Origin of the sequence: Staphylococcus sp. HMSC13A10 (assembly GCF_001808005.1) — a bacterium.
GTDB classification, from domain to species: Bacteria; Bacillota; Bacilli; order Staphylococcales; family Staphylococcaceae; genus Staphylococcus; species Staphylococcus pasteuri.
On sequence record NZ_KV791863.1, the window covers coordinates 57,672 to 154,197 of the forward strand.

At 31.7% G+C, this 96,526-nt stretch carries 82 protein-coding genes and 5 pseudogenes; 61 read left to right on the forward strand and 26 right to left on the reverse strand.

Annotated features, from left to right (window positions below; translation table 11 throughout):
• Positions 1 to 154 precede the first annotated feature (154 nt).
• Positions 155 to 1,528: an amino acid permease gene (locus HMPREF3125_RS08350; RefSeq protein WP_070453106.1), complete on the forward strand. Its 1,374-nt coding sequence runs from the start codon at positions 155 to 157 to the stop codon at positions 1,526 to 1,528.
• Positions 1,529 to 1,589: 61 nt separating this feature from the next.
• On the opposite strand, the gene HMPREF3125_RS08355 is transcribed toward HMPREF3125_RS08350, so the two are convergent.
• Positions 1,590 to 1,949, reverse strand: coding sequence for a DUF488 domain-containing protein (locus HMPREF3125_RS08355; protein WP_029055975.1), 360 nt, complete (start codon positions 1,947 to 1,949; stop codon positions 1,590 to 1,592).
• Positions 1,950 to 2,218: 269 nt separating this feature from the next.
• On the opposite strand from HMPREF3125_RS08355, the pseudogene HMPREF3125_RS08360 reads away from it, so the two are divergent.
• From HMPREF3125_RS08360 to HMPREF3125_RS08405, 10 genes and pseudogenes are all read left to right on the forward strand, one after another.
• A pseudogene (locus HMPREF3125_RS08360) lies at positions 2,219 to 3,278 on the forward strand (PTS transporter subunit IIC).
• A 99-nt stretch (positions 3,279 to 3,377) separates the two neighbouring features.
• Positions 3,378 to 4,802, forward strand: coding sequence for a phosphate--AMP phosphotransferase (locus HMPREF3125_RS08365; protein ID WP_070453108.1), 1,425 nt, complete (start codon positions 3,378 to 3,380; stop codon positions 4,800 to 4,802).
• 459 nt (positions 4,803 to 5,261) lie between these two features.
• The gene (locus HMPREF3125_RS08370; RefSeq protein ID WP_070453111.1) at positions 5,262 to 6,038 is read left to right on the forward strand and encodes an aggregation-promoting factor C-terminal-like domain-containing protein; all 777 of its coding nucleotides are present in this window, start codon (positions 5,262 to 5,264) and stop codon (positions 6,036 to 6,038) included.
• A 220-nt stretch (positions 6,039 to 6,258) separates the two neighbouring features.
• Complete coding sequence (locus HMPREF3125_RS08375; protein ID WP_315941484.1) at positions 6,259 to 6,750, forward strand: glycosyl-4,4'-diaponeurosporenoate acyltransferase CrtO family protein; 492 nt, start codon at positions 6,259 to 6,261, stop codon at positions 6,748 to 6,750.
• Positions 6,751 to 6,754: 4 nt separating this feature from the next.
• Positions 6,755 to 8,257: a phytoene desaturase family protein gene (locus HMPREF3125_RS08380; protein ID WP_070453115.1), complete on the forward strand. Its 1,503-nt coding sequence runs from the start codon at positions 6,755 to 6,757 to the stop codon at positions 8,255 to 8,257.
• The gene (locus HMPREF3125_RS08385; protein WP_070453119.1) at positions 8,257 to 9,402 is read left to right on the forward strand and encodes a glycosyltransferase family A protein; all 1,146 of its coding nucleotides are present in this window, start codon (positions 8,257 to 8,259) and stop codon (positions 9,400 to 9,402) included. Before HMPREF3125_RS08380 ends, HMPREF3125_RS08385 begins: the two co-directional genes overlap by 1 nt.
• A gap of 34 nt (positions 9,403 to 9,436) precedes the next feature.
• Positions 9,437 to 10,300: a phytoene/squalene synthase family protein gene (locus HMPREF3125_RS08390; RefSeq protein ID WP_070453121.1), complete on the forward strand. Its 864-nt coding sequence runs from the start codon at positions 9,437 to 9,439 to the stop codon at positions 10,298 to 10,300.
• Between the two features lie 12 nt (positions 10,301 to 10,312).
• On the forward strand, positions 10,313 to 11,818 hold the full coding sequence (locus HMPREF3125_RS08395; RefSeq protein WP_070453123.1) for a phytoene desaturase family protein: 1,506 nt from the start codon (positions 10,313 to 10,315) through the stop codon (positions 11,816 to 11,818).
• A gap of 163 nt (positions 11,819 to 11,981) precedes the next feature.
• A complete protein-coding gene (locus HMPREF3125_RS08400; RefSeq protein WP_176745288.1) occupies positions 11,982 to 13,136 on the forward strand; it encodes an aminotransferase class I/II-fold pyridoxal phosphate-dependent enzyme in 1,155 nt (384 codons plus the stop codon).
• 18 nt (positions 13,137 to 13,154) lie between these two features.
• The gene (locus tag HMPREF3125_RS08405; RefSeq protein WP_070453126.1) at positions 13,155 to 14,153 is read left to right on the forward strand and encodes a D-lactate dehydrogenase; all 999 of its coding nucleotides are present in this window, start codon (positions 13,155 to 13,157) and stop codon (positions 14,151 to 14,153) included.
• 99 nt (positions 14,154 to 14,252) lie between these two features.
• On the opposite strand, the gene copZ is transcribed toward HMPREF3125_RS08405, so the two are convergent.
• The 3 genes from copZ to HMPREF3125_RS08420 all read right to left on the reverse strand — a co-directional run bounded on the left by copZ (position 14,253) and on the right by HMPREF3125_RS08420 (position 17,356).
• Positions 14,253 to 14,459, reverse strand: coding sequence for a copper chaperone CopZ (gene copZ, locus HMPREF3125_RS08410; protein ID WP_046466993.1), 207 nt, complete (start codon positions 14,457 to 14,459; stop codon positions 14,253 to 14,255).
• Positions 14,460 to 14,549: 90 nt separating this feature from the next.
• Positions 14,550 to 16,934 carry a heavy metal translocating P-type ATPase gene (locus HMPREF3125_RS08415; RefSeq protein ID WP_070453261.1) on the reverse strand — a complete coding sequence of 795 codons (2,385 nt, stop codon included), beginning with the start codon at positions 16,932 to 16,934 and terminating at the stop codon, positions 14,550 to 14,552.
• A 215-nt stretch (positions 16,935 to 17,149) separates the two neighbouring features.
• Positions 17,150 to 17,356 carry a hypothetical protein gene (locus HMPREF3125_RS08420; protein WP_029055986.1) on the reverse strand — a complete coding sequence of 69 codons (207 nt, stop codon included), beginning with the start codon at positions 17,354 to 17,356 and terminating at the stop codon, positions 17,150 to 17,152.
• A gap of 192 nt (positions 17,357 to 17,548) precedes the next feature.
• Between HMPREF3125_RS08420 and HMPREF3125_RS08425 the strand changes: the two genes are divergently transcribed.
• The 4 genes from HMPREF3125_RS08425 to HMPREF3125_RS08440 all read left to right on the forward strand — a co-directional run bounded on the left by HMPREF3125_RS08425 (position 17,549) and on the right by HMPREF3125_RS08440 (position 21,580).
• Positions 17,549 to 18,418 (forward strand): SDR family oxidoreductase, encoded by an 870-nt coding sequence (locus tag HMPREF3125_RS08425; RefSeq protein WP_070453130.1) that lies wholly within the window; start codon positions 17,549 to 17,551, stop codon positions 18,416 to 18,418.
• 42 nt (positions 18,419 to 18,460) lie between these two features.
• Complete coding sequence (locus HMPREF3125_RS08430; RefSeq protein WP_070453133.1) at positions 18,461 to 19,024, forward strand: sugar O-acetyltransferase; 564 nt, start codon at positions 18,461 to 18,463, stop codon at positions 19,022 to 19,024.
• 335 nt (positions 19,025 to 19,359) lie between these two features.
• A complete protein-coding gene (pruA, locus tag HMPREF3125_RS08435) occupies positions 19,360 to 20,904 on the forward strand; it encodes an L-glutamate gamma-semialdehyde dehydrogenase (protein WP_070453134.1) in 1,545 nt (514 codons plus the stop codon).
• Positions 20,905 to 21,115: 211 nt separating this feature from the next.
• A complete protein-coding gene (locus HMPREF3125_RS08440) occupies positions 21,116 to 21,580 on the forward strand; it encodes a hypothetical protein (protein ID WP_070453139.1) in 465 nt (154 codons plus the stop codon).
• Positions 21,581 to 21,637: 57 nt separating this feature from the next.
• On the opposite strand, the gene HMPREF3125_RS08445 is transcribed toward HMPREF3125_RS08440, so the two are convergent.
• On the reverse strand, positions 21,638 to 21,970 hold the full coding sequence (locus tag HMPREF3125_RS08445; RefSeq protein WP_046466995.1) for a YrhK family protein: 333 nt from the start codon (positions 21,968 to 21,970) through the stop codon (positions 21,638 to 21,640).
• An 89-nt stretch (positions 21,971 to 22,059) separates the two neighbouring features.
• Between HMPREF3125_RS08445 and HMPREF3125_RS08450 the strand changes: the two genes are divergently transcribed.
• Positions 22,060 to 22,581, forward strand: coding sequence for a methylated-DNA--[protein]-cysteine S-methyltransferase (locus tag HMPREF3125_RS08450; protein ID WP_070453141.1), 522 nt, complete (start codon positions 22,060 to 22,062; stop codon positions 22,579 to 22,581).
• 112 nt (positions 22,582 to 22,693) lie between these two features.
• Here the strand turns inward: HMPREF3125_RS08450 and HMPREF3125_RS08455 are convergent, their stop codons facing one another.
• On the reverse strand, positions 22,694 to 23,860 hold the full coding sequence (locus HMPREF3125_RS08455; RefSeq protein ID WP_070453146.1) for a hydroxymethylglutaryl-CoA synthase: 1,167 nt from the start codon (positions 23,858 to 23,860) through the stop codon (positions 22,694 to 22,696).
• A gap of 248 nt (positions 23,861 to 24,108) precedes the next feature.
• Here HMPREF3125_RS08455 and HMPREF3125_RS08460 point away from each other — a divergent pair, with 248 nt between their 5' ends.
• Entirely contained in the window at positions 24,109 to 25,464 is a 1,356-nt protein-coding gene (locus HMPREF3125_RS08460) for a hydroxymethylglutaryl-CoA reductase, degradative (RefSeq protein ID WP_256278086.1), read from the forward strand.
• Positions 25,465 to 25,520: 56 nt separating this feature from the next.
• Here HMPREF3125_RS08460 and HMPREF3125_RS08465 read toward each other — a convergent pair whose 3' ends face one another.
• Both HMPREF3125_RS08465 and HMPREF3125_RS08470 read right to left on the reverse strand, forming a co-directional pair.
• Positions 25,521 to 25,958, reverse strand: coding sequence for a CHAP domain-containing protein (locus HMPREF3125_RS08465; RefSeq protein ID WP_070453153.1), 438 nt, complete (start codon positions 25,956 to 25,958; stop codon positions 25,521 to 25,523).
• A gap of 451 nt (positions 25,959 to 26,409) precedes the next feature.
• Entirely contained in the window at positions 26,410 to 26,625 is a 216-nt protein-coding gene (locus tag HMPREF3125_RS08470; protein WP_070453156.1) for a sterile alpha motif-like domain-containing protein, read from the reverse strand.
• 182 nt (positions 26,626 to 26,807) lie between these two features.
• Between HMPREF3125_RS08470 and HMPREF3125_RS08475 the strand changes: the two genes are divergently transcribed.
• The 5 genes from HMPREF3125_RS08475 to ptsG all read left to right on the forward strand — a co-directional run bounded on the left by HMPREF3125_RS08475 (position 26,808) and on the right by ptsG (position 33,058).
• Positions 26,808 to 27,686: a cidABC operon transcriptional activator CidR gene (locus HMPREF3125_RS08475; protein WP_070453158.1), complete on the forward strand. Its 879-nt coding sequence runs from the start codon at positions 26,808 to 26,810 to the stop codon at positions 27,684 to 27,686.
• Positions 27,687 to 27,899: 213 nt separating this feature from the next.
• Positions 27,900 to 28,292, forward strand: a complete 393-nt coding sequence (locus tag HMPREF3125_RS08480) for a CidA/LrgA family protein (protein WP_017636571.1) — start codon at positions 27,900 to 27,902, stop codon at positions 28,290 to 28,292.
• The gene (locus HMPREF3125_RS08485; RefSeq protein WP_017636570.1) at positions 28,289 to 28,978 is read left to right on the forward strand and encodes an LrgB family protein; all 690 of its coding nucleotides are present in this window, start codon (positions 28,289 to 28,291) and stop codon (positions 28,976 to 28,978) included. Before HMPREF3125_RS08480 ends, HMPREF3125_RS08485 begins: the two co-directional genes overlap by 4 nt.
• A 44-nt stretch (positions 28,979 to 29,022) precedes the next feature.
• Positions 29,023 to 30,762, forward strand: coding sequence for a pyruvate oxidase (locus HMPREF3125_RS08490; RefSeq protein ID WP_029055994.1), 1,740 nt, complete (start codon positions 29,023 to 29,025; stop codon positions 30,760 to 30,762).
• 229 nt (positions 30,763 to 30,991) lie between these two features.
• Positions 30,992 to 33,058 carry a glucose-specific PTS transporter subunit IIBC gene (gene ptsG / locus HMPREF3125_RS08495; protein WP_029055995.1) on the forward strand — a complete coding sequence of 689 codons (2,067 nt, stop codon included), beginning with the start codon at positions 30,992 to 30,994 and terminating at the stop codon, positions 33,056 to 33,058.
• Positions 33,059 to 33,118: 60 nt separating this feature from the next.
• Here ptsG and HMPREF3125_RS08500 read toward each other — a convergent pair whose 3' ends face one another.
• Positions 33,119 to 34,174, reverse strand: coding sequence for a zinc-dependent alcohol dehydrogenase family protein (locus HMPREF3125_RS08500; protein ID WP_070453161.1), 1,056 nt, complete (start codon positions 34,172 to 34,174; stop codon positions 33,119 to 33,121).
• Between the two features lie 215 nt (positions 34,175 to 34,389).
• Here HMPREF3125_RS08500 and HMPREF3125_RS08505 point away from each other — a divergent pair, with 215 nt between their 5' ends.
• From HMPREF3125_RS08505 to HMPREF3125_RS08520, 4 genes are all read left to right on the forward strand, one after another.
• Positions 34,390 to 34,797, forward strand: a complete 408-nt coding sequence (locus tag HMPREF3125_RS08505; RefSeq protein ID WP_070453164.1) for an acyl-CoA thioesterase — start codon at positions 34,390 to 34,392, stop codon at positions 34,795 to 34,797.
• Between the two features lie 64 nt (positions 34,798 to 34,861).
• Entirely contained in the window at positions 34,862 to 35,203 is a 342-nt protein-coding gene (locus HMPREF3125_RS08510) for a thioredoxin family protein (RefSeq protein ID WP_046467000.1), read from the forward strand.
• A 190-nt stretch (positions 35,204 to 35,393) separates the two neighbouring features.
• Positions 35,394 to 36,242: a YitT family protein gene (locus HMPREF3125_RS08515; protein ID WP_070453168.1), complete on the forward strand. Its 849-nt coding sequence runs from the start codon at positions 35,394 to 35,396 to the stop codon at positions 36,240 to 36,242.
• Between the two features lie 78 nt (positions 36,243 to 36,320).
• A complete protein-coding gene (locus HMPREF3125_RS08520; protein ID WP_070453172.1) occupies positions 36,321 to 37,295 on the forward strand; it encodes an alpha/beta hydrolase fold domain-containing protein in 975 nt (324 codons plus the stop codon).
• Between the two features lie 56 nt (positions 37,296 to 37,351).
• Here the strand turns inward: HMPREF3125_RS08520 and HMPREF3125_RS08525 are convergent, their stop codons facing one another.
• On the reverse strand, positions 37,352 to 37,681 hold the full coding sequence (locus tag HMPREF3125_RS08525; protein ID WP_029056088.1) for a hypothetical protein: 330 nt from the start codon (positions 37,679 to 37,681) through the stop codon (positions 37,352 to 37,354).
• A 453-nt stretch (positions 37,682 to 38,134) separates the two neighbouring features.
• Between HMPREF3125_RS08525 and pgsB the strand changes: the two genes are divergently transcribed.
• The 6 genes and pseudogenes from pgsB to HMPREF3125_RS08550 form a co-directional block, all read left to right on the forward strand.
• Positions 38,135 to 39,292 (forward strand): poly-gamma-glutamate synthase PgsB, encoded by a 1,158-nt coding sequence (gene pgsB / locus HMPREF3125_RS08530; RefSeq protein ID WP_070453175.1) that lies wholly within the window; start codon positions 38,135 to 38,137, stop codon positions 39,290 to 39,292.
• Between the two features lies 1 nt (position 39,293).
• Positions 39,294 to 39,746: a poly-gamma-glutamate biosynthesis protein PgsC gene (gene pgsC / locus HMPREF3125_RS08535; RefSeq protein WP_002450119.1), complete on the forward strand. Its 453-nt coding sequence runs from the start codon at positions 39,294 to 39,296 to the stop codon at positions 39,744 to 39,746.
• Between the two features lie 26 nt (positions 39,747 to 39,772).
• Entirely contained in the window at positions 39,773 to 40,846 is a 1,074-nt protein-coding gene (locus tag HMPREF3125_RS08540; RefSeq protein WP_070453177.1) for a CapA family protein, read from the forward strand.
• Positions 40,836 to 40,997: a hypothetical protein gene (locus HMPREF3125_RS12700; protein WP_017636560.1), complete on the forward strand. Its 162-nt coding sequence runs from the start codon at positions 40,836 to 40,838 to the stop codon at positions 40,995 to 40,997. Before HMPREF3125_RS08540 ends, HMPREF3125_RS12700 begins: the two co-directional genes overlap by 11 nt.
• A gap of 2 nt (positions 40,998 to 40,999) precedes the next feature.
• Positions 41,000 to 42,601 (forward strand): gamma-glutamyltransferase, encoded by a 1,602-nt coding sequence (locus tag HMPREF3125_RS08545; protein WP_070453180.1) that lies wholly within the window; start codon positions 41,000 to 41,002, stop codon positions 42,599 to 42,601.
• Positions 42,602 to 42,920: 319 nt separating this feature from the next.
• Positions 42,921 to 43,097, forward strand: a pseudogene (locus HMPREF3125_RS08550) (IS5/IS1182 family transposase); the annotation flags it as partial.
• 7 nt (positions 43,098 to 43,104) lie between these two features.
• Here the strand turns inward: HMPREF3125_RS08550 and HMPREF3125_RS08555 are convergent.
• Positions 43,105 to 43,770, reverse strand: a complete 666-nt coding sequence (locus tag HMPREF3125_RS08555) for an MBL fold metallo-hydrolase (RefSeq protein ID WP_070453183.1) — start codon at positions 43,768 to 43,770, stop codon at positions 43,105 to 43,107.
• Between the two features lie 232 nt (positions 43,771 to 44,002).
• Between HMPREF3125_RS08555 and xylB the strand changes: the two genes are divergently transcribed.
• The 5 genes from xylB (at position 44,003) to HMPREF3125_RS12705 (ending at position 48,954) form a co-directional block, all read left to right on the forward strand.
• Positions 44,003 to 45,481: a xylulokinase gene (xylB, locus tag HMPREF3125_RS08560; RefSeq protein ID WP_070453186.1), complete on the forward strand. Its 1,479-nt coding sequence runs from the start codon at positions 44,003 to 44,005 to the stop codon at positions 45,479 to 45,481.
• A gap of 487 nt (positions 45,482 to 45,968) precedes the next feature.
• Positions 45,969 to 47,012 (forward strand): PTS sugar transporter subunit IIC, encoded by a 1,044-nt coding sequence (locus HMPREF3125_RS08565; RefSeq protein WP_070453189.1) that lies wholly within the window; start codon positions 45,969 to 45,971, stop codon positions 47,010 to 47,012.
• A 2-nt stretch (positions 47,013 to 47,014) separates the two neighbouring features.
• The gene (gene sdaAB / locus HMPREF3125_RS08570; protein WP_070453192.1) at positions 47,015 to 47,695 is read left to right on the forward strand and encodes an L-serine ammonia-lyase, iron-sulfur-dependent subunit beta; all 681 of its coding nucleotides are present in this window, start codon (positions 47,015 to 47,017) and stop codon (positions 47,693 to 47,695) included.
• Between the two features lie 12 nt (positions 47,696 to 47,707).
• Positions 47,708 to 48,607, forward strand: coding sequence for an L-serine ammonia-lyase, iron-sulfur-dependent, subunit alpha (gene sdaAA, locus HMPREF3125_RS08575; RefSeq protein WP_070453195.1), 900 nt, complete (start codon positions 47,708 to 47,710; stop codon positions 48,605 to 48,607).
• 173 nt (positions 48,608 to 48,780) lie between these two features.
• A complete protein-coding gene (locus HMPREF3125_RS12705) occupies positions 48,781 to 48,954 on the forward strand; it encodes a hypothetical protein (protein WP_096807728.1) in 174 nt (57 codons plus the stop codon).
• Between the two features lie 36 nt (positions 48,955 to 48,990).
• Here HMPREF3125_RS12705 and HMPREF3125_RS08580 read toward each other — a convergent pair whose 3' ends face one another.
• Positions 48,991 to 49,488: a GNAT family N-acetyltransferase gene (locus tag HMPREF3125_RS08580; RefSeq protein ID WP_029056095.1), complete on the reverse strand. Its 498-nt coding sequence runs from the start codon at positions 49,486 to 49,488 to the stop codon at positions 48,991 to 48,993.
• A 204-nt stretch (positions 49,489 to 49,692) separates the two neighbouring features.
• Here HMPREF3125_RS08580 and srtA point away from each other — a divergent pair, with 204 nt between their 5' ends.
• Both srtA and HMPREF3125_RS08590 read left to right on the forward strand, forming a co-directional pair.
• Positions 49,693 to 50,307: a class A sortase SrtA gene (gene srtA / locus HMPREF3125_RS08585; RefSeq protein ID WP_070453199.1), complete on the forward strand. Its 615-nt coding sequence runs from the start codon at positions 49,693 to 49,695 to the stop codon at positions 50,305 to 50,307.
• Between the two features lie 182 nt (positions 50,308 to 50,489).
• Entirely contained in the window at positions 50,490 to 51,296 is an 807-nt protein-coding gene (locus HMPREF3125_RS08590) for a Cof-type HAD-IIB family hydrolase (protein ID WP_070453202.1), read from the forward strand.
• Between the two features lie 57 nt (positions 51,297 to 51,353).
• On the opposite strand, the gene HMPREF3125_RS08595 is transcribed toward HMPREF3125_RS08590, so the two are convergent.
• Positions 51,354 to 52,346, reverse strand: coding sequence for a D-lactate dehydrogenase (locus tag HMPREF3125_RS08595; RefSeq protein WP_017636549.1), 993 nt, complete (start codon positions 52,344 to 52,346; stop codon positions 51,354 to 51,356).
• A 279-nt stretch (positions 52,347 to 52,625) separates the two neighbouring features.
• Between HMPREF3125_RS08595 and HMPREF3125_RS08600 the strand changes: the two genes are divergently transcribed.
• Together HMPREF3125_RS08600 and HMPREF3125_RS08605 are read left to right on the forward strand one after the other, a co-directional pair.
• Entirely contained in the window at positions 52,626 to 53,288 is a 663-nt protein-coding gene (locus HMPREF3125_RS08600) for an NAD(P)H-dependent oxidoreductase (RefSeq protein ID WP_046467009.1), read from the forward strand.
• Between the two features lie 274 nt (positions 53,289 to 53,562).
• On the forward strand, positions 53,563 to 55,056 hold the full coding sequence (locus tag HMPREF3125_RS08605) for an aldehyde dehydrogenase family protein (protein ID WP_070453205.1): 1,494 nt from the start codon (positions 53,563 to 53,565) through the stop codon (positions 55,054 to 55,056).
• 95 nt (positions 55,057 to 55,151) lie between these two features.
• Here HMPREF3125_RS08605 and HMPREF3125_RS08610 read toward each other — a convergent pair whose 3' ends face one another.
• From HMPREF3125_RS08610 to HMPREF3125_RS08625, 4 genes are all read right to left on the reverse strand, one after another.
• Positions 55,152 to 55,958, reverse strand: coding sequence for a VOC family protein (locus HMPREF3125_RS08610; RefSeq protein WP_017636546.1), 807 nt, complete (start codon positions 55,956 to 55,958; stop codon positions 55,152 to 55,154).
• Positions 55,959 to 56,095: 137 nt separating this feature from the next.
• A complete protein-coding gene (locus HMPREF3125_RS08615) occupies positions 56,096 to 56,377 on the reverse strand; it encodes a GNAT family N-acetyltransferase (protein ID WP_017636545.1) in 282 nt (93 codons plus the stop codon).
• A gap of 127 nt (positions 56,378 to 56,504) precedes the next feature.
• The gene (gene aldA / locus HMPREF3125_RS08620) at positions 56,505 to 57,932 is read right to left on the reverse strand and encodes an aldehyde dehydrogenase (protein ID WP_070453208.1); all 1,428 of its coding nucleotides are present in this window, start codon (positions 57,930 to 57,932) and stop codon (positions 56,505 to 56,507) included.
• A gap of 92 nt (positions 57,933 to 58,024) precedes the next feature.
• Positions 58,025 to 59,074 (reverse strand): YkvI family membrane protein, encoded by a 1,050-nt coding sequence (locus HMPREF3125_RS08625; RefSeq protein WP_046467012.1) that lies wholly within the window; start codon positions 59,072 to 59,074, stop codon positions 58,025 to 58,027.
• Positions 59,075 to 59,386: 312 nt separating this feature from the next.
• Here HMPREF3125_RS08625 and HMPREF3125_RS08630 point away from each other — a divergent pair, with 312 nt between their 5' ends.
• Positions 59,387 to 61,174: a cation:proton antiporter gene (locus HMPREF3125_RS08630; protein WP_070453212.1), complete on the forward strand. Its 1,788-nt coding sequence runs from the start codon at positions 59,387 to 59,389 to the stop codon at positions 61,172 to 61,174.
• Between the two features lie 108 nt (positions 61,175 to 61,282).
• Here the strand turns inward: HMPREF3125_RS08630 and HMPREF3125_RS12710 are convergent, their stop codons facing one another.
• From HMPREF3125_RS12710 to HMPREF3125_RS08640, 3 genes are all read right to left on the reverse strand, one after another.
• Positions 61,283 to 61,417: a type I toxin-antitoxin system Fst family toxin gene (locus HMPREF3125_RS12710; protein ID WP_371106450.1), complete on the reverse strand. Its 135-nt coding sequence runs from the start codon at positions 61,415 to 61,417 to the stop codon at positions 61,283 to 61,285.
• A gap of 130 nt (positions 61,418 to 61,547) precedes the next feature.
• Positions 61,548 to 63,512, reverse strand: a complete 1,965-nt coding sequence (locus tag HMPREF3125_RS08635; RefSeq protein ID WP_070453215.1) for a fructose-bisphosphatase class III — start codon at positions 63,510 to 63,512, stop codon at positions 61,548 to 61,550.
• A gap of 261 nt (positions 63,513 to 63,773) precedes the next feature.
• Positions 63,774 to 64,385, reverse strand: a complete 612-nt coding sequence (locus tag HMPREF3125_RS08640) for an undecaprenyl phosphate transporter UptA (protein ID WP_017636540.1) — start codon at positions 64,383 to 64,385, stop codon at positions 63,774 to 63,776.
• 432 nt (positions 64,386 to 64,817) lie between these two features.
• Here HMPREF3125_RS08640 and HMPREF3125_RS08645 point away from each other — a divergent pair, with 432 nt between their 5' ends.
• The 9 genes from HMPREF3125_RS08645 to galU all read left to right on the forward strand — a co-directional run bounded on the left by HMPREF3125_RS08645 (position 64,818) and on the right by galU (position 75,557).
• Positions 64,818 to 66,092, forward strand: coding sequence for a pyruvate MFS transporter (locus HMPREF3125_RS08645; protein ID WP_017636539.1), 1,275 nt, complete (start codon positions 64,818 to 64,820; stop codon positions 66,090 to 66,092).
• Positions 66,093 to 66,216: 124 nt separating this feature from the next.
• Complete coding sequence (locus HMPREF3125_RS08650) at positions 66,217 to 66,504, forward strand: putative quinol monooxygenase (RefSeq protein WP_017636538.1); 288 nt, start codon at positions 66,217 to 66,219, stop codon at positions 66,502 to 66,504.
• A gap of 232 nt (positions 66,505 to 66,736) precedes the next feature.
• Complete coding sequence (locus tag HMPREF3125_RS08655; protein ID WP_256278089.1) at positions 66,737 to 68,638, forward strand: FUSC family protein; 1,902 nt, start codon at positions 66,737 to 66,739, stop codon at positions 68,636 to 68,638.
• 105 nt (positions 68,639 to 68,743) lie between these two features.
• Positions 68,744 to 69,157, forward strand: coding sequence for a DUF2188 domain-containing protein (locus HMPREF3125_RS08660; protein WP_070453222.1), 414 nt, complete (start codon positions 68,744 to 68,746; stop codon positions 69,155 to 69,157).
• A gap of 140 nt (positions 69,158 to 69,297) precedes the next feature.
• The gene (locus HMPREF3125_RS08665) at positions 69,298 to 69,993 is read left to right on the forward strand and encodes a GTP pyrophosphokinase (protein WP_017636535.1); all 696 of its coding nucleotides are present in this window, start codon (positions 69,298 to 69,300) and stop codon (positions 69,991 to 69,993) included.
• Positions 69,994 to 70,244: 251 nt separating this feature from the next.
• The gene (locus HMPREF3125_RS08670) at positions 70,245 to 70,925 is read left to right on the forward strand and encodes a GntR family transcriptional regulator (protein ID WP_046467020.1); all 681 of its coding nucleotides are present in this window, start codon (positions 70,245 to 70,247) and stop codon (positions 70,923 to 70,925) included.
• A 25-nt stretch (positions 70,926 to 70,950) separates the two neighbouring features.
• Positions 70,951 to 72,489 carry a gluconokinase gene (gene gntK / locus HMPREF3125_RS08675; protein ID WP_070453225.1) on the forward strand — a complete coding sequence of 513 codons (1,539 nt, stop codon included), beginning with the start codon at positions 70,951 to 70,953 and terminating at the stop codon, positions 72,487 to 72,489.
• Between the two features lie 116 nt (positions 72,490 to 72,605).
• A complete protein-coding gene (locus HMPREF3125_RS08680) occupies positions 72,606 to 73,964 on the forward strand; it encodes a gluconate:H+ symporter (RefSeq protein WP_070453228.1) in 1,359 nt (452 codons plus the stop codon).
• 726 nt (positions 73,965 to 74,690) lie between these two features.
• A complete protein-coding gene (gene galU / locus HMPREF3125_RS08685) occupies positions 74,691 to 75,557 on the forward strand; it encodes a UTP--glucose-1-phosphate uridylyltransferase GalU (protein ID WP_070453231.1) in 867 nt (288 codons plus the stop codon).
• A 49-nt stretch (positions 75,558 to 75,606) separates the two neighbouring features.
• Here the strand turns inward: galU and HMPREF3125_RS08690 are convergent, their stop codons facing one another.
• Together HMPREF3125_RS08690 and HMPREF3125_RS08695 are read right to left on the reverse strand one after the other, a co-directional pair.
• Positions 75,607 to 77,487 (reverse strand): DUF5776 domain-containing protein, encoded by a 1,881-nt coding sequence (locus HMPREF3125_RS08690; protein WP_176745289.1) that lies wholly within the window; start codon positions 77,485 to 77,487, stop codon positions 75,607 to 75,609.
• Positions 77,488 to 77,649: 162 nt separating this feature from the next.
• Complete coding sequence (locus tag HMPREF3125_RS08695; RefSeq protein ID WP_070453237.1) at positions 77,650 to 79,290, reverse strand: phospho-sugar mutase; 1,641 nt, start codon at positions 79,288 to 79,290, stop codon at positions 77,650 to 77,652.
• 304 nt (positions 79,291 to 79,594) lie between these two features.
• On the opposite strand from HMPREF3125_RS08695, the pseudogene HMPREF3125_RS08700 reads away from it, so the two are divergent.
• From HMPREF3125_RS08700 to HMPREF3125_RS08730, 8 genes and pseudogenes are all read left to right on the forward strand, one after another.
• Positions 79,595 to 80,946, forward strand: a pseudogene (locus HMPREF3125_RS08700) (glycosyltransferase).
• 148 nt (positions 80,947 to 81,094) lie between these two features.
• A complete protein-coding gene (locus HMPREF3125_RS08705) occupies positions 81,095 to 81,487 on the forward strand; it encodes a (deoxy)nucleoside triphosphate pyrophosphohydrolase (protein ID WP_070453239.1) in 393 nt (130 codons plus the stop codon).
• Between the two features lie 2 nt (positions 81,488 to 81,489).
• Positions 81,490 to 84,355 (forward strand): annotated as a pseudogene (locus tag HMPREF3125_RS08710) (DEAD/DEAH box helicase).
• Between the two features lie 334 nt (positions 84,356 to 84,689).
• On the forward strand, positions 84,690 to 85,625 hold the full coding sequence (locus tag HMPREF3125_RS08715; protein ID WP_070453242.1) for an alpha/beta hydrolase family protein: 936 nt from the start codon (positions 84,690 to 84,692) through the stop codon (positions 85,623 to 85,625).
• Positions 85,626 to 85,718: 93 nt separating this feature from the next.
• Positions 85,719 to 86,249, forward strand: a complete 531-nt coding sequence (locus tag HMPREF3125_RS13065) for a patatin-like phospholipase family protein (RefSeq protein WP_256278087.1) — start codon at positions 85,719 to 85,721, stop codon at positions 86,247 to 86,249.
• Between the two features lie 51 nt (positions 86,250 to 86,300).
• The gene (locus HMPREF3125_RS13070) at positions 86,301 to 86,576 is read left to right on the forward strand and encodes a hypothetical protein (RefSeq protein WP_256278088.1); all 276 of its coding nucleotides are present in this window, start codon (positions 86,301 to 86,303) and stop codon (positions 86,574 to 86,576) included.
• Positions 86,577 to 86,824: 248 nt separating this feature from the next.
• Positions 86,825 to 87,958: pseudogene (locus tag HMPREF3125_RS08725) on the forward strand (FAD-dependent oxidoreductase).
• 204 nt (positions 87,959 to 88,162) lie between these two features.
• Complete coding sequence (locus HMPREF3125_RS08730) at positions 88,163 to 88,354, forward strand: hypothetical protein (protein ID WP_002450408.1); 192 nt, start codon at positions 88,163 to 88,165, stop codon at positions 88,352 to 88,354.
• A gap of 152 nt (positions 88,355 to 88,506) precedes the next feature.
• Here the strand turns inward: HMPREF3125_RS08730 and HMPREF3125_RS08735 are convergent, their stop codons facing one another.
• Positions 88,507 to 88,794, reverse strand: a complete 288-nt coding sequence (locus HMPREF3125_RS08735; RefSeq protein ID WP_070453245.1) for a DUF1413 domain-containing protein — start codon at positions 88,792 to 88,794, stop codon at positions 88,507 to 88,509.
• A 192-nt stretch (positions 88,795 to 88,986) separates the two neighbouring features.
• On the opposite strand from HMPREF3125_RS08735, the gene HMPREF3125_RS08740 reads away from it, so the two are divergent.
• Entirely contained in the window at positions 88,987 to 89,682 is a 696-nt protein-coding gene (locus tag HMPREF3125_RS08740; protein ID WP_017636432.1) for an SDR family oxidoreductase, read from the forward strand.
• A gap of 80 nt (positions 89,683 to 89,762) precedes the next feature.
• On the opposite strand, the gene HMPREF3125_RS08745 is transcribed toward HMPREF3125_RS08740, so the two are convergent.
• The 3 genes from HMPREF3125_RS08745 to HMPREF3125_RS08755 all read right to left on the reverse strand — a co-directional run bounded on the left by HMPREF3125_RS08745 (position 89,763) and on the right by HMPREF3125_RS08755 (position 95,301).
• Positions 89,763 to 91,928, reverse strand: a complete 2,166-nt coding sequence (locus HMPREF3125_RS08745; protein WP_070453247.1) for an RNA degradosome polyphosphate kinase — start codon at positions 91,926 to 91,928, stop codon at positions 89,763 to 89,765.
• A gap of 58 nt (positions 91,929 to 91,986) precedes the next feature.
• Positions 91,987 to 93,519 (reverse strand): exopolyphosphatase, encoded by a 1,533-nt coding sequence (ppx, locus tag HMPREF3125_RS08750; protein WP_070453250.1) that lies wholly within the window; start codon positions 93,517 to 93,519, stop codon positions 91,987 to 91,989.
• Positions 93,520 to 93,762: 243 nt separating this feature from the next.
• Entirely contained in the window at positions 93,763 to 95,301 is a 1,539-nt protein-coding gene (locus HMPREF3125_RS08755) for an AbgT family transporter (RefSeq protein ID WP_070453253.1), read from the reverse strand.
• Positions 95,302 to 95,548: 247 nt separating this feature from the next.
• Between HMPREF3125_RS08755 and HMPREF3125_RS08760 the strand changes: the two genes are divergently transcribed.
• The gene (locus HMPREF3125_RS08760) at positions 95,549 to 96,367 is read left to right on the forward strand and encodes an SDR family oxidoreductase (protein ID WP_070453256.1); all 819 of its coding nucleotides are present in this window, start codon (positions 95,549 to 95,551) and stop codon (positions 96,365 to 96,367) included.
• Positions 96,368 to 96,526 lie beyond the last annotated feature (159 nt).

Below are 96,526 nucleotides of genomic sequence, written 5' to 3' on the forward strand. Positions count from 1 at the left end.
CTAAACTATCGTGATGTCAAAGTATTAAGCTAAATCATTTTTAATATTTGATTGTAATTTGAAAATGAGGGTATGTGTAACTTTATAGTAGAAATGAAAGATTATATTAAACAAAAAATTATAGTTAAGCAATGACCGGAATGGGGAGACAATAATGGCGGATAAATTGCAACGTGAGTTAAGTAATAGACATATTCAATTGATTGCTATTGGTGGTGCAATTGGAACAGGTTTATTTTTAGGAGCAGGTGAATCTATTCATTTGGCTGGTCCTTCAATTTTACTTACATATATTATAGTAGGTTTTGTATTATTTATGTTTATGCGTGCAATGGGAGAAATGTTATTATCTAATCTTGGTTTTAAATCATTTGCGGATATCGCCCATAAACATATAGGTCCATTGGCAGGATTTATTGTAGGTTGGACATATTGGTTAACATGGATTATTTCTGGTATGGCTGAAATTACAGCTGTAGCTAAATACGTAGATTACTGGTACCCGGCTATGCCGAACTGGTTAACGGCGTTATTTACATTACTAGTTCTCATGTCTTTAAATTTATTCAGCGCTAAATTATTTGGAGAATTGGAATTTTGGTTTGCTATTATTAAAGTTTTAACAATTTTAGCATTAATAATAGTAGGAATTGTTATGGTCATTTTTGCAATGAAGACGCCATACGGAACAGCTAGTGTATCTAATATTTGGAGTCATGGGGGTATATTCCCTTATGGTGCATCTGGCTTTTTCATGTCATTTCAAATGGCAATCTTTTCATTTATAGGTATTGAATTAATAGGAATCACAGCAGGTGAAACTAAGAATCCTCATAAAACAATTCCTCAAGCAATCAATAATGTACCTTATCGAATTTTGATTTTTTATATTGGTTCTTTAGCAGTTATTATGGCTGCGGTACCTTGGAATCAACTTAGTCCGTCAGATAGTCCGTATGTTAAATTATTTGGGTTAGTTGGTATTCCTTTTGCGGCAGGACTTATCAACTTTGTAGTATTAACTGCAGCAGCTTCAGCTTGTAATAGTGGCGTGTTTGCCAATAGTAGAACAATGTTTGGATTATCTCAACGTAAACAAGCACCTCCTATATTAGGAAAAACAAATAGAAATGGTGTGCCTTATTATGCGATTTTAGTAACATGTGGATTGTTAAGTATTTCTGTTGTACTTAATGCCATCTTTAAAGATGCAACGAAAGTATTTGTATATATTACAACAGTTTCTACAGTATTAAATATCGTAATTTGGTCTATTATTATGATTGCTTATATCGGTTATTTAAAACAAAATCCAGAGTTACATAAACAAAGTCAATACAAATTACCAGGCGGTAAGTGGATGGCTTATGGTATTGTTACATTCTTTGCATTTATATTTATTATTTTATTAATTAACAATAGTACAAGAATAGCAGTTATTATTGCGCCATTTTGGATGGGAATATTAGGTTTAATGTATTTGAGATATAAGAAAGAATCTAGAAAAGCAGAAATTGTAGATGAATAATTAAAACAAAAGCATTTAATGAGTTAATGAAAGGTAAACTCATTAAATGCTTTTTATTGATTTAGTTATTTTTTAGAAGTTTCATTAATACATTAGCGTGATTATATTGAGTATCCTTTGCGGCATATAATAAAATAACATCTTCCTTACTTGATGACACAAAGTCTTTAAGATATTCAAAAGCTTCTTGTTGTTCGCTATTTTCACGTAATTCTTTAGCATACTTTTCTGAAAACGCAGCATATAATTTAGGTTCATGATTAAACCATTTTCTTAATTCAGTAGTAGGGGCCACTTTTTTTAACCATTCGTCTAATTGTGCATCTTCTTTAGAAATACCTCTTGGCCAAACACGATCAACTAACACACGCTTACCTTTAGCAATTTGCTTATCATAGATGCGTTGACATTTAACAGTCATCGTATACATCTCCTCTTTTATTTGTATCTTTAGCATAACAATCATAATGGCATAAAGATGTTAAAAAATGATGAAAATTTAAAATAATTATCTGAAAATTCTAAATAATATGGTATAATACTAGCTATAGTCTTAATTGGCCCAACTTTACACAACAAATGATTGCATCAACGAATACCAACACACCTTAGATTTCATCATGTGTATAGTTAGTTCAATTAAGGCTATTTGTCTTTTTTTATTGTAATAGATTATTGGAGGCGCTAGAAATGACAACATTGAGTAAAATAAGACCAAAAGATTTTATATTCAGAGTGTTATCTGGGGTAGCAGTAGGTATTGTAGCAGGTTTAGTACCTAATGCGATATTGGGAGAAATATTTAAATATTTGATGCAATATCATCCTATTTTTAAAACGTTGCTAGGTGTTGTTCAAGCAATCCAATTTACAGTACCGGCACTAGTAGGAGCGTTAATCGCTTTAAAATTTAATTTGACACCATTAGCTATGGCAGTAGTAGCAAGTGCTTCTTATGTTGGAAGTGGTGCTGCTCAATTTAAGAATGGTACATGGGTGATTGCTGGAATAGGAGATTTAATTAATACAATGATTACTGCATCTATTGCGGTATTGTTGATTTTGTTAATAGAACACCGTGTAGGTAGTATGGCTTTAATTGTATATCCAACAGTTGTCGGAGGTATTGCCGCAACAATTGGTGTATTGATCCTACCTTATGTACATATGATTACAACGGGAATAGGTAATATGGTAAATAGCTTTACTGAATTACAACCTGTTTTAATGAGTATGTTAATTTCAATGGTATTTAGTTTCATTATTATATCTCCGTTATCTACAGTGGCGATTGCAATTGCGATTGGTATTTCAGGTATAGCGGCTGGTTCAGCATCAATTGGAATAGCAGCTACAGAAAGAAGCGGTATTATTAATTGGAACAAGCCAAGTCAATAGAGCAGGAGTACCAATCTCTATTTTCTTTGGCGGTGTGAAAATGATGATGCCCAACATGGTACGTTATCCGATTATTATGTTACCTATATTAATCACAGCCGCCATTTCAGGTATTGCATCAGGAATTGTAGGAATAGCAGGCACAAAAGAATCGGCAGGATTTGGATTTATAGGGATGGTAGGACCTATTAATGCATTTAAATTTATGGGTGTTCATTCTGCTTGGTTGAGTTTATTACTTATCGTTGTTGCCTTCTTTATCGTTCCCTTTTTTATAGCATGGATTTTAGATATTCTATTTAGAAAGGTATTTAAAATTTATAGTAATGAAATATTTAAATTTTTAGCATAATAAGTAAAAAACAGGTTTCTTTTATTTAAAAGTAAGGGACCTGTTTTTTTATTATGCTATACTTTATAAAATTTCATTTTTAACCAAAGGGTGGGTATTATGAATAAAAAAATAGAAGAATTAAAATTGAAAGCAGCAAGTCTGACTCGCCAAACTCATGAATTAGGCATTCCAATTATGATTTTATTTGAAGGTATGCCGGCGTCAGGGAAGACACGTTTATCTAACGAACTATTACTGACTTTTGATGCAAAATACACACAATTCATCTCTACTAAGTTACCACAATATGAAGATTTAAGATATCAATTTTTACAAAAATATTGGAACACATTACCTCAAAAAGGACACATTAACATATATTTTAGAAGTTGGTATTCTCATTTCTTAGATTATAAAGAAAACGGTATTAAACAAGCATATTATAAAAAAAGTGAGAAACTAGTTAATCAAATCAAAAGTTTTGAAACAATGCTGCAAAATGACAATTATGAACTAATTAAGTTTTATATTGAAGTGAGCGAAGAAAAACGACAAGAACATATTCAACAAACTAAAGACAATCCATTAATGAAATGGAAAGTTCAAGAATATGAACAGGTCATCCCTAATGAAACGTATTTAGCAGAAATGAGAAAGTTCACACATAAAGATAACCAATGGGAAGTCATTGATTATACACAACGTGAAGTTGCATTTGAAAAAATGTACAAACATATAATAGAAAGATTAGAAAACGCGATTAAGAAATCAAATAGACAGCAAGCTAATAAAGACGGTGCATTTAGCAAAGATTTTTCGACTAATATGTTTGATGTTAAATTCGAGAAAATTTCTAAAAAAGAATATAAAGAGATGATTGAACCTTTACAAAAACGTATGAGAGAAATTCAATTTGCATTATATGAAAGAAAGATTCCACTTATTTTAACTTTCGAAGGAATGGATGCAGCTGGTAAAGGTGGTAATATTAAGCGAATTCGAGAAAAGTTAGATCCTACAGGTTATGAAGTAAATGGTATAAGTGCACCAACCGATGTTGAATTAGCTCATCATTACTTATGGCGCTTTGCTAAAGAAATGCCTAAAACAGGTCACATTGAAATATTCGATCGAAGTTGGTACGGCAGGGTGTTAGTAGAAAGAGTAGAAGGGTTTGCCGATAAAGAAGAATGGAAACGAGCTTATCATGAAATTAATGAATTTGAAAAAATGTGGACAGATGAAGGTGCGATTCTTTTAAAATTTTTCTTGTGTTTAGATAAAGATGAACAACTTAAGCGTTTTAAGGATAGGGAGCAAGATCCAAATAAACAATGGAAAATAACGGATGAAGATTGGCGTAATCGTGATAAATGGGATTTATATTTAGAAGCAACTCATGACATGATTAAACATACTGATACTAATTACGCACCTTGGTTCATTGTGCCTGCTGATCATAAGAAGACTGCAAGAGTTGAAGTGTTGAAATATATTATTAGACAATGTGAAAAAGTATTATGGGGCGTTAAAGATTATTAAACTAATTCGGATTTCAAAATAAATATAGTTTGTGTTTAGATGAAATGATTCAAATTAATGAAAAAGTTTGGATATTTCATCTATTTTTATGTTAAAACTAACCATTTTAAATTTTTAGAACTATTACAGTTATGTAACTAAAATGCAATCTGTAATATTACGACAAATGTAAAAGTTGAGCAAAACTCTTAAAAATCTAATGTAATATAAGGGTTTGTGATGAAATTTTAAACTAAAAAGTTTAAGTCTTTATATTACAAGGACGACATTTATATTTCAAAGTTACAAAACGAGGTTTAGTTTGTAATTTTTTGTAAGGAACGTGTAATATACAAAGCCGATTTTTATGGTATAGTGAATACCGTCGAAAGTTAAACAAAAACATTTTCAATATTGCACAACGAATTTAATACAAGAAAACATATAAAAACAAAAAACTTTTTGGAGGATTTTTCAATTATGAAGAAGACATTTATCGCATCAACATTAGCATTAACTTTAGGAGCAGCAGGTTACGCAGTATCAGGTCACGAAGCACACGCTTCAGAAACTACTAACGTAGATCAAGCACACTTAGTTGACTTAGCTCACAACCACCCAGAACAATTAAACGCTCAACCAATCCAAGCTGGCGCTTACGACATTCACTTTGTAAGTGGTGGATTCGAATATAACTTCACTTCAGACGGTACAAACTTCTCTTGGAACTACCAAGAAGTTGGTTCAAACGCTTCAACAACTCAAGCATCAGCTCAAACATCAAATACTGCAGCTCAATCAGCTGACTACACAACTTCTTATAACCAAGAAGCTAGTACTCAATCAGTAAGCTCTAACCAACAATCAAGCAACACTAACGTAGAAGCTGTTTCAGCTCCAACTACTTCTTCAAACAGTAGTTCAAGCCATAACTACAGCACTAAAACAACTTCATACTCAGCACCATCAACTTCAAGTGCTTCAACTTCAAGTGCTTCAACTGGTGGATCAACTAAAGCTCAATTCTTAGCTAATGGTGGTACTGAAGCTGCATGGAACGCTATCGTTATGCCTGAATCAGGTGGTAACCCTAACGCAGTTAACCCAGCTGGATACAGAGGTTTAGGTCAAACTAAAGAATCTTGGGGTTCAGGATCAGTAGCTAGCCAAACTAAAGGTATGCTTAACTATGCTAATAGCCGTTACGGTTCATTAAGCAGTGCAATTGCTTTCCGTCAAAGCCACGGATGGTGGTAGGATTCAGTTTATAACTGGAAAGAACTTCGAGTTATAAATGATTGAGAGGATGACTATGTCATCCTCTTTTTTTATGTCTTTTTTTATTTAGCTTATTAATTTTTTACAAAGTTTAATTAAAAATTTTAATTCATTTGGTGTTTAGAGTTTAAATAATGATAATGAGGGAACATGTTCTAAAACGTATGTTAATAGGTGATAAAATAGTGAAGGTGTTGTTATGTGTTTGAAATTTATTAAAAAGACCTTGAAATTAACTGTTTTACATAGTTTGTATTGGTTTTCGATTCAAATGACATTAGCACACTTTGGCACTAAAATACCTAATTCATTTTTTGAAAAAAATGGGCATATATTTCGTATATACTCTTGGGAAAATAATGGTAAATTTTGGAATAGAATTTTAAAAGTAAACCAATGGAAGTACTTGATACCTGAAGGAAGTAAATTAAATTCTCATATATATAATAAGAATTCAATAGAAGATTTAAATATTGAAACATTAAAACAACTTGATATTGAAATGAAAAGAGCAGAATTGATTCATTGGTTGTCTATAATACCAGTTATTATATTTGTGAAATCTTCTAGATACATACAAATAATCAATTTAATCTATGTATTATTTAGTCATATTCCTGTGATCTTAGTACAAAGATATAATCGTCCAACATTAGAAAAGTTAATTCGTTTAATTTATAAAAGAGGTTAAATACATGACTGAAAATACTAAAGTGGTTGTTATTGGTGGTGGATTAGGTGGTATATCTGCTGCAATTAGAATGGCACAAAGTGGCTATGAAGTATCATTATTCGAACAAAATGAACATATAGGAGGTAAAGTCAATCGCCTTGAAACGAAAGGGTTTGGTTTTGATTTAGGACCTTCTATATTAACTATGCCTCAAATTTTTGAACGTTTATTCGAATATAGTAATAAACATATGAAAGATTATGTAACAATTGAAAGATTACCATTACAATGGCGAAGTTTCTTTACAGATGGTACATATATAGATTTATATGAAGGAATAGAACAAACATTTTCAAATAATGACCAACTATCTTTGACTGATAAAGAAGAGTTACAAAATTATTTAGAGTATACACGACGTATACAGCGCATTACAGAAAAAGGCTATTTTAATAAAGGGTTAGACAAATTAAAAGATATTATAAAATATCATGGGCCTTTACGTTCTTTAAAAGAGTTTGATTATTTTTCTACTATGCAACAAGCAATAAATCAACGTGTTAGTAATCCTAAATTAAGAGATATGTTAGGTTACTTTATCAAATATGTAGGTTCATCTTCTTATCATGCACCAGCAGTATTATCAATGCTATTTAATATGCAACAAGAACAAGGTCTATGGTATGTTCAGGGCGGTATACATCGACTCGCTCAAGCATTGGAACAACTTGCTATAGAAGAAGGGGTTCAAATTCACACTAGTGTATCTGTTAAAAATATAAAAACCTATCATGACGACGTAGTAGGGGTTAGATTAGCAGATGGTAGATTTTTTGAAGCTGACTATATTATCTCTAATATGGAAGTTATTCCTACATATAGAGAATTATTACATTTTAATCAAAAACGTATTGATAAATTAGAAGGCGTATACGAACCGGCTAGTTCTGGATTTGTAATGCATTTGGGTGTCAGTAAATCTTATCCTCAGCTACGACATCATAATTTTTTCTTTTCCAGTAATTCAAAAAGAAATTATGAAGAAGTATTTGATCAAAAAATATTACCCCAAGACCCAACGATTTATTTAGTAAATACGAATAAAACTGACTCAACTCAAGCACCTAATGGTTATGAAAATATAAAAGTTTTACCACATATCCCATATATTCAAGATAAACCTTTTAAAAAAGAAGAGTATCAAATATTTAGAAACATCGTATTAGATAAATTAGAACGTATGGGACTAACTGATTTAAGACAGCATATTATATATGAAGATTATTGGTTACCTGAAGATATTGAGCAACATTACCGTTCTAATAGAGGAGCAATATATGGTGTTGTAGCAGATAAAAAGAAAAATAAAGGTTTCAAATTCCCTAAATATAGCCAATATTTTAATAACTTGTACTTTGTTGGTGGTTCCGTCAACCCAGGAGGCGGTATGCCTATGGTTACTTTAAGCGGACAACAAGTAGCAGATATGATTAATCTGCGCGAAGGAACTAAAGGAGAAAAATAGTGAGAATGATTCAATATATTATTACTGTTTTTACAACGTTATCAATAGTGTGTGGTCATTTTATATATAATCATAGATATAGATTGAACCATCAGAAAACAAATAATAGCCATGATTTGAAAGAAATAAATGGAAGTAATCCAATCATAACTATTATTATTCCTGCTAGAAACGAAGCTCATAGATTACCACAATTACTGGAAACCTTATTAACGCAAACTGGAAATTTTAAAGTGATTGTCATGGATGATGGTTCTACAGATGACACAGTCAACGTTGCAAAAGCATATCAAGTTGAGGTTCATCAAGTTCAATATTCCATTGAAGATAAATGGCGTGGTAAATCGCGTGTATGTTATGAAGGAATGAAGTATTGTAATAGTAAATTAGTAATGTTTGTGGATGCAGATGTAGTATTTGAAAATAACGAAGTCATTGAGAAACTTATTCATACTTATCATCATCAAGACGATAAAGGGTTACTAAGTGTTCAACCTTATCATAAAACACGTAACACCTATGAAAATTTATCAGCAATTTTTAATTTAATGACTGTAGTAGGTATGAATCACTTCTCATCTTTAAAGAAACAGAAGGACAATAATATAGCATTTGGGCCAATATTGTTAACTAACATAGATGACTATTTAGCTACTAATGGGCATCTGAATGCAGAACACAGTATTATTGAAGGCTTTGCACTTGGCCAAGCTTATCAACAACTCAATTTACCTGTCACACTTTATGAAGGAAAAGGCAACATTCATTTTAGAATGTACGAAGAGGGGTTGAATGCATTAGTTAAAGGTTGGACCAAGCATTTATCTGTAGGTGCTAATCAGACAGAGTCACGCATAATGTTTGCTATAATGATTTGGCTATTTGGTTCTATAATGACTAGTTTAGGAATAATATTTAGTTATATTTATAAACCTATTTCAAAATTTAAAATGTTAACGCTATACTTTATCTATACAATTCAGTTTATTCAATTGCATCGACGTGTTGGTAATTTTTCTAGGATATTGTTATGTTTACATCCATTACTATTTTTATTTTTCTGTAGTATTTTTGGGAAATCATTGTGGCATACATATATTTTGAAAAAGGTTGAATGGAAAGGTAGACACTTTGACATTCATTAAAGTGAATAGTATTAAAGCAACAGGAGGTCAAATAATGACAACGATTAATGAAAGTTATAAATATTGCCATCAAATTATGAAAAAGTATTCTAAAAGTTTTTCTTATGCGTTTGATTTATTACCTGAACATGAGAGGCGTGCGATATGGGCAGTATATGCAGTATGCCGAATTATAGATGATAGTATTGATGAAGAACAAGACCCTGAAAAGTTACAAGCTATTAAAGAAGATATTCAATTAATTGAGGCACAAGAAGTTCAGTCAATTGATCAATTCAAAAGTGATGAGCTTATTATGTTAGCTTTTTTAGATGCGTCAAAACAATACAAAATGGAATATCAATCATTATATAATCTTATTCATGCTGTATCAGAAGATGAAGATTTTGAAATGTTTAAAGAAGATAAAGATTTGATGGGATATTGTTATGGTGTAGCTGGCACAGTAGGTGAAATATTGACACCTATTTTGACTGAACATCCTGTTGAAGAAACTTATGAAGTATCGAGACAATTAGGAGAAGCCTTACAATTAACTAATATTTTACGTGACGTTGGTGAAGATTTTGAAAAAGGTAGAATTTACTTTAGTCAATCAATGATTCATCAATTTGATGTAGATATAAAACATGTCTTCCATAATCAACCTACACAAAATTATATTCAATTATGGGAACATTACGCTCAAATTGCAGAAAAAGATTATCAATATACTTTAGATCATTTGGAAGTATATAAACCTGAAGCAAGACCAATTATAGAATTAGCAGCACTCATTTATAAAGGGATTATTGATGAAGCACGACAGCACGATTATTCATTACATCGTCGAGTTTATGTTTCTAGAATTAAAAAATTAAAAATATATAGACAGATTAAAAATAAATATCAAGAATAGGATGAATGCGAATTGAATATTGCTGTAATAGGTGCAGGTGTAACTGGATTAGCCTCGGCAGCTCGACTAGCCGCAAAAGGACATCAAGTCACACTATTTGAAAAGAATAATAAAATTGGTGGACGAATGAATCAATTTACGAAAGATGGTTTTACCTTTGATATGGGTCCCACTATTGTAATGGTGCCTGAAGTATACAAAGCAGTGTTTGAGGATTGCGGACAGCGTTTTGAAGATTACGTTGAAATGGAACAATTACGATACATTTATGACGTCTACTTTGATAAAGATGACAAAGTACGTGTACCTACTGATTTAGCTGAATTACATGATACGTTAGAACAGATTGAACCAGGAACAACACACGGATTTATGAAATTCTTAACTGATATTTATAAACGATATGAGGTTGCGAGAAAATACTTTTTAGAACGTACATACAGAAAACCATCTGACTTTTATAATATGACATCATTGATTCAAGGATATAAATTAAAAACATTGAATCATGCTGACAATCTAATTGGTCAATATGTAGATAATGAAAAAATTCAAAAATTACTAGCCTTTCAAATGTTATATATAGGAATAGATCCTAAACGAGGTCCATCATTATACTCTATCATACCGATGATTGAAATGATGTTTGGTGTTCATTTCATTAAAAGTGGAATGTACGGCATGGTTAAAGGATTACAAAAGTTAAACGAAGATTTAGGTGTCGATATTCAATGTAATGCAGATATTGAAGAAATTATTATAGATCCTAAATATAAGACAGCAGATGGTGTCAAAGTAAATGGTTTGGTCCAGCGTTTTGACAAAGTATTATGTACAGCTGACTTTCCTTATGCAGCACAAGAATTAATGCCTAAACATGCACCTATTAAAAAATACCCACCTCAAAAGATAGACAAATTAGATTACTCTTGCTCTGCTTTTCTAATGTATATTGGAATAGATAAAGATATTACAGAAGATGTGTTATTGCATAATGTCATATTTTCAAATCATTTCAGACAAAATATTGAAGAGATTTTTGGCGGTGATATATCAAAAGATCCTTCATTATATTTATATGTACCAAAAATAGGAGATCAATCATTAGCACCAGAAGGTCAAACAGGGCTATACGTTCTTATGCCAACGCCAGAACTTAAAACAGGAAAATTAGAGTGGGACAACGAAGATTTTATAAATGAAGTTAAAGATATTATTTATCGTAAACTGGAAACGATTCCTACATTAGAAAGTATTAAGGAACACGTGATATCAGAAACGATTTTCACTCCAGAAGATTTTGAAAGTAAATTTAATGCTAAATTCGGTACTGCATTCGGTTTAATGCCGACATTATCACAGAGTAATTACTTTAGACCACCTAATGTTTCTAAAGACTATCAAGATTTATACTTTGCAGGTGCAAGTACCCATCCGGGAGCAGGCGTACCTATCGTATTAACTAGTGCTAAAATTACAGTTGATGAAATACTTAAAGATATAGATAATCAGATTTAAATTAAAAGTTAGCGGAGTGTAATAACTCTGTTAGCTTTTTTTAATTGAATAATCTAAAAATTAAGAATATTGACAATATTTTAACGGTTGATAAAATGAATGTACTAATAGATGATTATAAAAATGGTTGAATAATGTATAGAGGGGGCGTTTTAAGTTGAAAATGTCGAATCGATTAGCGGCTATCCCTGAGAGTTATTTTGGAAAAACAATGGGACGAAAAATTGAACATGGACCATTACCATTAATCAACATGGCTGTTGGTATTCCAGATGGAGAAACACCACAAGGTATTATTAACCACTTTGCTGAAGCATTAAAAATACCTGAAAATCAAAAATACGGTGCCTTTCACGGTAAAGATACTTTTAAACAAGCTATTGTAGATTTTTATCTTAGACACTACGGGATCGAATTAGATAAAGATGAAGAAGTATGTATACTATATGGTACAAAAAATGGGTTAGTTGCATTACCAACATGTCTAGCAAATCCAGGTGACAACGTCTTATTACCAGATCCAGGATATACGGATTATTTGGCAGGTGTGATGCTAGCTAACGCTAACCCAGTTCCATTAAATTTAGAACCGCCGTATTATTTACCAAATTGGGATGAAGTGGATGCAGAAATATTAGAAAAAACAAAGTTAGTTTATTTAACCTATCCTAATAATCCTACAGGTTCAACTGCTACGAAAGCAGTGTTTGATGAAGCAATACAAAAATTTAAACATACAGATACCAAAATCATTCATGATTTTGCATACAGCGCATTTGGTTTTGATGCTAAAAATCCAAGTATTTTATCTTCAGAAAATGGAAAGGATGTAGCAGTAGAAATCTTCTCATTATCTAAAGGATACAATATGTCAGGATTTAGAGTTGGTTTCGCAGTAGGTAATCGTGACATGATTCAAGCTTTGAAAAAATATCAAACACATACAAATGCTGGTATGTTTGGAGCGTTACAAGACGCAGCTACTTATGCATTAAATCATTATGATGACTTTTTAGAAGAACAAAATGCCACATTTAAACGAAGACGAGATATCTTTGAGAGTAAATTAGAGGAAGCGGGAATACCATTTATTCATTCAACAGTAGGCATTTATTGCTGGTTGAAGACCCCACCTCAATACGATAGTGAAGCGTTTGAACAGATGTTATTAAAAGAACAATCAATTTTAGTCGCACCTGGTATACCATTTGGTGATAACGGAAAGTATTATGTCAGACTTTCATTAGCATTATCTGAGGAACAACTTGCAACTGCAGCAGAGCGGTTATCAACCTTAGCTGATTTATATAAAAAATAAGGAATAGGGGATGTTAGTATGACTAAAATTAAAATCATGAGTGTACGAGATGAAGATATTGTCTATATTGAAGATTGGGCAAAGAAAAATAATGTTGAATATGAACTATCACGTCATCCTTTAACAGACGATAATATAGATGAAGTAGAAGGATTTGATGGACTATCACTTTCACAACAAATACCTATCTCTGAAGAAGTATTTGCGAAGTTAAAATCATTTGGTATTAAGCAAATCGCTCAAAGAAGTGCGGGGTTTGATACATATGATTTAGAATTAGCATCAAAGTATGGCATCGTTGTTTCCAATGTGCCGTCATACTCACCAAGCTCAATTGCTGAATTTGCAGTGACGCAAGCAATTAATATAGTTAGAAACTTTAATGCGATTCAAAATAAAATGAAAGTACATGATTTTAGATGGGAACCTTCGATATTATCAAAATCAATAAGTGAATTAAAAGTAGCAGTAATTGGAACAGGTAGAATTGGAAGTATTGTTGCCAAGATTTTTGCACAAGGATATGATTGTGAAGTTGTAGCGTATGATCCGTTTCCAAATGAAGTTAGTGAAGAATATGTAACTTATCAACCTACATTACAAGAAGCAATTGAAGGTGCAGATATAGTGACATTGCATGTGCCTGCTACAAAATACAACCACCATTTATTTGATAAACACATATTTTCTCATTTTAAAAAAGGAGCTGTATTTGTAAACTGTGCTAGAGGCTCATTAGTAGATACCAATGCATTATTATCTAGTATAGATAGTGGACAAATCAAAGGAGCTGCTTTAGATACGTATGAATTTGAACGTGGATTATTCCCTAGTGATCAACGTGAACAACAGTTTAATGATCAATTATTGCAACAATTAATTGATAGAGAAGATATCATTATTACGCCGCATATTGCATTTTATACAGATGCTGCAGTAAAAAATTTAATCGTTGATGCATTAGATGCAACATTAGAAGTACTACAAACTGGAACAACACACTTGCGAGTAAATTAAAAATGGGGGGATTGAGACATAAACCCCAAAATAAAAGCACTAAGGTGATTAAAAATAAATCATCTTAGTGCTTTATCTATACTCAATGCTTTATTTGAATTATTTAACATCGTAACCTTGATCTTCAATAGCATCTTTCATGTCTGATAATTGTACTTTATCTTCATCATAATCGACACGTACTTGACCATTGTCTAAATTAACTTCTGCTGCAGAAACACCATTGATTTTTGCTAGTGCAGATTCAACTGCATTTTTGCAATGATCGCAACTCATACCTTCTACATTTATAATTTTTTGTCCCATTTTATTCACCTCTATAAATTAATGACTTACTTCTATTTTATTACTATATTGCATGACTTGAAAGTAAATGCATACCAATTAGTGTTGAAATTATTTTATAATACGTTTTAATCTTAGTGCATTTGTGACTACACTGACAGAACTAAGTGCCATAGCAGCCCCTGCAATCCAAGGGGCGAGTAAGCCTAATGCTGCAATAGGAATACCGGCTATATTATAGCCGAATGCCCAAATTAAATTTTGTCGTATGTTGCGCATTGTTAATTGACTAATACTTAATGTTTTAGGTAGTAAGGATAAATCACCACCTAATATAGTTATGTCGGAGGCTTCAATCGCAACTTCAGTTCCAGTACCCATCGCTATACCAATATCAGCTGTTACAAGTGCAGGAGCATCATTAACGCCATCTCCAACCATGGCAACTTGTTTACCTTCCTTTTGTAAGTGTGTTATATGCGCAGATTTTTCGTCAGGAAGTACATTCGCTATAACACGATCAATACCCACTTGTTTTGCAATAGCTTGAGCAGTATTATCATTGTCACCTGTTAGCATAACAACATTAATATTCATATCGTGTAATCGACGAATTGATTCAATTGCATTGTCTTTAATAGTATCTGCTACTGCTATCAGACCTTGATAAACGCCGTTAATAGCGATAAGCATGGCAGTTTTACCATTGCTCTCCCAATCTGTCATTTTAGATTCAATATGATTTGAGAGTTCAACATTATTTGATGTCATTAACTGGCGATTACCTACTAGAACTTGTTTTTGACTAACAGATGCTTCTATTCCATGACCAGGCAGTGCATTAAATGTATCTGTATTTATTAAGTTGATATTATTTGTTTGAGCATAATCAACAATTGCTTTTGCAAGAGGGTGTTCAGAAGCATATTCTGCACTTGCAAGTAATTGTAACGTTTCGTTATCACCCTCAAAATCAGTTACAACAGGCTTACCATTTGTAATAGTACCTGTTTTATCTAATACGATAGTATCAATATTTTGTGCTTGTTCAACGTATTGACCACCTTTAAATAAGATGCCTTTTTCAGCAGCACGACCAGTACCTACCATAATAGATGTTGGAGTTGCCAATCCTAATGAACATGGACAAGCGATCACTAGCACTGAAATAGCGGCTACAAGTGCTGGTTCAAATTGTCCGAAATGTACTAACGTATTCCAAATAACAAATGTGAGTAAAGCAATACCTATAACAGTAGGTACAAAATATCCAGAAATTTGATCTGCTAAACGTTGGATAGGTGCTTTAGATCCTTGAGCTTGTTCAACGACTTTAATGATATTAGCTAGTGCGGTATCATTACCTACTTGAGTAGCTTGAATAACAATGGCGCCATTTTGATTAATTGTCGCACCAATAACTTTATCGTTGATTTGTTTATCTACAGGTATAGATTCACCTGTAAGCATAGATTCATCTATTGACGTTGTACCTTTTAGAATAATGCCATCAACTGGAATCTTTTCACCTGGTTTAATTAAAATATTATCATTTACTTGAACATCTTTTACAGGTATCATCATTTCTTTATTGTCTTTAATAACACGTGCTTCTTTAGCTTGAAGGCTTAATAGTTCACCTAATGCATTAGTAGTTTGTGTTTTAGCTTTCGTTTCTAAATATTTACCAAATAAAATTAAAGTAATTAACACTGCACTCGTTTCAAAATAAAGATGAGGCATTTGAGTTGTGTGATTGAGCCATTTAAACATTTCATAGATACTATAGAAATAGGCAGCACTCGTGCCTAACGCCACTAATACATCCATATTTGCGGAACCATTTTTTAGATTTTTATAGGCGCCTTTATAAAATTGCCAACCTATAATGAATTGTACCGGTGTGGCTAATATGAATTGAAACCAAGGATTCATAAATATTGAAGGTAATGGCATATGAAACAAATGAACTAACATCGTTGCTAGTAATGGTATTGATAATATAGCAGCTATAACTAATTTAGTGAGTTGCTTTTTGAGTCGTTTATCTTTATTAGAATATTGATTTTGTCCTTCTTTTACTTTTGCATCATAGCCTAAATTTTGTATTTTAGAAATGAAATCATCGCTATTAACTACTCCACGATAATATTCAACAGTAGCTTGTTCGGTAGTTAAATTGACGTTGGCATTGATAACACCATCAATTTTATTAAGTACTTTTTCAATACGATTAGAACATGCTGCACATGTCATGCCAGAAATAGTTAATTCTACACTTTCTTTAACGACATCATAGCCTAAATGTTGAATTTCGTTAACGTAATCCTCAGTATGATATTGTCCTTGATGATCATCAATTGTTGCTTGCTCAGTTGTAATGTTAACTTGAGCAGTAACATCATCAAGTTTATTGAGTTTCTTTTCTATTCTATTTGAACACGCAGCACATGTCATTCCTGTGATATCTATAGTTGTTTTTTTGTTATTATCCATGTGAAAGCCTCCGTTTCTTCTCATCATTAATGTACCCCCTATAGGTATATAAGTCAAACACATTGTTTGCCAAAAGAAGAAAGTAAGACTAGATAATAAAAAAATCCCACACAAATATTTTAAGAAACATTTGTGTGGGATTTTATCATCTATATTAACAGCTAATATGCTGGAATTGTAGCTCTTATAAATAGAATGGATTTTTGGTTAACGAGTTAGAAAAAGTCTGAAGGGGAAAATTGTTTAAGATCAATATCTTTAACTTGATTGATGTCATAATTAGAAATATTTTCTAAGATTTGACCATCTTTTGCTTGTTGATAATAACGATCGGCTTCATTAATAACGTCATGAGTTTGGAAAGTTTTGACCACGCCTAAAAGTATAAGAACTGCGATTGCTGATTTTAAAATACGTTTCATGATATTGGCTCCTTTAATGTGTTGGTAGATTCTATTATAAAAAATATGTTGATAAAAAACATGAGGCTATAGTATTGATGTGAACTCGTACTTCAGTATGATTCTTAAAGAATAGCCCTATAAAGGTGTATAGGTAGTTTTATATGTAAGTTTATAGGGAAGGTGAATAAAAATTAGGAAAGGGGCAAAACTATGAACTTATTAGAATTTCATCAACAAATTAAAGGATATACGCAACCACAACAACCAGGTATTGAAGCTGACATGAATCCTAAACCAATTGCTGAATTAGACGAATATAAAGCAGCTGGAAAATTAAAAGGAAAAGTAGCACTTATTACTGGCGGAGATTCTGGTATTGGACGCTCTGTAGCAATTCTATTTGCTAAAGAAGGTGCTAATGTAGCTATCGGATATTATAATGAACATCAAGATGCAGAAGATACCGTTAATCGATTAAAAGAACTAGGTGTCGAGGCTAAAGCATATGCGCATGACTTAAAAGACGAAAAGCAATCACAACAACTTATCAAAGATGTTGTAGAGGATTTCGGAGGACTTAATATATTAGTTAATAATGGTGGCGTACAATTTCCAAGAGACCATTTTGAAGAAATTACGCCAGAACAAGTTAAAGAAACATTCCAAACTAATATTTTCGGCATGATGTTTTTATCACAAGCTGCCGTACCATATTTAAATGATGGAGATACGATTATTAATACAACAAGTGTGACAGTTTATAGAGGTTCAGGACACTTGATTGATTATTCAGCAACAAAAGGCGCCATTGTATCATTTACGCGTTCATTAGCTACAACACTTATGGAGAAAAATATTCGTGTAAATGCAGTTGCACCTGGACCGATTTATACACCTTTAATTCCTTCTACATTTGATGAAGATAAAGTTGAAAATCAAGGCGGTGGTACTCCTATGGGACGTAGAGGTCAACCAGCAGAGCTAGCACCTTCCTATGTATTTTTAGCTACATCTGCTGATAGTTCTTATATTACTGGACAAGTAATTCATGTTAACGGTGGAGACTACATGACAACATAGGAGTTAATATAGAAAAGAGTAATTGTTAGGGTGAAAAGATTAATGACTGAAAAGGAAAAAATGTTAGCTTATCAATGGTATGATGCTAATTTTGATAATGAATTAATTGAAGATAGAAAGAAAGCTAAAGACTTATGTTTTGAATATAATCATACGAGACCTAGTAATGAAACCAAAAGACATGAGATATTATCGACATTATTTAATGCAAAACTTGAAAATATAAGTATAGCGATTCCTTTTGATACAGATTATGGTTGGAATGTTACCTTTGGGAAAAATGTATTTTTAAATACCAATTGCTATCTAATGGATGGCGGAGGTATCACTTTTGGAGATAATGTATTTGTTGGTCCCAATTGTGGCTTCTATACAGCAACACATCCATTAAAGTTTAAAGACAGAAATAAAGGTTTAGAATTAGCTGAAGAAATTATAGTAGGAAGTAATACATGGTTTGGGGGTAATGTAGCAGTTTTACCCGGGGTTACTATAGGTGAAGGCAGTGTTATAGGTGCGGGTAGTGTAGTGTCTAAAGATATACCGCCAAATAGTTTAGCAGTAGGTAACCCTTGTAAAGTGATACGTCAAATAGACAATGAATAAATAAATGAGATATAGTCCATAAGATCAATTTAGGTTATTCCTGAATATGATTTCTTATGGGCTTGTTTTTTTATAAAAAGTAAAATATAAGTCTTTATAAGTTGAGACTAATTTTCGTTTCTCTAATATTTTAGTTAATTTTTGAAATATTAAGATTTTTAAATGAAAGCGATTGCAAAATTACAATGATACATAGTAGAATGTAAGAAAGGTTGAGATAAAGTTGCATTAGCGTAACAGTAACATGATTAAAATAGCGCACTTATCTAGACCTATATGTAATTAAACAAAGGGTTCAACAACTCATTTTAATATTTCATAGGGGGTACGCAATAATGGTAGTAGATTTTAAAAATGAACCAGGAATTGATTTTTCTGTTCAAGCGAATGTAGATAAATTTAAAGAGACTTTAAAAGCAGTAGAAGGTCAATTAGGTCAAAGTATTCCATTAGTCATTAATGGAGAAAAGATAGATAAAAAAGATCAATTTGAATCTATAAATCCAGCTAATACTTCTCAAACTATTGCTAAAGTTTCAAAAGCAACAAAAGAAGATGTTGAAAAAGCATTTCAATCTGCTAACGAAGCATACCAGACATGGAAAAAATGGTCTCATAAAGATCGTGCTGAATTAATGTTACGTGTTGCTGCAATTATTCGTCGTCGCAAAGAAGAAATTTCTGCTGTTATGGTTTATGAAGCGGGTAAACCATGGGATGAAGCAGTAGGCGATGCGGCTGAGGGTATTGATTTTATTGAATACTATGCACGTTTAATGATGGATTTAGCTGATGGTAAACCTGTTTTAGATAGAGAAGGAGAACATAACAAATACTTCTATAAATCTATAGGAACAGGTGTTACAATTCCACCTTGGAACTTCCCATTTGCGATTATGGCTGGAACAACATTAGCACCAGTTGTAGCAGGTAATACAGTTTTATTAAAACCAGCAGAAGATACGCCGTTAACTGCTTATAAATTAATAGAAATCCTAGAAGAAGCAGGTTTACCAAAAGGTGTAGTTAATTTTGTACCAGGAGATCCTAAAGAAATTGGTGACTACTTAGTAGATCATAAAGAGACACACTTTGTCACATTTACTGGTTCAAGAGCAACAGGTACACGTATTTATGAAAGAAGTGCAGTTGTTCAAGAAGGACAAACATTCTTAAAACGCGTTATCGCTGAGATGGGCGGTAAAGACGCTATCGTTGTCGATGAAAATGTTGATACAGATTTAGCAGCAGAATCAATTGTAACATCAGCATTTGGATTTGCAGGTCAAAAATGTTCTGCATGTTCAAGAGCAATTGTGCATCAAAATGTTTATGATGAGGTATTAGAAAAAGCTGTTAAATTAACTAAAGAATTATCTTTAGGAGACACAACAGGCAATACATTTGTAGGACCAGTAATTAATCAAAAACAATTTGATAAAATCAAAAATTATATCGAAATTGGTAAAGAAGAAGGTAAATTAGAACAAGGTGGAGGCACTGATGATTCTACTGGATATTTCATTGAGCCAACTATTTTCTCTGGCTTGAAATCTTCAGACCGAATTATGCAAGAAGAAATCTTCGGCCCAGTTGTTGGATTTGTTAAAGTAAAAGATTTTGATGAAGCGATTGATGTTGCTAATGATACTGACTATGGTTTAACTGGTGCAGTAATTACTAATAATCGTGAACACTGGATTAAAGCTGTAAATGAATACGATGTAGGTAACTTATACTTAAATCGTGGATGTACAGCAGCAGTTGTTGGATATCATCCATTTGGTGGATTCAAAATGTCAGGTACTGACGCTAAAACAGGTAGCCCAGACTACTTATTAAACTTCTTAGAACAAAAAGTTGTATCTGAAATGTTCTAATACAAAATAAAGTAATAGTCAAAGACGTTGTGTAAGTCTATCTCAGATTTATGCAACGTTTTTTTATGAATTCAAGTGCAAAATTAATTTTATAAATATTAAGAAAAGATTGATGAAATATTAATTTTACAGAAAAATGATTAAAACATTTAAATAGTGATATATACTCAATAAGAACATTTAAATATAAGGCTATTGGGAGGATTTAATCATGAAGGGTAGTAAGAAACTAAATCAATTATTAGAAGATAATGAAAAGAAATTAAAAAAGCTTTTTAAATACGATAAGAAAGAATCTTTGTCATTTACAAAAGAAGATAGAGAAAAAGTTGAAGATCAATATGGAGTTTATGTCATTTTCGATGGTAAGAAACCTATATTTGTTGGTCAAACAGGTGGTTATGCGACAGGTTATAAACCAATTCAAAAAGATTTAAATACAAAATTAGCTCAATATAATTCTAAATCTGATAGTGGTACAACTAAATTCAGAAAAGAACTTGCTAAAAATAAAAATGCAGATACTTCTGAACTAAAAGAAATGACTGCTGAAAATTATGGTTTAACATTCCAATATATTAAAGTTAAACGGGAACCCGCTTTTATTAATATTTTAGAAATTCTTGCTTTAGAATATGCTAAAGAAAAGGAAATTAAACTTTATAACTTTGCTTAATTAAACAATGACAGCGTCTTATGAATTTAGGCGCTGTCATTTTACTTTTAAATTACTTTAAGTATGTGAATTATTTTTTTCTTCAATATATCGTTTATGATAATATCTAGATAATTTCATATCATGTATAAATGAAATAACAGGTCTTGCTGTCATTTGAATACTACCAATTACAAATAATATCGTACCCAAAGTCATAGTTGCATCACTAAAAAAGAAAAAGCTTCCTACCAAAAATACTAATCCCAAAATAATATCATTAATTTGATATATTGCTTTATAAAAATTGGTGATTTGATTAGCATGATCTTGTGTAGCTAGATCATATTTTTGATTATTAGTGTTTAAATGTAAGTCGACGCTGTTTTTATTGTTGTGGTGGGTAAACATAGGTAAACCTCCTTTAAATTCATAACATCAAATACCCTTATAATAATTAATAAAACGCATGAGTTACTATAAAGAAAGGAATGAGTCTAATGGAATATAAAACTTATTATGATTCACCAGTCGGGTTATTAGAACTTGTTAGCGATGGCGAATATCTTACACATGTACTCTATCAAAACCAACAATTAGAAGATGGTCGAGTTGAAAAAGATGATATAAAAGTATTTCAATTAACTAAAGAATGGCTTGATGCTTATTTTAAAGGGGATGTTCCAAACTTAAATATTCCTACTAAATCTCAGGGTACTGAGTTTCAACAATTTGTATGGCAAGAACTCGAAAAAATTGAATACGGGGAATTAACAACTTACGGAGATATAGCTCAAAAAGTAGCAACACGAATGAATAAAGACAAAATGTCAGCTCAGGCAGTTGGTGGCGCAGTTGGGAGTAATCCAATATCTATTATTATTCCATGTCATAGAGTTGTCGCTAAAAATGGAAGTCTTACAGGATATGGTGGAACAATCAAAAACAAAGTAAAATTATTAGAAACTGAAAAAGTAGACATGAGTCCTTTATTTGTACCAAAACATAGTACTAAACCATAAAAATACGTAATTTTTGAGCATTGAATATAAAGATAGCACTAAGATGATTTTCTTCCTAATCATCTTAGTGCTATTATTTTGGAATTTGTATTCCAGTATGGTTTATAGTTTATTATTTTGGAACATGGTATTCACGAATATTGTCATTAATAGCTTCTAAATAGAAGATAGATTGATCATTGTCTACTGCATCTTGTTGTGCGTCAAATTCTAAATTATCAAAGCGATTGAAGAAGTTTTCATATTCTTCTACTGAAACTTCTTGTCGTTTTTCTAGAGCAGATTGATGACCTTTAGTATCTAATTGATTTTGGAAACCATCAACGACAGTAGCACTAAAGAACTCACCAACAGAACCTGAACCATAACTAAATAATCCGATTGTTTGTCCGCTAGAAAGGTCATGATTTTCTAATAATGATATAAGACTTAAATATAAAGAACCTGTGTAAATATTACCTACATAACGGTTATAATAAACGGCATCTTCATAGCCTGTTCTTAAACGTTCTTGTGTTGTTTCATCTGCTTCATCGATAATTGATTCTAAAGCTTTTTTACCCATTTTTGTAAATGGAACATGGAAACATAGTGATTCGAAATCAGCTAACGATTTATTTTCACGTTTTGAATATTCATCCCAGCTATGTTGGAATGAACGGATATATGCATCTTTTGATAATGAACCATCAACAAGTGGATATGCATGGCCAGACGGTCTCCAAAAATCATAGACATCTTCAGTATATGCTACAGCATCATCATTTAATTGTAAGAGGCTAGGATTATGAGAAATCATCATTGCTACGGCACCGGCACCTTGAGTAGGCTCACCACCAGATTGTAAACCGTAACGTGCAGTATCACTTGCGATAACTAATACTTTTTCTTCTGGACGATTTGCTAGATAATCTTTAGCTAATTGAATTGCAGGTGTAGCAGCATAACACGCTTCTTTCATTTCAAAACAACGTGCAAAAGGTTGAATGCCTAGTAAATTGTGGACTTGAACAGCTGCAGCCTTTGCAGAGTCAATTGCAGATTCAGTCGCTACAATAACCATACCGATTTTCTTTTTATCTTCGTCTGTTATAATATCTTTAGCGGCATTAGCGGCCATAGATACGATATCTTGGTTTACAGGACTTACGGCCATTTTAGTTTGGCCAATTCCAATTAAAAATTTAATTGGGTCAACTTGGCGTGCTTCAGCAAGCTTAGCCATGTCTACATAAAATTTTGGTACATAAAAGTTTATTTTATCTATACCTATGTTCATAAGGGTTACATCCTTTCAGTTTTAAAAGTAGCATTAGTATCATACCAAAATAATTTAATGATATACAATGAATATAACAGATTTTGATATGAATGTATAACAGTTATGTAAGCGTTTTAATAATTGCGTTAAATCGCCTGTTATTAATATATAAATTTAAAAAATAGCAAATGATATTGTTATAAATACAGAGATTTTTAGAATATAAAACAAGTAACTTTTACAAAGAAAACTTTAATTGTTTTATAATGGTAATAAGTTTTGTTTTATTTGAATATATAGAATTAAAAGTGATAATTCATAGTGAAAAAAGGAGAAAAAATATGCAAAATTTGGATAAAGGATTTCGTCATTTATCGAGAGAAGATAAATTAAAACAATTAGAAGAATATGGTTGGTTATCTAGCGAAAATCATGACATTTTGTTAAATCATCCACTAATAGATGAAGATATTGCTAATAGTTTAATTGAAAATGTGATTGGCCAAGGTACATTGCCCGTTGGATTATTACCTGAAATTATCGTTGATGAACAACCTTACGTTGTGCCAATGATGGTGGAAGAACCATCAGTAGTTGCTGCTGCGAGTTATGGTGCAAAGCTAGTAAATCAAACTGGCGGATTTAAAACAGTATCAAGCCAACGTTTAATGATCGGACAAATTGTATTTGATGGTGTTGAAGATACTGAAGCTTTGGCACAGGCGATTCAAAATAAAGAAGAACAAATACACCAAATTGCAGATGAAGCCTATCCATCTATTAAAGCAAGAGGTGGAGGTTATCAAAAGATTGACATAGATACATTTCCAGAACAGCAACTGTTATCATTGAAAGTATTTGTAGATACAAAAGATGCGATGGGTGCTAACATGTTAAATACAATATTAGAGGCCATTACAGCACATTTAAAAAATGAATTTCCAGATAAAGACGTATTAATGAGCATATTATCTAATCATGCCACTGCATCTGTTGTCAAAGTACAAGGAGAAATAGACGTTAACGATTTAACTAAAGGTGGTAGAGAAGGTGCGGAAGTAGCACAAAGAATGGAACGTGCGTCTGTATTAGCACAAGTAGATATACACAGAGCTGCTACACACAATAAAGGTGTTATGAATGGTATTCATGCAGTTGTTTTAGCAACTGGTAACGATACGCGTGGTGCAGAAGCGAGTGCGCATGCATTCGCTAGCCGTGATGGTCAATATCGTGGTATAGCAACGTGGGAGTATGATTCAGATCGCCAACGATTAATAGGAACAATAGAAGTGCCGATGACTTTAGCTATTGTTGGTGGTGGTACAAAAGTATTACCAATTGCTAAAGCTTCACTTGATTTACTAAATGTCAAAACTGCACAAGAGCTAGGTCATGTTGTTGCAGCGGTTGGATTAGCACAAAACTTTTCTGCGTGTCGTGCATTAGTGTCTGAAGGAATTCAACAAGGTCATATGAGCTTACAATATAAATCATTAGCAATTATCGTAGGTGCTAAAGGCGATGAAATTGCACAAGTTGCTGATGCACTTAAACAAGAAGAACAAGCCAATTCAGCAAAAGCAAAAGAAATTTTAGAACAATTACGTCAAAATTCTTAAACTAAAAAAACGACATGGTATGCATTTAAAGTTGCATATGCCATGTCGTTTTTTATTTAATAGATGTAATTATAATGTCGAGCAGATGATTTTCCTATAATTCTCGTTCCATAATTATATGGACGATTATAGTTATATTCTGATATTTTTATATTTCCATTGCTATAAATTTTCTCAACAACAGCAACATGACCGTAGTAACCTGCAGTAGATTGCATTACCGCATAACGTCTAGGAGTATGACCAGTAGCATAGCCTGAACGTCTTGCATTTGAATACCAGTTCTTCGCATTGCCCCAACGATTAGATATAGGTTTACCTAATTGTGCGCGTCTTTGATAAGCCCACCAAGTGCATTGACCTTTATTATAATAATTTTTATATGAAGCTGCTTCTGACACATGTGTCTGTTCAGCTGTTTGATAAGTTATAGTCCCTGTTAACAAGATTCCAGTAGCGATTATGACACGAGATAATAATTTTTTTAGTTTCATTTTTTCTCCCAAAAATCGTTTTTTATTTAGTAACCGTATTCATAATAGATGTAAAAAAGGTAGAATACAATATTAGAAATGAATTATACAAGGAACTGTAATGTTACTGAAATATAAATAGGGTATTTGTAATAATATTTTATACTTTCATGTAAGTTTCATGTTTTACTCTTATGAATAGAAAGTATATAAGTACAAATAAAAAAGCCATCAACAAAGCACGAAACTTTGTCGACAGCATTAAAAGTATATAAATAAATTTAACATTTCTAAATAAAAGCATATATTGGCAGTAGATGACTGAATTGAAATGTACTTATTTAAAGTTTTTTCAATTCTAGTCATCTTTGCTGGGGTGGAACTACGGCAAATTTCTGTCCCGCTCCCCTCGGGATGATAGACTTCCATGTATTCTTATGTTAGATAAATGCTAAATAACAATTAACATAGATCATATATTAGTGAATTGGTTGAAGACTGACAATGCTCTTTTAACAATAGTCATTGATAAGTCTTCAGGACACGGATTAGTTCGAAAATATGACAATATTTCACTTTGGCTCTTCACTTGTCTAGGAAAATTGTTATCTTGATTAATCCAATCAACCAATTCGCCTAATGGTGTGTCATCACCAAGAAAATTTTGCATAAATTCGTAAAAGCTCAATTCCTCACCTCGAATAATCATTTTGAGCCAAAGCATATTATAACACAATTATCTATTAATTTGAAAAAGCCAATATAAAAGCCAGTATAAAGCTAATATAAGAGTTGAAATACTTAAACCACATTAAAATAAAAGGGTTATTGTATAATAATAGGAACAAACTTTTTGAGTAGGTGACATTAGTGGATATTAAACATATGAAATATTTTATAGAGGTTGTGAAACAAGGTGGTATGACAAATGCTTCTAAATTTTTATATATTGCTCAACCTACGATTAGTAAAGCTATTAAAGATATTGAAGACGAAATGGCAGTACCATTGTTCGATAGGGGAAAGAGGCAACTTGTTTTAACAGATGCTGGCAAAATCTTTTTCAATAAATGCAAAGAGATTATCGCTTTATATGAAAATTTACCATCAGAAATCAGTAGTTTATATGGTTTAGAAACCGGTCATATTAACATTGGTCTATCAGCAGTGATGAATATGGAGACTATAATAGGTATGATAGGAGACTTTCATCATCAATTCCCTAATGTGACATTTAACTTTGTTGAACACGGTGGAAAATCAATTGAACAACAAATTTTAAATGATGAATTAGATTTAGGAATAACGACACTTCCTGTCGATCATCAATATTTTGAAGCTCTGTCATTTAATAAGGAATCGTTGTGTGTCGTATTAAACCAAAACCATCCATTAGCCAAGTATCAAAATATTAAAATTAAAGATTTAGCTAACGAAGACTTTATCTTATTTAATGATGACTTTTACTTAAATGATAAAATTATAGAAATAACTAAAAATGCCGGTTTTATACCCAATATGGTTTCTCAAATATCTCAATGGAATGTGATTGAAAATCTTATCAGTAATAGATTAGGGATAAGTATTTTGCCACTTTCTATTACTCAATTGATGAACAAAAATGTATGTGCCATTAATATTGAAGATGCAAATGTAGAGTGGGAACTAGGACTAGTATGGAAAAAGGATAAACGTCTTAGTTATGCGACTAATAAATGGATAGAATATTTAAGAGATAGATTAACCTAACATAAATTTCCTTAAAATATTCATATGACTTAAATTTTCACATTTATAATAATAGAATTAATCTTAACGAAAGAAACCGATTTCATAAATTTAAGGAATGTTTAGTATTCGAAAAATGTATTTTAATAATAGAAAAAGAAAGACTATAATTATAAATATCACTAAAAAATTGTTGTAACAATTTAGACAAATTTTTTAGAAGGGAAAGATAGCATGCATAAGGTGAGAGATTTCATACATCTTATTGTACAACTCGTACTTATTTTAATTATTTCATTCATCGGTACCGAAGTGCAGCGCTTATTACACATCCCTTTAGCAGGTAGTATTGTAGGTCTCATCATTTTTTACCTATTATTACAGTTCAAAATAATTCCTGTATCGTGGGTGAATGAAGGTGCAGACTTCCTATTAAAAACGATGGTGTTTTTCTTTATTCCATCTGTTGTCGGCGTTATGGATGTAGTATCAGACATTACGCTTAACTATCTATTGTTCTTTTTAATTATTATTTTAGGAACATGTTTAGTAGCATTATCCTCAGGCTATATCGCTGAAAAATTGGTGAACAGAAAAGATATAGGAAAAGGGATGGATGAGTTATGAATAACATATTACAAGCAGCAGTTATGATAATTATAACGATTGTGGTATATGTTATTTCTAAAAAACTGCAAGACAAATATAAAAATCCATTTCTTAATCCAGCATTAATTGCATCAATTATCATTATAGCGATACTTCTTATGTTTGATATTAGTTATAAAGGATACATGAAAGGTGGAGAATGGATAAATCATATATTAAACGCAACGGTCGTTTGTTTGGCTTATCCACTCTATCAAAACAGACATAAGATAAAGAAATACCTTTTTGTGATTTTCACGAGCGTGTTAACTGGTGTAATACTTAATTTTATGTTAGTATACGTAACGTTGAAAATCTTCGGCTATTCAAAAGAAACGATTGTTACTATGCTGCCAAGGTCTATCACAGCAGCTGTTGGGATAGAAGTTTCTAACGAACTTGGTGGCACAGATACAATGACTGTACTTTTTATAATAGCTACAGGGTTAATAGGCAGTATTCTAGGTTCAATGCTATTGCGTATGGGAGGCTTTAAATCTTCAATCGCGAGAGGCTTAACATATGGTAACGCTTCTCACGCTTTCGGTACAGCAAAAGCACTAGAATTAGATATAGAATCAGGCGCATTTAGTTCGATTGGTATGATATTAACTGCAGTAATCAGTTCGATTTTAATACCAATACTTATTTTATTGTTCTATTAAAGGGAAGAAACTCATATAAATAGAAAGGGAGGCTATTTGGAAAAATGGCAAAAATTAAAGCAAATGAAGCATTAGTTAAAGCATTAGAAGCATGGGACATCGATCACTTATATGGTATACCAGGAGACTCAATTGACGCAGTAGTTGACTCATTACGTACAGTAAGAGACTCATTCAAATTCTACCACGTACGTCACGAAGAAGTAGCAAGTTTAGCTGCTGGTAGTTATACAAGAATTACAGGTAAAATCGGAGTAGCATTAAGTATTGGTGGACCTGGTTTAATCCACTTATTAAATGGTATGTATGACGCTAAAATGGATAGCGTTCCTCAATTAGTTATTTCTGGTCAAACAAATAGTGATAAATTAGGTACTGGTGCTTTCCAAGAAACTAATTTATCTAAATTATGTGAAGATGTAGCTGTTTATAACCACCAAATTCAAAAAGGCGATAACGTATTTGAAATCGTTAATGAAGCGATTCGTACAGCTTATGAGCAAAAAGGTGTAGCAGTAATCATCTGTCCTAATGACTTATTAACTCAACAAATTAAAGACACTACTAACAAACCAGTAAATACAACTAAACCTAAAGCAATTGCACCTAAATTCAAAAACATCAAAAAAGCTGCTAAATTAATCAATAAAAGTAAAAAACCAGTTGTTCTTTTCGGTGTTGGTGCACAACATGCAAAAGATGAATTACGTGAATTTATAGAAATGGCTAAAATTCCAGCTATTCATTCATTACCAGCAAAAGCAATCCTTGCTGATGATCATCCTTACAATTTAGGTAACTTAGGACAAATCGGTACTAAAGTATCATATCAAACAATTCAAGATGCAGATCTTTTAATTATGATTGGTACTAACTTCCCATTCGTTAAATATTTACCTAAGAAAAATATTAAAGCAATCCAAATTGATACTAATGAAGCACATATTAGTCACCGTTTCGATATCAACGTTGGTATCTTAGGAGACGCTAAAATTGCATTAGAACAATTAAGCGAAAACATTAAACACGTTGCTAAACGTCCATTCTTAGACAAAACTTTAGAACGTAAAGCAGTATGGGATAAATGGATGGAACAAGATTTAAATAATAATAATTCACCATTACGTCCAGAACGTTTAATGAAAGCTATCAATGACAACTTAAAAGACGATGCTATTGTTTCAGCAGACGTTGGTACTTCAACAGTATGGTCAACTCGTTATTTAAACTTAGGTGTAAATAACAAATTTATGATCTCAAGTTGGTTAGGTACTATGGGTTGTGCACTTCCAGGTGCTATGGCAGCTAAAGTTGCTTACCCAGACCGTCAATCAGTAGCAATTGCAGGGGACGGCGCATTCCAAATGGTAATGCAAGACTTTGCAACTGCAGTTCAATACGATTTACCATTAACAATTTTCGTATTAAACAACAAACAATTAGCGTTCATTAAATATGAACAACAAGCTGCTGGTGAATTAGAATATGCCATTGATTTCTCTGATATGGATCATGCTAAATTCGCTGAAGCTGCTGGCGGTAAAGGTTATACAGTTAAAGACGCTAGTCGTTTAGATGATATTGTTGAAGAAGCAATGTCACAAAACGTTCCAACTATCGTTGATGTACATGTTGATCCTAATGCTGCACCATTACCAGGTAAAATTGTTAACTCAGAAGCACTTGGTTATGGTAAATGGGCATACAGATCTATCACTGAAGATAAACACTTAGACTTTGATCAAATCCCACCAATCTCAGTAGCAACAAAACGTTTCTTATAATATAGATTCTATAAATCTCAACCAACTCGTTTTGGTTGAGATTTTTTTAAAATAAACTATTGTAAACGCTTCAGCTAATGTGTATACTATATTTAAATTAAAAATAACATTTGCGTGTTACTGGTGATGCAGGCATGAGCAAACATTTGGCCATTTATTATGGTCTTGTTTGTTCATCTCTTTTTTTATGTACATGTAAATGACTACAATATGAGAGGAATGTTTTTATATGTTTAAAAAGCTCTTTGGGCAATTGCAACGTATAGGTAAAGCGTTAATGTTACCTGTGGCAATTTTACCAGCAGCTGGGATTTTACTTGCATTTGGGAATGCAATGCACAATGAACAGTTAGTCAAAATTGCGCCTTGGTTAACAAATAATGTCTTTGTTATGATTTCTTCTATTATGGAAGCAGCAGGACAAGTCATTTTTGACAACTTACCACTATTATTCGCAGTCGGTACAGCACTTGGATTAGCAGGAGGAGATGGTGTAGCAGCATTAGCAGCACTAGTTGGTTATTTAATTATGAATGCCACTATGGGTAAATATTTAAATATTACAATTGATGATATCTTCTCTTATGCAAAAGGTGCTAAAGAATTAAGTCAAGCTGCTAAACAACCTGAATTTGCGTTAGTGTTAGGTATCCCTACACTACAAACTGGTGTGTTTGGCGGTATTATCATGGGAGCCGTAGCCGCATGGTGTTATAACAAATACTATAATATTACGTTACCAGCATTTTTAGGATTCTTTGCAGGTAAACGTTTCGTCCCTATAGCAACATCTGTGGCCGCAATTATTGTTGGTATTGTATTAAGTTGGGTATGGCCACCTATTCAAACAGGTTTAAATGATTTATCAAACTTCTTATTAACGAAAAACTTAGTATTAACAACATTTATTTTTGGTGTTATTGAACGTTCACTAATTCCATTTGGTTTGCATCATATTTTCTATGCACCATTCTGGTTCGAGTTCGGACATTATACAAACCATGCTGGTGAATTGGTTCGTGGTGACCAACGTATTTGGATGGCTCAATTAAAAGACGGTGTACCATTTACTGCTGGTACATTTACTACTGGTAAATATCCATTTATGATGTTTGGTTTACCAGCTGCAGCATTTGCTATTTATAAAAATGCTCGTCCAGAACGTAAAAAAATTGTTGGTGGTTTGATGCTATCAGCAGGATTAACATCATTCTTAACAGGTATTACAGAACCACTTGAGTTCTCATTCTTATTTGTAGCGCCATTGTTATATGCAATCCACGTTGTATTAGCAGGTTCTTCATTCTTAATTATGCATTTATTAGGTGTAAAAATTGGTATGACATTCTCTGGTGGATTCATAGACTATGTATTATTCGGATTATTAAACTGGCATAGAACAAATGCGTTATTAGTTATTCCAGTAGGTATCGTATATGCACTGGTTTATTATTTCTTATTCGATTTTGCTATCAGAAAGTTCAATTTAAAAACGCCTGGTAGAGAAGATAAAGAACAAGAAGTCAGAAATTCAAGTGTGGCTAAATTACCATTTGATGTATTAGATGCAATGGGTGGTAAAGAGAATATTAAACATTTAGATGCTTGTATCACTCGTTTACGTGTTGAAGTTAATGATAAAGCAAAAGTAGACGTACCAGGACTAAAAGCATTAGGTGCTTCTGGTGTACTTGAAGTTGGTAATAACATGCAAGCTATTTTTGGTCCAAAATCAGATCAAATTAAACATGATATGGCAAAAATCATGAGTGGTGAAATTACTAAACCAAGTGAAACAACTGTCACTGAAGAAGATTCAGAAGAACCAGTACACGTAGAAAATATTGCTGAAACTGAAATCTATGCGCCAGGTGTTGGACAAATTATTCCATTATCTGAAGTACCTGATAAAGTATTCTCTGAAAAAATGATGGGAGACGGTATTGGATTTATCCCTGAAAAAGGTGAAATCGTTGCGCCATTTGACGGTACAGTGAAGACAATATTCCCAACAAAACATGCGATTGGATTAGAATCTGATACAGGAATTGAATTATTAATTCATATTGGTATAGATACAGTTAAGTTAAATGGAGAAGGTTTTGAAAGTTTAGTCAATGCGGATGAACCAGTGACTCAAGGTCAACCTTTAATGAAAGTAAACTTAGCATATCTTAAAGAAAATGCACCAAGCATTGTGACACCATTGGTTATCACAAACTTGGATAACAAAACGTTAACAGTGGACGATATTAAAGATGTTGAGCCAAGTAAACGTATTATGAAAGTTAAATAATTACAATAGATAAAAATCCTGACTGTAAAAATGCAGTCAGGATTTTTTATATCTAAAGGATTATGCTTCTATAATATCATTTTCAATTAATAATTTAATCGCTTTATGGTCAGTAGCATTTCTAAATAAATCATATGCGTTTTCAATCTCGCTTAACTTACTATAGTGAGTAACGAGTTGTTCAGGTTGTATGATTTTACTTTTTAATGCTTCTAATAGTTCTTCTGTAGTATTACCTGAAACTAAACCAGTAGAGACATTGATATTTTTGATCCATAATTTGTCGATATCAAATTGCACTGGTAAACCGTGAACACCGACATTAGCAATTGTACCGTCGACGCCAATTAATTTTTGACATAAGTCAAAAGTTTGTGGAATACCTACAGCTTCAATAGCGACATCGACGCCTCGATGATTGAGCTCATAGACTTCTTTAATAGCTTGTTCAACATTACTAGAATTGATAGTATGTATCGCGCCAAGTGATTTAGCAGTTTCCAAACGGTTATCATCTAAATCAATCATAATAATTTTTGACGGATAATAGAATTGTGCAGTTAATAATGTAGCTAAACCGACTGGTCCAGCACCAACAATAGCTACAGTACTACCGGGTTTAACCTTTCCTTTTAATACACCAATCTCATAACCAGTTGGTAAAATATCTGAAAGCATAACTAAAGCTTCATCTGGTAATGAGTCAGGTGCATGATATAACGAGTTATCTGCAAAAGGAACTTTAACATATTCTGCTTGTGTACCATTAATTAAATGTCCTAAAATCCAACCACCATCATTTTCGCAGTGTGCATAAATGCCTTTTTTACAGTAATAGCATTTACCACAAGAAGATACTGCAGAGACAATGACTTTATCTCCAACTTTAAAGTTGTTCACATTAGATCCAACTGATTCAACAATACCGATACCTTCGTGACCAAGTGTTGTATTTTCAGGTACTTCTGGAGTATCACCTTTGATAATGTGTAAGTCTGTACCACAAATAGTCGTTTTGACCATTCTAATAATAGCGTCAGTACTTTCTGTAATGACTGGCTTTTCCTTATCAATTAACTTTGCTACACCAGGTTTTGAGTAATTATAGGCTTTCATAGGAATCCCTCCATTTTAATGTGAATGATTTCACATCTATTATACCATAATTTAAAATTTTTGAATTGTTTTATATTAAAATAATGATTATAAATAATAGAATAATATAGTTATAAAAAAGAGACCCGGTAAACATGTTAAAGTCCACAAAGATGAAAATAATGTTTAAATAGCTTAAAATAGACATGAATATAGATATAAGGGAGAAATTAATAATGGATACTGAAGAAGGCAAATTAATTGTTGATACAGAGATAGAAATAAATGGATATGATATTGATGCAATGGGGATTGTAAGTAATATCGTGTTTATAAGATGGTTTGAAGATTTACGTACCATTTTTATTAATCAATATATGAATTATTCAGAAATGATATCTAAAGGCATTTCACCAATTTTAATGAAAACGGAAGCGGATTATAAAGTACCAGTAACGATACACGATAGACCGAGAGCACGTTGTTGGATGATTAAAGCAAGTAAAATGAAATGGATATTCAAATTTGAAATCTCATCTGAAGATAAAGTACATTGTATAGGTTACCAAACAGGTGGTTTTTATGATTTAGAAAAGCAAAAAATAACGAAGTTACCTCAAGTTTTTCAAGATATAATGAAATAAAGTGAAAATTCGTACTTATATTAAAGATGATCTGTACTAATTTTAACTCGAGAGGGTGTATGGTATGACTGAGACAATTCGAGATGTAGCACAATTTAAAACTTTCATTAATCAACATCCATTAGTTGTAGTTCATGTGATGAGAGATCACTGTAGTGTTTGTCATGCCGTGTTACCTCAAGTGAAAGACTTATTACAAGAAACGTTTCCTCAAGTGAAATTAGCTATTATTAATCAAAATGAAGTAACAGATATTGCAGGAGAATTATCTATTTTTACCGTACCTGTAGATTTAATATTTATGAATGGTAAAGAAATGCATAGACAAGGTAGGTTTATTGATTTACAAAAATTTGAACGCCAGTTAACACCGATGTATGAACAAATATACGAAAGTTCAAAATAATAAATAGGTTTACAGACACTCGAATGAAATTAATGTTCGAGTGTTTTTTTATATACTAAATTCTCATTATACGATTTAACCCGAGTTGGTGGGACGTGTAATAATTAAGTGTTATGATAGAAAACGTGTGAAATTTTTATATAAAAATACGATAGTAACGATTTAAGCAGTGTTACAGAAGGAGGCTAAAATGGCAAAACATTCTCGTACTTATCATATTAAAAATACAGTTTTCTGTCTTGTAGGAACACTATTAATTGCGCTCGGTGTAAATAGTTTTGTGATACCTGGTAACCTTGGTGAGGGCGGCGCTATTGGTATGTCCCTTATATTAAAATATACCCTAGGTTTATCACCGGCGCTTACATCTTTCCTCATTAATGCTATTTTAATTATCATTGGTTGGAAATATTTGAGTAAAACGACGGCAATTTATACAGTGATTACGATTACAGCCAGCTCCATTTTTTTAGATTTAACTAAAAGTTTTAGTTTAGGAATTAATGAAAACTTTATTAATACAGTCTTTGCTGGTGTATTAATCGGTATAGGTTCAGGCCTAGTTATTGCATCACGAAGTACATTAGGTGGTACATCGGTCATTGCACGTATTATAAGTAAATATTCAGAAGTTAAAACATCCCAAGCGTTATTTATATTAGACGCATTGGTAGTACTATCATTTTTACTAGTGTTGCCTATCACTAATGTACTATATACAATCGTTATGCTATTTATTGTCGAAAAAACGATGGCATTTGTAGTAGAAGGATTTAATCCTAAAAAAGCAGTAACAGTTATTTCAGATCACAATAAAGATATTAGTTCTGAAATATACCAAGCTACTGGAAGAGGATCAACATTGTTAGATGGTAAAGGTGCTTATCAATTAGATAATACAGATATATTATATGCAGTAGTATCTCAAAGTCAGATTGCTACAGTAAAGAAAATTGTTAACCGTTATGATGACAATGCATTTCTTGTTATTCATGATGTAAGAGACGTTTTAGGTAACGGATTTATGAATATTAAATAAACTTAAAAAGACTTTTATAACGCGAAAAATTCGAAATTATTATATTATAGAAGTAAAGGATAAAGGAGGTGGATTTCAATGTTCAAGAAAGTTCTAGCTGTGATAAGTTCTACTTTAGTAGGTAGTATATTATTCGCTAAAGTCAAAGAACAGAGAAGTTATCGTAGTTTCGTTCAAGAAAAAATGATGCGATTAAATGGAATGAAAAGCACGTTCGATAGTGTTGAAGGCGCTAAAAAAGCACTTGAAAAGACCAAAGATGAAACTGCGGGTAAGTATGCAGGTACTAAATATGAATTTAACCATAACGTTAGTATCCAAGATTACTTTGGTTCATTAGTTTATGTTGTTAACAATCAAGGTGACCGACAACAAAGGACAGTATTATATATTCATGGTGGCGCTTGGTTTCAAGATCCTTTAGATTATCACTTTGAATTTATAGACTTACTTGCAGAAACGTTAGACGCTAAAATAGTAATGCCTATATATCCTAAAGTGCCACATAGAGATTATATAACGACAGAGGTACTCCTCCATAAAATTTATCAAAATTTACTTAATAAAGTAGATAATCCGGATCAACTTATTGTTATGGGTGATTCAGCAGGTGGTCAAATTGCCTTATCATTTGCACAATCATTAAATGATAGATCATTACCACAACCAGGACATATTGTATTATTATCACCTGTGTTAGATGCTACATTTAGTAATCCAGAAACGAAAAAATATGAACAAATAGACCCAATGTTAGGTATTGATGGAAGTAAATACTTAGCAGGTTTATGGGCAGGGGATACGCCTTTAGATGACTATAGAATTTCACCTATTAATGGTGATATAAACCATCTCGGTCACTTGACTATTGTCATAGGTACTAAAGAAACATTATATCCTGACGCGCTTAAATTATCCCAAATGCTTGATCAAAAAGGGATTGAACATGAATTTATACAAGGTGACAATTTGTTTCATATTTATCCTATATTTCCTCTTCCGGAAAGAGAAGACGTCTTGAATCAACTTAAACAAATTATTATAAAAAAATAACCCTACTCCTTATAAAATGAGTGGGTTTACATTGAGTATAACAGCGAATTCATTTATCAATATGTTTGATAATTTGAATTCGCTGTTTTGTTATCTATTTGTTTTGATTGATGCTGATTTGAGTCTTTAGAATCAACATTTTTATAATTTGTAGATGTATATGAATGTTCTTTTGATGAAGCATCTTCATTTTTTAAACTAGAGTCTACGGCTTCATCGCTATTACGTGTTTTATTATTTATTTTAGTGTGATCTGTATCTAATACAGAATTGCTCATGTCTTTTCCTTGTAAACTTCCAACTAGAATGAATGATAAGTAAAGTGTTGTCACTATTAAAATAGCTGCTAAATAAATTCCAATAGCAAATTTAACTGACTTTTCCATTCTTCTCCTCCTAAGGTCTGAGTAACTACACTCTTAATTTAACATTTGTTTTTTAATTTAATGTAAATTCCTAGTAAAAAATATATGTCTTTCTCAATACAAGGTATGTCAAGGCTAGTAACCAAATACAGTCTAAATGATTAACAATATGTCCTATTCTGCAAGTAAGCCTTTACATTTATTTACATTATTTTAATGGTTAATTAAAAGAGTTAAAACTGAATCAATAACCAAATGATAGTCTACTACTATAAGTTATAGATAAGTAATTTTTTATTTTAAGTTTTAAGTGAATATTTAATACATATTGACTTTTGATTAATTGTTTTTATAAGATTTATATTAATGGAAACGTTTTAATAATTGGATAGATTTTTTTCATACTTTATAGAGAAAAATAAATTTCCATTCCATTAACAATTCAATATACATAGAAAAGAGAGGGATTGTAGCGTGATTCTCATAACAATATGTGTTGTGTTGATTCTATGGCTAGGTATTAAAGAAAAAAGGCGCCATGCGAATCGACTTAAGAAAATCCCTATACGAATTAATATTAATGGTATTCGAGGTAAATCAACTATTACTCGAATGGCATATAGTGTATTGAGAGAAGATCACTATAGAGTCATAGGGAAAACAACAGGAACAGACGCACGAATGATGTATTGGTTTACTCAAAAAGAGTATCCAGTAATAAGAAAACCTCAAGGTGCCAATATAGGTGAACAAAGAGATATCATTCGTAAAGTTGTTAAACAAAAAGCCAATGCACTTGTAAATGAATGTATGGCTGTCAATCCTGACTATCAAATTACATTCCAGAAGGACTTAGTAAAAGCTAACGTGGGCGTTATCGTTAATGTAATGGAAGACCATATGGATGTATTAGGACCGACACTAAAAGATGTAGCACAAGCGTTTACCGCAACCATTCCTTATAAAGGGAAATTGGTTGTTATGAAAGATGAGTTTACAGACTTTTTTGCTAAAGAAGCTAAAAAACGTAAAACAGAATTAATTGTTGTTGATAAAGATAAAATACCTGAATCATACTTAAGAAAATTTGATTATTTAGTCTTTCCAGATAATGTGGCTATTGTATTAGGCGTTGCCCAAGCAGTAGGCGTTGATAGTGAAACAGCGTTAGAAGGAATGTTAAATGCGCCTGCAGATCCAGGTGCAGTTAGAATTAAATATTTCCATGCAAATAACACGAAAAATGTTTTTGTTAATGCATTTGCTGCTAATGAGCCAAAATCTACGAAAGCGATATTAAATAAAGTAGAATCATACAATTATCCTTATAGTAAGAAAATCGTCATATTAAATTGTCGTTCAGATAGAATTGATAGAACTAAATTGTTTGTTGAAGATTTCTTAGAAGATGTGGAATACGATACGCTTATCTGTACCGGAAAAAGTACACAAATGGTATCAGATTTGATGCATCGATTACCTGATAAGAAATATTTAAATTTTGAAGGACAAGATTTTACAGAAATAGAAAAAGCTATTATGAAAGAAGCGGACAATGCACTTGTCTTTTGTGTAGGTAACATACACGGACCAGGTGGAAGAATAGCGGAATTCATAGAAGGGATAGAATAAAATGATAGGTTCAGAATTATATTTCTCCTTATTTGTAGGTGTTGTTCTCAGTCTTATATTCGCTGAGAAATTTGGTATTAATCCAGCAGGACTGGTAGTACCTGGTTATTTAGCATTAATTTTTGATCAACCCATCATGCTTTTATCAGTATTAATTATCAGTTGTTTAACATTCTTTATTGTAAACAACGGTATTAGTAAATGGGTTATTTTATATGGTAGAAGAAAATTCGCTGCCATGATTTTAACAGGTATGGTATTAAAATTTATATTTGATTTGATATATCCATTAACCCCATTTGAAATGGTCGAAGTGTCTGGTATTGGGGTAGTTATTCCTGGTATCATCGCGAACACAATTCAAAAACAAGGTGTTGTAATAACATTATCATCTACTATGTTATTAACATGTATTACATATGTCATCTTGTTCTTATACAGTTTTATTAATTAATCAAGAACAAGGAGCGCGTAATTACAATGAAAAAGAAAAAACGATTAACACCAAGCGAATGGTTGCTCAAACAATCTAAACGTCATAAACGTAGAAACACTTTATACACAGCCATAGTTCTTCTTATCGCTTTAGTATTAATAGTCTTCGCTATTCGCGCAGTTAAAGTGGTACCTGTGAAAAGTGATGCAAAAGATCCAAACAGCGTTCGCATGACCTATTTGGGTAATATCACATTAAATAAACATATACGTCAAAATAATCTCAATGGTGTATTTTCAGGGTTACAAGAGCCACTGAAGAATAGTGACTTTTCAACGGCATCATTGTTAGTGAATGACTTTGCTAAGGATTCTAAGAAAGAGATTGAGAAAAATTTAGAAAACATCATGTTCTTGAAAAAGCAGAACATTAAAAGTGTAAATTTAATTAATCAGACTGCAGATAATGTTACTGCAAGAGACTTGATGGAAAAGGTAGAATCGCAAGCTGGGTATAATTTCCTAACGGGGAATGGATCTAACCCTATTAATAGTAAAACCGTGCAACAAGATGTTAAAGGTAAGAAAATAGCTAATGTATCATTTACAGATGTAGAATCAAATTATGCAGAACCACTTAAAAATACGACATCTATCAGTTTGGATCCAGATATTTTTTATCCATTAATTAAAAAATTAAAACAAAATAATGATTATGTAGTAGTTAATGTTGACTGGGGAATTCCAAACGAAAGAAACGTTACAGATCGTCAAAAAGAATATGCGCATGCTTTATCCAAAGCAGGAGCAGATGTGATTATTGGACATAATTCAGTTATTCAAAAAGTCGAAAAATACAAGAACACTCCTATTTTTTATAGCCTGGGAAATACAACATCAGATGATTTCTTATCGAAAAATCAAAAAGGTATGGTTGTACAAGATGATTGGAAAGATAAAAAACATAAGTTCCATCTCACACCAATTCAATCGAAAGACGGTAAAATTTCTGAAGATGATATGAACAAAATGGATCAAAGACGTTTTTACAATAATATTAAAGACCAATCAATTGATTTAAAAAAAGCTGACGATGGAGGTTATACATTTGAATATTAAAAAACATTGGCTGCCGATCACTGTAATCGTTATTGTAGTAATTATTTTCCTACTCGTCATATTCGCAAGAGCAAATGAAGGTTTAGATAGTTATGAACAGCAAGAATTGAAAAATGGAGAACAGCAATATCTTTCAAAAGGGGCAAGTTAGGAATGAACATATATAATAAAGCAACCTTGACTGTCATATTAATCTTGACCATCATTATTTCGTTTGTATTTTACTATTTTACGAAAGATGAAAAGATTGATAAAGATAAACTATACGAGAACAAAATAACAAATCATAAAAAGGCTGGAAATAAAAACTATGGTGTGGCATCTAACAATGCGATTGCCACTAAAATAGGTAATAAAGTTATTGAAGATGGTGGAAATGCAACAGACGCTGCATTCGCAGTATCATATGCATTAGCGGTTACTGAACCTCATTCATCTGGTCTAGGTGGTGGTGGCGCCACATTAACTTATGATGGTTCAGAAGGCCAAGTACCAAATTTATATGAATATAAAACATATTCTTCTTATAACTATAAACAAGGAGATAAAATTGGTACGCCTGGTTTCGTAAGAGGTATGCATGATATGCATGAAAAAGAAGGTAAGATGGATGAGAAGAAACTCTTTGGTTATATTATTCCACTTGCTGAAGATGGATTTGAAGTAGATTCAGAATTAGAACGTAGTTTGAAAATATATGGTTCTAAAATTGATCGTAATTCACCATTCTTTAAAGGTAAGAAAACGGTCCGTGAAGGCGATGTTGTTAAACAAGATAAACTAGCGGATACATTAAAGAAAATTCGTGATAAAGGTCCAGATTATTTCTATAAAGATGTAGGTAAAAGTATCTCTAAACAATTGGATAATCAATTAACAGAGAAAGATTTCAATACATTTAAAACTGAAAAGAAAGAACCAGTAAGTACAGAGTACTTAGGAAACAAAGTTTATTCAGCTTCAAATCCTCTAGGAGGAACATTGACACTACAAGGATTAAAAATAGATGAACAAGAAAATCAAGGTACTGCTGATCGTAATAGCTACATTAAAGGTATATTAGAATCTCGTGATGTTATGTATAGCAATCGTGACATTGTAAATGGTGCGGAACCTAGTAGCGAAGAACATTTATCAGATGATTATTTACTAGGTGAATTGAACAAAGTAAATGTAGGTACAACAGCTGAAGGTGGAAGTGATTTTAATCCAATTCAAACAGATAATACTAGTACAACACACTTTGTTGTTATTGATAAGCAAGGTAAAGTTGCGAGTACTACCAATACATTATCAAGTTACTTTGGTTCAGGTGACTTTATGAAGGAAGGTTTCTATATGAACAACTCATTAGGAGACTTCTCTAAATCTCAAGCAAGTCCTAACTATGGTGAAAAACATAAAGCACCACGTTCATTTATTTCGCCATCAATTATAGTAGGTACAGACTTCTATATGGGTATTGGTACTCCTGGTGGTAACAAAATTCCCACAATGTTAAATGAAGTCATTGTCGATTATTTAAGAGGTGACGGTACCTTACAAGAAGCGGTCGACAAACCAAGATTCTACAATGATGGTGGTACCATTTATTATGAAAATGCTACGAGTGACGAAGACTTAGAGATTTTCAAAAATCTTGGATATGGTGTGAAGGAAAAACGAAATGATCCAAACTTTGGTAGTGTACAAGGAGCAGTATACGACAAGAAAAGTAAGAAAGTAGACGTCGGTTCAGACGTTGGTAACAGATAAGATATATCTACAACAGGCTGTGAAATAAATACTAAAATAATAGCACTAAGATGATTTATTTTAATCATCTTAGTGCTTTCTTTATACCCAATACTTCGTATTGTATGGCTTCGCTTTCCGAGGGTACAGTTTCAGCCAGAAATACTACACAGATAAATCTGTGAGAATTTCTAAGGTCTTCAACTAGTACTGTTCCCTCAGGAGTCTTGCCATAAATACTACGTATTTATATGTAGTTTTACATTAAAAAACTTTGGGAAAATAAGGCACTTTCGTATAATTTAATAAACATCACTAAACTAAATAAACGAAGTGACTTATGTATAAAGATTATAACATGATTCAACATACGCTACCTATGGAAACTTCAGTCCATATTCCCACAAATGATATGTCGCGACATGTTAATGAAATCGTTGAAACAATTCAACTTAATGAATTCGATGAATTCAAACATTATCGTGATGCTACGTCATATCACCCTATTTTTCTTTTATACTTTATTAAACATTTTCACCATTACGTACTCGATCAATAATATTTTGGACTTGTTGGCGCTTTTCTTCATCATTTTTTACATAGTAGGCAAGTGGTCCTTCTTTGATTGTGACCCAAGGAACAAGTACATCGAAATCTAATTCTTTAATCATTTCAAGGCTCTGTATTGATTGTTCTCTGTCACTTGAACCTAGAATAACTGTACGCCATTGATCACCTTCAAAGCATAGGAAATCACCAGTGAATAAATAGCGATGTTTACCATTATCCCATAAATATAATGTTGTTCCAGTTGTATGGCCAGGGGCTGGAATCACTTCTAAATCATCATATAACATTTCGCGTTGATTTAGATAACCTTCGACAGGAATACTAGGTTTTAAAGCTGAAGCATCATTTTCATTTATAAAATAAGGTACATCAATGCTTTTGCTACCACCTAAAGATTCATGATCGTGATTCATTAACACTTTATCTGCACCGCCTAAAGCGTTAATATCCTTTTCTGATTCTTTCAAATGAGAAGAATGATAAATGATGACATTTTCAGAATCTCGTTGTAAAATTAATGATTTAAATTCAAATCTAGAGTCGAAAGGTAATTCAGTTGTTGGTGTTGCATAAAGTCCCTCATCAATATATTTTAAATGTTCAAATTGATTATGATTCATATACATTCATCCTTTGTGAGTAGATTTAATTTGATTTATTATATTTACCCTTTTTATTTGGAAAGATTCTTATTAATGAATAACATGTCTAATTAACATTAAATAGACAGTTTTTAGTGTGTATATTAAGATGAAACAATATGAAATATTAATTAGATAGAGTTGTATTGATTATCTAAGGCAACACCAGTAACTAGATTGTTTAATGTTATAAAATAAAGGTGTGAGATAAATGGATGAAATAGTTCTCGGAGTAGATTTAGGCACAAGTTCTGTTAAAGTGATAGCAGTAAATCGACAAGGTAATGTTCTTGATGTGACCAATTCATCGTTATCATTAATACAAGAACATAATGGTTACAGCGAACAAGATCCTGAAGAATGGTTTCAATCAACAAAAGATGCCATCTCTAGTTTACTAGCATCTTCTAAAATGAAAGATACCGTAGTCAAAGGTATGTCATTTTCAGGACAAATGCATGGTTTAGTCATGATTGACCAACAAAGTAACGTATTACGAAACGCAATATTGTGGAATGATACAAGAAATTCAGAGCAATGTAAGCAAATTATCAACAAATTAGGTAATAGAGTAAATGGTAACCCTGTTTTAGAAGGGTTCACATTACCGAAGATGTTATGGGTGCAACAACATGAGCCAGATATTTGGGAACAGGTTGATCGCTTTATGTTACCTAAGGATTATTTGCGTTATCGACTTACTGGTCAAATTCATATGGAATATAGTGACGCTGCTGGAACATTGTTATTAGATCCTAAGACTAATCAATGGAATAAAGATATTGGCGATAAGTTTGAAATTGGTGATATATATCCGCCACTTATTAATTCACATGAGAGTGTAGGCTATTTATTACCTTCAATTGCTAATGAGCTAGGTTTAAATGAAGACGTAGCTGTTTTTGCTGGTGGTGCAGACAATGCATGTGGTGCCTTAGGGGCAGGTATTATTCATGATAGAGAAACGTTGTGTAGTATTGGTACGTCAGGTGTGATATTAAATGTAGAACATCAAAGTGTAACAGAATATGGAAATAATCTTCATTTCTTTAATCATGCGATTCCTAACACTTATTATGCGATGGGCGTAACTTTAGCAGCAGGTCATAGTTTAAATTGGTTAAAAGATACGTTCTTTGAAAATGAAAGCTTCGACAACCTTATAAAACTAGCATCACAATCTAGGATAGGTGCCAATGGATTGCTATTTACCCCATATATAGCTGGAGAACGTACACCACATGGTGATGCACTAATTAGAGGAAGTTTTATTGGTATCAGTGATCAACATCAACATTCAGATTTTGTTAGAGCAACGATTGAAGGCATTACGTATTCACTGTATGAATCTATACAATTGATTCGACAAGACGGTAAAGACATAAATGCCGTAGTTTCTATCGGTGGCGGATCAAAAAGTGATTTTTGGTTACAATTACAAGCTGATGTTTTCAATGCATCGGTTAAAAAATTAAAACACGAAGAAGGACCAAGCATGGGAGCTGCTATACTTACAGCATATGGATTAGGTTGGTATAACTCTATTGAAGAATGTGTTGAGCAATTTATTCAAACAGATACAACGTTCGAACCTAATATAGACAGACATCATCAATATCAATATTATTTCAATATATATAAAGATATCTATAAACAAACTAAAGACATAACAGCAAAGTTAATTCGATAATATAAATTATGAAGTGGCGTGGTGCAAAATGAAATTTGTAACCACGCCGTTTTATTTAATTATGGTAATTATTAATGGAATGAGAAGGTATGAAACGTTTTGATTAAGTGTAAAACCTTACTATAATGTAAAATCCACTTTATAATTATTTATTACACAAATTTGTGATAAAAATCTCTAAAAAATTGTGAGCAATTTGTTACAAATTTAGTGTATAAGCGTTAGAATAGTTAAGTCGCCATTAAGGTTGTAAAAATGTTACACGAAATAGAGTGATTTTACAATTAGATTTATTTTCATGTAAAATACAAACCACTAATAGAATTACTATATAAACGTATTAAGTTTATATAATGTGCATTTTACAATTAATTCGTGAATGATTTCACATTTTAGTCTTAATTAAACCTTTTTAGTTGTTGAAATCGCTTTCTTAAGGGTGTACGATAACTATGGCTTAAAAATATAAAAGTGAGGTTTTGGGGAAATGAATATTATCTTAGGAGTGGGTACGTTAGTATTAGTACTTGTAATTATGACGCTATTCTTAAAATTCGCGCCATACGGTAAACAGGGGTTGCAAGCTTTATCAGGAGCTGCTTGTGCAACGTTTTTACCTCAAGCGTTTTTAAGTTATGCAATTGGTGGCGTATTCCACATTAAATTTTTGCAAGAAATTGGTGATTTAGCAGGAAGCTTAAGTGGTATAGCAGTAGGTATACTAACTTGTTTAAATTTAGGCGTATCTCCAGTGTTTGCAGTTATTGTTGGTTTAGTATTACATGATTTCAAATTATTACCAGCATTTATTGCAGCGTATATTATGGCTTTTGGAATTAAATTAATAGAGAAAAAAGTTCCAGAAGGACTAGATTTAATTGTTGTTATTTTATTGGCTCCAGCAATTACATTTGGTTTAGCAAGCGTTATTACACCAGGAGTAATGGCTACACTTAAACAAATTGGTAGTGCGGTAACTTCAGTTGGCGACAATAACCCATATGCACTAGCAATTATCTTAGGACTCGTAATACCAGTAACAGGTATGACACCATTAAGTTCAATGGTATTAACAAGCTTATTAGGACTAACAGGAGTACCGATGGCAATTGGTGCAATGACATGTATGGGAAGTTCATTTGTAAACTACGTATTATTCAGTAGATTACACATTGGTGGTAAATCTAAAGCATTTGCAGTTGGTATTGAACCATTAACTCAAATTGATTTAATCGCACAATATCCAGTACAGCTTTACGGTTCAAATGCAATAATAGGTATGGTTAACGCTTGTATCGTGACATTCATGGGCGTAGTCATCGGCGTTAAAGGTATGGCAACACCAATTGCTGGTGCGATCGTATTATTCGGTTTCAACCAACCAGTTAGAGCGATTATTACAATTGTAATTGTAGCTATTGTAAGTATAATACTAGCGTTTATCATGAGTATGATTATTAAAAAATTCAATTTAATGAATTTAAGTTTAAATGTACCGAGCAAAAAGAACAAACTTAAGGAGAGTGTTTAGTGATGGCTAAAAGCTATGATTATCAAAGTGCGTTTGACATTATTGGACCAGTTATGATGGGTCCATCAAGCTCTCACACAGCCGGAGCAGTAAAAATCGGAAACTCAGCAAGAGCAGTTTTAGGCGATGTACCTAAAAGTTTAGAAATTCGTTATTATGAATCATTTGCCAAAACACATCAAGGACATGGTACAGATGTTGCAGTTGTCGGTGGTGCAATGGGTTATAGTACATTTGATAATAGAATTAAAAAAGCATTAGACATCGCAGAAGAAGAAGGCATTGAAGTAGATATTATTGAAGATGAAGGAGAAAGTATTGGAGAACATCCAAACTGTGCTTTCATCAAAGCTAAAGATGCAAACGGACGCTATATAGAAGTTATCGGTATTTCAATTGGTGGCGGAACTATCAAGATAAAAGGTATCCATGTTAATGGTTTAGAAACGAAAATGAATCATGGTTTACCGATTTTAACTGTAGATGGACCGGCAGATAAAGCGCAAATCAATCATTTGATTAACGATTTAAACGATATGTCAATTGAATACAAAGATGAATTAACTCAAATTAATGATGATAAAAGCTTAGTAGTGTTACCATTAAATAAAGCAATCAAAGAATCAGCATTAGACTCATTAAGAGACAAATACAGTGATTTTACCGTTTCCTATATTAATTAAGGGGGATTCAAAATGTTTGATTCAATTAGAGAAACTATAGATTATGCAGTTGAAAAAGATATGTCCTTTGCAGAAATCATGATCCAAGAAGAAATGGATCTTAAAGGACTTTCACGTGATGAAGTACGTGAAAACATGAGACAAAACTTAGAAGTAATGAGAGATGCTGTAGTTAAAGGTACGACGGGCGAAGGTGTAGAAAGTGTTACAGGCTATACTGGACATGACGCAGCAAAACTACGTGATTATAACGAAAATAATCATGCGCTATCAGGCCATGAAATGATTGAAGCAGTTAAAGGTGCGGTAGCAACTAATGAAGTCAATGCAGCAATGGGTATCATTTGTGCAACTCCTACAGCTGGTTCGTCGGGTACAATCCCAGGCGTACTATTTAAATTAGAAAAAACGCATAATATTACTGAAGATCAAATGGTAGATTTCTTATTTACAGCAGCTTTATTCGGAAGAGTAGTTGCTAATAATGCTAGTGTTGCAGGTGCAACAGGTGGTTGCCAAGCAGAAGTAGGTTCTGCATCAGCAATGGCAGCTGCAGCAGCAGTAGCAATTTTTGGTGGTTCTCCAGAAGCATCAGGTCATGCAATGGCATTAGCTATCAGTAACTTGTTAGGTCTAGTTTGTGACCCAGTTGCTGGACTAGTAGAAATTCCTTGTGTTATGAGAAATGCAATTGGTTCAGGTAATGGGTTAATTTCAGCTGACCTTGCATTAGCAGGTGTTGAAAGTAGAATACCTGTTGACGAAGTGATTAGCGCTATGGATAAAATTGGTAGAAATTTACCAGCATCATTACGTGAAACTGGTTTAGGTGGTTTAGCAGGAACACCAACTGGTGAAGAAATTAAACGTAAAATCTTTGGTGAAGCTGAAGATATGGTAAAAAACAACTAATTCATCAATCATAATTTAGCACTTAAGTGCCGGATAACTCTGGTACTTAAGTGCTTTTTCATATGTTTTTATTAATATATGGAAATATAATCATTTATTTTTTCTGAAAATTAAAAAAACTTATTGCAATTGCACATCCCAATAAATAAAATAATTTTAAAGGGGCTGGTGCAATGCTACGTTTAACTTTAATTTTTATAGCATTCATCATTAACACAACGATAACGTATTTGTGGACATCAGAGGGAACTTGGGTAAATTTATTATTCAAATCATTATCGCTAAGTATGATCATTGTGTTCATGTTTTATTACATTCGTTTTGTTATTGAAAATAGGGAAAGCTAGTGAGGTTAAGTAATGGATATTCAATCTGACTTAATCTCATTTTATGTTATATAAATCAAGTTGATAAAAAGCAAGATCAAGCCATTGTTCAAATTTATAACCTACTTGCTTAATAGTGCCAGCATGATTGAAATTAAATTTCTCATGTAATTTTATGCTACCTATATTTGAAGCATCTATACCTGCAACAATTGTACGATAGCCACTTTGTTGTGCTTCCTCAATTAATTTTGATAATAATTGTGACGCAATACCACTATTTCTATAGTCAGGGTGAACATAAATTGAATGTTCAATACTATATAGGTATGCAGGCCAATCTCTGAAAGAACCATAAGTTGCAAATCCTTGAACGATATTATCTTCTTCAAAAACAAAAACAGGTTCATTTTTCTGTTTTTTATTTTCAAGCCATTGAATACGTTCTTCTATAGTTGTGGGTTCATACGTATATACTGCAGTAGTATTAATAATCGCATCATTATATATAGTTAATATAGCCTCTAAATCTGATTTTTGCGCTTCTCTAATCATCTTAATCACCTCTCAATCAATTAGAAACTATTTAAATAAAGATTGCAAGGTTTATATATTTTGAATTTTGTATCATTACATGAAATCAAAATTTTATTCAAAGATGATGTAGTGAACAATGTTTAATGATATACTAAAAACAAAATAAAAGTATAACTAAATTTGGTCTCAATGATATCGTTTTTAGTTAAAGGAGAAACATTTATGAAAAAATGGACAAATCGATTAATGACTATAGTCGGTGTCATTTTAATATTAGTAGCAATATATTTATTTGCTAAACCTCATATTGATAATTATTTCCATGAAAAAGATAATAGCGATAAAATCGAAAAATATGATAAAACAGAAAGTAAACAAAACAATCATTCTAAAAATAAAGCAGTGGAAATTCCTAAGGATAAATCTAAAATGGCTGGATATATTAAAATACCAGATGCTGAAATTGAAGAGCCAGTCTACCCTGGGCCAGCTACACCAGAACAATTAAATCGTGGTGTTAGCTTTGCGGAAGGTAACGAATCTCTAAGCGATCAAAATATTTCTATTGCAGGTCATACATTCACTGACAGACCACATTATCAATTTACTAATTTGAAAGCTGCTAAAAAGGGAAGTAAAGTTTACTTTAAAGTAGGTAATGAGACACGAAAATATAAAATGACAAGTATTAGAGATGTTGATCCATCTGATGTGAAAGTACTAGATGAACATAAAGGTGAAAAAAATCAATTAACATTGATTACTTGTGATAATTATAATAAAGAAACTGGAGTTTGGGAAAAACGTAAAATATTTGTCGCGAAAGAAATTAAATAGAAAAGATATTTAGATGATGAACAACTTCTTATGAATCAATGGTGAAGGTGTTCATCATTTTTATTTTTCAATAATGAAAGTAATTTCAAATTGTGAATATAGTTTCAGTCTGGATAGGTCATCTTCATTGTCTTTGAAATGTTGTCTATAATTAGTATAAAGATGAGATAGGGGGACTACATGTGATTAAAGCAATTGCCGTTGATATGGATGGGACATTTTTAGATTCAAAAAAACAATTCGATAAAGAACGTTTCGAACGAATTTTTAAAGCATTAAAAAGTAAAGGCATAGAATTTATAGCTGCTAGTGGAAATCAATATGCAAAGTTAAAGTCTATTTTTGGTGAGAGAGACATGTTTTTTATTGCAGAAAATGGCGCAGTGATATATAAAGGTAACGAATTATATCAATATCGAAGTTTTAATCATCAAGATTATCAAGACGTCATTGATTATTTAAATTTAGAAAGACAAATTAATCAATTAGTTGTATGTGGTTTAGAAAGTGCCTATATTTTAGAAGACACACCAGAAGATTTTAAAGAGGATACAAAATTTTATTACCATCAATTAAGCGAAATATCCCAATTACAAAATTTACCTGAAGATGAATATGTCAAAATAGCTTTAAACATTAATAGAGAAACACATCCACAATTAGATAAAGATTTACAAGAACGTTTCCCAGAAACTATCAAATTAGTATCAAGTGGTCATGATAGTATTGATATTATTATGCCAAATATGACAAAGGGACAAGCTTTACATAGATTGCTTGAATTATGGGGATTAGAACCTTCTGAATTGATGGCTTTTGGTGATGCAAATAATGATAAGGACATGCTAGAACTAGCGCAATATAGTTATGTCATGAAAAATAGTCAAGACGCCTCATTGTTTGATATAGCGTATGACGTTGCACCAAGTAATGATGAGCAAGGCGTGTTAACAACAATTGAAACAATGGTACTTGATAATCATAAATAATAAAAATGCGACGAAGTGACTCTAAATGAATCACTTCGTCGTAGTTTATTTATATACTTAATTTAAACGTGTATCACAAGTACCTGTATTGATAACTGATAATGAAGCATTTAATCCACCTTCTACAAGATTTTGAACGGCTTCATCAGAGAAGAAAGCGATGTGAGGTGTTAATAAAATATTTTCATTTTCAATGAGTTCTAATAACGTTTCATCTTCAACTTTTTTATTAGTCCAATCAAATGTGAAGTAAGGTGATTCAAATTCATAAGTATCAACAGCTGCTCCATATAAAGGACCATTATTAACAGCGTCAATTAAAGCTTTTGTATCTAATACGGCACCACGAGCAGCATTAACTAGCACGGCACCTTCTTTTACTTTGGCAAACATATCTTTATCAAATAAGTGATAGCTATCTTTATTTGCTGGTACATGTAAAGAAATAATATCAGCATCTTTAATAGCTTCTTCTACTGAATCTTTGTACTCTAAGAAATCGAGTGACTCATTTGGATAAGCATCATAACCAATGATTTTTGCACCGAAACCAGCATAGATTTTCGCAGTTGCTGCACCAATACGTCCAGTACCGATAATAGCTACAGTCATGTTTTTAACAGGACGTGACATAATAGGTGCTGCCCAAGTGAAATCGTGATTTTGTACACGTTTTTCAATAGCAGGGAATTTACGTACTAATTGTAATGCTATTGATACAGAGTATTCAGCAATAGTTTCAGGTGAATAACTAGGTACATTTGAAATAATGATACCGTGCTTTTTAGCTAATTCTAAATCGTACATATCGAATCCAGCAGTTCGCTGTGCAATTTGTTTAATGCCATAAGATTCTAATTTAGGATAAACTTCGTCTTCAAGTTTACCGAATTGCATTGTCGTAACACCATCATAATCTTTAAGTTGATCAACAGTGTCTTTGCTAAGTAATTCAGGTGAAGTAGTGACTTCTATATTATTCTTTTTACCCCAGTTTAACGCCATTTCTTTCTCATATTCTCTAGTACCGAAAAACATTATTCTTGTCATAATGAAATTACCCCATTTCAAAAATTATAAAAAGTAGTTTAACAAATAGTATGATATAAAAAATAAGTAAAACTATAACCTACATCCACATTATATTGTGAATCTTTTCACAAATCAAGTTAAAAATTAGTTTTTTTGAAATCTGAATAGAAATAGTTTTATATGTTTAATTACAAATGTATGTTAACAAGCATTAAAATATTAATTAGTTCAATTATTTTAGAGAGGGCATCTTTTAAGATATAATATCCATAATAATAATAATATGGAGGTACCTTTATGAGTAATATGAATCAAACAATTATAGATGCGTTTAATTTTAGACATGCAACAAAACAATTTGATCCTGAAAAAATCATTCCAAAAGAAGATTTTGAAACAATTTTGGAAGCGGGAAGATTGTCACCAAGTTCATTAGGTTTAGAACCATGGAAGTTTGTAGTTGTGCAAAATAAAGTATTGAGAGACAAATTGAAACCTTACAGTTGGGGCGCTCAAAAACAACTTGATTCAGCAAGCCATTTTGTAATCGTACTTGCGCGTAAAAATGTAACGTCTCAATCTCAATTCGTTCAAGATTTAGTAAAAGGTGTTAAAGGTTATAAGGAAAGTACACTACCAGCAGTTTATGAAAAATTTGATAATTTCCAAACTAATTTCCATATTAATGATAGCGAAAGAACATTGTTTGATTGGGCAAGTAAACAAACATACATTGCTTTAGCAAATATGATGACAAGTGCAGCGCTTTTAGGTATTGATTCTTGTCCAATGGAAGGCTTTGATTTAGATGAAGTGACAGCCCTTTTAAAAGATGAAGGTATTTTAGATACAGATCATTTTGGTATTTCTGTAATGGCAGCATTTGGTTATCGTGCTGATGAGCCGCCACACGGTAAAGTTCGTCAAAATTATAACGATGTCATTGAGTGGTTTGAGTAAATAAATATTTTTAAGTGAAGAAAGAGCGGTGAGAAATAATTCGATTTAATTATTATTTCAATCATCGCTCTTATTTTGGGTTGATGAATAGAATCATATGTTGCAGGGTAAACTTAAAGTGTACATCCTTGTGAGCACATTATTTTTTAATCATAGCGTATGGATGTAGAATGATAACTAAGGAAGAGTAAACGTTTACATTTTCGATATAACTTTATATATTGTTTAATACATTTCCTACAGTATTTCAAAAATTATAAAAGGACGGGATACGATGGCAAATATTAATGTAAGAGATTATATAGATGAAAGCTATGGCTTATTTATAAATAACGAGTTTCATAAAAGTGAAAGTGGAGAAACATTAACAGTTTCTAATCCAGCAAATGGAGAAGAATTAGCTCAAGTAGCTAAAGCAGGTAAAGGTGACGTTGATAAAGCAGTAGCAGCGGCGACTGAAGCTTTTGATGCTTGGAGTAAAATCTCTAAAGAAGAACGTGCTGACTATTTATTAGAAATTAGTCGTAAAATTCATGACAATGCTGAACGATTAGCAACTATCGAATCATTACAAAATGGTAAACCGTATCGTGAAACATCTACTATAGATGTACCAATGGCGGCTAACCAATTTAAATATTTCGCAAGTGTTTTAACTACTGATGAAGGTTCAGTTAATGAAATTGATCATAATACTATGAGTTTAGTAGTAAATGAACCAGTTGGTGTTGTAGGTGCAGTTGTGGCATGGAACTTCCCAATTTTACTTGCATCATGGAAACTAGGACCAGCACTTGCTGCAGGTAATACTGTTGTTATTCAACCTTCATCATCTACACCTTTAACATTAATTGAATTAGCTAAAATATTCCAAGAAGTATTACCTAAAGGTGTTGTTAACGTATTAACTGGTAAAGGTTCTGAATCTGGTGATGCTATATTCAATCATGAAGGTGTTGATAAATTATCATTCACTGGTTCTACAGACGTTGGTTATGGCGTAGCTAAAGCAGGTGCTGAACGTATTGTACCAACTACATTAGAACTTGGTGGTAAAAGTGCTAATATCATCTTTGATGACGCTAATATTGATCAAGTTATTGAAGGTGTTCAATTAGGTATTCTATTCAACCAAGGTGAGGTATGTAGTGCTGGATCTAGATTACTTGTCCAATCATCAGTTTATGATAAATTATTACCAAAATTAAAAGAAGCATTTGAAAATATTAAAGTAGGTGACCCATTTGCAGATGATGTTAAAATGGGAAGTCAAACTGGTGAAGAACAACTAGAAAAAATCCAAAACTATGTCAAACTAGCTGAAGAAGATTCAAGTGCTAACATTGTAACAGGTGGTCATCGCCTTACTGATAATGGACGAGATAAAGGTTTCTTCTTTGAACCAACAATTATAGAACTAAAAGATAATAGTCATCGATTAGCACAAGAAGAAATTTTTGGTCCTGTACTAGTAGTAGAAAAATTTGACGATGAACAAGAAGCAATTGATATTGCTAATGATTCAGAATATGGACTAGCTGGTGGTATCTTTACAACTAATTTAAACCGTGCATTAAATGTAGCTAAAGCAATGCGTACAGGTCGTATCTGGATCAATACGTATAACCAAATTCCAGCTGGCGCACCATTCGGCGGATATAAAAAATCAGGTATCGGTCGTGAAGTTTACAAAGACGCAATTAAAAACTATCAACAAGTAAAAAATATTTATATCGATACTTCAAATGAAACTAATGGATTATATTAATATATATTAATACTTTCTGAGGTTTGTGAATATATAATAAGAGCCAGTCCAAGACTTAAACAATGTCTTGGACTGGCTTTATGTTTATATTGAAGTTATTGTTGTGGTACTTTTGATTCATCTGAATGTAATTGTACAGTAAGTCCTTCAGGTGAAGTTAAAATTTCGCTTGATTGATTAGGTTTATAAATATCAAATCCAGATAATCCATAGCTATTATCATTATCTTCACGTTTTTTACTTGATTGCCAAGTGTTAGCAGCTAAATGATGATGATATTTATTAGTAGACATAAATAGTGCTTGTGGGAATTTAGAAATATGTTCAAAACCAATTTGATCTATATAGAATGATTTAGCATCTTCTAAACTATTAGTTTTTAAATGTAAATGTCCGATTTTAGCACCATCTGGCATACCATCCCAGCCATCTTCAGTTCTTTCTAATAATAATGTAGGTCCATCAACTTCTAAAGTATCCATTTTGACGAATCCGTCATTCCAAATCCAACCATCTTTTGGACGGTCACTATAAATTTCAATGCCATTTCCTTCTGGATCAGCGAAATAAAGTGCTTGGCTTACAAGATGATCTCCAGCACCAATTCTCATACCTTTATTAGCTACGTAATATAAGAAGTTAGCTAAGTCAGTATCAGTAGGAAGTAAGTAAGCAATATGGAATAGTCCGGCTTCTGATGCACTAGGTTGTCTGCCATCTTTAAGTACATTTAAAGTTAAAGTGTGTCCACTTTTACCAATTGCCAGAATAGCTTGTTCGTCGCTTTGTGATAATACATTAAATCCTAAAATGTTTGTATAGTAATCAATCATTGTGTTTAAATCTTTGACGTTTAAATTAATATTTGTAATTTGTGTTGCAGTTTTATCATGAAATGTCATAGTTAATTCCCCGCTTTTCTCTCTTTTGAATATATTTATTATAACCGATATAAAAAGTATATTCAAGATAAAAGTTTAAAAAAGAGGGATAAATTGAAATAAACATTTATCCCTCTTATTACTTCTACTTTATCAATTTAACCTAAATATACGTCTTGTACGCTATCATCTTTTTCAAGAACATCTTTTGCGAATGGACAAGAAGCAATAATTTTTAAATTGTTTTTACGAGCATAGTCTACAACTTGATATACTAATTTTTTTCCAAGTCCTTGTCCACCAAGTTCATCAGAAACACCAGTATGATCAATATCAATTTCATTATTATCTGCAGTTTTAAATGTGATTACTGCTTTAGGATCGTTTTCATCTTCGCCAACATAAAATTTATTTGTACCTTGTTTAATTTCTTCAGCCATAATTCATCGCTCCTTTATTGTGTATATAGTATATTTATCACTAAATAAAAGTTTAAAACATTTGCTATATAAGAATAGAGATTAAATTGAAGTGCTAGATAAAATTACAGCAGAGCATTTAAACAATTTAACTATATCTAATATAAGAAACGGTAGTATTATAGTATTCCTCGAAACCATGAATACCATCTGCGCCACCTAGACCAGATTCTCTCCAACCAGCATGGTAGCCGTTAACAACTTCTTCAGCTTCACAATTGGCATATACTTCACCAAATTTTAAACGTTCAGTTGCCGTCATGACTTCTGATAAATCATTTGAGAATATATAAGAAGAAAGGCCAGCGTTTGTATCATTAGCGTCTTCAATAACTTGATTAAAGTCATTATATGTTGTGATTGCTAATACAGGTCCGAATATTTCTTCTTTAAATGCACTATCTGTTTGTTTAACATTATCTAAAACAGTAGGAGCATAGAAATAACCAGGGTGGTCTAATTTGTGACCCCCTAATACAAGTTTAGCTCCATTATTAACAGCATCTTGTACTTTTTCGTCAATGCTATTTAATTGAGTTTCATTAATAATAGCACCGAAATCTGTTTTTTCATCAAGTGGATCTCCTACAGTTAAAGATTCCATTTTAGATTTTACTTTTTCTACAAATTCATCATGAACGTCTTCATGTACAAATATTCTCTCAGGACATGTACATACTTGGCCTGCATTTTTAATACGAGCAGTTACAATATAATCCACAGCTTTATCAATATTTGCATTTGGCGTTACGAGGACAGGGGCGTTTCCACCTAATTCTAAGTTTACCTTTTTAACTGTGTTTGCTGCATTTTCAAATACGGCTTTACCGGCACGCATGCTACCAGTTAAAGATATTAATTTGATATCTTTATGTTGTGCTAATTGTGTACCAACAGTTTCACCAGTACCTGGGACGATTTGGATTAAACCTGCAGGAATCGTTGAAGCTTTAAAAATTTCAGCTAAACGTAGGGTAAGTAATGTTGTTTCTTCACTAGGTTTAATGACAACAGAACAACCTGTTACAATAGCAGGAATGACTTTACGTAATAATACTAAAATAGGAGCATTCCAAGGTACAATACCAGCTGTTACGCCGATAGGTTTTTTAGTGAGTTGAATAGTTTCATTTTCTACACTGTTTTGTAAAACTTCGCCTTTATTACTCATGCTTAAACTAGTCATATAATCAATAAATTGAACAGATTTATCAATTTCGCCTTGAGCTTCGGCTAATGTTTTACCTTGTTCTTTGACGTAAAGTTGTGCAAGTTCTTCTTTATTTTGTTCAAGTAATGGGATTAATAATTTAACATGTTCGGCACGAGTTGGTTGCGGAACTTTTTCCCACTCTAATTGTGCATGTTTAGATTTCTCGATGGCTTCATTAACTTCCTCAGTAGTCGCAAATGTAATCGTATCTATCTTTTCACCAGTTGCTGGATTAATTACATCCATTGTTTCGTTTGAATTACTTTCTATAAATTCATTGTTTATAAATAATTGATTAGTCATATAACATACCTCCACTTGAAATATTCCCTAAAAGTCAGTGATTAAATATTAAAATTAAATTTAGACATAAAAAAAGTTAGAGCAACAATGCTCTAACTTTTTGTGAACCCTTTATAGAATATAGGTATGAGGAGTATAAATCCAAATAACCCCATAATAGGGAATACTTTTCCAATAAGTGATATAAATCCAACGAAAGTGCATATAAACGTAATGAATGCCATTGTGATAATCAATATATAATAACGTTTCGAGAAGGGTTTACTAAATCTAGCAGCAAAAGCATACATAAGTCCTACTACTGTATTATAAATTACTAAAATCATAATGACTGACATAATTAGTCCAATGGATGGTGAAATATTTTTAGCTAATAATAGGGAAGGTAACGCAACATCTTTAATTTGATTAAATTGAGTTACAAGACCTAAATTAATCATTAATATTAAAAATGTGATGATGACACCGCCTATTAGTCCGCCATACGTTGCTGACTGACGATATTTTAATTTGCCACCCATAACTGAGAAGAAACTGAACGCAGCCGCAATTTGTAAACTAGCATAATTGATACCATCAAACCACCATCCAGGTGAAATAGATTTATGATGATTTGAGTATTGGTTAGCTGCATTAAAGTTAAGATGACCTGATGCAAAATAATAAATAGCTATCATTGTTACAACTGCTACTAGAAACGGTGTCACTCCTCCTAGTACTGCAATGAGACGATCAAATTTTAAAAATAATGTTGATAATATAAGAATGACTAGTAATAATGAACTCAGCCAGTATGGAACGTTGAAGCTCTCATGAATAGTAGAGGCTCCGCCAGCTGTCATTATAATAGCTAATGAAAATAAAAAAACAGTTAATATTAAATCAAAGACTTTAGCAATCATTGGATGTAAATAATAATGTACTGATTCTGAATGGTTACCTGATTTTAGTCGATAACCTGTCTTTAAAACAAAGATTCCGCCTAGAGTAATAATAGTTCCTGTTACAATGATGCCAGCTAAACTATAAACACCATGGCTAGTGAAAAATTGGAATATTTCTTGACCAGTCGCAAATCCTGCACCTACGACAACGCCTACAAATGCGAAAGCCACTATAATGGACTCTTTAGCTATATTCATTTATGTTCTTATCCCTTCATGTCAAAATTAATGAGATTTCAATTTTAATTATAATTATCTTAAAAATTCATATCTTTCTATTTTAGACGAAATAATACTAAAAATAAATACCTGAGTACATGATATATGGACTATTGTGTAAATAAGACGTACGGTTTCTAAGAATTAAAAATAGTAATGCAATACAAAATGATTAGTGTAGAATAGTAATGACAAAAATTTTTAATAAATATTAATGCATTAATGATGATACTTTGATAGTATTAGCAAATATTGATTGGAAAAAGTGTAAAAGTTGAAGAAGGTGTTGTTATGATATTTGATTTACCTTTAATGCTAATGATTGTTGTATTTTTAGCGTTAGGTATATTCAGCCAATGGTTAGCAAATAAAATAAAATGGCCATCCATAGTAGTAATGGCTATTGTAGGTCTGTTAATTGGACCAATATTAGGCATAGCAAATCCTAAAGAAGCAATGGGATCGGAAGTGTTTAGTCCTATTGTTTCATTAGCAGTAGCCGTTATATTATTTGAAGGTAGTAGTAATTTAGATTTCAGAGAGTTAAAAGGGATATCGAAAGCGGTCATCAGAATTATTACTGTAGGTGCAACGATTGCATGGATTTTAGGTGCAATTGCATTACATTACGTGTTAGATTTTCCAATTTCAGTATCATTAGTTATGGGTGGATTATTCTTAATCACTGGTCCCACAGTAATTCAACCATTGTTAAAACAAGCAAAGGTAAAGAAGAATGTCGATTCAATATTACGTTGGGAAAGTATCATATTAGATCCGATTGGACCGATGCTAGCACTATCAGCATTCTATGTATACCAAATTATTGATGACGGTATAAGTTTTTTAGTGATCTTACTATTTATCTTAAAAATTTTAAGCGTTGTTTTAATAGGTTTTGGTGCATCATTCTTATTTAACTGGTTAATTAAACGTGACATGATACCACAAAGTTTAATGCCGCCAATACAACTGGTATTTATACTTTTAATATTTAGTATCTGTGACGAAATTTTAGCAGAATCTGGATTATTATCTGTAACCATATTTGGACTTATAATGGCACGAAATAAACGTCATGACTTAATGTTTAAGGAATCTGATCATTTTATCGAAAATGCATCAACAATAATGGTTTCAACAGTATTTATTTTAATTACTTCATCACTTACTAAAGATGTATTACTAAATGTACTATCATGGCAATTACTTGTATTTAGTGTTGTAATGATTTTACTTGTAAGACCTTTATCGGTTATCATTTCTACATTTAGAACAGAAATAACTAAAAGAGAACGTGTTAGTGTAGCCTTAATGGCGCCTAGAGGTATTGTTGTACTTACCGTTGCACAATTCTTTTCAAGTTTGTTTATGGATGACGGTGTCAAAATGGCTCAATACATAACACCAGTTACATTTGGACTTGTATTTATTACAGTTGTCATCTATGGATTTAGCTTTACGCCATTAAGTAAGATGTTAGGTGTAGCAAGTAATGAGCCACCGGGTGTTATTATTGTTGGAGAGAGTGAATTCTCGTTTCATTTAGGAAGTATGCTTAAAGATCATGGTATACCAATTATGATGTTCAATTTATTTGAAAACACTTCTGATAAAGCACATCAACAGGGTTTTGAAGTATTTAAAGGGAATTTATTATCTAGTAACGACCGTATATATTCAGATTTACTAAGATATAATAAGTGTATATTGATGACGAAATCATTTATTTTTAATAGTTTAGCATTTAATGAACTAGTCCCTGAATTTGGTTTGAATAATGTCCATATGATGCCAGTATCATTTAATGATGAACAAGCACGTAACAATTTAAATGGTCCTATTCGAAATCATATTTTATTTGATGAAAATCATACCCCAAGATGGTTTGATAACTATATAACACAACATAATATTATAGAAGTGCCTGCCGAAAGATATCATGAGGTTACTGATAAAGATATGTTGATTTATTACATTAATGAAAATAAAAATGTCACTTTTAAAAGGAATAATCATTCACTACCTAAAGAAAAACATGGGACATATGGTATATTAAAAAATGTTTATAACGTATAAAATATTGCTTTTATAAAAAAATAATGTTAATATAACATCAGAAATATCTCGCATATAACACCAATCCCCTCACTACTGGTGATAGTGAGGGGATTCTTATAGGTGTGGTTACTTACGTCTATTGTTTTTATCATTGCGGCAGCGTAACCAATTAGTATACCAAGCAATGATGCAACCGCTTGTTATGGTTGCCAGAATATTTATCAGAATATCCCGCATCATAACACCTCCTTTACACGTCATTAGGACGTCTAAAGTATAGACGATAGTATTATTATAGCAAGGGATAATTAATTTAAAAGAAAAAAATATTATAAAATATAAAAACAGGGCGATAATTGGAATTCTACTCAATTATCGCTCTGTTTTTCTACTATTTTAAGTATCTATCATGCATTAAAATTTTAAGAATATCTATTTGAGATTGTAATTCATGTCCTACGTTAGTGTCTTTAATTTTTTTACGTGTTAGTTCTTCATCAACAACACGTTTAACTGATAACTCATCCGCACCATCTGATAATACTTTTTCCTTAGTATTAAATTCTTGGTGAGCAACCAATTGCATACCAAATGAATTATAAAGTAACGTATAACCAGCTATTCCTGTAGTAGATTGATATGCTTTTGAGAAACCGCCATCAATAACTAACATTTTACCATCGGCTTTAATTGGATCTTCACCATCAATTTCTTTTACTGGTGTATGCCCGTTAATGATACGGCCTTCATCAGGATTTAAATCAAAGTCTTTTAACATCTTACGAATCATATCAACATCTTCTCGTAAGTAATAATAAGGATTCTTTTCTTCTTTATGTGAGGCTTTATCTTCAATAAAATAACGTTCAAATGTTGTCATGGCACGTTTACCAAATAATGAAGAGTATTTACCAGTCCATAAATACCAAACTAAATCAGTAGAAAGATCATCTGTGATTTCTTTGTCGTCAAATGCTTTTCTTACATGATATTCAAAAACATCTAATAGTTCACGTCCACTATGTGATTCACCATCGATTTCAAATGATTCCATTTCGCCATTTTCATCTACTGGAATGCATCCATGAATAAGTAAATTTCCGTTATAAGGCAGATATAATTTTCCTTCTCTCATTAAGAAGGACATGTGGCGACGAAGTTTTTCAGATTGTTGGAAAGAAAGGAGTAACTTCTCGATAACATCTTCCTCTTCTTTCAATAATGTTTCAGGATTTTCTGGATCAACAGTTTGGAAACATGTATCTTTTAATGGATATGTTTTACCGTAAACAGTAATTTCATTGTTGTCGTAATCAATTTTTTCTAAAACTAAGCGTTCTTCCATTTCAAATGATGGGCGACGTTTGATAATTGGCATTTCAAGCTTAAACTGTATCATTGAAATTGCTTGATGAATCTTCGTAATCTGATGTTCTTCACGTTGAGTAAGACTTACTTCCTTGTCAGGACGTTTTTTGGGTTTGAACGCTGGATTATCTCCACTATAATATTTTTCAGCTAAAGTTAGTAATGGTCTTAAGTTAATGCCATATGCGTCTTCAATAATATCTAAATTATCATAACGTGCACAGATTCTAAGTAAATTTGCTAGACACACTTTGGACCCTGCATAAGCACCAATCCATAATACGTCATGATTTCCCCATTGAATATCTACAGAATGATAATTAATAAGCGTATCCATAATTTTATCTGGTTTAGGTCCACGGTCATAAATGTCTCCAACTACATGTAAATGGTCAACGACTAATCGTTGTACAGTATATGAAAGACCGATAATTAAATCATCAGATTGTTCTAATTCAATAACTTGGTTAATCAATGTTTCGTAATATGTTTTTTTGTTTTGATATTCATTATTTTTATAAAGCAACTCTTCAATAATGTATACAAATTGTTTTGGTAACGCTTTGCGTAATTTAGAACGCGTGTATTTTGAAGAACAATATTTTGTTAATTCTATTAAACGTTCGATAGTTGTAATATACCAAACATTGAGCTGACCTTTCGCATTGAATTGATTTTTAACTAACTTTAATTTGTCTTCAGGATAATATACAAGTGCTGCTAAATCATTAATTTCTTTTTCGTTAAGCGTATTTCCGAATATATCATTAATTTTCGCTCTGACATTACCTGAGCCATTTCTTAAAACATGTTGGAAAGATTCGTATTCGCCATGTAAATCACTTACGAAATGTTCAGTGCCTTTTGGAAGTTCTAATATTGATTCTAAATTGATAATTTCTGTAGCTAATTTTTCAGCACTATCAAAACGTTGTGATAGTAAGTCTAAATATTTTTGTTTCAATTCACTTTCAGTAATATGTGTCATGATTTGTCACTCCTGTTTATAAGTTCCAATATAGTCAGTCTTTGTAATAATTAATGCGCTTACATTTGATTATCAAGAAAAAGTGATTAATTTTCAATAGCAAAGCTTTATTTGAAAATATATTTTCATATTCAGAGTGATTCAAGTTTGAAAATGACAATTTTTAGAAGGAGCTAATTGATTATGGTATTGAACAAATAGGGGATCATACTAAAAAACGCCAACAAAGTAGTCACTATGTTAGCGTTAAGTAATAATATATTATTTTACACGTTTACGTTTCACAAAATATCTAATAACAAAGTAAATAATGGCAATGATGATAATGACATACATAATTCTAGAATATGTATGAATACCATTCATTAATGCGCCAAAACTATCGCTAAGCAAACGACCTAGTATAATAAGCGCAAAGTTCCATATAGTTGTACCCAATAATGATAAAGATGTGAAAACAATAATATTCATACGATTAATTCCTGCAGGGATGGTAATTAATACACGTAATACTGGTATGAATCGACATAGAAATACTGCCCATGCGCCATATCTTTTAAACCAATCATTGGCACGTTTTAAATCACTACTTTTCAATTTCATCCATTTACCATGTCGATCGACAAAACGGTAAAGTTTTTCTTCTGAAATAAGACGACAAATATAGTATAAAATTAATAATCCAATAAATGATGCAATCGTTGCAATAATTAACAATGTCCAAACTGATAAATGAGATTTAACTGATAATAATCCTGCAAAAGTTAAAATGATTTCTGAAGGGACAACAGGTAAGACATTTTCTAATAAAATTAAAATAAAAATAGCTGTATAGCCCCATTGGCTAATAAAATTCGTTATAATTTGTTCCATTTATATAAATAGACTCCTTTATTCATCTAAACAATCTACTTAATTAAAAGTACGGTAACGTCATTATAATAAAAAATAGTCATAAATGCTTGTGAAAGGGGAGTCAATTTAAAATTTTATTAGTATTTTTAGTTTTTTAAAACACTAAAATTGTTTATTTATTGTAGTTATAGTTTTAACTCTAAATTGAGTATTACACTTGTGACAGTATATTGAATGTATTGTTGATATTTATTGAATAAAAAGTGAATATTTTATTAAATTTATATTGTAACCGTTTCCGTTTCGTGCTATTATTATTAAAAATTGTAGCGCTACAAGAAATTTTTAAGTTGTTTCTTAGTAGTTTAATCATAGTCATCTTGAAGGATTTCTGAAACTGAACGACAACACTTAGAGACAACATATTTAATAAGGGAAGTAGGAAAAGAAATGAATAAGAAAAGAAGTAACGTTCGTTGGGGCTTCGCAATTGCATTCTTCTTGATCGGAGTTATTGCATACATGGACAGGTCTAATATTTCTTATATTGCTGTTCCAATGATGGAAGATTTGCATTTGTCAAAAGCTCAATTTGGTTTATTGGCTTCATTTTTCTCGCTAGGTTATGCATTAATGCAAGTACCTTCTGGGATGTTAGCTGAAAAATTTGGACCACGTAAAATGATTACAATTGCATTGGTATGGTGGAGTGCTTTTACTATATTTACAGGTATGATTAAGCATCATGGTTTATTATATTTTGTTAGATTTTTATTTGGTGTAGGTGAAGCGCCAATGTATCCTTCTAATGCAGTATTCAATTCATTTTGGTTCGCAAAAAATGAAAAGGGACGAGCTTCAAGTGCTTTATTAGCAGGTTCGTACTTTGGTCCTGTATTAGCGCCAATTGTGACTATAGCTATCGTAAATGCATTTAACTGGGAAGCGGTATTTTATATTTTTGGTGCAATAGGAATTGTAATGGCAATACTTTGGGCAATTATTGCAAAAGATTTACCTGAACAACATAAAATGGTCAACGAGGCTGAAAAACAATTTATTATGCAACATAGAGATATTGTAGACACAGACAAATCGTTACCACCTTGGAAACGATTCTTAACTCACTTTAGTTTCTATGCAATTGCAATTCAATACTTTGTTGTTCAATTCGTTATCACTCTGTTTTTAATTTGGTTACCTACATATTTAACAGAAGTATATCATGTTGATTTTAAAGATATGTCAATTAGTTCTCTTCCATGGTTATTAATGTTCTTCTTAATACTTAGCGGGGGAGCAATTTCAGATAGAATTTTAAACACTGGCAAATCACGCTTTGTCGCTCGTGGTGTTATTGCTATTATAGGATTTATTGTATTTTCAGCGTCAATGTTCCTTGCAGTACATACAGATAGCCTTTATGTTACTATTTTCTGGTTATCATTAGGACTTGGTGGAGTTGGTATGTCTATGGGTATGAGCTGGGCGGCAGCTACTGACTTAGGCCGTAACTTCTCAGGTACAGTATCAGGATGGATGAACTTATGGGGTAATATTGGGGCATTAACAAGCCCATTGTTAGCAGGAATATTTGTTGAAAGTCTAGGATGGACTTTAACATTTGAATTGTTAGCAATTCCTGCAGTAGTAGCAATTATAATGTGGTTCTTTGTTAAACCTGATAAACCATTAGTTATTGATGAACATAAAACAATAGAATAGTAGATATTAAAAAGAGCAATAAGTGAGATTGTATAAATATAGTAATGTACTATATCAAATCTCATTTATTGCTTTTTATATTTTGTTAAGTACATAATATCTTAATAAAAAAGGTGTGTTTTAAATGATGATCATTAATGCAAAAATTAAAATATTAGAAGAAAAACGAGACGAATATTTAAAATTGATGGAAAGTTTAGTTGAAGAAACAAGAAAAGAAGATGGAGTCTTATACTATAGCCATTTTGAAGATGTACAAGAACGTAATACATTTGTGGTAGTTGAAAATTATATTGATGAAGCAGCAATCAACTCACATATGGAGTCTCCACATTTCCAAAACTTTAATAATAAAGTTAAAGAGTATGTTGCAGAAGAACCAGTTATAGAAATTGCCCAACAAATTAAATAAATTTGGTAGATAAAATATAATGGGAAATAGTAATCAAATATTAATGAAAGTGATATAATAGTATGTATCATTGATGGATTGTGAACAATACATCTAATAAGTTAACGCTATTGAGAGCGGAATAACGCTGATTTCAAATCAATGAAATGAGAAACATTCCGTTCTTTTATTTTGTTTAAAATCAATAAAAAGGAAAGGAGAGGACATATTGAAGAGTTTTATACAGCTAGTCATGACATTTAATAAATCAAAAGTTGATCCATATAAAGGGTTAAGACAAGGATTATTAATGATTATCCCGGCTCTTTTAGGATATTATTTTGGCTTTTTCTCTTTTGGTATATTAATTGCCACAGGTACATTAGCGCATATATATGTCTTTAAAGGAGCACCAAAATCACAAATTAGAATTGTAATACTTTGTTCTTTAGCGTTTGTAGTATGTATGATGCTTGGAACATTGACAACAGCACAACCAATTATATTTGGTATCTTGCTATTAATTGTTACAGTAGTACCATTTTATATATTCACTTCTCTCAAAATAGCAGGCCCTTCATCTACGTTCTTCATCGTAACGTTCTGTTTACCGATGAACTTACCTATTGCACCTGACCAAGCACTAATTAGAGGGTTGGCTATATTAATAGGTGGAATATTAGCGACATTAATGGTGCTATTAACTATTTATATTAAAAAAGAAAAAGCTGAAGATAGTGCAATTAATGCAGATTTCAAAGTAATTCAAGATATGATGGAAAATTACAATGATCCAGAAGCATTTAAAAAAGTTGCAAATTCAGCAGTATCTGCATTTAAAGCGTCAGATAAACTACTCATAACGTCATCTGCGAATAACGATAAAATGAGTTCACGATTTCAAAAATTATTATTAATTCATACTTCAGTTCAAGGTATTTATTCAGAATTATTAGAGCTTAATGAAAAAAATATACGACCATTACCTAATGATTTAATTGAAATGTTGAATTTCATTATCAATAAAGTAAAACATCCAAAAACTAATCATCAAACATGGAAAAAAGAAATCAATGTAAGTTCTGAATTTGAAAATTTATTAAATCATATACTAAAAATAGATGAAATTGCACATGCTGATTCTAATCATATCGAACATGAAGCGAAAATTAGAACACCTTTATATAGTAAGCGTATTTTACAAAATCTAACATTAGATTCTATTGTATTTAGAAACACATTGAGATATACAGTCATCATGTCAGCAGCAATATTCATAGCTTTATTCTTTGGATTTGATAAAGCATACTGGATTCCATTATCTGCTCATACCTTATTGGTAGGAACATCAACAATTCATTCATTAGAAAGAGGTACTGCAAGAAGTTTTGGTACTATATTAGGTGTTATAGTGCTTACAGGAATATTAGCATTTTCTATTCCAACACCATTAGCAATTATATTAATGGGATTAGGCGCTGGAATTACAGAAATGTTTGTTGGTGCAAATTACACGTTTGCGGTCATATTTATTACAATTCAAGTTATCTTATTAAATGGTCTTGCTTCACAAAACCTATCTATTAGTATTGCATATCCAAGAATTGTAGACGTAATTATTGGTGTAGCTATTTCTACTATCGGCCTATTTATATTAGGTCAAAGAACATCATCAATATTGTTACCAAATACAATTGCAGAAGTTGTGAGAAAAGAAGCATCGTTCTTCCATTACTTATTCTCAGAAAACAAGTATCATAATAAAGAAGAAGAAAAAAATCTTAATCTAGGATTATCAGTTAGATTAAATAATATGACTCAAATGTATAATGCAGCGAATGGTGAGTTGTTCAGTAATAAAAAAGTAATCCAATACTATTATCCAAGTATATTTGCGCTTGAAGAAATTAGTTTTATGCTTAGTAGGGCGCTTAGTGATAATCATCGTTCAAGAATAGATGATCAATTAATGGGGGAATATTTAGCTACATTTGAAAACATTGCTAAACATTTCGAATTAAAATCACATCTCGAAGTAAAAGAATTAACTGATTTACCACAGTATAATTATATTAAGTCTGGTTTAATGAAAATACAGAAAAACAGTCAAAAAGCACGTGAAGATGCTATTGAAGCAGGCATATTAGGTAAGTAGAGTAGTCTGAGGGTTGTCTAACCGTAGTATGACGTCATAGTGGTTAAATAGTTAGTATTGGTGGTAATACTAATATATAAGCAAATTAAACTGGAGATGAATACTATGCCTTGGACAATGGATGATTACCCACAGAGTTTAAAAAATCTTGATGAATTAGAACGTAAAAAAGCAATTGATATAGCTAATGCCATGTTGAAAGATGGTTATAAAGAATCAGATATTATACCAATTGCTACGAAACAGGCTGAAAAATGGTACAAAGATGCTTCTAAAGATGAATTAAAGGAATTGAAAAATAAACACATTACACAACATCAAACAGATCAGTCTGCAAACCCAGAATTAAATGAAGAACCTATACACGTTTACTTTGAAGACAATGAGTGGAAAGTAAAAACAGAAAAGGCTAAACAAGCTTCTGATACTTTCCAATATAAAAAAGATGCAGTTAAGCGAGCACAAGAAATTGCAGAAAATAAAAATACGAAAGTAATAGAACATCAAAAAGATGAATAGAGAAAAAGTCTAGAAAGGCTATCCTCAAAATGAGGGTAGTCTTTTTATATTGGATGCGACTAAAGTAGGGAGTGCAATTATTTCTTCTTCTTTATGAACTTAGTTATAATAAAATTGATAAAGAAGTTGGAGGAAATAATATGTATGTAGAGAGAAAACCCTCATTATATCTAGAAGACTTAAGAACAGAATTTAAAAACAGTTTGAATACATTTAAAAATAGCGACGAAGCTTTTGATATTTTAGTAGGCTTTGTTGAGTTAGATCATATTTATTCATCAGCACTTAAAGAAATTAGTACTAAACTAAGTATATTAGATGATAACTTTAATCATATGTATAAACATAACCCTATTCATCATATGGAACGTCGTGTGAAAGAAATGGGTAGTTTAGTTGGAAAGCTAAAACGCAAAGATTTGGAAGTAAGTGCTGAAAGTGCCAAAGAAAATATTATGGATATCGCTGGTATAAGAGTTATATGTAATTACTTAGATGATATTTATGTAATTGAAAAAATGTTATTAAAACAAGAAGATGTCAAATTAATCAAACGTAAAGATTACATTGAACATCCTAAAGAAAATGGTTATCGAAGTTTACATATTGTTGTAACGATTCCTGTATTTTTAGCTGATTCTGTAGAAGTAACACCAGTAGAAATCCAGATAAGAACAATTGGTATGGATATGTGGGCAAGTTTAGAACATAAAATCCGATACAAAAATAATACAGATACTGAAAAATATAAAGGACTATTAGAACAATGTGCAACAGAAATAACAGATGTTGAAAGAAAAATGCAGCAAATTCACTCAGAAATCTCGGAAAATTAAACATAATAATGAAGCGTAGTATATTTTATTCTAAGTTAATGACTAAAATATACTACTTTTTTTAAGATTATCGAAAATAATAACCACTACTACATCAAAATAACTGGTTAGTAAAAATAACATAGGTAACTTATAAGTTTCGTTTAAATAGCGAGGCTTATATTAATTAGTAAGCGTTTGCAAAACAAGGGTACATGTATTAATATACTTGTATACAAGTATAAAGGTAACTGGAAATTGAGGTGTAAGATATGACATATGGCTATCCAGAAAGTTGGAAAAGACATTTAACTACAGGTGAGTCAATCGCTGCTGAAATAAGATTAGGCATTATCAATGGTGACATTGAATCTGAGACTTGGTTAACAGAAAATCAAGTTGCTAAACAATTTAATGTAAGCCGATCACCTGTTAGAGATGCTTTTAAACTATTACAAACAGACCAATTGATACATTTAGAACGAATGGGTGCACAGGTTCTACCTTTTGGAGAGCAAGAAAAGAGAGAGCTATATGACTTACGTTTGATGTTAGAATCGTTTGCCTTTTCAAGGTTGAGAACACAGGATACACAAGCTATCGCAAAGGAAATGAAAAAGCAGTTAGAAATGATGAAAGTAGCCGTACAATTCGAAGATGCTGAATCATTTACAAAACATGATTTCGAGTTTCATGAGGCAATGATTTTAGCTTCTAATCATCAATATCTAAAAACCTTTTGGTACCATCTTAAACCTGTCATGGAATCACTCATTTTATTGTCTATGAGACGTAGAATGTTACAAAATCCGGATGATTTTGAACGTATCCATCGCAATCATAACGTTTTTGTGGAAGCGGTTGATAATAAAGATTCAGACAAATTAAGAGAAGCATTTCATTTAAACTTTGATGATGTTGGAAAAGATATAGAAGGATTTTGGTTACGATAATTTTATTGAGAAAGTAGGGAAAATGATGAAATATATGATTGGTGTCGATATAGGGACAACGAGTACCAAGTCAGTTCTATATGACGAAAATGGACAATTTATAATGAAGCATAACATTGGATATGAATTACATACACCTAATGTTGATGTCTCTGAAGAAAATCCAGACGAACTATTTGATGCAGTCTTAATGACAGTGAAATATGTGGTAAGGGAAACAAACATAGCAAAAGAAGATATTAAATTGATTTCTTTTAGTGCTCAAATGCATAGTCTTGTAGCTATGGACGAAAATCATCATAGACTAACTGAAAACATTACTTGGGCAGATAATAGAGCAAGCAAATACGCAACATTAATCAATAATCAATATAATGGATTAGATATTTATAGAAGAACAGGCACGCCAATCCATCCAATGTCACCGTTATCAAAAATTTTCTGGATGAAACACGAACAACAATCTACTTTCGATAATACTGCCATGTTTGCTGATATTAAGACATATATTTTATATCAATTATTTGAGCAATATGTGATTGATCATTCAATGGCTTCAGCAACAGGTATGTTTAACCTTGAACAATTAGATTGGGATGATGATGTACTCAATTTATTAGGTATTTCACGATCTCAATTACCAGAATTGGTACTAACAACACATATTTTAACTGGAATGAAAAAACGATATGCAACTTTAATGGGCATTGATGAAAATACACCAGTCGTCATAGGGGCAAGTGATGGCGTTTTATCAAATCTCGGTGTTAATAGTTATCAGCAAGGTGAAGTAGCAGTCACTATCGGAACGTCTGGAGCGATAAGAACTGTTATTGATAAACCGAGAACAGACGAAAAAGGACGTATATTTTGTTATGTGTTAACTGATGAACACTATGTTATTGGTGGGCCAGTAAATAATGGTGGCGTTATTTTAAGATGGCTTCGAGATGAAATATTAGCTAGTGAAGTTGAAACGGCTAAAAGACTTGGTGTTGATCCATATGATCTACTAACACAAATTGCAAGTCGAGTTAAGCCTGGATCAGATGGTTTAATCTTCCATCCATATTTAGCAGGTGAACGAGCACCGTTGTGGAATGCCGATGCAAGGGGATCTTTCTTCGGGCTTACATTATCACATAAAAAAGAACATATGATTCGTGCTGCTTTAGAAGGTGTTTTATATAACTTATATACTGTATATCTTGCATTGATTGAAGTGATGAACGAAACACCAAATGAAATTAAAGCAACAGGTGGATTTGCGAAAAGTGAAATATGGCGTCAAATGATGGCAGATATTTTTGATACACAATTAAGTGTACCTGAAAGCTATGAAAGCTCATGTCTTGGTGCTTGCGTTCTAGGTATGAAGGCACTAGGAGAAATAGATGATTTTTCAATAATTGAACAAATGGTTGGAACAACTCATGAACATCAACCTGATCCCAATACAGTAGACATTTATCAACAGTTAGTCAAAATATTCATTAAGATTAGTCGTTCATTAACAGAATCTTATAGTGAAATTGCAGATTTTCAACGTCAACATATGGATTAATTGATTTCATAAAATATCTTAGCACATAGACAGTATTTAATTGCAATGTAGCCATGTCACTTTTGAATTCGAGCAACTTTATTGAGAATAACACAGAAAAGGAAGAAGGGACTGCCATGTTTGGAGAAATTTGGCCACTAATTAGCGTTGTTTTAGGAATTATCATTTTATTAAGTTTAATTATATTTTTAAAATTGAATACCTTTATTGCTTTAATTATTACATCGATAATCACGGCATTACTATTAGGAATGCCACTCAATAAAATTATGGAAACTGTTGAAAACGGAATGGGTAGCACATTAGGTCATATCGCTTTAATTTTTGGATTAGGTGCTATTTTAGGAAAGTTACTTTCTGATGGTGGAGGCGCGACAAGAATCGCTGATACATTAATCGCAAAATTTGGACAGAAACATGTACAGTGGGCGATGCTTATTGCAGCATTCATCGTTGGTATAGCATTGTTCTTTGAAGTAGGACTAGTCTTATTAATCCCACTTGTATTCACAGTAGCTAAACGTGCAAACGTTTCTATTTTAAAACTAGGACTACCAATGGTAACTGCTTTATCTGTGACACATGGATTCTTACCTCCACATCCTGGACCGGTTGTTATTGCAAAAGAATTAAAAGCCAATATCGGTCATGTATTAATGTACGGAATTATTATTGCAATTCCAGTCACATTAATCGCAGGTCCATTATTTAATAAATTTGCGCAAAAAATCATTCCTTCAGCATACTCACGTGAAGGAGATATTTCAGCATTAGGCGCACAAAAGGAATTTACTAATGATGAGATGCCAGGATTTGGTATTAGTATTTTAACTGCAATATTACCAGTTATATTGATGCTGATTTCAACAATTGTTCAATTGGTTACTGGACATGATACACCTAAAAATAATGTTGAGTCGATCATTTATCTAATTGGTAATGCGGGTACTGCAATGCTTATAGCAGTTATCTTTGCAATATTTACTATGGGAATACTTCGAAAAAGAAAAATGGAAGATATTATGGAATCAGTCACACAAGCTATATATCCAATTGGTATGATGTTGTTAATCATTGGTGGTGGCGGTACATTCAAACAAGTTCTAATAGATGGCGGTGTTGGTGACACAATCGCAAAAATGTTTGAAGGTACACATATGTCCCCAATTTTACTCGCATGGATTGTTGCTGCAGTACTTAGAATCGCATTAGGATCTGCTACTGTTGCGGCTATCTCTACTACAGGTATAGTCATGCCATTACTTCAAGCGTCAGATACCAATGTCGCTTTAGTCGTACTAGCTATTGGTGCAGGTAGTGTTATCTTATCTCATGTCAATGACGCTGGTTTCTGGATGTTCAGAGAGTATTTTGGATTAACAGTTAAAGAAACTTTCTTAACTTGGTCATTACTAGAGATAGTTATTTCGGTATCAGGCATTATCTTCATCTTATTTATTAGTTTATTCGTATAAAATATTTATAATTATACCGGCTGGAGACAGTCGGTATTTTTGTATGGATTTATAAAGGGTCGCAACAAAAACTGATATATTTCTTGTCTGTTTAAACCATTTTTGAATAACTGTGAAGCATTGATATAAAAGCTTTGAAAACTTAATGGTATACATGAACTAAAGTTCATGCATAAAACCTTCTAAGTAATCAATTACTAAGAAGGTCTAATGTGTAGGGATAATAATGATGACAATAGATATTAATATACATATCATTGTATATTTACCGGTTATGGTAACTATTACGTTTATTGTTATGTGGTTTATCAAGCACATTCGAGCAAAAAAATAAACCCGTCTTACTGCAATAAGACGAGTCTAAAAGCTGTTTGTGTAGAACATATGAATTGAGTTAACCCTCAAAATATGTTGCTTAGTTTTTCCACCTAGTAAACACTCTAAAAGTTGCTAGGTGTATTTTTATGCTTAAATTATACTATGATATGAAGATTAAGGCAATAAGTTTGAGTGTAAAATACTACTAGTTGACTTCAAATAGTAGGAGATATAGTAATAGAAATCCCAAAATCTTAATGAGCAATATATTGTTTTAAATATAAAAAATTCTCACATTAATTTAATGTAAAATATTAAAATGATGTAAAATATGCACATTGTGGTATTAATGATAAAATGATGTTATACATTAGCAGTTATTCTTTTAAAAAAGGGGTAGTAGAGACTTTGAAACAAATAAAAAAAGCAATTATTCCAGCAGCTGGTTTGGGTACTAGATTTTTACCAGCAACAAAAGCAATGCCGAAAGAAATGCTTCCAATACTAGATAAACCAACTATTCAATACATCGTTGAAGAAGCATCTAGAGCAGGTATTGAAGACATTATTATCGTTACAGGTAAACATAAACGTGCGATTGAAGACCACTTTGATAACCAAAAAGAACTAGAAATGGTATTAGAAGAAAAAGGTAAAAATGATTTATTAGAACGTGTTCAATATTCAACCGATTTAGCTAATATCTTTTACGTTAGACAAAAAGAACAAAAAGGTTTAGGTCATGCCATCCACACAGCACGTCAATTTATTGGCGATGAACCATTTGCAGTGTTATTAGGCGATGACATTGTTGAATCTGAAACACCTGCCATCAAACAATTAATGGATGTTTATGATGAAACTGGTAAATCTGTTATTGGTGTACAAGAAGTTGCACCGGAAGATACACATCGTTACGGTATCATTGATCCATTAGAACAATCTGGATTACGTTATGAAGTTAAAAAATTCGTAGAAAAACCTAAACAAGGTACAGCACCATCAAACTTAGCTATAATGGGACGTTATGTATTAACACCAGAAATCTTCGACTATCTTGAAACACAAGAAGAAGGCGCAGGAAATGAAATTCAATTAACTGACGCAATCGAACGTATGAACACAGAAAGCCAAATGTACGCATATGACTTCGAAGGTGATCGATACGACGTTGGTGAAAAATTAGGATTCGTTAAAACAACGATTGAATATGCATTAAAAGATAAAGACATGAAAGATGATTTAAAAGCATTCATTAAACAATTAGACTTATAAAGCAAAAAGGCATCAATCACAATGTATAGTGATTGATGCTTTTTCAATATTATTTTAAAACTTTGATAAAACCTTGATTAGCAGTTAAATAATAACCATCTGTTGTTTTTAATCTAGGTGTTAACTTACTAGTAAATTCGATATCAATAATATCTATTTTTGTGCCTTTTTCTAAAGTCTTAACTGGATCTTTCTTAAAACCTACATCCTCATATAGCTTACATTTCTTAATTACTTCAACAGATTTCGGAGTGTTTGTAATATAGCCTTCAATACTATCAAGATTGATTGGTGTAACAAAATCTTGATTAGCAGTTATATAACTTCCATCCTCTGTAACCAATCTAGGAGTGCCTTTATCACTTTTATCCATATGGATAATACGAATACATTGGCCTTTATTAATATCACTTATTCCGTTTATAAAGTTTGCTTCTTCATACTTCTTAAACTTTTGCAATGCGACAACATGCTTTGGTGTATCAGTTAGATATTGTTTCATGTTTATGTCTTCATCTCCATCTTTGTATGAGTGAAATGCTAATGATAAGTTCTGACGTTTTAAATAATTATAATCGCTATAATGAGGTGGTGTAGCTTTTACTAAACACTTCTCAAAATCATTATAAGTGATTGAAATATTAAAGTCAGTATTTTTAAAGAAGATATCTTTATGTTTAATATAAAGTGATTGATTTGTCCACTCATATTTGACGGGTTTAATGTATCGTTCGTCGTGAATTTTAATTAGTTCGACGGAATTTATTTCTGTTTCTGCTAATTTAAAAATCTCAATTTCATCGTATAATTCATCTTTAATATAATATGTACCTCTAAATATAGGCACACAATCTAGTGCTAATTCAGGTAAATGTTTTAAATCTTCAGGATACATGTAGTACATAGTATTTTCTTTAATATACTTACTAACTTTTGCATCATTCAATAAAAAGTTGATTAATGATTCTAAAATATTTTTATTTTGTTGATAAGCGTCATAAATACGTTTGAATTTATCAGTAATAATTAAATCATTCATATTGTAACCTGCATTAGTAATTAAAGACTCTACTTTATCAAACTGCTTATAAAAGAATGATTTATCTTTTGATTTATTAAATGTCTTAGTTAATAAAAATCTAGAAATAAAATCAATTTCCACTATTCTACTTAAAATTTTAATCATAATTCCATTTTCTATATCCATCTTTAAGACATGCTCAAGTATATTTAAATTTAATTGTGATTTCTCTAACATGTTAGTGTCATTAACTAGAGAGTCATTTAGTTCGTAACGGTTTACATGATATACAGGTTCAGTGGTCATTGATGCTGAATGGCATAAAGGTAAAGTTTCAAAAAAGAATAATTTATCTTCCCCATATTTCATATGTTTAAAGGTAATATGATGATCTAACAAAATAGAACGTTTGTAAATTTTACCTGGTGGTCCTACAGCACGAAATATTTTGAAAATATCACTTGGAACTAAATTATCATCCTGTTTATATGACGCAAAACGAGCAATTTTTTTAATGTTTTCATTAGTATGTTTATAACATTGACCAAATCCAATATCTGATTGATGACTGTTTACTTGTTCAACAAATTTAGGGAAACCTTCAGTATCTAACCAATCATCAGCATCTAAGAAAGTAACATAATCACCTTGTGCTTTTTTAATACCTAAATTTCTTGGAATCGCAGGACCACCAGAATTTTCATCTAGTTGGTACGTCTGAATAAAGTCATATTTTTCGTTATATTGTTTTAGTAATTCATATGATTTATCTGTGGATACATCATCTATGAATATTGCTTCAATAAGCGTTTTATCTATTTTTAAGTCTATCAAAGATTGAATACATGTTTCTAAATATGCTTCTTTATTATATACAGGTACAATAATTGAAATAAGCTTTTGAATAATACTCTCTCCCTAATTAGTGTTTTGAAATTGTTATTTTTATGACTGAATAATATATTTGAAAATCACTAAAAGTATAGCACTATCAATTAAAATATCAAAATATTAAATAATTAAATGTGCGGTATAATAAAAAGCTTCTCCATTGATTGGAGAAGCTTCTTATTATTTATCAAAAATAAATGAATTTATTTTGTTTGCAATATTATCAAAATCGTCATGTGTTAATGATACATACAATTTGATCTTAGGTTCAGTACCAGAAGGTCTTAATGCAATAAACCCTTCTTTGAAGTAAATTTTAAGTACATTTGCTTTAGGTAACGTAATAGAAGAGGTTTGATTTGTTTGGAAATCAACTTTTTCTCCTGTTTCATAATCTTCAATAGCAATGACATCTAATCCATTAATAGAACGTGGTGGGTTATTTCTATATGTTGTCATAATATCATCGATAATTGCTTTGCCTTTTGCACCTTCAAATGTATGAGAGAATAATTTGTCATTGTGGTGTCCTACTTGTTGGTAGATATCTTCCAACTCATCTTTTAACATACGTCCTTCATTTTTAAGTTCAGAAGCATATTTAATAATAAGCGGTACGATCTGAATCGCATCCTTATCTCTTACGAATGGACCAGCTAGGAAACCATAACTTTCTTCATAACCAAGTAAGTAATTTTGATCATCAGACATATTTCTAATTTCTTCAGCAATATATTTAAAGCCAGTTAACACTTCTTTGTATTCTACATTATGATAACGCGCTAATGACTTAGCTAGTTCACTACTTACAATAGATTGAATCATAATTCTATTGTTTAAGTGTGCTGTTTCTTTAATACGATAATTTAATAATAGGGCACCAATTTGGTTACCGTTAAAGTAATGAATATTACCGTCTGCACCACGCTCTGCTATACCTAAACGGTCAGCATCTGGATCAGTACTAATTAATAAATCAGCTTTAATTTGATTTGCAAGTTCAATGGATTGATCAAAAGCTTTATGATCTTCTGGATTCGCACTTGCAACAGAACTGAAATTAGGATCAGGTTTACATTGCGCTTCAACTAAATTAAATTGATTGAAATTTAACGTTGTCAAAATGTCAGGTACAACAGGTACACTTGTTCCATGCAAACTTGTAAACACCACTTGTAAATCTGATTTAGGAATGTCACCGACTAATTTCTTAATGTGTTCAAAGTATGATGTTCTTACGTCAGTTGGGACTGTTAAAATGTTTGATTGTTGTTGTTCATTTAATTCAGGTAGTTCAATGTTAAGTGGATCACCTAAATCGTTAATATAATCACTTAGCTCGGCAGATGGTTCTGTAGACAGTTGTGCACCGTCTTCACTGTAAACTTTGATACCGTTATAGTCTTTAGGATTATGACTTGCAGTAATCATGACACCCGCATCTGCTTCTAAAAATCTAACAGCATAAGATAAATCAGGTGTTGTACGGTATGTATCAGATAAATAAACTTTGATATCATTACTAGCTAAAATCGTTGCGATAATTTGAGCGAATTCCGGTGACAAATGTCTTGTATCATAATGAATCACTGCTACTGGTGATGTATGTTTGGATTGTAAAAACTTGGCTAAACCTAAAGCGACTTTAGACACTGTAAATCGGTTTAAGCGTCCTTCTCCAAGGCCTAATTTACCTCTTATTCCAGCCGTACCAAAAGCAAGTGTCGTTTCAAAACCTTCTTGTTGAGTTTCAGTTGATTGGTTCTCATAAAAGTCTTTAACTAAACTTTCATCAGCTACTTTAGTCCAATTATCTTTCATAATATAAAATTCCCCTTTAAAAAATAATCGCGTTACACCTAAATTAATTATTTTAAATCATTATCAAACGGGTATATTGAATACAGATGTACGCATGTAAGTTAATCTTATTATATAGTACATTTATTGTAAGTTACATTAAAAAGATATAAAAAATGATGAGAAAAATTCAAAGTTGAAATTTAAGTATTTATGACAATATTAAAAAATAAGTGTTTATCAAATATTTTTTAATATCAAAAGTCTATACTTTTTAAATATTGTCTCATATAATTAGCATATCAAATATAAATGGGGATTAAATATGATTAATACAATTACAAGCACATTGCCACCAGTCCATGGGGGAAGAACTAAAGCGTTATTAAAACGAATCAAGTTTTTAGATGAGGAAATGAATATCGTTAATAAGATATATACTACAAATTATAATGCTAATTATAAAGAAGTATATGATGAATTTTTAAAAAAGGTTTTGTAACTAAAAATACAGAATACGAAAATTTATATGATTGGCTTTCAGATTTTAAATTATTATCTATACCAACGACAAAATTTAAGAAAAAACCAATTTATAAAGAAAAAGATAAAGAAATTGAAGGACTACAAAAGAAAGAATTTAAAGATGGGAATGTCGTTCTTTATTATGATGGAGATACGTACGTTCTTTATAGAAGATATTATGAAGGTACTAATATTGTAGAATTCGAAGATGTTATGTCTCCTGTATCTAAGAAAAGAATTGAACGTCATGAGTACAATGTGTATGGTCAACTTCATAAAATTAATTATTTCTCTAGTAAAACATACTTTAAAATATTAGAAGAATATTACGATACAGAAGGACAAATTTATTGTAAGAAATTTTATGATGCTAGAGTATTAGATAAACCAATGCTTAATCAAATACCTAAAACTAAAAACGTTCTTGTATTCCACAATAGTCATTTAGATGGAGAAAATGTAAAAGGCTCATACAAAACAGCGCTAGGTAATGCTGATAAAGTAGCTCAATATTTATTACTTACTCAAATACAAAAAGATGATATTCAAAACTTATATGATATCGATGATAATAAAATATCTGTTATTCCGCATTTTATTGAACCATATCCTGAATCAGATCAAGTTGAAAAATTAGACCGATTTGTATTTATTGGTAGATTAGGTTTACAAAAACAAATCGACCACTTGATTAAAGCATATAAACAATTTCTATCTTATGGTCATGATACTGAATTAACAGTGTTTGGCCCAGATGAAGCCAATCAAAAAAAATTAATGCTAGACCTTATTAAAGAATATAACTTAGGCGATAAAGTAAAAGTATATAACTATACTAATAATCCATTGGATGAATTTAGAAAGTCTAAAGCTTCATTATTAACTAGTAAGTATGAGGGCTTTGGCTTAACAGTAATGGAAAGTATAGAAGTAGGCTGTCCAGTTATTTCATATGACGTTAGATATGGTCCAAGTGAAATTATTGATGATGGCGTTAATGGTTATTTAGTAGAACCAGACAATATTGAACAATTTGCAAAATACATGGACAAAATAGTTAATGAACCACTAAAACATGTTGCTACAAAAGCAACACTCAAACAAGAAAACGCCGCAGCCAACTTTAAAAAGATGTTTGATAAAATTAAATAGAAAGATTTTGAATCCGGACGAGTGAAGAACTTGTTCGGATTTTTACACTTCTGATTTAATGAAATTTCTATATTTTTATTAGTTAACTTACTGCTTTTAAATTATTTGATAGAATGTATATATAAATTTGATAGAGAAGGTGAAATATATGAAAAAAGTGATAAATGTAGTTGGAGCAATTATATTTTCTGATAATAAAATTTTATGTGCTCAAAGAAGTGAAAAAATGAGCCTACCTTTAATGTGGGAATTTCCAGGTGGAAAAGTTGAAAAAAATGAATCAGAAGAAGAAGCCTTGATTAGAGAAATTCAAGAAGAAATGAAATGTGATATTTCTATTAATGAAAAATTGACAACTACAGAGTATGAATATGATTTTGGTATAGTTAACTTAACAACCTTTAAGTGTCAATTAAACCAAGATGTTCCTACTTTAACTGAACATAAAGAAATAAAGTGGTTACCAATTAACCAACTTAATTCATTAACATGGGCTCCAGCAGATATTTCAGCGGTTAAATTAATAATTGAAGGAGAATAGCTATGAATAGATTAATTGAAGATTTCACACAATCTTTACATAAAGGATTTATAGATAAAAATGTTTCGCACCAAGGAAATTTTACTCCCAAATTATTAATAAATAATAAAAATGAAAATGTTTTATCTACAATAGTTCAAGAGTTACAAAAGTATATATCTTTTAGTATTTCAGTAGCATTCATTACTGAAAGTGGATTAGCTAGTTTAAAATCCATTTTATATGATTTAAATCGTAAAGGAATAAAAGGGAGAATATTAACTTCCAATTATTTAGGATTTAATAGTCCTAAAATGTATAGTGAATTATTAAAATTAGAAAATGTGGAAGTACGTTTAACTGATGTAGAAGGGTTTCATGCAAAAGGGTATATTTTTGATCATGATTATTACTCCTCCATGATCATCGGTAGTTCAAATCTAACTTCTAATGCATTAAAGATTAATTATGAACATAATATTTTATTATCAACTCACAGAAATGGTGAGTTAGTGCACAATGTTAAGTCACAATTTAATGACTTATGGGATAAAAGTATATCACTGACTCAGAATTGGATTAATGATTATAAAGAAACCTTTGAATATAAGTCTGTGAAACAAGTGTTTGAAATACAAAAGCAACAAGAAAAATTAAATGATAAATATAAAAATTCTCTAGAAATTCAGCCTAATAAAATGCAAAAAGAAGCTTTAAATTGTTTAGATTCCCATAGAAAGGAAGGAAAAGATAGAAGTCTAATTATATCTGCTACAGGGACAGGAAAAACAATTTTGTGTGCACTTGATGTTAGAGCATTTAATCCAGAAAAGTTTTTATTTATAGTACATAATGAAGGTATTTTAAATAGAGCTAGAGAAGAATTTCAAAAAGTAATGCCTCATATTGATGAAAAAGAATTTGGTTTGTTTACTGGAAAGCATAAAGATGTTAATGCAAAATATTTGTTTGCTACTATTCAAACTTTATCTAATAATGAAAATTTTAAAGAGTTTTCAAAAGACCACTTTGATTATATTGTTTTTGATGAAGCACATAGATCAGCTGCTTCAAGTTATCAAAGAATTTTCAATTACTTTACACCCAAATTCATGTTAGGCATGACAGCTACACCAGAAAGATCTGATGAATTAAATATATATGAATTATTTGATTATAACGTAGCTTTTGAAATTAGATTACAAGAAGCTTTAGAAAGTGAAATATTATGTCCATTTCACTATTTTGGTGTTACTGATTATTCAATTGATGGAGAAGTAAGTGATGAAGTTACAGATTTAAAGAATTTAACTTCAGATGATCGATTAAAAAACATCTTAGAAAAAACTAATTATTATGGTTATTCCGGAGAAGAACTTAAAGGATTAATTTTTGTAAGTCGAAGAGATGAAGCATATGAATTAGCACAGAAATTAACGGATCGTGGAATACCTTCTGTAGGATTAACAGGTAAAGATAAAATTGAATTAAGAAGTATCACAATTGAACGTTTGAAAAATGGAGAAATCAGCTATATTATCACTGTAGACTTATTCAATGAAGGGATTGATATTCCTGAAGTTAATCAAGTCGTAATGTTAAGACCAACAGAATCAAGTATCATATTTATCCAACAATTAGGTAGAGGATTAAGGAAAAGTAATAATAAAGAATACGTTACAGTTATTGATTTTATCGGAAATTATAAAACGAATTATTTAATACCAGTTGCTCTATCAGGAGACCAGTCTCAAAATAAGGATAGTTATAAAAAGTTTTTAACTTCTAATAGTGAATTAAATGATGTGTCTACAATAAATTTTGAAGAGATAGCTAAGAAAAAGATTTATGATTCTTTAGATGCAATTAAATTAAATCAGCCTAAATTGATAAGAGAAGCCTATGAAACAGTTAAGAACAGAATTGGTAGACAACCTATGTTAATGGATTTTATTAAACAAAATTCAGTTGATCCTAGTGTTATTTTTTCTAAATACAAAAATTATCATGAGTTTTTAGTAAAAAATAAATATATAGAAGATAAAATTAACCATAATGAATTTAAAAACTTAACTTTTTTATCAAGACAACTAACGCCAGGTTTAAAGAAAGTGGATGTTTTAGTATTAGAAGAAATATTGAAAGGCCCCATATTCATTAAAGAATTATTAGAGAAAATGAGAAAATTAAACGACGATATAATTGAAAAAGATGTAATAACATCCCTGAAAATTTTAGACTTCTCATTATTTAAATCAACAATTGGTGATACTTATGGTGAACCTCTTATAAATTATTGAAAATGACAAAATTCAATTAACAAAAGAATTTTCCAACTCATTAAATAATCCTTTATTTGTAAAATATATTTTTGATTTAATAGAACTGTCTAAATATAATAATCGTCGATATCAAGATAGTGGAAATAGGATGATTATTTATAATAAATATTCCCGTGAAGATTTTGTTAAACTGCTTAATTGGGATAGTGATGAGTCGGGAACTATAAATGGATATAAAATGAAACATCAAACTTTACCTATATTTATCACTTATGATAAACATGAAGACATAAGTGATAATACTAAATATGAAGATGAGTTTTTAAGCCAAGATGAGTTGAAATGGTACACAAGGTCACAAAGAAAAATCCAATCTCCAGAAGTACAAAATATACTCAATCATGTGGAAAATAATGTAACAATGTATATTTTTGTGAAGAAAAAAGACGATGATGGTAAGTACTTCTACTATCTTGGAACAGCTAATTATATTGAAGGGACAGAAGAGGAAGATATAATGTCTAACGGTAATTCAGTTGTAACAATGAAATTATCTATGCATCAACCAGTTAGAGATGACATTTATAGGTATATTACTTCTGATTAAATATAATAAACTTTGAGTAGAATATTAGAGTTTTAATTTTTGGTGCAGGAGCAGCGGACTTCCTAAATGTGCTTGCAAAATATATCGAAAATCCATACCTTCTTATTTTATAGAATGAAAAATAATATTAATATAGACATATGTCTTGGTACATCCTAAAAGATGTCACCAAGGCATATTTTTTTATTGAAAACATACGATTTGGTAAGTACATTTAGAAGTACAATCAATATATTTGAATTTCAGAACGTCTCATTTTAAACTTGCTTAATAAATATACTTTTTATACTCAAAATCCACAAAATTTAACTAATAAAAAAGTGAGGCTTTTAAAATGAATCAACTCAATTTTAATATAAACGAAGCTGTTCCTAATATGACAATTAAACCGATTTCTTTACCAACACCAGCTGAACGTGGTGATGAATTACAAGTTAAAGTGAGTATGCCTTCTGAAGGTAGTAACTTACCTATCATTTTATTTGCACATGGATTTGGATCTTCAATGCACGCATATGAACCTTTAACGGACTTTTGGGCATCGCATGGGTTTGTTGTCATTCAACCTACATTTTTAGATTCAAGAACGATTAACATGTCTCAAGATGATCCAAGACAGTCAAACTTGTGGCGTCAGCGAGTGGAAGATGTTAAAACAATTTTAGATCATTTGAGATATATTGAGGCTCAAGTCCCAGGATTGAGTGGACGATTAGACACGAGTAAGATTGCGACAGTTGGTCACTCATTCGGTGGTCAAACAGCAGGTAATTTATTAGGACTTCAAGTGATTGATCCGATAACTAAAGCGACAACAGATTATTCTGATGATAGAGTGAAAGGCGGCATTTTATTAGCAACTGCTGGAGAAGGTGGAGACAAGTTAACACAATTTGCGAAAGATAACTTTTCGTTTTTAAATCCAACCTTTGATCATATGACTAAACCAGCGTTAGTTGTAGTGGGAGATAAAGATGAAAATCCGTTAACTAGTATAGGACCTGAATGGATGGAAGAACCGTATTATTTAAGCCCAGGTGAAAAAAGTTTATTAAAATTATATGAAGCGGAACATTCATTAGGTGGTATAGCAGGATATGAAGCCAAAGAAACGACTGACGAAAATCCTGAAAGAATTGACTTACTACAACATACAACATGGTCATATTTAAGAAGTGTTTTAGATATCGAGAGTGATAGTTGGAATGCTGCTCAACAAATAATCAATAACGATACAGACCAAGCAGATATTCAATCTAAAAATGAATAACATAAACTATTAGCTATCATATTAGTCTTTTACTGGAAAAAGAACAAAGGTATCATAGATAATATGATTAAAAGAAAAAGAGGAGCACTAAACATGAATAATAAACAAAAAATGAATCATGCCATCGTCCTAGGTGGCGGAGGGTCACTAGCAATTGGATGGCAATTAGGTTACTTATCAGCACTTTCTAAAGAAGGTATTGATGTTCGTGATGCAGATTTAATTATAGGTACATCTGGTGGTGCTCAGGTAGCTACTGGCATTACGTCTAGTAAAAGTTGGGATGAAATATTTGAAGAACAAATTGCTCCGAAATCAAACGAAGAACCACCACAAAGTGATATGTCCCATATCTTCACGAGATATGCAGACATTGAAAAGAATTCATCAACACCAGAAGAGTGGATAAAAGGCTATAGTGAATATGCATTAGAGTATGACAAATTTGATGAAAATGAACATATTAATCGATTGAAAAATAGAATTAAAGTCAACCAATGGCCTGAAAATTTGATGATTACGGCTGTTGATGCACAAGCGAAATCAAGAGCAACATTTACTACAGAATCCAATGTAGATATTTACAGAGCGATGGCAGCAAGTGGATCACCTCCAGGTGTTTGACCAGCAACAACAGTTAATAATAGCAAACATTTTGATGGCGGTTGTCACTCAATGGAAAATGCCGATTTAGCAAAAGGAGCTAAAAAAGTTTTAATTTTATCAACAAATTTACCGATTAACACACCGTATAAATTGGAAGATGCGATAAATGAATTAGAACAAAATGGTGCTGAAGTTAAACTCATCACTCCTAGTAAAGAAGTATTTGATAAATTAAATGAACTTGGTGGCAATACTGTAGATCCATCTATTAGACCAGATATGGCTAAATTAGGTGAAAAGCAAGGTCAGTCAGATTCAGAAAGTCTTAAAAATTTCTGGAACTAGTATCTAGTATTTAAATGAATGAATCATAATCTATCGAGATAAAAATAGGTTAGAAAAGTGCAACGACACTTTCTCTAATTCAATTTTTTATCTCGATTTTTTATAAAAACTAACTTTATACTTGCACATTACAAATAAAAGGAATAGAATGAGCAACATCAAATAAATAGTTAGATATCTAATTAAATGACAAATAATAACATTATAAGTTAATAACGCTATAAATAATAAGTTGAGGAGTGTTGAAGATGGAAAATGTAAAACGTATTGGAATTATTGGTGGTGGGCCTGGAGGACTCATGCTTCGTCTATTATTACAACAGCAAGGTCATAAAGTTACTATTTTTGAAAAAGCAGATCCGAATGTGAATAGAGATCGTGGTGGTTCACTTGATATTCATGACGATAGTGGGCAACTTGCTTTAAAAGAAGCAAATATTTATGAACAGTTTAAACAATTAGCCCGATACGAAGGTGAAGACACTAAAGTTGTAGCTAAAGATGGAACGGTATTATTTGAAGAAGATGCAGAAGGCGAAGGTTCTCGACCTGAAATTGATCGTGGTGAGTTGTGTGATATTATTATTAATCAGTTAGAACCTTCATCCATTCAATATGGTTATACTTTTAATACATTAACTCAATTGGAAAATGACCAAGTTGAAGTTTCATTTAAAGAAGGAAATAAAGAAACATTTGATTTAGTTATAGGTGCTGATGGTGCATTTTCAAAAGTGCGCTCATTTATTTCAGATGTAGATGTTGAATATAATAATATTTCAATGGTCGAATTAAATGTGAATAATGTTAAAAACGACCATCCTGATTTAGCTCAATTCAATAAAAACAGTAAAATGATGGCATTAGGTGACAACAAAGCAATTCTAGGACAACTTAATGGAGATGGACGAATTAAAGTCTATATGTCTTATTTAATGGATGTAGATAAACTTGATGATTACAAAGCTTTATCAAAAGGAGAAATTAAACAGCAATTATTAAAAGACTTTGCGGACTGATCACCAGAATTAAAAAAATATATCGAGTATGCCAGTGATGATATGCTACTTAGACGAATTTACAAATTACCAATCGGTTTTACTTGGGAAAGTAATGGCAACATCACTTTAATGGGCGATGCAGCGCATTTAATGAGTACGTTTGCTGGTGAAGGCGTTAATATGGCATTGTACGATGCATATTTATTAGCGAGTGCCATTAAAACATCTCAAGACCTTAAATCAGCTATAGCTCAATATGAAGAAGAAATGTATGGTGTTTCTAAAGAAAGTGCACAAGAATCTCAAGATAATTTAGAAGTGATGTTCAGTGATACTGCCGCTGAACAAATGGCAGCATTTTTCAATTCAGTAATAGAATAAACTATAAACGTAGATATTGAATTGGAATTGTAATTTATTATTGATGTAGTTCTAAAAATATAACTTATTTCATGAATTTAGACATTAATTTTACAGATTTTGAAAAGTGATAAATTTGTGAAAATAATCACAAAATGCTTTTATTTTCTGAAAAATGGTGTAGTATATGAATTGTAAGGAATAAGACATGTTGGAGTGATAAAAGTGAGAAAAGTAATTGAAGAACTTGTATTCTCTGATGTAAGCAGTTATGAAATTTATGTCAATACAGGTGTTAATCAAGGTATAATTGGTGACATCAAAGATGGCTATTTAACTATCGATTCAATCCCTTATATTGATGCAGAAAGATTATACTACTATGGCTTAGAACGTAAAACATTAGTAACAAACTAACAATAATTTTTGACTCCTAATCAAAAAGCAATTGATTGCCTTCGTTGGTGAGCAATTGAAGGCAAATACATTATTATACCCCCATATAATTCTGGAAAATGCTACAAAATAACCTGAGACCAATTTAAAGGTCCCAGGTTATTTTTATCATATTATCTAGCATTACTTTTTTCTTCAACTTGTTTAAAGTTATTCTTAATTCCATTATAAGCATAGACTTGATTGAACAATTTATTTTTAGCTTTATCTACACTTGAGTAAGGCATTCTTACGTCGCTCATTTTAGATACTTCATGTTGAAATTGTTTTTCGCTTGATTTTCTCTCAGCAACTGACATTTCTAACCATTCTTCGTCACTAAATAATTCTTCGAAGCGAAATTCAAATGCAGTACGGTTATTTTGTTCTCTTAATTTTAATATGCGATCGTGAAAAGTCATCGTATTCCCCCTATAATTTGAAAACATGTATGATAGTTACATACTAACTTTATAACTTATATATGATTTTTACAAACAAGATTTTTCAAGATCACAGGAGAAGATGTGATGATATTAAAAGAACAAAGGTTTAATCGTGTAACTTTGTAGGTAATTATAGAAATAGCGATTAATAAAAAGGAGTTTTAAAATATGAATGAATTGAACAATAAAGTAGCAGTCGTAACTGGTGCAGGTAGTGGCATTGGTGAAGCAATTGCAACAGCACTTGGAAATAATGGTGTTAAAGTCGTATTAGCAGGTAGAAATACGGATAAATTAAACGCTGTAGCGACTCAATTTGAGCAAGGAAATGTCAAAGTTGTTGCGACAGATGTTACAGATAAAAGAGAAGTTCAACAATTGATTGACACAGCTAAAGATACATTTGGCAGACTAGATATTGTTGTTAATAGTGCGGGACAAATGAAATCGTCTAAAATTACTGATTATAATGTAGATGACTGGGATTCAATGATTGATGTAAATGTTAAAGGCACATTATATACAATTCAATCAGCATTACCTACATTGTTAGAGCAATCTAGTGGACATATTATTAATATCGCATCTATCTCTGGCTTTGAAGTGACGAAGGGGAGTGCAATTTATAGTGCGACAAAAGCCGCTGTGCATTCCATAACACAAGGTTTAGAAAAAGAACTAGCTAAGACTGGAGTTAAAGTGACAAGTATTTCTCCAGGTATGGTTGAAACACCATTAACTGAGCATTACGATTTCAATGGACGTAAAAAATTAGAAGCACAAAATATTGCAGATGCAGCGATTTATGCATTAACTCAACCTAGTCATGTTAACGTAAATGAAGTAACGGTTAGACCAGTATAAATTTATTTCAATAATTTGGATAAAAAAAGAGTTTGTAGATTATCGTTTGGATATATCTACAAGCTCTTTAATTTTGTATATTAGCGTTTAAGCGTATCTCTTAGACGGCTCATCCAGTTACCGCCTCGTCTTGAACGTACAGGTTGACCTGTAGGATGTGTACTTTGTTTTTTTAATTCTTGTCCATGTTTAATTGCATTTTGCATTAAATAGACTTGAGAATTTAAAGGTGACAAATTATTTTCTATATAATGGTAATTGCCATGTTCATCTTGATAGCGACCTTTTTGGTTATCAGACAATTGTAAATTCATAAAGTCTAGTAAACGTGATGCAATGGTTTTATCTTCAACAGGGAAGAGTATTTCAACACGTTTAATCATGTTACGTGTCATTACATCCGCAGAAGATAAGTAGATACGTTCATCACCATTATTATGGAAATAATAAATACGTGAATGTTCAAGTAGTCTACCAACAATACTTACTACTTCTATATTTTCACTGATACCAGGAATACCAGGTTTCAAACAACAAATACCTCGTATAATTAATTGGATTTTGACTCCAGCTTGAGACGCTTCAAATAATTTCTCAATGATGGCTTTATCCGTTAATGAATTCATTTTCATCATGATTTTACCATTACCATGTTCTAAATGGCTGCTAATTTCTTTATCAATTCTATCAATGAAAACATCTCGTATATCGAAAGGTGCGACAATTAATTTTTTATAATCTGGTTTAACTGAATAGCCGCTTAAATAATTAAAAAAGTTAATGGCATCTTCAGCGATATCATTATTTGTCGTAATAATACCCATATCTGTATATAGTTTAGCAGTTTTATCGTTATAGTTACCTGTTCCTAAATGGACAAATGAAGTCAATTCGTTACCGATTTTTTTAACTACGAGTGCGATTTTACTATGTGTTTTTAAATGGGTCATACCATAAATCACATGGCATCCTGCATCTTCAAGCATACGTGCCCAATGGACATTATTTTCTTCATCAAATCTTGCTTTTAGTTCTACTAATACTGTTACTTGTTTACCTTTTTCAGCAGCTTCTTTTAAACTTTTAATAATAGGTGAGTCTTTACTAACTCTATATAATGTTTGTTTGATTGCTATAGTACTTGGATCATCTGCTGCTTCTCTAATAAAGTTTACAATCGGTTCGAATGATTCGTAAGGATGATGGAAGAAGATATCGCGTTCTAAAGCTAGTTGATACACATTGTTATAACCTAAAGATTTAGGCACTTGTGGCGTGTATTTCTCATATGTTAAGTAATAAAGTTTATTAGATAAATGATCTACTAAACCAAATAAGAATGTTAAATCTAACGGACCGTCTACGAAATAGATGTCATTTTCTTCTACTTCTAATTGTTCCATAATCCAACTAATATCTTCTCGTTCAGCAGTTCGTCCATCTACCTCCAATCTTACTGCAGCGCCACTACGACGTTCTTTTAAGAAACGTTCAATTTCAATAAGTAAGTCTTCCGCACCGTCTTCATGAATTGTTAAATCTGCATTTCTAGTTATTCTAAAGGTAAATGTATTTAAAACTTCATAACCAGAGAATAAGTAGTTAATGAAGTAAGTAACAACATCTTCAATCATTAGAACAAATTGCTTTGGACCTTCATTAAGTGTAATAAATCTAGGAATTAATGATGGAATTTGGACAATTGCTGAATTAATCGCATCTTCTGTATCTATATCTACGAAAATATTCAAACTTTTATTATTCAATTTTGGAAATGGGTGATAAGCATCAATACCTAAAGGCGTAAGAGTAGGTAGAATTCTTGTTTTAAATTCTTTTTCTAATTTTTCGCTTAGCATTTCTGATAAATCTTCAGGTTTCGCCATTTCAATATCATATTGACGTAATTCTTCAATCAACTCATTATAACGCTTATACTGAATTGCTACATAATCAGTATTTTTAACTTTTATCGCGTTTAACTGCTCTTGAGGTGTCATTTGTGCTTTATTTTCAGGTTTGTCATATCCCATTTCAACTTGATCTTTAAGTCCAGCTACTCGAACCATAAAGAATTCATCTAAATTTGAACTGAAAATAGATACAAAATTTAATTTTTCAAGTAGAGGGTTGTTCTTGTCATAAGCTTCTTGTAAGACTCTGTAGTTAAAGTCTAACCAACTTAGTTCCCGGTTGTTATAGTATTGTGGTAAATTAATATCCTTTTCTCCCAATTGAGTTTGCATAACCTCAACACACCTCATTGTTTATATATTTGCGTAGTCTAAAAGTATCATACGTTTGTTAAGATTTTGTAAAGGTAATCTTTACTTTACCATCAAGAATCTTTTCGATATGTTTTTTCTGACGGTTTGCTTGATATTCTTCAGCAATAGGTTCGCCTTTATAGAAGACAAATAGTTCATACTTATCGTCTTTTTTAGGTTTGAGTTCAACTTCTTCGACAAAGCTCGTGTGAGAAATATTTAAAGCATTCACAAATTTGATAATACCGCCTAAAGCTTGAATGGTATCGGTCTCTTTACTGTTAAACCATTCAGTTTCTTTACAATAAAATTTAAGTAATGACTTATTTTTGAAACTCGCTAATAGAGCCAATTTCACACGATCTTTATGTGAAAAGCCATTAATCATTGAGTTCGCGATAAGATAATACGTATGTGGAGAACTAGAATCTGAATCAATGAAACTACCTAGATAATAAAGATAAGCACCTTCAACAAATAATTCTTTGTCATTGTCATTAACTTTAAGATCTGAATGATTAAGTAATTGTGTAAGCAATGATTCTGCTAATTTAAGACGTCGGTTTGCACTACCTTCTTCAATATGATATTCGTTTGCTAGTTGACGTAATGCATCTTTTCTAACATTCTCTTTTGAAAATTCTTCTGGGTAGCGTTGACGTATCGCATTCATAATGTACCCTTCGCGAATACCTTTTCTTGAAAATGTAAATTGAGTCGCATCAATTTTTTTATAAAGTGTTTTAAACACTGACACGGAAGGTAAGATGATGTCTACTCGGTCACGACTTAAGCCGTCTAAATTAGTAAGTTCATCTCTAGAGCTTTTGCGAATAAGGTCAAAGACTTCTTCGATATCTTTATCTGACATCGTATAGTTGTGAACGCCACCGATAGGGTAAGAATGTTCTGATTGATGTATTCGTGCAACGTTACGTGCAGACCCTCCAACACCGACTAATGCAACTTTCTGATCTTTCAACCAGTCTAATTGATCAAATTGTTCTGACAAGAATTTTTCCATGCCTTTGATTGCTGATTTGTCATTATGATCTTTATCCCCGAAAAATTGACGTTTTAATGAAACAACACCAAAAGGAAAACTATGTGCTTCTTTTAATTGTTTGTCTTTAAATAAAGTGACCTCAGTAGAGCCACCACCTATATCTACAGATACACCGTCTTCAATGTCAGTAGTGTGAGTAATAGCGTAATAACCGTAAAATGCTTCGTCTTCTTCTGGTACAATTTTAATTTCTACACCAGTATCTTTTTTGACTTTTTTAATAATATCTTTTTGATTATTTGATTGACGAATGGCTGCCGTCGCAATAGGGTGTAATTCATCTACTTTAAATTTAGTAGCTACTTTATTGAAGCTACTTAGTGCCTCAGTTAGTACTTGAATACCTTCATCATTCATATCATTATCTTTAGTTAAATACTGACTTAGACGTGCTGGTGTCTTAATATTTAAGATTTCATTCAAGCCTGTTGCTTTATCAAATCCAAAAATAACCAGTCTAATAGTATTTGAACCAATATCTGTTAATCCAATACGTTCTTCCATCACTGCCTCCTATGTTTATGGGCTAAACAATATACCCCTATTTAATTTTATTTTACATGAGATATATAAAATGAAAAGATTTTTCAGACATTTTCCATAGAATTTTTGAAGATTTTAATTAACTTATAAAATGCGTTTACAAATAGATTATATAGCGAGGAGCAATCATTATTTTCTACAACAATAAAAGCCACCCTCATTTATAAATGAAAGTGACTTTTGTTATTATTTTAACACTTTTTATTATTTCACATGAATAGGTCCACCAGGTCCAACAGGAATTCCAAGGAAGAACCAAATGAGTGTAAATAATGTCCATACAATAGTTAAAGCAATGGAGTATGGCATAAGACTAGATAAAAGTGTACCGAGTTTCATGTTTTTATCATATTTTTGTGCATATGATAATAATAGAGGAAGGTAAGGCATCATAGGAGTGATTGGATTAGTAATAGAGTCGCCCACACGATAAATAACTTGAGTAAACGCTGGATGGAAACCAACTAAAACTAACATTGGAACAAAGATAGGTGCTAAGATACCCCATTTAGCTGAGGCGCTACCAATAAGCATGTTGACTAAAGCACTTAAGAAAATGACCCCGAGTATTAAGACGACTCCATTTTGATGTTGTAAAAGTTTAGCACCCTTAACAGCCGTAATAACACCTAAGTTACTCCATTCAAGGAACGCAAGTAGTTGTGCCGCAAAGAATACGATTACTATGAATGAACCCATAGATGCCATAGAATCTGTAATCATTTGTCCTAAATCTTTAGTGTTTTTAATTTCACGACTTAATACACCATAAATGACGCCAGGAACTAAGAAAACTACTAAAATAATAAGTCCGACACCATTAATTAATGGTGCGTCATCTAAAAGACTACCTGTTTTAGCATTACGTAAAAAGCTATGCTCAGGTATTGCACAAATGATTAATAATATGATGAGAGCTATAAAACTCATATTTGCCCAAAATAATGCTTTACGTTCGACAGGTGTAATATGAGAAGACGTTTCTTCCATATCTTCATGTGCATCTGAATCATCATATTTACCTAGTCTCGGAATAATTAACTTTGAAGTTACAAAATGAATCGTAGGTAATAAGACGACAACACTTGCAGCAATAAAGTACCAATTCATTGCGACATTAGTATGAATACTTTTAGATACAATTTTAGTAGCAGGATCTGTAAATGAATACACAAGTGCATCTTGCATACCAACAACTAAATTTGCCGCAAACCCACCAACCGCTGACGCATAAGCCATTGCTAGACCAGCAATAGGGTGGTAACCAATTTTAATAAATAACATTGCAGCTAAAGGCGGTAAAATAATAGTTGCTGCATCACCAGCCGTACTACCAAGAATACCTATTAAAATGATAGTAGGCACGATTAACTTCTTTGGCGCTTTATTTACTACAGAAATCATCAGTTTATCAAAATAACCAGATTTTTCAGCAGCACCAATACCAATCATGACACCTAATACCAAACCAAGTGTCGGGAATTCTGAAAAGTTCTTAATTGCATCATTCATAATCATCGCAAAACCGTCATGACTTAAAATACTTTTGATATGTATGGTTTCACCGTTACCAGGATGTTTAACAGAAACATTAAATAGTGAAACAAACCAAGTGATGATTGCGAGACCTACACACATTAAGAAAAATAACACAGTCGGATCAGGTAATTTGTTACCGACCCATTCTACACCATTTAAAAATTTACTAACGATTGATGGTTTTTCCTTTGCATTTGTTGCCATTCATGAACCACTCCTTAGTTAAATTATCTAAAAGTATAGCAAACATTACATGTAATGATAAGAATTTTCTGAAATTTAAATTGATAATAGAACTATTTAGTTTAAAAAGATGATTTGATAAATTCGTTCAAAAGAATTTTTGAATAAAGCGCTATCATTGTCATAACAGCGTTTAGACCTTTATAGGAAGTGGAAATATAATATTAAGATTCATTTTTCATGAAAAATATTAGGAGAGTGAAACAACATGAAACGTTTAGAAAATAAAATAGCCGTTGTGACAGGAGCAAGTACTGGTATTGGTCAAGCATCTGCTAAAGTTTTAGCTCAAGAAGGTGCGCATGTATTAGCATTAGATATTGCGGATGAATTAGATCAAACTGTTGAAGAAATTAAACAAAATGGTGGTCAAGCTACTGCATATAAAGTTGATATTTCAGATGAACAACAAGTGGAACAATTTGCGAATGATATGAAACAACAATATGGTCGTATTGATGTGATATTTAACAATGCAGGTGTTGATAATGGTGCTGGACGAATTCATGAATATCCAGTAGAAGTATTTGATAAGATTATGGGCGTAGATATGAGAGGTACGTTCTTAGTAACTAAATTCTTATTGCCATTAATGATGGATCAAGGCGGTTCAATTATTAATACAGCATCATTCTCTGGTCAAGCTGCCGACTTATATCGCTCAGGATATAACGCTGCAAAAGGTGCAGTGATTAACTTCACTAAATCAATCGCAATTGAATATGGTCGTGAAAATATTCGTGCCAATGCAATTGCACCAGGTACTATTGAGACACCGTTAGTAGATAACTTAGCGGGAACTGCGCAAGATGAAGCGGGTCAAACGTTCCGTGAAAATCAAAAATGGGTTACACCATTAGGTCGATTAGGTACACCAGACGAAGTAGGTAAATTAGTAACTTTCCTTGCTTCTGATGATAGTTCATTTATTACAGGAGAAACAATTCGTATTGATGGTGGCGTCATGGCATACACATGGCCAGGTGAAATGTTAAGTGATGATAGTTGGAAAAAATCTATTAAATAAATAGTTGAAAACATCATATAATATAGAAAAGTCTGGGACATAAATCCCAAAATTATAGCACTAAGATGATTAAAAAATCATCTTAGTGCTTTCTTTATGCCCAATACTTCGTATTGTATGGCTTCGCATTCTGTACTGAACCCCAAAAGTTGGACTCTG

Bases quoted from the DNA above. Each gene is read 5' to 3' on its own strand.
- HMPREF3125_RS08350 (WP_070453106.1), top strand. From the start codon at position 155: ATGGCGGATAAATTGCAACGTGAGTTAAGTAATAGACATATTCAATTG.
- HMPREF3125_RS08355 (WP_029055975.1), bottom strand. From the start codon at position 1,949: ATGACTGTTAAATGTCAACGCATCTATGATAAGCAAATTGCTAAAGGT.
- HMPREF3125_RS08365 (WP_070453108.1), top strand. From the start codon at position 3,378: ATGAATAAAAAAATAGAAGAATTAAAATTGAAAGCAGCAAGTCTGACT.
- HMPREF3125_RS08370 (WP_070453111.1), top strand. From the start codon at position 5,262: ATGAAGAAGACATTTATCGCATCAACATTAGCATTAACTTTAGGAGCA.
- HMPREF3125_RS08375 (WP_315941484.1), top strand. From the start codon at position 6,259: ATGTGTTTGAAATTTATTAAAAAGACCTTGAAATTAACTGTTTTACAT.
- HMPREF3125_RS08380 (WP_070453115.1), top strand. From the start codon at position 6,755: ATGACTGAAAATACTAAAGTGGTTGTTATTGGTGGTGGATTAGGTGGT.
- HMPREF3125_RS08390 (WP_070453121.1), top strand. From the start codon at position 9,437: ATGACAACGATTAATGAAAGTTATAAATATTGCCATCAAATTATGAAA.
- HMPREF3125_RS08400 (WP_176745288.1), top strand. From the start codon at position 11,982: ATGTCGAATCGATTAGCGGCTATCCCTGAGAGTTATTTTGGAAAAACA.
- HMPREF3125_RS08405 (WP_070453126.1), top strand. From the start codon at position 13,155: ATGACTAAAATTAAAATCATGAGTGTACGAGATGAAGATATTGTCTAT.
- copZ (WP_046466993.1), bottom strand. From the start codon at position 14,459: ATGGGACAAAAAATTATAAATGTAGAAGGTATGAGTTGCGATCATTGC.
- HMPREF3125_RS08415 (WP_070453261.1), bottom strand. From the start codon at position 16,934: ATGGATAATAACAAAAAAACAACTATAGATATCACAGGAATGACATGT.
- HMPREF3125_RS08420 (WP_029055986.1), bottom strand. From the start codon at position 17,356: ATGAAACGTATTTTAAAATCAGCAATCGCAGTTCTTATACTTTTAGGC.
- HMPREF3125_RS08425 (WP_070453130.1), top strand. From the start codon at position 17,549: ATGAACTTATTAGAATTTCATCAACAAATTAAAGGATATACGCAACCA.
- HMPREF3125_RS08430 (WP_070453133.1), top strand. From the start codon at position 18,461: ATGACTGAAAAGGAAAAAATGTTAGCTTATCAATGGTATGATGCTAAT.
- pruA (WP_070453134.1), top strand. From the start codon at position 19,360: ATGGTAGTAGATTTTAAAAATGAACCAGGAATTGATTTTTCTGTTCAA.
- HMPREF3125_RS08440 (WP_070453139.1), top strand. From the start codon at position 21,116: ATGAAGGGTAGTAAGAAACTAAATCAATTATTAGAAGATAATGAAAAG.
- HMPREF3125_RS08445 (WP_046466995.1), bottom strand. From the start codon at position 21,970: ATGTTTACCCACCACAACAATAAAAACAGCGTCGACTTACATTTAAAC.
- HMPREF3125_RS08450 (WP_070453141.1), top strand. From the start codon at position 22,060: ATGGAATATAAAACTTATTATGATTCACCAGTCGGGTTATTAGAACTT.
- HMPREF3125_RS08455 (WP_070453146.1), bottom strand. From the start codon at position 23,860: ATGAACATAGGTATAGATAAAATAAACTTTTATGTACCAAAATTTTAT.
- HMPREF3125_RS08460 (WP_256278086.1), top strand. From the start codon at position 24,109: ATGGTAATAAGTTTTGTTTTATTTGAATATATAGAATTAAAAGTGATA.
- HMPREF3125_RS08465 (WP_070453153.1), bottom strand. From the start codon at position 25,958: ATGAAACTAAAAAAATTATTATCTCGTGTCATAATCGCTACTGGAATC.
- HMPREF3125_RS08480 (WP_017636571.1), top strand. From the start codon at position 27,900: ATGCATAAGGTGAGAGATTTCATACATCTTATTGTACAACTCGTACTT.
- HMPREF3125_RS08485 (WP_017636570.1), top strand. From the start codon at position 28,289: ATGAATAACATATTACAAGCAGCAGTTATGATAATTATAACGATTGTG.
- HMPREF3125_RS08490 (WP_029055994.1), top strand. From the start codon at position 29,023: ATGGCAAAAATTAAAGCAAATGAAGCATTAGTTAAAGCATTAGAAGCA.
- ptsG (WP_029055995.1), top strand. From the start codon at position 30,992: ATGTTTAAAAAGCTCTTTGGGCAATTGCAACGTATAGGTAAAGCGTTA.
- HMPREF3125_RS08500 (WP_070453161.1), bottom strand. From the start codon at position 34,174: ATGAAAGCCTATAATTACTCAAAACCTGGTGTAGCAAAGTTAATTGAT.
- HMPREF3125_RS08505 (WP_070453164.1), top strand. From the start codon at position 34,390: ATGGATACTGAAGAAGGCAAATTAATTGTTGATACAGAGATAGAAATA.
- HMPREF3125_RS08510 (WP_046467000.1), top strand. From the start codon at position 34,862: ATGACTGAGACAATTCGAGATGTAGCACAATTTAAAACTTTCATTAAT.
- HMPREF3125_RS08515 (WP_070453168.1), top strand. From the start codon at position 35,394: ATGGCAAAACATTCTCGTACTTATCATATTAAAAATACAGTTTTCTGT.
- HMPREF3125_RS08520 (WP_070453172.1), top strand. From the start codon at position 36,321: ATGTTCAAGAAAGTTCTAGCTGTGATAAGTTCTACTTTAGTAGGTAGT.
- HMPREF3125_RS08525 (WP_029056088.1), bottom strand. From the start codon at position 37,681: ATGGAAAAGTCAGTTAAATTTGCTATTGGAATTTATTTAGCAGCTATT.
- pgsC (WP_002450119.1), top strand. From the start codon at position 39,294: ATGATAGGTTCAGAATTATATTTCTCCTTATTTGTAGGTGTTGTTCTC.
- HMPREF3125_RS08540 (WP_070453177.1), top strand. From the start codon at position 39,773: ATGAAAAAGAAAAAACGATTAACACCAAGCGAATGGTTGCTCAAACAA.
- HMPREF3125_RS08545 (WP_070453180.1), top strand. From the start codon at position 41,000: ATGAACATATATAATAAAGCAACCTTGACTGTCATATTAATCTTGACC.
- HMPREF3125_RS08555 (WP_070453183.1), bottom strand. From the start codon at position 43,770: ATGAATCATAATCAATTTGAACATTTAAAATATATTGATGAGGGACTT.
- xylB (WP_070453186.1), top strand. From the start codon at position 44,003: ATGGATGAAATAGTTCTCGGAGTAGATTTAGGCACAAGTTCTGTTAAA.
- HMPREF3125_RS08565 (WP_070453189.1), top strand. From the start codon at position 45,969: ATGAATATTATCTTAGGAGTGGGTACGTTAGTATTAGTACTTGTAATT.
- sdaAB (WP_070453192.1), top strand. From the start codon at position 47,015: ATGGCTAAAAGCTATGATTATCAAAGTGCGTTTGACATTATTGGACCA.
- sdaAA (WP_070453195.1), top strand. From the start codon at position 47,708: ATGTTTGATTCAATTAGAGAAACTATAGATTATGCAGTTGAAAAAGAT.
- HMPREF3125_RS12705 (WP_096807728.1), top strand. From the start codon at position 48,781: ATGCTACGTTTAACTTTAATTTTTATAGCATTCATCATTAACACAACG.
- HMPREF3125_RS08580 (WP_029056095.1), bottom strand. From the start codon at position 49,488: ATGATTAGAGAAGCGCAAAAATCAGATTTAGAGGCTATATTAACTATA.
- srtA (WP_070453199.1), top strand. From the start codon at position 49,693: ATGAAAAAATGGACAAATCGATTAATGACTATAGTCGGTGTCATTTTA.
- HMPREF3125_RS08595 (WP_017636549.1), bottom strand. From the start codon at position 52,346: ATGACAAGAATAATGTTTTTCGGTACTAGAGAATATGAGAAAGAAATG.
- HMPREF3125_RS08600 (WP_046467009.1), top strand. From the start codon at position 52,626: ATGAGTAATATGAATCAAACAATTATAGATGCGTTTAATTTTAGACAT.
- HMPREF3125_RS08605 (WP_070453205.1), top strand. From the start codon at position 53,563: ATGGCAAATATTAATGTAAGAGATTATATAGATGAAAGCTATGGCTTA.
- HMPREF3125_RS08610 (WP_017636546.1), bottom strand. From the start codon at position 55,958: ATGACATTTCATGATAAAACTGCAACACAAATTACAAATATTAATTTA.
- HMPREF3125_RS08615 (WP_017636545.1), bottom strand. From the start codon at position 56,377: ATGGCTGAAGAAATTAAACAAGGTACAAATAAATTTTATGTTGGCGAA.
- aldA (WP_070453208.1), bottom strand. From the start codon at position 57,932: ATGACTAATCAATTATTTATAAACAATGAATTTATAGAAAGTAATTCA.
- HMPREF3125_RS08625 (WP_046467012.1), bottom strand. From the start codon at position 59,074: ATGAATATAGCTAAAGAGTCCATTATAGTGGCTTTCGCATTTGTAGGC.
- HMPREF3125_RS08630 (WP_070453212.1), top strand. From the start codon at position 59,387: ATGATATTTGATTTACCTTTAATGCTAATGATTGTTGTATTTTTAGCG.
- HMPREF3125_RS12710 (WP_371106450.1), bottom strand. From the start codon at position 61,417: ATGACGTGTAAAGGAGGTGTTATGATGCGGGATATTCTGATAAATATT.
- HMPREF3125_RS08635 (WP_070453215.1), bottom strand. From the start codon at position 63,512: ATGACACATATTACTGAAAGTGAATTGAAACAAAAATATTTAGACTTA.
- HMPREF3125_RS08640 (WP_017636540.1), bottom strand. From the start codon at position 64,385: ATGGAACAAATTATAACGAATTTTATTAGCCAATGGGGCTATACAGCT.
- HMPREF3125_RS08645 (WP_017636539.1), top strand. From the start codon at position 64,818: ATGAATAAGAAAAGAAGTAACGTTCGTTGGGGCTTCGCAATTGCATTC.
- HMPREF3125_RS08650 (WP_017636538.1), top strand. From the start codon at position 66,217: ATGATGATCATTAATGCAAAAATTAAAATATTAGAAGAAAAACGAGAC.
- HMPREF3125_RS08655 (WP_256278089.1), top strand. From the start codon at position 66,737: ATGACATTTAATAAATCAAAAGTTGATCCATATAAAGGGTTAAGACAA.
- HMPREF3125_RS08660 (WP_070453222.1), top strand. From the start codon at position 68,744: ATGCCTTGGACAATGGATGATTACCCACAGAGTTTAAAAAATCTTGAT.
- HMPREF3125_RS08665 (WP_017636535.1), top strand. From the start codon at position 69,298: ATGTATGTAGAGAGAAAACCCTCATTATATCTAGAAGACTTAAGAACA.
- HMPREF3125_RS08670 (WP_046467020.1), top strand. From the start codon at position 70,245: ATGACATATGGCTATCCAGAAAGTTGGAAAAGACATTTAACTACAGGT.
- gntK (WP_070453225.1), top strand. From the start codon at position 70,951: ATGAAATATATGATTGGTGTCGATATAGGGACAACGAGTACCAAGTCA.
- HMPREF3125_RS08680 (WP_070453228.1), top strand. From the start codon at position 72,606: ATGTTTGGAGAAATTTGGCCACTAATTAGCGTTGTTTTAGGAATTATC.
- HMPREF3125_RS08695 (WP_070453237.1), bottom strand. From the start codon at position 79,290: ATGAAAGATAATTGGACTAAAGTAGCTGATGAAAGTTTAGTTAAAGAC.
- HMPREF3125_RS08705 (WP_070453239.1), top strand. From the start codon at position 81,095: ATGAAAAAAGTGATAAATGTAGTTGGAGCAATTATATTTTCTGATAAT.
- HMPREF3125_RS08715 (WP_070453242.1), top strand. From the start codon at position 84,690: ATGAATCAACTCAATTTTAATATAAACGAAGCTGTTCCTAATATGACA.
- HMPREF3125_RS13065 (WP_256278087.1), top strand. From the start codon at position 85,719: ATGAATAATAAACAAAAAATGAATCATGCCATCGTCCTAGGTGGCGGA.
- HMPREF3125_RS13070 (WP_256278088.1), top strand. From the start codon at position 86,301: ATGGAAAATGCCGATTTAGCAAAAGGAGCTAAAAAAGTTTTAATTTTA.
- HMPREF3125_RS08735 (WP_070453245.1), bottom strand. From the start codon at position 88,794: ATGACTTTTCACGATCGCATATTAAAATTAAGAGAACAAAATAACCGT.
- HMPREF3125_RS08740 (WP_017636432.1), top strand. From the start codon at position 88,987: ATGAATGAATTGAACAATAAAGTAGCAGTCGTAACTGGTGCAGGTAGT.
- HMPREF3125_RS08745 (WP_070453247.1), bottom strand. From the start codon at position 91,928: ATGCAAACTCAATTGGGAGAAAAGGATATTAATTTACCACAATACTAT.
- ppx (WP_070453250.1), bottom strand. From the start codon at position 93,519: ATGGAAGAACGTATTGGATTAACAGATATTGGTTCAAATACTATTAGA.
- HMPREF3125_RS08755 (WP_070453253.1), bottom strand. From the start codon at position 95,301: ATGGCAACAAATGCAAAGGAAAAACCATCAATCGTTAGTAAATTTTTA.
- HMPREF3125_RS08760 (WP_070453256.1), top strand. From the start codon at position 95,549: ATGAAACGTTTAGAAAATAAAATAGCCGTTGTGACAGGAGCAAGTACT.